This window comes from Dictyobacter kobayashii, from assembly GCF_003967555.1.
In the GTDB taxonomy this organism is placed as follows: Bacteria; Chloroflexota; Ktedonobacteria; order Ktedonobacterales; family Ktedonobacteraceae; genus Dictyobacter; species Dictyobacter kobayashii.
This window is the reverse complement of record NZ_BIFS01000001.1, coordinates 4,092,003-4,207,345: the sequence shown is the minus strand read 5'-3', so window position 1 is coordinate 4,207,345 and position 115,343 is coordinate 4,092,003. Positions and strand designations below refer to the sequence as shown.

General features: G+C 50.3%; 101 protein-coding genes, 3 tRNA genes and 10 pseudogenes (2 of these 114 cut by a window edge). 57 read left to right on the top strand and 57 right to left on the bottom strand.

What is annotated here, in order from left to right:
* The 5 genes from EL645_RS18460 to EL645_RS18440 all read right to left on the bottom strand — a co-directional run.
* Window positions 1-175 carry the 5' end (the start) of a nitric oxide synthase oxygenase gene (locus tag EL645_RS18460; protein WP_218031914.1) on the bottom strand. Its footprint begins 1,010 nt before the window's first position, so only the first 175 of its 1,185 coding nucleotides appear in the window; its start codon is at window positions 173-175; its stop codon lies off the left edge, out of view.
* Window positions 176-300: 125 nt separating this feature from the next.
* A complete protein-coding gene (locus EL645_RS41130) occupies window positions 301-1,200 on the bottom strand; it encodes a hypothetical protein (RefSeq protein WP_126551859.1) in 900 nt (299 codons plus the stop codon).
* 143 nt (window positions 1,201-1,343) lie between these two features.
* Window positions 1,344-1,832: a hypothetical protein gene (locus EL645_RS18450; RefSeq protein WP_136625237.1), complete on the bottom strand. Its 489-nt coding sequence runs from the start codon at window positions 1,830-1,832 to the stop codon at window positions 1,344-1,346.
* 59 nt (window positions 1,833-1,891) lie between these two features.
* A complete protein-coding gene (locus EL645_RS18445) occupies window positions 1,892-2,863 on the bottom strand; it encodes a hypothetical protein (protein WP_126551857.1) in 972 nt (323 codons plus the stop codon).
* Window positions 2,856-3,407 (bottom strand): RNA polymerase sigma factor, encoded by a 552-nt coding sequence (locus EL645_RS18440; protein WP_126551856.1) that lies wholly within the window; start codon window positions 3,405-3,407, stop codon window positions 2,856-2,858. Before EL645_RS18440 ends, EL645_RS18445 begins: the two co-directional genes overlap by 8 nt.
* Window positions 3,408-4,072: 665 nt before the next feature.
* Between EL645_RS18440 and EL645_RS18435 the strand changes: the two genes are divergently transcribed.
* The 4 genes from EL645_RS18435 to EL645_RS42780 all read left to right on the top strand — a co-directional run bounded on the left by EL645_RS18435 (window position 4,073) and on the right by EL645_RS42780 (window position 7,634).
* A complete protein-coding gene (locus EL645_RS18435; protein WP_126551855.1) occupies window positions 4,073-4,333 on the top strand; it encodes a hypothetical protein in 261 nt (86 codons plus the stop codon).
* 133 nt (window positions 4,334-4,466) lie between these two features.
* Window positions 4,467-5,051, top strand: a complete 585-nt coding sequence (locus tag EL645_RS18430; RefSeq protein ID WP_126551854.1) for a hypothetical protein — start codon at window positions 4,467-4,469, stop codon at window positions 5,049-5,051.
* Window positions 5,052-5,055: 4 nt separating this feature from the next.
* The gene (locus EL645_RS42785; RefSeq protein WP_246035403.1) at window positions 5,056-6,588 is read left to right on the top strand and encodes a peptidase domain-containing ABC transporter; all 1,533 of its coding nucleotides are present in this window, start codon (window positions 5,056-5,058) and stop codon (window positions 6,586-6,588) included.
* On the top strand, window positions 6,585-7,634 hold the full coding sequence (locus EL645_RS42780; protein WP_246035402.1) for a peptidase domain-containing ABC transporter: 1,050 nt from the start codon (window positions 6,585-6,587) through the stop codon (window positions 7,632-7,634). Before EL645_RS42785 ends, EL645_RS42780 begins: the two co-directional genes overlap by 4 nt.
* Before the next feature lie 21 nt (window positions 7,635-7,655).
* Here EL645_RS42780 and EL645_RS18420 read toward each other — a convergent pair whose 3' ends face one another.
* Entirely contained in the window at window positions 7,656-8,624 is a 969-nt protein-coding gene (locus EL645_RS18420) for an alpha/beta hydrolase (RefSeq protein WP_126551853.1), read from the bottom strand.
* Between the two features lie 441 nt (window positions 8,625-9,065).
* Between EL645_RS18420 and EL645_RS18415 the strand changes: the two genes are divergently transcribed.
* On the top strand, window positions 9,066-10,289 hold the full coding sequence (locus tag EL645_RS18415; RefSeq protein WP_161977464.1) for an ankyrin repeat domain-containing protein: 1,224 nt from the start codon (window positions 9,066-9,068) through the stop codon (window positions 10,287-10,289).
* A 292-nt stretch (window positions 10,290-10,581) separates the two neighbouring features.
* Window positions 10,582-11,624, top strand: a pseudogene (locus EL645_RS18410) (aldo/keto reductase).
* A 38-nt stretch (window positions 11,625-11,662) separates the two neighbouring features.
* Here EL645_RS18410 and EL645_RS18405 read toward each other — a convergent pair.
* Window positions 11,663-12,457 carry an NACHT domain-containing protein gene (locus tag EL645_RS18405; protein WP_161977463.1) on the bottom strand — a complete coding sequence of 265 codons (795 nt, stop codon included), beginning with the start codon at window positions 12,455-12,457 and terminating at the stop codon, window positions 11,663-11,665.
* A gap of 600 nt (window positions 12,458-13,057) precedes the next feature.
* On the opposite strand from EL645_RS18405, the gene EL645_RS18400 reads away from it, so the two are divergent.
* From EL645_RS18400 to EL645_RS18370, 9 genes are all read left to right on the top strand, one after another.
* Window positions 13,058-14,113: an LLM class flavin-dependent oxidoreductase gene (locus tag EL645_RS18400; RefSeq protein ID WP_126551850.1), complete on the top strand. Its 1,056-nt coding sequence runs from the start codon at window positions 13,058-13,060 to the stop codon at window positions 14,111-14,113.
* 289 nt (window positions 14,114-14,402) lie between these two features.
* Window positions 14,403-14,984, top strand: a complete 582-nt coding sequence (locus EL645_RS18395; RefSeq protein WP_126551849.1) for a TetR/AcrR family transcriptional regulator — start codon at window positions 14,403-14,405, stop codon at window positions 14,982-14,984.
* Between the two features lie 357 nt (window positions 14,985-15,341).
* Window positions 15,342-15,950 (top strand): DUF6114 domain-containing protein, encoded by a 609-nt coding sequence (locus EL645_RS18390; RefSeq protein ID WP_126551848.1) that lies wholly within the window; start codon window positions 15,342-15,344, stop codon window positions 15,948-15,950.
* A 33-nt stretch (window positions 15,951-15,983) separates the two neighbouring features.
* Window positions 15,984-16,463, top strand: a complete 480-nt coding sequence (locus EL645_RS18385) for a DUF6230 family protein (RefSeq protein WP_246035401.1) — start codon at window positions 15,984-15,986, stop codon at window positions 16,461-16,463.
* The gene (locus EL645_RS44305) at window positions 16,460-16,594 is read left to right on the top strand and encodes a hypothetical protein (protein WP_281276324.1); all 135 of its coding nucleotides are present in this window, start codon (window positions 16,460-16,462) and stop codon (window positions 16,592-16,594) included. Before EL645_RS18385 ends, EL645_RS44305 begins: the two co-directional genes overlap by 4 nt.
* A gap of 163 nt (window positions 16,595-16,757) precedes the next feature.
* Window positions 16,758-17,561 (top strand): carbonic anhydrase, encoded by an 804-nt coding sequence (locus EL645_RS39365; protein WP_161977462.1) that lies wholly within the window; start codon window positions 16,758-16,760, stop codon window positions 17,559-17,561.
* A gap of 249 nt (window positions 17,562-17,810) precedes the next feature.
* Window positions 17,811-18,791, top strand: coding sequence for a GNAT family N-acetyltransferase (locus EL645_RS18380; RefSeq protein WP_126551847.1), 981 nt, complete (start codon window positions 17,811-17,813; stop codon window positions 18,789-18,791).
* A gap of 2 nt (window positions 18,792-18,793) precedes the next feature.
* Window positions 18,794-19,366: a hypothetical protein gene (locus tag EL645_RS18375; RefSeq protein ID WP_126551846.1), complete on the top strand. Its 573-nt coding sequence runs from the start codon at window positions 18,794-18,796 to the stop codon at window positions 19,364-19,366.
* Window positions 19,345-20,160, top strand: coding sequence for a hypothetical protein (locus EL645_RS18370; RefSeq protein ID WP_126551845.1), 816 nt, complete (start codon window positions 19,345-19,347; stop codon window positions 20,158-20,160). Before EL645_RS18375 ends, EL645_RS18370 begins: the two co-directional genes overlap by 22 nt.
* A 17-nt stretch (window positions 20,161-20,177) precedes the next feature.
* Here EL645_RS18370 and EL645_RS18365 read toward each other — a convergent pair whose 3' ends face one another.
* Complete coding sequence (locus EL645_RS18365) at window positions 20,178-21,029, bottom strand: AraC family transcriptional regulator (RefSeq protein WP_126551844.1); 852 nt, start codon at window positions 21,027-21,029, stop codon at window positions 20,178-20,180.
* Between the two features lie 118 nt (window positions 21,030-21,147).
* On the opposite strand from EL645_RS18365, the gene EL645_RS18360 reads away from it, so the two are divergent.
* Both EL645_RS18360 and EL645_RS18355 read left to right on the top strand, forming a co-directional pair.
* The gene (locus EL645_RS18360; protein WP_126551843.1) at window positions 21,148-21,975 is read left to right on the top strand and encodes a sensory rhodopsin transducer; all 828 of its coding nucleotides are present in this window, start codon (window positions 21,148-21,150) and stop codon (window positions 21,973-21,975) included.
* Window positions 21,968-22,726, top strand: a complete 759-nt coding sequence (locus EL645_RS18355; protein ID WP_161977461.1) for a sensory rhodopsin transducer — start codon at window positions 21,968-21,970, stop codon at window positions 22,724-22,726. The genes EL645_RS18360 and EL645_RS18355 overlap by 8 nt, the downstream gene beginning before the upstream one ends.
* Before the next feature lie 62 nt (window positions 22,727-22,788).
* On the opposite strand, the gene EL645_RS18350 is transcribed toward EL645_RS18355, so the two are convergent.
* From EL645_RS18350 to EL645_RS18320, 7 genes and pseudogenes are all read right to left on the bottom strand, one after another.
* Window positions 22,789-23,472: a response regulator gene (locus EL645_RS18350; RefSeq protein WP_126551841.1), complete on the bottom strand. Its 684-nt coding sequence runs from the start codon at window positions 23,470-23,472 to the stop codon at window positions 22,789-22,791.
* On the bottom strand, window positions 23,469-25,040 hold the full coding sequence (locus EL645_RS18345; protein WP_126551840.1) for a HAMP domain-containing sensor histidine kinase: 1,572 nt from the start codon (window positions 25,038-25,040) through the stop codon (window positions 23,469-23,471). Before EL645_RS18345 ends, EL645_RS18350 begins: the two co-directional genes overlap by 4 nt.
* 108 nt (window positions 25,041-25,148) lie before the next feature.
* On the bottom strand, window positions 25,149-25,703 hold the full coding sequence (locus tag EL645_RS18340; protein ID WP_126551839.1) for a hypothetical protein: 555 nt from the start codon (window positions 25,701-25,703) through the stop codon (window positions 25,149-25,151).
* A 34-nt stretch (window positions 25,704-25,737) separates the two neighbouring features.
* On the bottom strand, window positions 25,738-27,849 hold the full coding sequence (locus EL645_RS18335; RefSeq protein ID WP_161977460.1) for an FtsX-like permease family protein: 2,112 nt from the start codon (window positions 27,847-27,849) through the stop codon (window positions 25,738-25,740).
* Window positions 27,846-28,928, bottom strand: coding sequence for an ABC transporter permease (locus tag EL645_RS18330; RefSeq protein ID WP_126551837.1), 1,083 nt, complete (start codon window positions 28,926-28,928; stop codon window positions 27,846-27,848). Before EL645_RS18330 ends, EL645_RS18335 begins: the two co-directional genes overlap by 4 nt.
* Window positions 28,925-29,709: pseudogene (locus tag EL645_RS18325) on the bottom strand (ABC transporter ATP-binding protein). Before EL645_RS18325 ends, EL645_RS18330 begins: the two are co-directional and overlap by 4 nt.
* Window positions 29,710-30,039: 330 nt before the next feature.
* Window positions 30,040-31,986, bottom strand: coding sequence for a pectate lyase-like domain-containing protein (locus tag EL645_RS18320; protein WP_126551836.1), 1,947 nt, complete (start codon window positions 31,984-31,986; stop codon window positions 30,040-30,042).
* Window positions 31,987-32,381: 395 nt separating this feature from the next.
* Between EL645_RS18320 and EL645_RS18315 the strand changes: the two genes are divergently transcribed.
* On the top strand, window positions 32,382-32,831 hold the full coding sequence (locus EL645_RS18315) for a hypothetical protein (protein ID WP_126551835.1): 450 nt from the start codon (window positions 32,382-32,384) through the stop codon (window positions 32,829-32,831).
* Window positions 32,832-32,969: 138 nt separating this feature from the next.
* Complete coding sequence (locus EL645_RS18310; protein ID WP_126551834.1) at window positions 32,970-33,926, top strand: Yip1 family protein; 957 nt, start codon at window positions 32,970-32,972, stop codon at window positions 33,924-33,926.
* A gap of 138 nt (window positions 33,927-34,064) precedes the next feature.
* Here the strand turns inward: EL645_RS18310 and EL645_RS18305 are convergent, their stop codons facing one another.
* Both EL645_RS18305 and EL645_RS18300 read right to left on the bottom strand, forming a co-directional pair.
* On the bottom strand, window positions 34,065-35,897 hold the full coding sequence (locus EL645_RS18305; protein ID WP_126551833.1) for an MDR family MFS transporter: 1,833 nt from the start codon (window positions 35,895-35,897) through the stop codon (window positions 34,065-34,067).
* Between the two features lie 159 nt (window positions 35,898-36,056).
* Window positions 36,057-36,728: a PadR family transcriptional regulator gene (locus tag EL645_RS18300; RefSeq protein WP_126551832.1), complete on the bottom strand. Its 672-nt coding sequence runs from the start codon at window positions 36,726-36,728 to the stop codon at window positions 36,057-36,059.
* Between the two features lie 426 nt (window positions 36,729-37,154).
* Between EL645_RS18300 and EL645_RS18295 the strand changes: the two genes are divergently transcribed.
* Window positions 37,155-37,580 (top strand): SRPBCC family protein, encoded by a 426-nt coding sequence (locus EL645_RS18295; protein ID WP_126551831.1) that lies wholly within the window; start codon window positions 37,155-37,157, stop codon window positions 37,578-37,580.
* An 89-nt stretch (window positions 37,581-37,669) separates the two neighbouring features.
* Here the strand turns inward: EL645_RS18295 and EL645_RS18290 are convergent.
* From EL645_RS18290 to EL645_RS18275, 5 genes and pseudogenes are all read right to left on the bottom strand, one after another.
* Window positions 37,670-37,969, bottom strand: a pseudogene (locus EL645_RS18290) (nitroreductase/quinone reductase family protein); the annotation flags it as partial.
* 134 nt (window positions 37,970-38,103) lie between these two features.
* Window positions 38,104-38,478: a hypothetical protein gene (locus EL645_RS38905; protein WP_136625236.1), complete on the bottom strand. Its 375-nt coding sequence runs from the start codon at window positions 38,476-38,478 to the stop codon at window positions 38,104-38,106.
* Complete coding sequence (locus EL645_RS18285; RefSeq protein ID WP_126551829.1) at window positions 38,475-39,473, bottom strand: sensor histidine kinase; 999 nt, start codon at window positions 39,471-39,473, stop codon at window positions 38,475-38,477. The genes EL645_RS38905 and EL645_RS18285 overlap by 4 nt, the downstream gene beginning before the upstream one ends.
* Before the next feature lie 14 nt (window positions 39,474-39,487).
* Complete coding sequence (locus EL645_RS18280; protein WP_126551828.1) at window positions 39,488-40,162, bottom strand: response regulator; 675 nt, start codon at window positions 40,160-40,162, stop codon at window positions 39,488-39,490.
* A gap of 166 nt (window positions 40,163-40,328) precedes the next feature.
* Window positions 40,329-40,760 (bottom strand): DUF6069 family protein, encoded by a 432-nt coding sequence (locus EL645_RS18275; protein WP_126551827.1) that lies wholly within the window; start codon window positions 40,758-40,760, stop codon window positions 40,329-40,331.
* Between the two features lie 283 nt (window positions 40,761-41,043).
* On the opposite strand from EL645_RS18275, the gene EL645_RS18270 reads away from it, so the two are divergent.
* A complete protein-coding gene (locus tag EL645_RS18270) occupies window positions 41,044-42,114 on the top strand; it encodes a phospholipase D-like domain-containing protein (RefSeq protein ID WP_126551826.1) in 1,071 nt (356 codons plus the stop codon).
* A 200-nt stretch (window positions 42,115-42,314) separates the two neighbouring features.
* Here the strand turns inward: EL645_RS18270 and EL645_RS18265 are convergent.
* The 6 genes and pseudogenes from EL645_RS18265 to pdxR all read right to left on the bottom strand — a co-directional run bounded on the left by EL645_RS18265 (window position 42,315) and on the right by pdxR (window position 49,389).
* Window positions 42,315-42,886, bottom strand: a pseudogene (locus EL645_RS18265) (RraA family protein).
* A gap of 168 nt (window positions 42,887-43,054) precedes the next feature.
* Window positions 43,055-44,029: a hypothetical protein gene (locus tag EL645_RS18260; protein ID WP_174845308.1), complete on the bottom strand. Its 975-nt coding sequence runs from the start codon at window positions 44,027-44,029 to the stop codon at window positions 43,055-43,057.
* A 228-nt stretch (window positions 44,030-44,257) separates the two neighbouring features.
* Window positions 44,258-45,604, bottom strand: coding sequence for a vWA domain-containing protein (locus EL645_RS18255; protein WP_218031913.1), 1,347 nt, complete (start codon window positions 45,602-45,604; stop codon window positions 44,258-44,260).
* Window positions 45,605-45,699: 95 nt separating this feature from the next.
* Entirely contained in the window at window positions 45,700-46,074 is a 375-nt protein-coding gene (locus EL645_RS41125) for a hypothetical protein (protein WP_218031912.1), read from the bottom strand.
* A 13-nt stretch (window positions 46,075-46,087) separates the two neighbouring features.
* Window positions 46,088-47,188, bottom strand: coding sequence for an AAA family ATPase (locus EL645_RS18250; protein ID WP_126551825.1), 1,101 nt, complete (start codon window positions 47,186-47,188; stop codon window positions 46,088-46,090).
* 920 nt (window positions 47,189-48,108) lie between these two features.
* The gene (gene pdxR, locus EL645_RS18245; protein WP_161977459.1) at window positions 48,109-49,389 is read right to left on the bottom strand and encodes a MocR-like pyridoxine biosynthesis transcription factor PdxR; all 1,281 of its coding nucleotides are present in this window, start codon (window positions 49,387-49,389) and stop codon (window positions 48,109-48,111) included.
* Between the two features lie 371 nt (window positions 49,390-49,760).
* Between pdxR and EL645_RS18240 the strand changes: the two genes are divergently transcribed.
* The 9 genes and pseudogenes from EL645_RS18240 (at window position 49,761) to EL645_RS18205 (ending at window position 57,481) form a co-directional block, all read left to right on the top strand.
* On the top strand, window positions 49,761-50,516 hold the full coding sequence (locus tag EL645_RS18240) for an SDR family oxidoreductase (RefSeq protein ID WP_126551823.1): 756 nt from the start codon (window positions 49,761-49,763) through the stop codon (window positions 50,514-50,516).
* Between the two features lie 275 nt (window positions 50,517-50,791).
* Window positions 50,792-52,282, top strand: a pseudogene (locus EL645_RS18235) (PAS domain-containing sensor histidine kinase); the annotation flags it as partial.
* Between the two features lie 256 nt (window positions 52,283-52,538).
* On the top strand, window positions 52,539-52,688 hold the full coding sequence (locus EL645_RS39360) for a hypothetical protein (RefSeq protein WP_161977458.1): 150 nt from the start codon (window positions 52,539-52,541) through the stop codon (window positions 52,686-52,688).
* A pseudogene (locus EL645_RS18230) lies at window positions 52,685-53,370 on the top strand (SDR family NAD(P)-dependent oxidoreductase); the annotation flags it as partial. The gene EL645_RS39360 and the pseudogene EL645_RS18230, both read left to right, overlap by 4 nt.
* Window positions 53,371-53,582: 212 nt before the next feature.
* Window positions 53,583-54,459 (top strand): annotated as a pseudogene (locus EL645_RS18225) (ABC transporter substrate-binding protein).
* A gap of 202 nt (window positions 54,460-54,661) precedes the next feature.
* Window positions 54,662-55,420 (top strand): metallophosphoesterase family protein, encoded by a 759-nt coding sequence (locus EL645_RS18220; RefSeq protein WP_126551822.1) that lies wholly within the window; start codon window positions 54,662-54,664, stop codon window positions 55,418-55,420.
* Between the two features lie 154 nt (window positions 55,421-55,574).
* Window positions 55,575-56,084, top strand: coding sequence for a pyridoxamine 5'-phosphate oxidase family protein (locus EL645_RS18215; RefSeq protein ID WP_126551821.1), 510 nt, complete (start codon window positions 55,575-55,577; stop codon window positions 56,082-56,084).
* Between the two features lie 361 nt (window positions 56,085-56,445).
* Window positions 56,446-56,751, top strand: a complete 306-nt coding sequence (locus tag EL645_RS18210) for a tyrosine-type recombinase/integrase (RefSeq protein ID WP_126551820.1) — start codon at window positions 56,446-56,448, stop codon at window positions 56,749-56,751.
* 379 nt (window positions 56,752-57,130) lie between these two features.
* Window positions 57,131-57,481: a hypothetical protein gene (locus tag EL645_RS18205; RefSeq protein WP_126551819.1), complete on the top strand. Its 351-nt coding sequence runs from the start codon at window positions 57,131-57,133 to the stop codon at window positions 57,479-57,481.
* A 245-nt stretch (window positions 57,482-57,726) separates the two neighbouring features.
* Here the strand turns inward: EL645_RS18205 and EL645_RS18200 are convergent.
* From EL645_RS18200 to EL645_RS18190, 3 genes are all read right to left on the bottom strand, one after another.
* A tRNA-Arg gene (locus EL645_RS18200) sits at window positions 57,727-57,800 on the bottom strand.
* Between the two features lie 865 nt (window positions 57,801-58,665).
* Entirely contained in the window at window positions 58,666-59,460 is a 795-nt protein-coding gene (locus tag EL645_RS18195) for a PhzF family phenazine biosynthesis protein (protein ID WP_126551818.1), read from the bottom strand.
* A gap of 17 nt (window positions 59,461-59,477) precedes the next feature.
* Window positions 59,478-60,149 carry an HAD family hydrolase gene (locus EL645_RS18190; protein ID WP_126551817.1) on the bottom strand — a complete coding sequence of 224 codons (672 nt, stop codon included), beginning with the start codon at window positions 60,147-60,149 and terminating at the stop codon, window positions 59,478-59,480.
* A 560-nt stretch (window positions 60,150-60,709) separates the two neighbouring features.
* Here EL645_RS18190 and dgoD point away from each other — a divergent pair.
* From dgoD to ftsZ, 5 genes are all read left to right on the top strand, one after another.
* A complete protein-coding gene (gene dgoD, locus EL645_RS18185) occupies window positions 60,710-61,858 on the top strand; it encodes a galactonate dehydratase (RefSeq protein WP_126551816.1) in 1,149 nt (382 codons plus the stop codon).
* Window positions 61,859-62,006: 148 nt separating this feature from the next.
* Window positions 62,007-62,594 carry an LOG family protein gene (locus EL645_RS18180; protein WP_126551815.1) on the top strand — a complete coding sequence of 196 codons (588 nt, stop codon included), beginning with the start codon at window positions 62,007-62,009 and terminating at the stop codon, window positions 62,592-62,594.
* 156 nt (window positions 62,595-62,750) lie between these two features.
* A complete protein-coding gene (locus tag EL645_RS18175; protein WP_126551814.1) occupies window positions 62,751-63,188 on the top strand; it encodes a response regulator in 438 nt (145 codons plus the stop codon).
* 101 nt (window positions 63,189-63,289) lie between these two features.
* A complete protein-coding gene (locus tag EL645_RS44300) occupies window positions 63,290-63,415 on the top strand; it encodes a hypothetical protein (protein WP_281276323.1) in 126 nt (41 codons plus the stop codon).
* Window positions 63,416-63,854: 439 nt separating this feature from the next.
* Window positions 63,855-65,417, top strand: coding sequence for a cell division protein FtsZ (gene ftsZ / locus EL645_RS18170; RefSeq protein WP_218031910.1), 1,563 nt, complete (start codon window positions 63,855-63,857; stop codon window positions 65,415-65,417).
* 222 nt (window positions 65,418-65,639) lie between these two features.
* Here ftsZ and EL645_RS18165 read toward each other — a convergent pair whose 3' ends face one another.
* The 3 genes from EL645_RS18165 to EL645_RS18155 all read right to left on the bottom strand — a co-directional run bounded on the left by EL645_RS18165 (window position 65,640) and on the right by EL645_RS18155 (window position 68,219).
* Window positions 65,640-65,912 (bottom strand): KGG domain-containing protein, encoded by a 273-nt coding sequence (locus EL645_RS18165; protein WP_126551813.1) that lies wholly within the window; start codon window positions 65,910-65,912, stop codon window positions 65,640-65,642.
* Between the two features lie 91 nt (window positions 65,913-66,003).
* Window positions 66,004-66,876 (bottom strand): nickel pincer cofactor biosynthesis protein LarB, encoded by an 873-nt coding sequence (gene larB / locus EL645_RS18160; protein ID WP_246035398.1) that lies wholly within the window; start codon window positions 66,874-66,876, stop codon window positions 66,004-66,006.
* 128 nt (window positions 66,877-67,004) lie between these two features.
* Entirely contained in the window at window positions 67,005-68,219 is a 1,215-nt protein-coding gene (locus tag EL645_RS18155) for an ISAs1 family transposase (protein WP_246035309.1), read from the bottom strand.
* A 348-nt stretch (window positions 68,220-68,567) separates the two neighbouring features.
* Here EL645_RS18155 and EL645_RS18150 point away from each other — a divergent pair, with 348 nt between their 5' ends.
* Complete coding sequence (locus tag EL645_RS18150) at window positions 68,568-69,038, top strand: hypothetical protein (RefSeq protein WP_126551812.1); 471 nt, start codon at window positions 68,568-68,570, stop codon at window positions 69,036-69,038.
* Between the two features lie 45 nt (window positions 69,039-69,083).
* Here EL645_RS18150 and mutM read toward each other — a convergent pair whose 3' ends face one another.
* The 3 genes from mutM to EL645_RS18135 form a co-directional block, all read right to left on the bottom strand.
* Window positions 69,084-70,037, bottom strand: coding sequence for a DNA-formamidopyrimidine glycosylase (gene mutM, locus EL645_RS18145; protein ID WP_126551811.1), 954 nt, complete (start codon window positions 70,035-70,037; stop codon window positions 69,084-69,086).
* Between the two features lie 123 nt (window positions 70,038-70,160).
* Window positions 70,161-70,808 (bottom strand): DUF3267 domain-containing protein, encoded by a 648-nt coding sequence (locus EL645_RS18140; RefSeq protein ID WP_126551810.1) that lies wholly within the window; start codon window positions 70,806-70,808, stop codon window positions 70,161-70,163.
* An 81-nt stretch (window positions 70,809-70,889) separates the two neighbouring features.
* Window positions 70,890-71,867, bottom strand: coding sequence for a hypothetical protein (locus tag EL645_RS18135; protein WP_136625235.1), 978 nt, complete (start codon window positions 71,865-71,867; stop codon window positions 70,890-70,892).
* A 302-nt stretch (window positions 71,868-72,169) separates the two neighbouring features.
* Here EL645_RS18135 and EL645_RS18130 point away from each other — a divergent pair, with 302 nt between their 5' ends.
* On the top strand, window positions 72,170-73,105 hold the full coding sequence (locus tag EL645_RS18130) for a ribonuclease Z (protein ID WP_126551808.1): 936 nt from the start codon (window positions 72,170-72,172) through the stop codon (window positions 73,103-73,105).
* Here the strand turns inward: EL645_RS18130 and EL645_RS18125 are convergent.
* A complete protein-coding gene (locus EL645_RS18125; RefSeq protein WP_126551807.1) occupies window positions 73,098-74,117 on the bottom strand; it encodes an alpha/beta hydrolase in 1,020 nt (339 codons plus the stop codon). The genes EL645_RS18130 and EL645_RS18125 overlap by 8 nt on opposite strands.
* Before the next feature lie 310 nt (window positions 74,118-74,427).
* On the opposite strand from EL645_RS18125, the pseudogene EL645_RS45535 reads away from it, so the two are divergent.
* The 6 genes and pseudogenes from EL645_RS45535 to EL645_RS18100 all read left to right on the top strand — a co-directional run.
* A pseudogene (locus EL645_RS45535) lies at window positions 74,428-74,871 on the top strand (DUF1634 domain-containing protein); the annotation flags it as partial.
* A gap of 87 nt (window positions 74,872-74,958) precedes the next feature.
* Window positions 74,959-75,783 (top strand): sulfite exporter TauE/SafE family protein, encoded by an 825-nt coding sequence (locus tag EL645_RS45530; RefSeq protein WP_371865741.1) that lies wholly within the window; start codon window positions 74,959-74,961, stop codon window positions 75,781-75,783.
* A 267-nt stretch (window positions 75,784-76,050) separates the two neighbouring features.
* Window positions 76,051-77,568, top strand: a complete 1,518-nt coding sequence (locus tag EL645_RS18115; RefSeq protein WP_161977457.1) for an alpha/beta hydrolase — start codon at window positions 76,051-76,053, stop codon at window positions 77,566-77,568.
* A gap of 340 nt (window positions 77,569-77,908) precedes the next feature.
* A complete protein-coding gene (locus EL645_RS18110) occupies window positions 77,909-78,553 on the top strand; it encodes a TetR/AcrR family transcriptional regulator (RefSeq protein WP_126551805.1) in 645 nt (214 codons plus the stop codon).
* Between the two features lie 134 nt (window positions 78,554-78,687).
* Window positions 78,688-81,933, top strand: coding sequence for a bifunctional cytochrome P450/NADPH--P450 reductase (locus EL645_RS18105; protein WP_126551804.1), 3,246 nt, complete (start codon window positions 78,688-78,690; stop codon window positions 81,931-81,933).
* A gap of 430 nt (window positions 81,934-82,363) precedes the next feature.
* Window positions 82,364-83,334: pseudogene (locus EL645_RS18100) on the top strand (aldo/keto reductase).
* Window positions 83,335-83,479: 145 nt separating this feature from the next.
* Here the strand turns inward: EL645_RS18100 and EL645_RS18095 are convergent.
* The 6 genes from EL645_RS18095 to EL645_RS18070 form a co-directional block, all read right to left on the bottom strand.
* Window positions 83,480-83,556, bottom strand: a tRNA-Asp gene (locus tag EL645_RS18095).
* A 178-nt stretch (window positions 83,557-83,734) separates the two neighbouring features.
* On the bottom strand, window positions 83,735-84,436 hold the full coding sequence (gene deoC, locus EL645_RS18090; RefSeq protein WP_126551803.1) for a deoxyribose-phosphate aldolase: 702 nt from the start codon (window positions 84,434-84,436) through the stop codon (window positions 83,735-83,737).
* A 38-nt stretch (window positions 84,437-84,474) separates the two neighbouring features.
* Window positions 84,475-85,995 (bottom strand): glycoside hydrolase family 9 protein, encoded by a 1,521-nt coding sequence (locus EL645_RS18085; protein ID WP_136625234.1) that lies wholly within the window; start codon window positions 85,993-85,995, stop codon window positions 84,475-84,477.
* Complete coding sequence (locus EL645_RS18080) at window positions 85,944-86,159, bottom strand: early set domain-containing protein (protein WP_126551801.1); 216 nt, start codon at window positions 86,157-86,159, stop codon at window positions 85,944-85,946. Before EL645_RS18080 ends, EL645_RS18085 begins: the two co-directional genes overlap by 52 nt.
* 48 nt (window positions 86,160-86,207) lie before the next feature.
* Window positions 86,208-87,134 carry a ribokinase gene (gene rbsK, locus EL645_RS18075; protein ID WP_126551800.1) on the bottom strand — a complete coding sequence of 309 codons (927 nt, stop codon included), beginning with the start codon at window positions 87,132-87,134 and terminating at the stop codon, window positions 86,208-86,210.
* Window positions 87,135-87,170: 36 nt separating this feature from the next.
* Window positions 87,171-87,974, bottom strand: a complete 804-nt coding sequence (locus EL645_RS18070; RefSeq protein WP_218031908.1) for a DeoR/GlpR family DNA-binding transcription regulator — start codon at window positions 87,972-87,974, stop codon at window positions 87,171-87,173.
* A 283-nt stretch (window positions 87,975-88,257) separates the two neighbouring features.
* Here EL645_RS18070 and EL645_RS18065 point away from each other — a divergent pair, with 283 nt between their 5' ends.
* From EL645_RS18065 to EL645_RS45525, 3 genes are all read left to right on the top strand, one after another.
* On the top strand, window positions 88,258-89,349 hold the full coding sequence (locus EL645_RS18065) for a LacI family DNA-binding transcriptional regulator (RefSeq protein ID WP_126551799.1): 1,092 nt from the start codon (window positions 88,258-88,260) through the stop codon (window positions 89,347-89,349).
* A gap of 406 nt (window positions 89,350-89,755) precedes the next feature.
* Window positions 89,756-91,117, top strand: a complete 1,362-nt coding sequence (locus tag EL645_RS18060) for a phospholipase C (RefSeq protein ID WP_126551798.1) — start codon at window positions 89,756-89,758, stop codon at window positions 91,115-91,117.
* Window positions 91,118-91,716: 599 nt separating this feature from the next.
* Window positions 91,717-91,830, top strand: coding sequence for a WD40 repeat domain-containing protein (locus tag EL645_RS45525; RefSeq protein ID WP_126554257.1), 114 nt, complete (start codon window positions 91,717-91,719; stop codon window positions 91,828-91,830).
* Between the two features lie 143 nt (window positions 91,831-91,973).
* Here EL645_RS45525 and EL645_RS18050 read toward each other — a convergent pair whose 3' ends face one another.
* The 5 genes from EL645_RS18050 to EL645_RS45520 all read right to left on the bottom strand — a co-directional run bounded on the left by EL645_RS18050 (window position 91,974) and on the right by EL645_RS45520 (window position 96,335).
* On the bottom strand, window positions 91,974-93,272 hold the full coding sequence (locus EL645_RS18050; protein ID WP_174845307.1) for a hypothetical protein: 1,299 nt from the start codon (window positions 93,270-93,272) through the stop codon (window positions 91,974-91,976).
* A 273-nt stretch (window positions 93,273-93,545) separates the two neighbouring features.
* The gene (locus EL645_RS18045; RefSeq protein ID WP_126551797.1) at window positions 93,546-94,367 is read right to left on the bottom strand and encodes a nucleotidyltransferase domain-containing protein; all 822 of its coding nucleotides are present in this window, start codon (window positions 94,365-94,367) and stop codon (window positions 93,546-93,548) included.
* A gap of 18 nt (window positions 94,368-94,385) precedes the next feature.
* Entirely contained in the window at window positions 94,386-94,499 is a 114-nt protein-coding gene (locus EL645_RS42765; protein ID WP_281276322.1) for an ATP-binding protein, read from the bottom strand.
* Between the two features lie 422 nt (window positions 94,500-94,921).
* Window positions 94,922-95,197, bottom strand: coding sequence for a hypothetical protein (locus tag EL645_RS18040; RefSeq protein ID WP_126551796.1), 276 nt, complete (start codon window positions 95,195-95,197; stop codon window positions 94,922-94,924).
* A 931-nt stretch (window positions 95,198-96,128) separates the two neighbouring features.
* On the bottom strand, window positions 96,129-96,335 hold the full coding sequence (locus EL645_RS45520) for a helix-turn-helix domain-containing protein (RefSeq protein WP_371865740.1): 207 nt from the start codon (window positions 96,333-96,335) through the stop codon (window positions 96,129-96,131).
* A 405-nt stretch (window positions 96,336-96,740) separates the two neighbouring features.
* Between EL645_RS45520 and EL645_RS18030 the strand changes: the two genes are divergently transcribed.
* Entirely contained in the window at window positions 96,741-96,980 is a 240-nt protein-coding gene (locus EL645_RS18030) for a hypothetical protein (RefSeq protein ID WP_126551794.1), read from the top strand.
* A gap of 236 nt (window positions 96,981-97,216) precedes the next feature.
* Entirely contained in the window at window positions 97,217-99,190 is a 1,974-nt protein-coding gene (locus EL645_RS40255; RefSeq protein ID WP_174845306.1) for a recombinase family protein, read from the top strand.
* Between the two features lie 64 nt (window positions 99,191-99,254).
* Here EL645_RS40255 and EL645_RS18010 read toward each other — a convergent pair.
* Window positions 99,255-99,328 (bottom strand) — tRNA-Asp (locus EL645_RS18010).
* 514 nt (window positions 99,329-99,842) lie between these two features.
* Here EL645_RS18010 and EL645_RS18005 point away from each other — a divergent pair.
* Entirely contained in the window at window positions 99,843-100,541 is a 699-nt protein-coding gene (locus EL645_RS18005; protein WP_126551793.1) for a hypothetical protein, read from the top strand.
* A 266-nt stretch (window positions 100,542-100,807) separates the two neighbouring features.
* Entirely contained in the window at window positions 100,808-101,377 is a 570-nt protein-coding gene (locus EL645_RS18000) for an NYN domain-containing protein (RefSeq protein ID WP_126551792.1), read from the top strand.
* Window positions 101,378-101,454: 77 nt separating this feature from the next.
* Here EL645_RS18000 and EL645_RS17995 read toward each other — a convergent pair whose 3' ends face one another.
* The 5 genes from EL645_RS17995 to EL645_RS17980 all read right to left on the bottom strand — a co-directional run bounded on the left by EL645_RS17995 (window position 101,455) and on the right by EL645_RS17980 (window position 105,146).
* Window positions 101,455-102,213, bottom strand: coding sequence for a polyprenol monophosphomannose synthase (locus EL645_RS17995; RefSeq protein WP_126551791.1), 759 nt, complete (start codon window positions 102,211-102,213; stop codon window positions 101,455-101,457).
* On the bottom strand, window positions 102,210-103,295 hold the full coding sequence (locus EL645_RS17990; protein ID WP_126551790.1) for a lysylphosphatidylglycerol synthase transmembrane domain-containing protein: 1,086 nt from the start codon (window positions 103,293-103,295) through the stop codon (window positions 102,210-102,212). The genes EL645_RS17995 and EL645_RS17990 overlap by 4 nt, the downstream gene beginning before the upstream one ends.
* Window positions 103,296-103,310: 15 nt before the next feature.
* Entirely contained in the window at window positions 103,311-103,790 is a 480-nt protein-coding gene (locus EL645_RS41120) for a UbiA prenyltransferase family protein (RefSeq protein WP_218031907.1), read from the bottom strand.
* Window positions 103,791-103,825: 35 nt separating this feature from the next.
* Window positions 103,826-104,341 (bottom strand): UbiA family prenyltransferase, encoded by a 516-nt coding sequence (locus EL645_RS41115; RefSeq protein WP_218031906.1) that lies wholly within the window; start codon window positions 104,339-104,341, stop codon window positions 103,826-103,828.
* A gap of 115 nt (window positions 104,342-104,456) precedes the next feature.
* Window positions 104,457-105,146: a Crp/Fnr family transcriptional regulator gene (locus EL645_RS17980; protein WP_161977456.1), complete on the bottom strand. Its 690-nt coding sequence runs from the start codon at window positions 105,144-105,146 to the stop codon at window positions 104,457-104,459.
* A 489-nt stretch (window positions 105,147-105,635) separates the two neighbouring features.
* Here EL645_RS17980 and EL645_RS17975 point away from each other — a divergent pair, with 489 nt between their 5' ends.
* Together EL645_RS17975 and EL645_RS17970 are read left to right on the top strand one after the other, a co-directional pair.
* Complete coding sequence (locus EL645_RS17975; RefSeq protein WP_161977455.1) at window positions 105,636-106,670, top strand: P-loop NTPase; 1,035 nt, start codon at window positions 105,636-105,638, stop codon at window positions 106,668-106,670.
* Between the two features lie 433 nt (window positions 106,671-107,103).
* The gene (locus EL645_RS17970; RefSeq protein WP_126551787.1) at window positions 107,104-107,586 is read left to right on the top strand and encodes an NUDIX domain-containing protein; all 483 of its coding nucleotides are present in this window, start codon (window positions 107,104-107,106) and stop codon (window positions 107,584-107,586) included.
* Between the two features lie 114 nt (window positions 107,587-107,700).
* Here the strand turns inward: EL645_RS17970 and pheA are convergent, their stop codons facing one another.
* Entirely contained in the window at window positions 107,701-108,585 is an 885-nt protein-coding gene (gene pheA / locus EL645_RS17965) for a prephenate dehydratase (RefSeq protein ID WP_126551786.1), read from the bottom strand.
* A gap of 1,086 nt (window positions 108,586-109,671) precedes the next feature.
* Window positions 109,672-110,361, bottom strand: a complete 690-nt coding sequence (locus tag EL645_RS17960) for a helix-turn-helix domain-containing protein (protein WP_126551785.1) — start codon at window positions 110,359-110,361, stop codon at window positions 109,672-109,674.
* Window positions 110,362-110,877: 516 nt separating this feature from the next.
* Here EL645_RS17960 and EL645_RS17955 point away from each other — a divergent pair.
* The 5 genes and pseudogenes from EL645_RS17955 to EL645_RS17935 all read left to right on the top strand — a co-directional run.
* Window positions 110,878-111,816 carry a phytanoyl-CoA dioxygenase family protein gene (locus EL645_RS17955; RefSeq protein ID WP_126551784.1) on the top strand — a complete coding sequence of 313 codons (939 nt, stop codon included), beginning with the start codon at window positions 110,878-110,880 and terminating at the stop codon, window positions 111,814-111,816.
* Window positions 111,817-112,061: 245 nt separating this feature from the next.
* Window positions 112,062-112,392, top strand: a pseudogene (locus tag EL645_RS17950) (RNA-guided endonuclease IscB); the annotation flags it as partial.
* Window positions 112,393-114,462 carry a beta-galactosidase gene (locus tag EL645_RS17945; protein ID WP_218031905.1) on the top strand — a complete coding sequence of 690 codons (2,070 nt, stop codon included), beginning with the start codon at window positions 112,393-112,395 and terminating at the stop codon, window positions 114,460-114,462.
* A gap of 226 nt (window positions 114,463-114,688) precedes the next feature.
* Window positions 114,689-115,174, top strand: a complete 486-nt coding sequence (locus EL645_RS17940) for a GNAT family N-acetyltransferase (RefSeq protein WP_126551783.1) — start codon at window positions 114,689-114,691, stop codon at window positions 115,172-115,174.
* A protein-coding gene (locus EL645_RS17935; RefSeq protein ID WP_126551782.1) for a sterol carrier protein domain-containing protein crosses the window boundary here: on the top strand, window positions 115,162-115,343 show its beginning. 520 nt of this gene lie beyond the right edge of the window; 182 of the gene's 702 nt are visible here — the first part of the coding sequence; its start codon is at window positions 115,162-115,164; its stop codon lies beyond the right edge, outside the window. Before EL645_RS17940 ends, EL645_RS17935 begins: the two co-directional genes overlap by 13 nt.

Here is a 115,343-nt window from a genome sequence, read left to right as displayed (position 1 = left end):
CGCTTCTCACTTCCTCTAATCTTTGCGCGTAACTGCAGGAAACCCTCCGCTCTTGATGAAATATGTGTAAGTAGTGTTGGGCTTCAATGAGAAGCTCGGGAGGTACTTTTGATGGGACATGCTGGTATGGCCTCTCGGCATTCTCTTTCAGCTTGAATTGATGTTGAAGTTTCATAGCGGTTAGATGTACTTTCCAGTACTTTTTACCTTTCTATTACAGAAATATAATCAAATTCATCTGGCATAACTTCTTATAAAGAGGTAGATTCCATTGAGAACCCCCTTTAAAACATAAAAACACTATTCAGAAGCTCTATACCAGTATTTATCAGTATCGCTGGTTGGAAGGTCCAGGGCCGTTTCAGTATCCGGAGGGTTCATAGTTGCTGTGTTCGACAAAATTATTTGTGGAGCAGAAATGAAGCCACTTGCGAAGGTGCCAGCGCCATTTTCACCTGTTCCATTTGTAGGAAAGGCATGGCTGGCTGCCTGCGTCTGATCCATATCAACAGCAGCCTGTGGACTATTGGTGTAATCGGGCACCAGGCTGCGCGTCCAGGAAGAAATACCACTTGCAGGCGGTTTGATAATGATCGGCGGCAAAAGCATACGCCGGAAGAGCCACAAACCAAAAATGAGGCCAAATAGCAGGCAGATGAAGATAATGGCAATAATCATCAGCATATGTGAAAATCCACTATCACCCGCCTGCTGCGATGCCTTATTTCCACTATTCCCATTGCGAACAACAGATACACGCGTCGGACTGGGAACAGGGGTGTGTACTGCCCGGGTTGGGGTCGCCGATACCGTAGGGGATGCGCTGGCCGTTGGCGCTGTAGCAGGAAGTGCTGCCGCGGTTGGGGATGATTGTAGGATAGGCGTAGTAGGGCTGGCGATTGGAGCCTGCGCGGGCGTAGGCGTAGGATAGGGAGTAGAGGTTGGCAAAGGCTTCGGGGTTGGAGTCGGAAAAGGCTGTGGGGTCGGGGTCGGACAAGCAAAAATCACGCCGCATGCGCTCCTTGCATAGGCATATTTAACCATGATCATAGAATCAATCCCTGTGCTAGCCACCAGCAAGAGTGCGACAATCAGAACGCGCACAGAGATCCAGCGCACCGCTATCTTGCGCCACTGCCACTTGCTCTGAGAGCACCCTGCTCCACCTGTCCGCTCTGGATATGGTATATCGTTCTTCATTTTAGAAATCCACCTCTCATCTGGATGTATCGTTGGGCGGACGCGTTTGCAGGGACAGCTGATATACCGATCCACCCTGCAAAACACCTTACCACCCTCAGATAGTTCACAACGTATAGGGAAGGTTAGGTTTTCTTACATAGCTAACTCGTTGGATTAAAGGACGCAAATATAGTATTGAAAGTTTGCGCATAAGCATCAAACATAGCTGGAGGTGCACTAAACTCGATTTTATAGGGCGTGCTCCGGTTAGAATATGCAACCTCAACCTTACCTGGCTGCCCCAACACAGAATCCAGCAGATTAACGGTGGCCACATTCCAGGGGATACCATGATAGGTAGCCGAACTCGTGCTGAGTAAAGTCCCCAGTTTCACATCCGGGTCCAACTGCAACAATTGATCTGCAGAAGCAGAGCTCGGGGACAGTACATCAATATTGACAAACACCGCGCTCGTTGCCGAGGGACGAAGCTGCACCATTTGTTGGTAACCACCACCAGTGGTGACATGCGTAACTACCCAGTTGGATGGGTACTGGAGCGTGAAGTATTGACCGCTATACACTTTCATATTAGATACAACAGGTACCGTTGGCAATGACGGTATGGTTGTCGGCGCTGGTGTCGCCACAGACCTGACTGTTGGCGTTGCCGTCGATGTAATCGTTGGTGTTGTTGTTGCGGATCTGGCTACCGACGTAGTCTGCGCCTGGAAGGACGCAAACATGGTATTGAAAACTGGTGTATAGGCGTCAAATTTATCTGCAGTTGAGCCAAACTCAATTTTGTAAGGGGTCCCCCCTGGTTAGAGTATGCAACCTCCAGTTTACCTGCCTGTGTATTGTCAGAACCGGTACGCTCAACAACACCAACGGTCCAGGGAATACCATGATAGGTAACAATACTCTTATTGAGCCGCGTCCCCAGTTTCACATCTGGATCTAACTGCAATAGTTGATCCGCAGAAGCAGAGCTCGGGGACAGCACATCAATATTGACAAACACCGCGCTCGTTGCTGAGGGACGGAGTTGTACCGTTTGCTGAGAGGCACCACCAGTGTTTACGCGTGTAATGACCCAGTCGGCTGGATACTGGATAGCAAAGTACTGGCTTCTATACTCCTTCATACTTGAGACTGGTGTTGTAGGCTGGCTTTGAGGCGTGCTTTTATGTATGAAAGTTGAAAAATTACCAACTGGATTGCCGTACAGTGCATAAGAGACTATTGGCCAGACAAAGATGGTGAGCAGCAGCATAGCTGCGACCACGCTAATGCCAAGCACACGCCAGTTCCAATGGAACGACCGCTGTGATCGTTTATTTGTTCTATGCGAAAGTACCGCACCAGTTGCTGGTCTGCCCTGTTTTTCTTTCTGAGCAGACTGGATCGTGGGCAACTCCTCGGTCGCGGGATTGTTGTAGACATTGGGAACAGACATATGATTGTTGATGCGCGCCCAGGCTTGTTCTAGTCGGCGATCCTCAGCATAGATACTTTGCAGATCGTGGGCGACACGAACCAACGGGTCTGCATTCTCAGGCATAGCCATCCGAGATTGCGAGAGATAGTACTCGATCTGCTCATCCACATTTTCAATGTTAAGCTTTTCGTCCTGCTCATCTGCGTTTTCTGCCGTACGCTTTACATCATCACTATCCATTAATCCGCTCCTTGCTAGGTGTGCAATATAGTCCTCGCAAAAAATTGAGCGAACGTAAAAGCAATGAGCGAACAGCGCTATCACTTTTATGCAGTTTGGATGCAATCTCTTTGGTACGCAAACCATCTCCAAAGCGCAGCTGCAACACCTGCTGCTGTAACTCTGGTAGTGCGGACAGATGGGCACGCAGCAATTCTATTTCTTCTCGTTCCACTATCGCTTTCTCCGGCGTGATCAGATCGGTATCGAATGGGCTATCTAACATTTCGTCCAGGGCTACCGCGGGATATCTGGTAACTTTCCGCTGGTAGTCGGCTACCTTGTTGCGTGCTACTCGCTGTAGCCAGGCAAATTGTTCTTCCATTTTCAATGTGGGCAGTGTTTGACTCTCAATAGCAGCTAGAAAAACTTCGACCAATAAATCATCAGCTTCTTCATTTGAATATATATATCTATGAATGTATCTTAAAATATCACGTGCATGTTTATCATAGAGCTTTTCAACCGGTGAACGGTCAAAGGCTTGCCGTTGTCGTTGATGCATAGTGCTCCTCAAGGATGATTTGAAAATCTCATATGGCTATCGGGAGTTACACAATAATGTTGCACGACGAACCAGAATACCAACCAAAATGGCTATCTCTGACCCATTTTTTAACCAGATGAGAGTTGCAACTGAAATATTAGCAGCCACAACGCTAACCCAAAAGTCTCTCTCAGAGGCACCAGACACTTTCGTTAGCGGCTCAATGTAATGTCAATTGACCTGTTATGCTGCTTCGCGCTACCGACAATCGCGCTGCTTCGGCACCGGATATGCAGATTGCCAAAGTACAAAAACCTTATACGCGAACAAATTTTTAGGGGATCTAACAAAACCGCGCAACATTTTTCTGATTTTTGCGATAACAAAAAGAGACTGTGAAAAATGCTCTTGAAAAACTGTGAAGTGCCAGGAATGATTGGCGGAACATTTTATAGTATGGTCTCAATAATTTCAAGAAAAATGCTTAGAATCTTGAAATGCTTACCGCTGATTGCGCAAATAGCTATTCCTCAAATGCTGAATTTGTTGGAATGTATGGAGAGGTTTGCAATATCTGTAGTGTGAGCCCGAAACGAGATATTGTTTGCCAGTTTTTACGACTGCCAACAGACCATATATGGTTGCATTGGCACAGGCAAACGTTGTAAGAAAAGGAGTATACCATGTTCAAATTTGGTAAGAAAAACGCAGAAGTCACAGAGCAGTTCCTGGAAGAGGTTACAGACGAGCAACTGGATCAGGTCTCGGGTGGTAGCCTGCTCAGTACTGTCAACCTGAATAGCATGGTCGATAGCCTCAGCAACGTTGCTAACCCGGTAACCCAGACCATCACTACTGTGAGCGGCAATAGCCTTCAGGTCCGCCCTGTTGTTGGTGTTAAGGGTACCGATTCAACACTTATTCCTAACACCTTACTTCCCTAACAGATGACAGATTTCCTGAACTGATGACAGACTTCGTGTTCTAAACTCAGGAATACCAACATGACAAGGCAAAGATATAACACAGTGCTGCCAATGTGTTAGACTTTGCCTTGTCTATTCATGAGGACATGTTATGCCGACGTCAGAACGACCTATCTTCCGAGAAGGTGCCATAGAGCGCTATCAGCAGAAACAAGAGCAAGAGGTATTGCTACGTGTGTCGTATCCACCTGCCTTGATCTTCTTCTGGATTTTCCTGCTCACACTTTTTGCTGCCGCTGGCTTCGCGCTCTCGATTCAGGTACCCATAGTCATCCAGGGTCAGGGAGTAGTTATAGAGCGCAAAGTAGCCGGGCAAGCCGGGACAGAGGTAGTGGCGGAACTCTTTTTCGCACCGGGTCAACTGGCACAATTGCATAACGGGCAGCCTGTAGTTGTCAGCATTGGCGCGACACCCACCAACGTATCTGGCATGGTCGAACATGTGGATAACAACCTCATTAGTCCAGATGAAGCACGTAGCCGCTTCAAGCTACAAGGAGGGCTGGCACAGGTAATCATTGGACCATCCAATACCGTCACTATCACTCTAAGTCCCACCGCTTCAACACGGGTATACGCAGGTAGCCTATGCAACGCTCAGATTCAGACGGGATCGCAGAGTGTGCTCTCTTTACTGCCTGGCTTCAAGCAAATTCTCGGGAAAGCAAAGGTATAGGTTCATGATGGAAAAGAAACAGCAGAAACAATTTTTAGGAAAAGGCTTAGCACGAAAAAATCAACAGAACCCCCAGGTGCCTCCTCGACTTTTGTTACCCAGCTTTTCTCGTGAAACTGAGCCATCGACCCCGTCGTTTTCTGCCAACCCTACCCTTCCTGAACAAAGCCAACAGACAAATAAGACCACAACCGCTGGTCCCCATCTTCTTTCATTGCCCAGTCGTCCAATACCGGCTGTCACAAAAAAAGAGATTTCACGTACATTCCCTGCCGCGCAACAAGATATGAGAAGACAGGGGCAAGCTCAAAAGAAGGCAACAGCAGCACCAATTCAAGCCTCCTCAACCCTGCAATTGGTCCAACCTGAAACACCGGAACCCAAACAACAATCATCGTCAGCTACATCCTCTCCTCGCCGCAAGAAACGCTGGCGTCGTGTCCATGAACTAAGACAGATGAGTGCGGTTGAATGTGGTGCCTGTTGCCTGGCGATGATCTTGAATTATTATGGCTGTTCCGTGAGTGTTTCGGATGTTCAGGAACGCTGCGGCGTGGGCCGCGATGGACTCACCGCACTGGCCATTGTTAAGGCTGCTCGCCAATATGGACTACGAGTACGCAGCGTTTCGTTGAAAAAGAACGATTTCCGCTACCTTACCTTGCCAGCCATTGCCCACTGGGAATTTAATCATTTCGTAGTTGTTGAGCGCTACTCTGGCAGACATGTCGATATCATTGATCCAGCAACAGGGCGCAGAAGATTATCATATGCAGAATTTGAAGAGAGCTTTACAGGTATCTTGATCATGCTTGAGCCAGGAGCAAGCTTCGAGCGGCAGGCGTCAACACGCACGCTTTCGCTGTGGACCTATCTGCGCACGCTACCAAACATGCAAGGGGTTGTCAGCCAGATTATTGGCATCTCTCTCTTGCTACAAATTCTCGGGCTCGGGGCACCGCTGTTGACGCAAATCATCATAGACTACATCATCCCGACAAAAGCTGCTAACCTCCTGATCATGCTCGGAATATGCATGCTCTTCCTGATTATGATGCAAGGGGTCATGAAACTACTACGTGTGTCTTTGCTTATCTATCTGCAAACACGTATTGATGCACAAATGATGCTGCACTTTCTTGAACATCTCCTTAGTTTATCCTATCGCTTTTTTCAGATGCGTCTGAATGGTGATCTGCTCGCGCGTACAGAGAGCAACTCGGCCATCCGCGACCTGCTAACAAGTCAGCTAATCTCTACCTTGCTCGACGGATCTTCTGTCATTATCTATCTGATCGTCTTGATAGTGCAGTCGAAACTATTTGCTGGCGTTACGGTGGTGATCGGCGCGCTTCAAGTAGGCTTACTGTTGACGACGGCCTCGGCGATCCGCCACCTGACCATGCGCGATCTGATTGCTCAGGGAAAAACGCAAGGCTACCTGAATGAGGTCCTGGCCGGGATTGCGACTGTGAAGGCAGCCGGAGCGGAACAGCGAGCGCTGGCTCGCTGGACAAACCTCTTTTTGACGAAATGAATATCTCTAACCAGCGCAACTATCTTCAGGCCATCGTCGGTATTGCGTTTGAGATCCTGCAGTTCCTATCACCTCTGCTACTGCTCTGGATAGGAGCTACCCAGGTAATCAATGGCACAATGTCAGTGGGCTCTATGCTAGCGCTCAGTACCCTGGCGGTTTCATTTCTGGTCCCACTCAGTTCATTGGCTTCCAGTGGACAAAAGCTACAGATAGCGCATGCGCATTTCGATCGCCTGGCTGACGTGCTTGGGAGCGACCCGGAACAAGACCTCCAGCAGGTTCAGCTCCCCCCCAGGTTACGAGGGAGCCTCGAACTAAGGCAGGTAAGCTTTCAGTACGATCCTAATACGCCACCTATTTTGAATGATATTGCGGTACGTATTCGGCCCGGACAAAAGGTGGCACTGGTCGGCAAAACAGGCTCAGGCAAGAGCACGCTGGGCAAATTGCTCATCGGCCTGATAACCCCGACCAGAGGCGAGATACTATATGATGGTATACCGCTGCAGAAACTCAATTATCAGGAGGTAAGACGCCAGTTTGGGGTTGTCCTGCAGGAAGCGTTCATTTTCAGTGGATCGGTGCGTGAAAATATCGCGTTCAATAATCCGGATATGGATATGAAGCAGATTATGAGAGCCGCTCAAGCGGCAGCTATCCATGAAGACATCGAGAAGATGCCGATGGGCTACGAAACATTGTTGTCAGAAGGCGGTAGTGTCTTTTCGGGTGGACAACGGCAACGTCTGGCATTGGCGCGCGCGCTGGCAAACCATCCCGCTCTGATCTTGCTCGACGAGGCCACCAGTGCCCTGGATGTTACGACCGAGCGGGCGGTTGAGCAGAGCCTCAACAATCTTTCTTGCACCCAGATCGTAATTGCGCACCGCTTAAGTACGATCCGTAACGCAGATCTCATTCTGGTACTGGATCAAGGGCGTATCGTGGAGCAGGGCACCCATAAGCGTCTGCTCCAACGCCGTGGTTTCTATGCACGTTTAATTGAGATCCAGGTGGAAAATGGTGAGATTGGAGTTGCCTGAACAGCATTGCTGGCATGCATGTTAGTGGTGAGGATCACCAAGGGCACGTTTCAAAGCTGCAATCTGATCTCGTGCGGCGGTCCGGGTCACCTGTGCGTCCGGGACCATCCTGAAACCGTGGTAGGCTCCGGGATAGATATGGAACTCCGTTGGCACCCCTGCTCGCGTGAGGCGGCGAGCATACTCCAGATCTTCTTCCAGAAATAGATCCAGGGCTCCGACATTGATGAATGTGGGAGGGAGGCCCTCTAAATGCTCAGCGCGTGCCGCCGCCGCGTATGGCGAAACATCGGGCAAGCCTGGTTCCTGGCCTAACAGGGAGGTCCAGCCAAAGCGATTGGCTTCACGAGTCCATATAAATTCTCCAGTGTATGGATGCAGTTCTGTCAATGTACAGGTGCGATCATCGAGCATGGGAGCGATCAGAAGTTGGAATGCCACGGAGATCTCCCCCCGATCACGAGCGAGCAAGCCAAGCGCAGCGGCCAATCCCCCTCCTGCGCTACTTCCCCCAATCGCGATGCGAGATGGATCAACTCCAAGTTCGCTCGCATGCATATGCAGCCACTTCAAGGCGGCATAACAATCCTCGACTGGACCAGGATGGCGTGTCTCAGGAGGCAAGCGGTGGTCTACCGAGACAGCCACACATCCAATGGCTGACACTATGTTTTTTACCAGGGGATCTTCCTGTTCAGGAGTGCCCATAATATATCCACCCCCATGTATCCAGAGCAAGGAAGATCGCGCTGCCTCCACCGAGCTCGGCAGGTAGACCAGTACCCGCACCTCGGGTGCCCCTTCTGGACCAGGCACAAAGCGCTCAATCACCTCAATGTCAGGAAACGGAGGAAGGTTCGAAAGCTTTTGAGATCTCATTGTCTGCTCCCTGGCCCGCACCTGCTTTACGATTTCTTCAGTCAGTTCTACGTTGGGGATCTGATCAAGTATAGCTGCAAGCTCAGGATCAACAAGAGCTCTGGTCGTCATTATCTATTCCTTTCAACATACTGAGCATCGGGGTCCGGCAGTCAAAGAAGATTACCGATACAGCGGACGCAGCAGGCACGATACATTGCTGCATGAAGAGATTGTGCCTGCCGCACACGTGCCCAAGACATCTTAACCTTTTTATGGCACTAAAGATTGTACAGTTTATCGAGGAAATGCGCAAGATATGGCATGTCATTCAGCATATCTATAAATAGTAAACTGCGTCAAATCCTGGTCTATCTTACTTCTGGTGATGCCCACCGCTTACTTCCTCTGGAGGGTGATTTTTCCTATTGGAGTTCCTGGCCTGCGACAAGGTGTGGGAAAACACGCTTTCCCGTCTGTCGCCTGGAGGAAAAGAAGCATATCTAAAGATAACTTCTTCTGCTAGAATAAAGTCAAATGATCTCCTCCCGAAGTGAAAGGATGGGTGCAAAGATGGATCTTGAGTCAGTTTTTTCTGCTAAGGAAGCCAACTCGCAAGGTGTTGATCTGTATCACGCACTTGGTGGGATGGATACCTGCCGAAGACTCGCGGTAGCCTTCTATGCTCACGTTGAGCACGACCCGATACTGCGTCCGTTGTATCCACCAACCCTCAAAGGGTGTCCTATCGAGGCACTTGCTGCCTTCTTCATCCAGTTCTTCGGTGGACCATGCGAGTATGCGTCACGTCGGTGGTCACTCTCCCTGCGCGAAGCGCATCTACGGTTTGCCATTGGACAGAAGGAGAGAGATGCCTGGCTCACCAATATGGTTCTGGCGATTGATGAGATACATATCAAGGAGCCGATGCGCAGTGCCTTACGCTGGTTTTTTGCTCAATCGTCAACCTTTTTCATCAACCAACCATCAGAGGCAACGAATGAGTTTCCTTCACTCCTGCCGCAGCCCGTTGAGCGCCAGAATGAACGGGAAACCTCTCGCCTTCAGCAAGACATCGAAGAGCGGTGGCAGGCACAACAGATGCTGGAGGATCTGGTCGCCGCCGTGCGCCAGGGAAACGCCGGTGCTGTTCTGGCAGTGATCGAGAGCCCTATGGTGCAGGCTTCCTTTACCAGGGACCGCGCAGCATTCCTGAGTTTTCTCGCGATCCTGAGCAGCAGCAATCAGCATGCTCTACTGGACTATGTGCGTCAAACACTTATTAGCATCCCTGACCTCGTGCAGGAGCGTTTCACCTACGACCGCACGCTCTTACATGAGGTGGCAGGCCAGGGGAGCCTCACTATTGTGGACCTCCTTCTGCATCTGGGAGCAGACGCCAACGCGAGAGACCAATGGGGACACACTCCGCTGTATTTCGTCGGCAATGCGTTACATGGAGCGCAGGGAGCCACAATCGTTCGTGCCCTGACCCATAGTGGTGCCAATGTCAACGCTCAGGAGAAGCTCAAACACTGCACAGCACTCCACATGGCAGCGCGCCGGGGAAACGTTTTGGTTGCTGAAGCGTTACTGGATTGCGGAGCCGACGCAGAGGCACGAGACAAGTTGGGCGATACACCTTTGCATCGTGCAGTCAAGTGTGGAAAGACAGACATGGTGGCTTTCCTCATCTCACGAGGAGCCGATCTTCATGCAAAAGGGAAGGGCGGATTGACTCCGTGGCAGGTTGCACGAGGCGCGAACATGAAGCGACTTCTGCAAATTCACTCGTGAATGAAACGCATGCATGTGAGCACTCAATCGGGATCGCACACAGACGAAAGATTTTTATTAGCCCGACAAGCAATTAACCCACGTTTTATTGTAAGATAAAGGTTCAGGGGGAGACCCATCCTCCACATCCAGTATCATTTTCACGAGGAAGAACAAGCTACCCATTAGAAATGATCTATGGGCTACTTTTTGTTTTTTGGCCTTCCAACGAAAGAGACAATGATGGAGATGTTCATTCTCAAGCTCACATATTTGTTGTAAGCAGTAGACAGTAGAAAAGAGGAGCAACCCGATGGAATATAGACAACTTGGTGGTTCTGGACTGAAAGTTTCCGCCTTAGCTTTGGGACGGCTACCTTTGGCGGTGGGAATGCTTTTTTTAGCGCCTGGGGCAATACTAATGTGGATGAGGCACGTCGCCTGGTCGATATCTGCCTGGAGGCAGGCGTCAACCTGTTCGATACAGCCGACGCCTATTCTAAAGGCCTGGCGGAAGAAGTTCTTGGGCAGGCCATCGCAGGACGGCGGGACCAGTTGCTTATCTCGACGAAGGCAACTTTCCGCATGGACGATGGACCGAACGAACTGGGTTCCTCGCGCCATCACCTGATCAAGTCCTGTGAGGACAGCCTGCGCCGCTTGAAGACAGATCATATCGATATCTATACGATGCATGGCTTCGATGCACTTACACCTGTCGAAGAGACGTTGCGGACACTCGATACACTGGTCCAGAGTGGCAAGGTACGCTATATCGCCTGCTCCAATTTCTCTGGCTGGCACCTGATGAAGTCTCTAGCTACAGCGCAGAACTACGGTTGGACACGTTACGTGGCCCACCAGGCTTTTTACTCTCTGGCCGGACGTGAGTATGAATGGGAACTGATGCCGCTCGCGCTCGATCAGAAGGTCGGCACTATCGTCTGGAGTCCACTGGCCTCTGGTGTCCTTTCAGGAAAGATCCGCCGCAACCAGCCAGCCCCCGAGGGCAGTCGTGTAAAACAGATTGGCTCTGAAGGATCTCGTATCTCCGACGAGAAGTTGTACGAGATCGTGGATGCACTCGACGAAATAGCTGAGGAGACGGGCAAGTCGGTGGCTCAGATCGCCTTGAACTGGTTACTGCAACGTCCCACAGTCGCCAGCGTCATCGTCGGCGCTCGCAACGAAGAACAGCTCAAGCACAATCTTGGTGCGGTTGACTGGAACCTTACAGCCGAGCAGGTCACAAAACTCGACAAGGCCAGCGAGATCCCTACCATCTATCCATACTGGCATCAGCGCCCCTTTGCCGAGCGCAACCCGCTAGCGGTCCCATTTTATAAAGACCGTTAAGAAGAGAAACAACACAAAAACACCCGTGAGGGTCAATTTTATGTGGCCCTCACGGGTGTTTTTGTGCTTACTTGTATTGCTGGTTGCTTGCCAGTGATAGCAACCGGCGTAGATTCTTGATAGAGAGCCGTTAGCATCGCCAACGGCAAGGGGCGATGCAGCAGTGCATATAACTCAGGATCAGCATCCAGGAGTTTTCTCACAGCAACCTGGCCACATGGAGTACTTGATATATATGCATCGATCTGATCAGCGCTTAATAGCTGAAGCTGGACAACGCTATGTGGTTTTACTGGTTCCTGGAAACGCTCGTAGTCCATGTTGCGGCAACAAAGCACGAGTGGGATGTGAGGATAAAGATTTTGATAGGCGTTGATAGCCTGATAACAGATGCACTGGAGCTCCTCACGTATAGTATCGAAGCCATCGAGTAGAACAAGGAATTCCCCCGCATTAAACTTACCCGTGGGATACAGTGTCTTCCATTCTTCATCTAACCACTTCTCCAGAGGCTGGCATTTTGTGGTCCAGGATGCAAGGTGGAACATCACAGGAATCGGTGCTTGCTCATCCTGCTCAGCCTGCAGCAACAGGCCGCGCAACATTTCCAATAACAAAGTCGTTTTTCCTGCACCCTCATCACCAAGAATAATAAAGCGATGACCGCTTGCATGATACGCATTAACCAGATCCGAGCTTGAGATAGGCACCTGCTGAGCTGACTTCAGCGCATCCGCCATCGTCCAGGATAATAACGATATATGAATATAGGAAATATTAGTCAGGGAAGGTTCTAGTGCACCCTTAATCCAGGTATCATGTATTTGCTCCAATACACGTTTTCTTCTTTTTGCCCTTAGCATCATCATTACATTTTATATCCTACCCATTAAATTCAAGCCTATTATACATAATCTTGGCCAAATTTAACATCTTTTACAATAAAAATACCAGCAGGTAAGATTTATGTTACTTGCTGGTATTCCCCAATCAGCATACCAGTAAAATAGACGTCACGTACTATCAACTAATCATGAGCAAATCTCATTATTAGATAGCTTTTAACTTAAAACGTATTAAGCTTATCATTTTGATAGCGCCTGATAGCGCACAGGGCTTTTTAATGTTCCTCTTTGGCACGGGTTGGTAGTGTGCGTGGTAGGCGGCCGCGGCCGCCTACCACGCACACTCCACACCTGAAAGAAGGTTCATCGTATCGCTTGCTCGTGATCTCTGGACGAACATTAAAAAGCCCTGGATAGCGCGCACCTGACTTGACGGATGCTCATCTTAGAGCGTACAATCTTATTGTAAGCTACATACAAATAATTAGTAAAAAAGTGGCGCCGCTACGACTATACCGCCAGCGTACGCTGACAGAACCGGACCTGTGCGCGCTTCCATCAAATATCGACCTTGCAAGGAGTCCATTAATGGAACTGGGTATCTATACATTCGCAGATATGGCGCCTTCCCCACATACGGGTGAGAGAATCAGTCCTGCACAGCGTCTGCGCAACCTTATCGAGGAGATTGAACTGGCCGACCAGGTTGGCCTGGATGTTTTCGGGGTTGGGGAACACCATCGCCCTGAATATGCCGTCTCGGCGCCCGCGGTAGTCCTGGCAGCGGCGGCCGAACGTACGCGAAAGATCCGCCTGACGAGCGCGGTCACCGTCTTGAGCTCTGATGATCCGGTGCGCGTATTCCAGAATTTCGCGACCCTGGATCTGCTATCCGGTGGACGCGCAGAGATCATGGCTGGCCGTGGCTCATTTATCGAGTCGTTCCCGCTCTTCGGCTATGACCTCGACGATTACGAGCCGTTGTTCGCCGAGAAGCTCGATCTCCTACTTCGTCTCCGCGAATCAGAGCGCGTCACATGGTCGGGACAGTTACGGCCCACCCTCGATGATCTCGGTGTGTATCCTCGCCCTATCCAGAGCCCTTTGCCGGTCTGGGTCGCAGTCGGCGGTACGCCCGCCTCGGTGGTGCGTGCGGGCACGCTTGGCCTGCCACTTGCCCTCGCGATCATTGGAGGTGAGCCTGCCCGCTTCGCTCCTTTGATCAAACTCTACCGTCAGGCCAGCCAGCAGGCCGGACATGATCCAGCAATCCTACCAGTGGGGATCAACTCGCATGGCTATGTCGCTGACACCTCCCAACAGGCAGCCGACGAATTCTTCCCGGATTACGCATCAATGATGAATAAACTGGGCCGGGAGCGCGGCTGGTCCGGCTTCAGTCGAGGGAACTTCGATGCATCCCGTTCGCTACGCGGCGCGCTGCTGGTTGGCAGTCCCGAGGAAGTCATTGAAAAGATCCTTTATCAACACAAAATCTTTGGGCACCAGCGCTTCTTGATGCAATCAAGCCTCGGAGCTATGCCCCACGACAAGATCATGCACTCGATAGAATTGTTCGGCACCAAAGTTGCCCCATCATCCGTCGTGAAACCGGCCAAACCTCTGTTCCCGCCTGACCTTTGATGGACACACATAAGCAAAGTACAACTGCCTCGGGTCCACTTTCTGAAAGTAGATCCGAGGCAGTTATGTGAAAACAGTGACGCCCGGCATTCTTTATTGGCAATAATACCCGGCCATAGACCACTGATTGGAGTTTGTGCCTGATCCCCAGACTGTCCAGGAGCCGGAAAAATCAGACTTTTATAGCGCCACGGGAAATCCTCTATTAGAATAATGTACTTTGTGATCCTGATGTGTTATGCTAGAAAAAGCTATTCAAAAACTTCTATGCAGCCAGGATAAACAACGTATGCACCAGAACGCGAAGCCTCCTAAAGTCGACCGACGCGCCGAACTTTTAAAAGTCTCCCGGGAAATTATGGCCGAGAAAGGCTATGAAGCCACTACCGTTTCAGCAATCGTAGCCAAAGCTGGTGTCGCTCAGGGAACGTTTTACTGGTACTTCCCTTCTAAAGCCTCGATCGTTAAGACTCTCACTATAGAGATGCAGAATGAGGTCCAGGCGGCACTTACCAACGTGTTCACGGCGCCCGCATCCGTTGATTATAAGATAGAGAGAAGCATTGAAGAGATATTCAGCATCTTAAGCAATTATCGAGATGTGCTGGCCCTCGCGCGGCTCGTCGATTCTGCTTCGGATAATGAGGTTGTCTTTGCGCCCTACCATCACCTGATTGCCGACCTGCTGCGCTATGAGCAGGAACGAGGGACGATTACAAGCTCCATTGATCCTGGTATCGCGGCAGAACTCATCGTGGGATCTGTCTACTATGCTAACCTCCAATGCTACCTTTATCACACAACGCGTCCGGTAGAGCAGTATATTGCAGGCACAGCCCAATTTGTTCGTCAGGCGCTTGGTCTGGCTTGAAGGTGGAGCTGAAACAAATATTATCCTGACAAGCATAAATTCTTGCCTTACTCTTCTCTACATGTATTCGCTCAGCTTTGATTTTCCACCATTTTTGCTATTCTTTTCGCCTTCACTTGACAAGTGCAACAGCTATCCTTTATTTTTGTATATAAGTACATTGATTGAGAGTCAGTCAGTTAGTTGCATGCATATGATTGTTCCAACTGTATTTAATTGAATATGCGCTTACTGACAGGCTATACATGTGTTGTGGCGCGCAGTATCAAGCAAAAAACGGCAAGTAAGGATCAAGGCTTGTAGCCTACCATGAGAAAGAAGGTAGGATCTCAGTATAGAGCAAAGGAGGCTCTTGCGATGGCTAATCATGATGATTCAACTATCGTTGAGGTTCAGGCCACGGAAGCCAGTGCTGGAGGAAAAACAGCCGGCACCAATATCTTAAAAGAGCGGGCGCAGTGGATGGGGAAACAACTGGCAGCGACCCAGGGATGGGTGACTTTTCGTCTTCAGCGGTTTAAGCAATCAAAGAAGAGTCCGGAACAGAAGGACGACTGGCGACAATGGTCACGCTTTCGCCTCTGGCGCAAAACACGCCCATTCGCGGGCGCGATCCTCATAATGATCGCGGGCCTGCTGGTGCTCTGGGGCCCTGTCGCATTGCTTCCATTCGCGCTATTGCCAGGTAGTAATATCTGGGCTGGAATACTGGTTGGTGGTCTGCTCCTGGTTATGGGCCTCATCCAGTTACTGGCACCTTCCAACGCACTGGTGGTCGGGGCAATTGCCGTTGTCCTCTCACTTGTGTCGCTCTTCGTTGCTGCCGGTGGCTTTGGTATCGGTATGTTACTGGGCATCATCGGCGGAGCGATGGGAATTGCCTGGCAGCCCGTTTCTCGCTCTCGAAGTCGTTCCCACTACAAACATCCATCACCCATCAAGCTACCCTTTCTTCGATCCCGTTAATCCACCCTTATTTGAAAGCAGGTGCAAATTTTTATGGAACAGGAACATTTCATGGAGGAAAGCCTGAACAGTCCAACTCTTCACGACGAAGAGCACAAGCAACCTGAACAAAATCCAGCCATCGGAACAGTCAATAGGTCAATATTTTGGACGGTAATGCTGGTAGCCCTGTTGTTGCTCAGTGGCATCACCACTCTTATCAGCAAAGGGGCGATTGCCATGGCGGCGGCAGTACCTGTCCCTGTAACGGTGACGGCATCATCGATCAAAACGACGAGGTTTCGCCTCTATCCAGGAATCTCCCAGGCTGATAGTACATCCCCGGTCGCCGTGAACCAGCTTGACGGCACGCTCTCTAATCTGGTGATTACCAAGACGGTTTCGATGCCAGTTATTGGCAATGTTACCGTCACCTTGAAGGCGGGGCAAAATACGTCAGTCTCCACGACTGGTCTTACGACCGACCTGGCGGGCCTCTCCTCTGATTCGGCCACCTTCGGGGACAGGCTGTGAGCAGTAATGCCAATGGGAACGCCTTTGAGATCGATGCACAGGCCGCTACCTTGAACAATGTCACCATCAATGCGCCCTACATGATTGCCAACAGTATGACCTTGCCAGGGTTGACGCTCTCGGTCAAGTAAAAGGATACGTCATATCCCGCCGGGGGCCTACCTGCACAGGCTCCCGGTTCTTCAGCCTGGATAGATGCTCTTACTAGCTAGATAAGCTATATTGTTCAGCGGGGCTGCTTTCTTTATTATCAATGATAGGAACAATCCCGCTGCGAGAAGAGAAGGAGATGATGTGTATTCTGTACGACATCGTGTTATACGATTATGTATCCCCATCCTCATGCTGGGCTTGATCATCGAGGGGCTACTCCTGGTTATAAATCCTGTTGTGGCTTACGCACAGCCGTTAAAAGCTCAGAACGCGCTGAGTGCTTTCGCGACCTCTGGTACCAAAGTGCACTATACGGCAAATAGCGCAACGCATGGCTTCGAGGCTGCGGGCAATTATACATTGGAAGCAAGCGAAATCATCGGGACAAACGCGCATTTAAATTTATTGTCTGATCCACTCTATCCCACGCTCACTTTTACAGCGGCCACAATGAGCGGATTTAGCTTAAGCCATCCATTCTATAGTACGGCACTCCTACTCTCGTCAAATGGTACAGTCACAGCGACGGGGGTGGCGATTAAAACCAGTTTGTTCAAAGATGTGGGTACCGCGCTCAAGAGTTTCGCGAATAAAGCCGACTTGCTTGTACTCGCTACGGGCGGTACCGTGGGACAATTGGTGATGAAGAACGTGAATCTAACAGTGGATCACTCTCTGAATACTGATACCTTCGCTGCCGCTGGCTTTCACCTGGCAATTACCACTAATCTTCCCAACATCACAGCCGTACCACCATCTGACGCACCAACGCCAACCACGACCCCGAGCGCGACATCAACCGCGACTCCGTCTCAGAAGGTAACACCAACGCCAACCGCAACTCCTGCGCCCGGCCCTACACCAGTCGCAACGCCCACGCCAACACCGCCACATAAAAAATGCCGCTGCCTGTTCTTGATTTGCTGGTGCACATCCTCTTCCTAGCAAGAAGAGTCCCTTCACAATTGTGAGGAGACTCTTCTTACCCTTGCCAGTCTATCGAGGGAAGCCCTCAACTCAACTACTATGTGACCGCCTGGCCGTAATGTACTGTGCGGATGAGGAAGCAGGACAGCAACTTTTCAATACAATTGAGCAAGATACAAAAACAAAAACAATGTTTTTGACACTATAGTTATCTCTATCAATACAAGTCCATCATAAGCAATCCCGCCAGGCAAGAAAGAGAGAAATATGATACTCCCACGTACACCCCTGCCTCTGCGGATAGAGGCATATACGCCAGCGCAAAAAGCGGCCGTTGTGCGCGTTTTTCAGGATCTTACCTCGTCCTTTCCTTATGTAGCGGAAATGACAGCAGCGCTATTTGAAGAGCGTGTGTCCAACAAAGCCTATTTTGATCCTCAAAGCTTGCTGATCGGCTATCGCGGAGATCGCGCGCTGGGTCTGTTCCATGGTACATTCGGCCCTCCTAGAGAGAAAGATCAGGCCCTGGATGGAACGCGGGGGAATATCCGGCTACTTCTTTTTCCGCCGGAGGATGTTGTGCTGGGAAATGCGTTACTGGAACAAGGATTGACTTATTTACAGGCACAAGGAGCACGTGAGATCCTGGGCTGGTCCAGCTTTGCTGGCTATCCTTTTTATAAGGGCATCTATATGGGGACAGAACCCGTGCTTGCGACCAATCTACCCCATGTCATTGTCAGACTGGTGCAGAAGGGATTTCAATTACAGCAACATTCCATCTTTCTTAGCAGAATGTTGGATGCAGAGGTTCCTTTTTCATTGGTGAACCAGTCTCTTGATCTGAGGGATGAAGCGCTGGTATTTAGATCTGCATGGCAAAAAGAGTCATGGTATGGGCTGCAACCTCAACAGATTCACGCCTTGATCGATGGTGAACAGGTAGGGCAATTGCTCTGGGCCCTGCTACCAGACCTACGGAGCAAAAGGGGCCACCTGGTGGGATCGATCGCCAGCCTATCAGTAAACCCACACTTTCAACGACGAGGCATCGGGAAAACTCTGGTAGCCGCAGCCTTAAACAGAATGTATGCGGCAGGAGCCAGGGAGGCAACGGTAGCGACAACGCAAGATAATACAGCCGCTCTCCATACCTATTATGCCTGGGGGTTTGTGGAGAAAGAACTGCTACTGGGATATGGATACCAGGTACCAAAAACAGCTCCAGCTTCACAGAAAGAGGTATAAGTATGGTTGATACTCCATTCCGGCACCGGGTACTCCTGGGCTGGATCAATGATATCTCGACGATCGCACGCAAAGGAAAGCGCTGGCCGATTATCGACCTTGATGAGCAGACCTTACGTGATTATCGAGAGCTATTTCCAATCCTCAAACAATGGGGATTTGATACGGTAGCTATCTGGGGTCTGTTTATTAGCCATAGTTGGGAGCCAGACATCGAACACTCCATCAGCGAAGAGCGCAAGCGAGCTATTCATAAACTACTTGAGATGGCCCATGCGCAGGGAATTCGTGTACTGGGAGGATTAGGTCTATATAGCTGGGGTTTTGAGGAGATTATTCGGGTGCATCCAGAAGTTGCCAGGGATGAGGGCAGATTTTGCTGGGGCAGTTTTGTCGCCAATAATGGGGTGGCCATGTGCTACAACACGGAGCATTCTAAAGTATGGCAACGCAAGGTTATCGATTTTATGGGCGAGTTCCCCTTGATGGCTTTGAGATACAGTCCGCCGATCAGGGGAGATGTGCTTGTAAGCACTGCCAAGAGATGGGAGAGATGGAGTACCATGCGGCCATAATTGCTGAGTTTGGGGCGTACATTCGGGCCAAATGGCCGACGATGACAATCGCGGTGAGCGGCTGGGGCATGTCGTTTCGCCAGGAAACGGATATCCCCTATCTGCGCAAGATGAGCGGCCCATTGGACTATATTACGGATGTAACAGACCAATCTATCGCGAGCCCCAGGCCGCTCCGCAAGCAGATTATCCAGGCCCTGGACAGTAGCTTTGGTTCACTGGGAGGGACTATCATGGTTCCCCCACAACGCTGGGGCCGCCAGCGCTGGTTCTTGCCACACGCGGAGTTAAGCCGCAGCCGGATTGCATCCCTGGCAGAGGATGGAGGGAGCGCGTTTGAGTTTTTTGCTGGTCCACTGGTAAATCCGCAATATGAAATGATGACAAAATTTGTAGGAACGATACTCACACAACCAACAATGAGTACGAAAGAGGGCCTTGCACTGGTCGTGGAAGATATGTTCGCGCCACGTAGTTCAGGGGTACGAGAGGAGTTGGTACAGCTGTTTTTACAGGCTGAAACAGACTATTTTTCCAGGATAGAGCCAGTGTCAGGCGAATTTGATTTTGAGCCGCTGATTGGTGAGGAGGCTGGTCCACCAATCTACCTGGATCGTTTGCCCGCTGACACAGTACAGCAGTATCGACATGATCTATATAGCTGGAACGAGGCATTTGCGCCCCTGATAAAGGCAATGCATAAGACAGAGGCGGCCATAAAAATAGTGCATTGTGTGCATGCCGTGCTGCGAGATATAGATGATAAGATGACCAGTGGCACAAAGCAATCGTAACCGCCGCTTGCTCAAGGCTAGCTTTTTCCTGGCTCTACCCCCTGGATCGATTTGCGAAAAGCCGATGGTGTTTTCCCTTCCAGACGCTTGAAATTGTGAATCATCGAGTATTGGCTAGGGAAACCCACCAGCCGCCCAATCTGCTCTATGCTCTGGTCAGATTTCATCAGCAGGTATTTTGCCCTGGTGACTCTGCGCGAGATCACATACTCTAAGGGCGTTATATGGACATGTCTTTTGAATTCGCGAATGAAGTGGTATGTACTAATATTTGCGATGTTTGCGAGCTCCTCTACCGTCATCCTCCGCTCCAGATGTTGTTCGACCCACTGTTTTACCAGCGCAATCCAGGCAGGTTGTGGCAGCTCCCTTCCAGCATTAGCAAATAGAAAACCATAAAATTGCATAAGGAGAAAATAGATCAATGCTGAAACTTGTGCTTCCCAGCCTGGTAACTGCTGTTCAATATACGCCAGAATCTTCGTGAATAGCGGCACGATGAGCCCTGGCTCCGCTTGCAGAATAACAGGATTTTGCTGCTGAAGCCAGCTTCCTGGCAGTTGAACCATGTCGTGACACTGAAAATTCAGATAGAAAAATTCATAAGGCTCAAGCTCGTCGGCGCAATAGCCATGGCGAGCCTGAAGATTTAGCAGCACCAGATCGCCCTTCGTAAACACATAAGGCTCACTTTCTACAAAGAGTTTTCCTTTTCCCTCCGTCACATAAAAAATTTCATAGCTATGCACATTACTGCGGAAAAGTCGTTCGTCGGGAGAGGTTTTCGCGAAGCCTGCGATGGAGCAGTAGAGCAGATTTTCCTGTACATGCTGGCTCACCAGAGGTAAAAAAGTCACATGATCCCTCACACACTTTTCCTCCTTAAAAAGAGCAAGATATCAATACAAGTAAGCAAGATAGAAATATTGAAAAAGTAGAGCTAACTGTATACTTATTGGTATCCAAAGTCAATAGAGGAGCAAGAATATGGAAGGAAAGTATGCTTACTACTGTTCCGAGGGAATATTGTTTGATTTTTGTGAAGGGAAACGCTTAGAAGGCAGGCTCTTGAATAGCGCGGCCACGCTGAGCCTTTTTAATCCACATCCGGAGAAGGCAACAAGTGTGCTGCTGACATGCTATTTTGTGGAGTTGGAGCCAATCACAAAAGGGCCTTTTACACTTGAAGCAGAACAACTGCGCCAGATCCATCTTCATGAGCCGCTGATGCTCCTTCACAATACCCATTATGCGCTAAAAGTTGAGGCGGATCTACCCATTGTCGCCCAACATACAACCAGCGATTTCAGCCCATTTGCGCAAGTGCCTAATGATATGGAGACAGTGACCCTGTATGCCGGGCCTCTAGGCAAGAAAGAGACCGCCTGGTACTTTACCGATACCTGGATGGGAACGAATGATAAGCGCAGCTGGTATGAACATGAGACACTCAGCATTAGTAATCCCAATCAGGAAGCTGCTGATGTCTGCTTGAAGTTCTTTGGCTCGTATGCCACAGGTGAAAGGGTAGAATTTGAGCGCGAGGCCCACATCACTATTCCTGCGGAACGGGTGATCCCGCTGCGTTTATGGGAACTGGCAGAAGTTCAATTTAGAGGAAGTGTGACCGGTGGCGGAATACATGAGAAAAGTGTGGATTTTTCAAGCTGGCTGAGATCGAGTGTGCCGATTATTGCTCAGAAAACGCGCAGGGCCTATAAGCAGTTTGATACGGCTATTCATGGGACCTGGACCGTCATCGGCACACCATGTGGTGGTTCAGAAAGTGCTTTTTCAGGGGGGCAAGATGCATAATCTGACGGAATGGTATTATCCTGGTGGATATATTTACGCGGTAGGCAATTTACCGGCCGACCAGGATGATAACTGGTTTACCTCTTCGGAGGGCTGGGAGCTCTTCTTTCTTGGGAATCCCACCCCTGTAGGACAAGAAGTTCAACTCCGTTTTTATTTCAGCGCCCAGGAACCGGTCGATACCACTTTTCTTGTCCCGGCCAGAAGTTCCAGGCTATTTCCCATCTTTGAACGAAAATATAGCGATCTCACTGGCGGCTATAATTCTCCCTTCGGCATCCGCATCCAATCCCAACAACCCCTCATTCCCCATATTACCAGAGCCGAATTCGAGCCCTGGACCGATACGCTGCCGGGCGCGATGTTTGGCGTTACCCCTTACCAGGGCCCATTAACAAATGAAACCAGCTGGGCGATTGCGGACGGCCTGGTCACTGACTCCGAGGAACACCCACTGGTCTTTCAAGAATGGATTCAGGTGTTAAATCCTAACGACGACGCGACATCCCTTCTTGGAACGATCTATCTTCCAGATCGAAAAATCCAGTTCCAGAAGGAGCTGCCTGCACAGAGGGTACTACTCTGTAAATTAGAAGAGCTGGCAGAGTTACCAAAGGGCGTGCCTTTTGCGCTAAAAATTGAAGCGCAGGAGCCAGTTGTCGTGCAACAGACGCGGCGAGGATTAGAGAAAGGGGCACATCCTGCAACCAGATCTATCCTATCTACACTAGGTGTAGTCTTGAACACGTGAAGAATGAGAACGTCACCCTTGTCCAACCCTCCGAGAGGCCAGGGGATGAAGATAATTTTCTTCTAGGCAGGTGGATGGCTCTCGCGCTGGTGCGGCAAACGTGAGATTACTCCCTCACGCCAGGCAAAGACAGCAGCCTGAGTTCGATCCAGTAGATGGAGCTTGCTCAAAATATTGCTGACATGACTTTTCACGGTTTTCTCGCTGATGACCAGCCGACGAGCAATTTCGCTATTGGGAAAGCCTTCAGCAATGAGGTGCAGAACTTCCTGCTCGCGTTCACTCAACTGAGCATATTGAGCACCATCAGTTTTCGGAAGGCTCTCTAATTCCTGGGCGATACGCGCTGCCACATGAGGATTCATCATCGATTCACCAGCTGCGGCTTTGTGTACCGCACTGGCTAGTTCAGACAATAGAACGTCTTTGAGAAGATAGGAGAGCGCGCCTGCGCGAATGGCAGGAAAGATATGCTCATCATCGTGGTAGGAAGTAAGAACAATTACCTGCGAGCGCGGGCTGCGCAGTTTCAGAAGGCGCGTGGCCTCAATCCCATCCATCCCTGGCATCACAAGATCCATCAATACGACATCGGGAGCCAGGTCAGCGGCTAGCAGAACAGCCTCGCCACCAGAACCGACACTTCCGACCACGACAAAGTTCGGTTGAGCCTCCAGAAAGGCTCTCGCACCTTCGCGCACCAGGGCGTGATCATCTACAAGGAGAATGGTAATCAGTTCACTCATACATATTCTCGCTTTCTCTCGTTCCTTTGTGGTTGCGTTGCTTGAGCGAACGGGATACAACCAGTCACGACCGTCTCACCTGGAGCACTGCGGATGTGAAGTGTGCCTCCATACGCTTCCAGGCGCTCGCGCATATTGGCGAGACCATGTCCACTATTTGCTACCTGCTTGACTGCGAAACCTTTGCCATTATCAGAAATATGCAGGCATACATGCTCTGCTACTTGCTCTAATTGTACCCGGATCTGACTGGCCTGACTATGGCGCGCTGCATTAGCCACTGCTTCCTGGGCCACACGGAAAAGCGCTTCCTCGATTTCGGGACGTAGCAGCGATAACTCAGGTGCCTCCGACACCTGAAAATCGCACGCAACACAGGTTTGTTGTGACCACTGGCAGATAGAGTCGCGCAACGCAGCCTGTAAACTTTGCCCAACTAATGCTCCAGGGCGCAACTGCTGAAGAACGGTCTTCAACTCCTGGCGCATCTGGTCCGCTAATTCTCCGGCTTTGCTCAGCGATCCTTGCGCTGCAGCAATATCATCTGGTAGCCGCGATTGGGCTGCACCGATTAGCAGGGTTAGTGCGAACGCCTGCTGCTTCACAGAGTCGTGCAGGTCGCGCGCCACACGCTGGCGTTCTTCCAATGACGCCAGCTGCTGCCGCGTATGCAACAACTGCTGCACTTGTAGGGCCATGTGGTTGAGATCCTGAGCAAGTTGGCCCAGTTCATCGGGCGAGCGATCAGCTATATGAATCTGAAAATCACCATTGCTCCAGGCGTGAGCGGCTGACGTGATTTCTCGCAAACGCCGGGTAATCCGCTGAGCGGTAAACATACCAACGATTGTACCAATCACGCTTACAACAAGAATGAGCAAGAGCGCATAGGGTAATAGTGGCGAGAGTTGCGATGATCCTCCCTGGGGTAACCATGGGAAGAGGTTGCCCAGCGGACCAGAGATATTACTCAGGCCGCGTGCAGCAACAAAGAGTACACCGCTCACGCTCTGCTGATGATCCAGGATAGGGACTGCCACAAGTGTTTGTCCATCAACCTGCGTGGTGACAAGCTTTGCGAGATCCTGTTCATTGGCAAAAGCTGCCTGGATGACCTGTTGCGCATCCTGAACATTAATTTGGATTTTGTGCATAAAAAGCGTGAGCCTGGCTGGATTACCTGTCGCGAAGCTGGCCGGCATGATGGGAACCGAGGCAGCCAGCTGACCTGTTGGCTCAATAATCATTACAGCATCAGTCTCTGTCGCGTTCAATTGTGTCACGCCTCGAGATTGGCCGGGTTTCGCTGCCTGCTGGCTCTGTACGAAATTCACCAACCAGGAATTAAGGGTGCTCGTATGCTGACTGGTGATTGGATGTGGTATCTGGGGGGCAACCTGGCGCGTCAGCAGTTGCGCCAGTTGTTGCGCTGGAGGAAGCGAGGGAGAGAGAGCAAACAAGGCCAGCGCCACGCCAAGCAGAATTGGAATGGCTATCACAACGACCAGAATGTAGGATAAGGAAAGTTGCCACTGTAATTTATGGAGTGGCCGAAACAGGCAATACATTTACTTCTCTCCTTGTTTCTCCAGATTGAGTATTGATGAACAAATAACATCAATACACCCCCGAACGCAAGCTCCGTTTCCCAGCTTACATTTGGATGCGTCCACTGACTATCCTTTAAACCAACTCGTAAATTCTTCATCCATATAGACGGTTGACCCGGTGTCGCGCTGCATATTAGCCTGAACATCCTGTTGGGTAATGCAACCCATACTAAGCCAATGGTTATTGGCATATTGTAGGGCCTGAACCTCTACATTGCGCAACTGAGTTTTCGTCAGGCCCTGTTGGGTAGCGATCTGCGCGATCGTTTTGCCCGCCAGTACACGTGCCTGTATCTGCGCGACAGTCAAATGCATGCCTCTAGCTGTCTGCTGCTGGATCACATCGAGTGGTTGACGGGCACCAGTACAGCCAGCAGGTTGTTTAGCTGCCGCGCTGGATTTGCCTGCAGGGATGTTATATATGGCGGAAGTATCGTTGTGTGAGGTCAATTGCCAGATCAACACACCTCCCCCACCAAGGATAACCAGGCTGCCGCAGAACAGGAAGAACAGCGCAGCTATATGCCCGCGCTTCTTGCGTTCGAGTCGTTTGTCCAGCGGTTGCTGCCCTGCATATGCCGCTGGTGAATCGTTTTCAGGAGTGTTTCTGGTATCATGCATTGGGTGATCCTCCTTTTATTCATAGCGTAACGCTTCAGCTGGATACAGGCGTGCAGCCTGGCGCGCGGGCAAGACAGTACAAGCAAATGCAGCCAGGAATGCGCTCAGCAAAATCAACGAGACTGCCCCAGTGGCAGGGGAAGTCCTGGTAGGTCGCACGCGCAATCTGGTATGCGAGAAAAAGGGCCAGGGTGGCGCCAATTAACAAGCCTGTAGCGATCACAAAGCAGGCTTCAAGCAGAAATGAGCGCCAGACCAGTGATCTGGTGAAACCTAATGCACGCAGCATGCCAATCTGCTGACGTCGTTCCACCACCGCGCGGCTGGTAATCACGCTGATTGCCAATGCACCAAAGAGTAGGCCCAGGGCCAGATCGCTTCCCAGTAGGAGGGTGAGCACTCCCGTTACCTGGTTGCTGCTGCCTTGATCAAGTGATTGAACTGTAATACCCCGACTACTGGCATCCAGAAAGCCATTTAGATCCTGGGCGGCTCGTGCCTCATTCGCACCCGGTTGGAGACGGAAGAGATATGTACTGAGAAACGCGATGTACGGAGGCTGAGCAATCCTGCGTGCAGTGTTGATAGAAAGCAGGACCCGCCAGGGCGCATTGGCTGGCATCAGGCCAATGACTGTAGCCTGGTGAAAGTGAGCCGAGGGCGCAGCACTATCAGGAATTTCTGCCGTGAAAGGTGTGAAACCAGAGGCGGCAGGCAGGCCCACGATATGGGGATCGTACTGGAGCAACACAAAGTCATTGTGGGTACGCAACGCATCCCACACCTGCTGATCAGAGTGGAAGCCGCTGGCTCGTGCATACAAGGGTAAGTTTGTGCTCGTCAGAAACACGTCATCAGCGACCTGGGATGGTTTATTCTGCGGATAGATCAATTGTCCGCCATCCAGGTTTAAGCGCAGCGATTGAACCTGCCCAACCTGGGGAAAATCGTACATCAAGCGGATCAAGCCCACGGCTGTAAAGTCTTGTCGAAGCGCACGACCTGCTTGCAGGTTCTGCAACTGCGTAGCTAAGGTGGGGTAGCGCATAATCTGGGAACCATAGGTTGTTGCCTGCAGTTGAAATCCCCCAGACCCGGTCGCGGCCTCTGCTTCTTGAATGGCTCCCAGATTGGTGGTTACTAATAGCAGGACCAGGAACATAATCAGGCTGAGTAACGCAACAGTTATCCCTGTGCGCAAACGAGAGGCTAGCGGATAGGCTACGCCGGTGCGGCTGATTGGCGCAAAGCCACGCACACGCCGCAACCCTCCAGAGAACAATACCGCTAGCAAATCTAGATTAGTCATTCCCAGAACTACAGCGCCTCCAATAGGTAGTAGCATGCTCAAGAGAAGATCCATGCCTGAAGGAGTACCATTGAAGGCTACAACAGGCTGGAAGAGCCCGATGAAGGCGTTACCCTGGAGCGTGCCGAGGGTAAGCCAGCCAACGCCAATCAAGCTAAAGCTCAAACGTCGAGCTAACGGCGCAGAAGTGTGGCGCATCGAAGAGAGGAGCCAACCAACCAATAATGCGCCACCGGTCAACAGGAAGGTATCAACGAGCAGGCGTCCCCAGCCGCTTGCAGAAGTGTCGACGAGCACAAATAAGAACAGACCCATTAGTAAGCAAAGCGGCCCACGCACGAAGGCGCCCCAAAGCAATCCAAGTAACGCCTCTAGCACTCGTGCTAATCGTCGCTCAGGCGTCTCTGGCACAGATGCGTCATCAGGCGTAGAACCAGGTGACCACAACATGCGCCAGAGTTTCGCCAACGCTGGACGCGCAACGACAACATCGTCCAGATCGCGCATGGCTGCAACGATATTGGCACGGCTAATCCAGAACGCGACAATCAACACTGTCAACACAGTCGCAAGTACCCCCAGGCACCAGGATGTGAGCAGGCTCTGCCAGCTTATCCATAGATGGAGGGCACCAGATTCCAATACGGGAACTGGCACACTGTTGGCAGCCACACCCACTCCTAGCCTGGGCAAGAGGGTAAATAAAGCCAGTTCCAGCGAGGTCACCCCTACGCCTGACAGCACGCCCAGCAGTGCTGCAAGTATGCCATAGCTGCAGCCTTCGAAGAGCAACAATTGCACGAGGTGGGAGCGTCGTAAGCCCAGTGCACGGCTCATCCCCAATTCCATCCGCCGTTCAGCGCGAGCAAAATGATCAGCAACGCTAGCAACAGCATTGCGGCACCCACGAGCAGGCAGGTGAAAAGAGGAGGTAACCAGGTAAACTGTTGACCAATAGGTGAGAGGAACACGATCTTGTTGATTTCCAATGTGCGCGTCTCCTGCACAACATCCGGCTTGAGTGGGTGTATTCTGAAGATATCGAAGGTGGTCTGACCCAGGGCATGTGGCACATCCAGACTGGCAGAAGCACCCGGCAAGAGTTGCTGCAAAAAATGCATCACCGCCTGGCTGTTATCAGCATTAATATTTCTGATGCTGATGGTATTGGGCGGCTCTGGATCGATCTGCTGCGCTGCAACCAGTGGCAGAATAATCTGGGGCATGGCAGGAACGATTGCCTCACCTGCTGTTATCCCGAGATCATTGGAGAGCAGTGCACGCACCGTAACAGTGACTGTCTTCTCTCCAAAGGAGAGTTGTACCCGATCACCAGGTTGAGCTCCAAGCCCTTGCACCAATGAAGCACTTACCAGCGCCTCGCCCGCATGCAGGTTCACCATCTGGATTGTCTGTCCTCTGGCATCGATGAGTGGGCCATAGACCTGCTCGAAATCGGGAGGTAACGCATAGAAATCAACATCATGAACCGCAAAACCGGTGCGTAGTGATGTCACGGTCGGGCTTTGCGGATAAAATCCGCTGGCGCTGGCTGCCTGTACCTGTGGGAAGGCTCGAATGCGAGCCAGGTCTCGATCAATCTGGCCCTGGGTAAAGGGACCCGTCACGCTCTCATCAACAGCGCCTATGTGTGCCACACGCTGCGTTGTGGCCGAGCTGGCAAAACTGTCTTGCAAACCAAATGAGGCGGTTATCACCGCTGTTGCAAGGGCCAGGCCGCAGAGCAGCAAGATCGTTTTACCGGGCCTGCGCACAGTGTTGCGCAAACCCATGCGCAAGAGCAACGGATTGCTGAGAGCCAGTCCTGGCAGCAGGAGTAGAACTCCTGCGGTAACTACAGCCAGGGTCAGCGCAAGTTGCGTAGGTGAAATAGCCGGGAAAAGGCTCAGGCTCATAGCGTACCTCCATTGCCTGCTGGTTTCGGAACACCCGAAGGTTGTTCTGAGGCAAGGGCTGAATCGCGTTCAATCAAACCATCGCGCATCTCGATCAGACGCGTAGCCTGGTGAGCCACTTCATGGTCGTGGGTGACCCAGACAAAGGCCAATCCATGCTCACGATTGAGCTGTAGCATCAGGTCGATGATCTCCTGGCTGGTCGTGCTATCCAGTGCCCGGTTGGTTCATCGGCCCACACAATCGAGGGCGCTGTCGCCAGGGCACGCGCGATGGCAAAACGCTGGCGCTGCCCTCCGCTCATCTCGGCAGGCCGATGCCGTGCCCAGCGGGTCAGTCCGACCTGAGCAATGCTCTCCCATGCACGTGCCCTGGCTTCTTTGGCGACAACGCCACTGATTAACAGAGGTAATTCAACATTTTCCAGCCCATTGAGTACCGGCAACAAATTATATGTCTGAAAGACAAAACCCATCTCGCGAGCGCGGAAATCCGTCAATTCTCGGTCTGAGAGGCTACGGATATCGTGTCCAACAATTCGAATTGTGCCAGATGTGACAGCGTCCAGGCTACTCAGACAATTGAGCAGTGTCGTCTTGCCACAACCGCTGGGACCCATAATCGCCACCACCTCGCCGCGCGCAATCAGCAAGTTTATGCCTCTGAGTGCCTGCACATTCAATGTACCAGTTGCATACTCCTTGCAAACGTTTATAGCCTCGATAATCGTTGCTGGATCTTTCTCAGGTGGAAGTTGTTGTGCTGAAGGTAGATATTGCATGCTCAAGGTCACTCCTTTATGGATGGACAATAGTATCTGATACCAGTGAGCTTACATGCTCTTCCTGTCCCATACGAGTATGCCTGAGAACGACACGAGGTACATCGGTCTACAGAAGGATTCTGCACTCCACCTCTAGACTGAGATTCTGTGGAACACGCCGCCCGGCCAGTCCAAATCACTATTCCAGAAGCGCATCAAAAAACAGTTGTCGGCATCGACATCGGGATAGTGGGGAGAACTGGCCGCTATGAGGGACCATCAAGCCCCACCCACGAGGGGCGAGGCTTGATGGTAGTTGAATAGATTATCGGGTAGAGTGGCAAGCTGTTAGGGGTAGCTCACCACGGTAACCGGAACATCCGGGTTGGCGGCGGTCGATGATCCACCGGTATCGTTGACTACATGCAGGATTCCACCGGACCCCGATGTCGAGAGGAAGAGCGTAAACAGATCGTGGAGGCTCGATGCCGGGAGGGTGGTCGGGACCTCAAAGGCGTATGCGGCGTAGATGTTCACACCCTGATTGAAGAAACTGTAGCTACCCATACCATATCCACTGAAACTGGTCACGGTGTTGGCAATCTTGAAGGCGGCCCAGCCATCAACACCGGGAGCCTCCATCCACGCCGCCTGACTGGGCGGATCGTAGGGCATCTCATTCTGGAAGAAGATGTCAGTGCCACCATTGCCGTTCCAGATCACCTCGTATTTCTGGTAGTGCTCAACGAAAAGGCCATACGCGGTCACGTTGTTACCGTTGACAATGACGCCGGTATCTGCAGTGTTGCTGGTCCAACCCACACCGTTACCGTGGTCGGCCCGCCATGCCCAAATGTCATCAAGGATGACATTGTCACTGTTGACCACCAGGCTGTTCGTCGCGCTGCCAGCCTCCGCTCCGCCGATACGGAAGAACACATCCTGAAGAGCTGTTGGATCAGAGGCATCATGGTCACTACGTTCATGCCCGCTTCCAACCTGCAGCAGCACCGGGGAGTTTGTCGTGCCTGCGTCGAAGATCATTCCCGAGATCGAGATCCCCTTCGCGCTGGCGACTTTCATTGGCACGATGCCATTTTCAGGGATCAGGGTCGGGAAACCAAGGCCGAGCACCACGCTATCAGGTCGTGTAACCCTGATACTGTGGTTCAGGTGATAGATTCCCGGAGTAAGAATGAGGTTCCTGCCGGAATCTAAGGCATCATTGATCTTATCCGCAGAGTCGGTCGGCTGGGCGATGAAGAACTTCTTGATTGAGATGGAGGAGCCAGGCGTCGCGCCGTTAGCCCATGTCGTACCCACCGAGTTGCGCTGCGCCGAAGGCACAAAGACGTTGTAGTGGCCATTGGCATCCACGTACAGATATGGCGCCTCTCGTGTCACCGGGCTGGCAGGCAGGGTGGTGTATGGGCCACCACATGACGTCTGAGCAGGGAAACACTGGGCAGGCGCGCCAACGACACCCGAGAATACCTGGTTCCAAACGCCGTTGGACCAGCTATCAAGCTTGCTGTTCCGGACCAGCCACTGTTGCTGCGAGCCGTTGACCACGTTACCACCATCGAACTCTGAATCGGCGATAAAGCCGCCACTCGCGTACGACGGAGAGGTGCAATAGTCCATCAGGGTGGTGGCCCCGTTGATATGGACTCGGCGCATCGGCGCGGCCTGCGACACAGCCCAGAATTCGCCGCTATAGCAGCCTGCGTTCGGGGTGGTCACATTGATGCTCAGGTTCGACAGCGAACGCCAGAAGTTATCGAGCGCGATACAGTTGTTGGCGCCAAAGCACTGGTTACGCACATCGATGGAGCCATTGATGACAACGTCGTTCGGGGAGCGACCAAGGCCCGCCACAGTGGTATAGTAGCCAACCTGAAAGTTAAGTGGGGCAGTACTGGATCCATAGGTGCCGGGCTCGAACAGCAACGCATAACGCTGAGGTCCGAACTGATTGGAGATCTGTTGGTTTGCCACTGCGTCTACCGTCGTCTGGATCTGGCTCTGCGGCATGCTGGGATTAAATATGTAGACGTTTGACCCAAAGTTGGGTTGGCCAGACGACGCTGGCGGCGCCGGCGGTGCCCCAGTAGTTCCATTGGTAGCGGCCAGTGCCGAAGCGGCTCCGCTGGTGGCCATCACATACGCAAAGACCACGAAGGCACCTACAGTGAAAATAGAACGCAGGCGCAATCGCCCTTCAGCTCGGACACGCTGCGTCCTCTGTGGGTCTGGCTGCCAATGCCAGCGGGAAAGGAAGGTGCGTAAATTCATCTCCTCATCTCCTTTTTTGTAATTGCCGCAACTATGCGGCCCTCGCATCTGTTCATCCAATTGCCCGGCCACGCCTAGCGTCTGGTTCTACCTCAGCACAACGAGTCAGCCTTAGAATTTAATTCAGCACGGGCTTTGTAAGACATCTAGCCCTGTCAAGCTACTACTCTTCTTCAGTTAAATTTAAATATTCTAATTTATAACAGGCATTCCAGGCTATTTATCCTACAGAACTCATAGTATAGCATGAGAGGTCACTTTATACTATGCATCGTATTGCTGATTTTTTGTTATTCAATATCTACTTTGCGCGGCGGGATATTTTTTTGGCGGCTTTAACATAAATGCGTTTACAATAACGAGAAAGTTATTATCACGAATTGGAGTTTCTAGAAATGAATGAGGCTGTTGACGTACTATTAAGATTTATAGAGCAGAGATATTCGCAGCGTAGACATCACGAAGATCAGCGCGCAACTATTACAGGGGTTATTTTTGTGATAGCTGCAGCGATCCAGGGCGCTTTAGCACAGATGGGGTTTAATAAAAATGCGCTTACCCTTACATTTACACTCATCATACTGGGCATATTTGGTGTGATAGCCAGTGCAAAACTTAGCCAGAAGTGCTCATGGCATGACCATATGCTAGCCAGACTTTTTCAGCAGCTAGACGGTCTGGTTCCTGAATTACAAGTTCAAGATACATACAAATTAACACGAAAGGATTATGAAAAGCATCACAAGCTTTTATTGAAGATACACGCCCATGATATTTGGGCTGCAGTAAATCTTCTCATTGCGTTACTAGGTATAGTTTATACAATTGTTATCATTTTCAAATAACGTAGTACAGCCTTATGGCCCATTTTCCAGATTGAGCGTTGCTTAATTGATATATTTCTATTAGAATAAAAGCCTTAATAGCTTTTATTCTAAGCTCTCTGCCAAATTAGACGTTTGCAGAGAAAAAGAGGATTCTATATGTCTGAAGAGCCTGATCAGAACAGTAATCCAGCACCGAATTCCCCGCACCCAAATGAGAAACCCGATGCTGTATATCCTCCCGTATCTGATGGATCATTGCCTTATCGTGAATATCCCTCATTGCCAGCTGGACAAGCTTATCCTGGGAATAGCTATCCCCCACCTCCCAACACTTACTATAATTATCCGCCACCACCAAATGGGCAACCTTATCCCGGGTATGGCTATCCGCCGCCTTCCTATCCTTACTATAACTATCCGCCACCACCAAACGGACAACCTTATCCCAGACCTAATAACCGCCAGCCATTGCCCCTGAGTGAGGCGATCAAGCAGCTCCCTAAACAATATCTGAGAGTTTTGACGAGGCCAAGCGTCGCTACCTTCGCAGAGGAGAAGCAGAAGGCAGCCTGGAATATTATCTGGGTCCAGATTGCTTTTATTGCCATCATTGGGGCACTGATCAGTTTTGCAACCTATACCTTTGTGCTCCCGACGTTTGTATCGCTGTTCAATCTACCAAAAATCGGCACCACCAACTTTGCGGATATATATAAAGGGATGGCCCTACAGGGCAGTTTGACCGCGCTCATTTCAACGCCCATCACTATGTTCATTTCCTGGACAATCTACTACTTTATCGCCAAACTCTTCAAGGGGCAGGGAGAATTCATCGAGTACATTTATAGTTTCCTGCTCTTCTATGTTCCGATCCAGATCATCAATGGATTGCTGCTCCTGATTCCAGTTGTGGGTTTCTTTTTAAGCGCCGCGGTCAGCATCTACACGTACGTGCTGATGATTTTGATGACCATGGCCGTCCACCGCTTAAGTGGAGGAAGGGCCACCCTGGCAGTCCTTATCCTACCAATTATCGCATTAGTTCTAGTAATTATAAGTGTTGTTCTGCTTGTAGCTATGTTTAGCGCACTTACCTCTGGTGCCGCACAATAACTTAAGAGTGTGTCTGATCTTCATGATCTTTGCGCTCTTCACTTCTGAGTTTGAGCACCAATGGCGCTCAAGAAACATTCTAGTATAGTGCAAAACTTGTGCTTTGCGCTATACTAGAAAAAATCTCTTAAAAGCACCTTAATGCAGAGGAGCGGCTACGCCCTCTTCTTGCACATTGCTTGCGTCTCCGGCTGGCTTTTTCTCACTCCTGGATCTGCGTAAGGGAATGTCTTTCAGGAAGATGGCCGCGATAAAAGCAGCGCCACAAAAGCAGAGCACGACCAGGAGGCCATGCTGAATAGCCAGCACCATCGATTGCTTGAGTCCATCGAAAACCAGGTTCAGCACATGCGTTACTTGTTGCGCCGCCTGGGCTGCAGCATGCTGAGCCGCGATCTGCTGCTGTGGACCCGGCGGCACATGCGCTGCCGCTTGCTGAGCCGCGGACTGGCTGGCAAAATGTTGCGCCGTGTGCAAAACGGTATCCCGATACTTCTGATCAGTTAATACCTCAGTGTTTGTGGCAGCCTGCCAGCCCGCAGGTGTCAGTAGTTTAATAGTGTTAGCGGGCACGCGCGTGGGTAGATCACTGGAGATCGTATTGTTCACCGCCGTACCGGCAATGGCCACACCCAGTGTCTGACCCAGAGCACGCAAGTACGTCACCACGCCTGTGCCAACACCGATGTTTTTGGGTGGCACCGCGTTCTGCGCGGCCAGCGTCTGCACCGGAAAAAACAGCCCCATGCCAATACCAGCCAGGATCATAAAGAAGCTTGCCTGGAGATATGTTGTATTGGCATCCATTCTTCCCAGCAAGAACACTCCGATAGCCAGCACAACCACTGCAATCATCGACTGCAGATGATAGCGGCCCACACGACTAATGAGAAACCCGGCGAAGGCTGACCCAACCACCATACTGATCGTCAATGGGGTCAGCACCAGACCAGAATTGGTCGCACTCGCCCCAAGCACTCCCTGCAAGAACAAGGGCAGATAAATCACGACGGGGAGCAGAACCATACCCATAAAGGCGGCCAGGGCGGCACTCGCGCTAAACACCTGGATACGGAAAAGACCCAGTGGCAGTAGTGGCTCAACGGCGAAGCGCTCAGCGACAAAGAAGATAGCATAGAGCAGACCTGCAGCCACCAGCGTGCCGATAACTGGTGTAGAATTCCAGGCATATGTCTGGTTACTTCCCCAGCTCAAGCCTAGCAGCAGACACACGGTAGCGGCTGAGGCCAGCAGGGCACCCAGAAAATCTACCCTCTTCAAAGCCGCCCACCCACGATGCGTGTTGCTCGGCTGAGAAAGGCGCGCGGGCAAGTAGATGATCAGCGCGAGCAGCGCGAGCAGACCAACGGGCAAGTTAATATAAAAGATCCAGCGCCAGCGTGTCGTATCAGTGACCAGACTGCCCAGCAAAGGACCGTGATCGGTTAACCAGCCACCCAGCAAAGGACCAGCCACACTGGAGAAACCATAGACGCCAGCGAAAATGCCCTGCCAGCGCGCACGCTCAGCTGGCGTAAACACATCGCCCACGGCTGTAAAAACCAGCGCGATACCTGTACCAGCACCGATACCTTGAATACCCCGAAAAGCAATCAGTTGATTCATCGACTGAGACATGCCAGAGAGCACCGAACCGACAAGAAAAACAACCACCCCCACGATCAGAAACCATTTGCGCCCAAACTGATCCGAAAGTTTACTAACAATGGGAATCATCGTTGTCGAGGCCAGCAGATAGGCTGTGACAACCCAGCTATAACGGTCAAATCCCTGAAAGGAACCGACGATACTGGGCAACGCAGTACCTACGATCGTCTGATCCAATGCTTCCAGAAGCAATGTGAGCATTAACGCGATCAGCACACTGATCAGCGCAAATCCACTGATACGACTACCTTCCTCAGTGGCACCACTTTTCTGCGGCTCACTTGTGGCATTCTTCTGAGACATACAAATACCCTCTCTGTTATAAAGGCTTTTGATCTTTTCAGCTTTAGTATGCCGAATTCCTCAAACTTCGATCTGTCAGGTATACATCTTCTGCTAAGCTGCTGAGGAGAGATATAATTGATTAATGTAAATATATGCCTCCTGCGCATCTTTAGCGATCTATAGCTCATTATGTTCATTTGTGTTTTCGTTCTCATTAAGATTCTGGTTAGACCGTTTACGTTCGGCTAGCTCCACGTAGCTAAAGTGTAACTGCGGCTGGCCGCTGCTCGCCTGACGGGCCTGCTCCCGTGCTTGCAAACGCTGCGCCCAGGCAACTTCCAAACGCCATTGGTCAGCCATATGCTGCATAACATCAAGCGTGCCCGACAACCCCCATTCGTCTCCCTGGTAATGAGAGTAGTTACTCTTTGCCAGATCTTCCTTTTCAGCGATCAGGTGTAATACATGAGCCTGACAATAGTTTAAGTAATGATTGATCAAGAAAAGACGCTCTGAAACCTGCAAAAACGAGAACATCGCTGCCTTTTGGTGAAAAATGCGCTGGTACTCACCAGGATTCGATGTCGTATCCATCATCAAAACATGAAAACGCTCTCGTCCAGCCTCAGTAATACGGTAGCTACGTGAGGTGCGCTCACCATGCTGTTCCCTGGCAACCTCTTCATTCACCTTGATCAGCCCTCCCTGCTCCAGCCTGGCCAGGAGAGGATAGAGCCTCCCATTGCTCATTCTGGCATATGGCCCGATGATGTTGTTGACAATATGCGCTATTAAGTAGCCATGTGCCGGGCCACGCATTAACAGCGAGAGGATGATCAATTCGTACATTACAGGATATTACCTCGCTTCTCTTAAGCTATAAAATAGGTCATAGTGACCTGTCACTATGACCTATTTTATAGCACAAAAAAGACTATTGTCAAGTTAAATTGCGACCTCGTCATCAATCGGCGGTGATGGTGACTATGCTGGCGCTACTAGAGACTTCGACGTCATAGTAAGGAGCAGTGACTTCGTAGCCAGCGCTTTGTAACTGCACGTCGTTGCCTATATCGCTGAAAGTTTGAGCGTCAAAGATATGGGATCACGGCTTTAGCGATGCCACCATATATTAAATCATTGAGCAACTCGCTACAGGATAACACAGGCATTGAGATAGTTTTCTTGACAGAACATCCAGCTCCATGATAAACTTAACCAACTAGTTAAGTTTAATCTTGTAACAGCGAATAAGTGCATTGAGAAGGGATAACGATGTCAGAGATTGTCCAAGAACTGACGATTGAAGCAACGCCAGAGAACGTCTTTCATGCTCTTACCCTGCCAGATGGGATCGCCGGATGGTGGTCGAATCATGTGACTGCTGAGCCAAAGGTTGGTTCCCTCACTGAAGTTAGCTTTGAGAATGGAGGGATCTTTAAACTGGAGATAACCGAACTCGAAGTCGGGAAGAAAGTGCATTGGAGAGTGAGGCTTTCCCCTCATAACTGGGAAGGGTCCACGATCACCTGGAATCTCGCGCCGATCCCACAGGGGACCAGTCTGCTCTTTGGCCAGCATGATCTCACGGTGGGTGATACTGGCTACAGCATTGAGGAGACGCGCGCTGGCTGGGAATACTTCCTGGGAAGCCTGAAATCCTACCTTGAGACAGGGAAGGGCACTCCCTATGTGTATTAGTAGAGAGGGAGTGCTCCTTTCATGAGTCATCGACCCATCACGCTTTTCTGGCGTGATGGGGCTGAAATTTCGATAGAAAATCTCGAGGGTTATGACAGACTTTCTGGTTGAAGCAACACAACCGGAATTTTACGCTCGGTATGTCTCTGGTAATTATTATAGCCAGCATACATAGCCGTCATGAGCGACCAGAGACGCTGGTACTCGCTCTCGTCCGTTATCGTGCTGGCCTGCGTGACGATGGTGCGTCCGTGATCCTCTACTATCACTTTAGGATTGGCCTTCAGGTTGTGATACCAATCAGGATGTTGAGGAGAACCCCCATAGGATGCAATGATGACATAGTTGCCATTATCCTGTATGGCATACAGAGACCTGGTACGTAAGCGCCCACTCTTGCGCCGATGGTCGTAATCAGGATCGTATGTTTGCCATAAACCTGCCCCCGGTCAGGCGATAGAGTGCGATATGTAATTGCACAAAACTTTTCCAGAGACTTTCAACGAAAGGGTTAAGTTTCATATTAATTACTTTCTTTCCATTCCACAATTCTTTGTCTGATATTCATCAGCAGATCATCAAAACATTCAAGGGTTCCTGTAGCTGTATGCAAGGGGCAAGTCAACTTCAATGGTTGTTCCCTGCTCATTGTCGGAGTGCAACGTAAGCTGGCCGCCGATGGCTTCGATGCGTTCGAGCATTCCACGTATTCCATAGTGACCATTGGGCTGTTATATACAAGGCTCCCATCTTTTTGAAGTTGGCATGATGTCAGAGGCAAGCCGGTGCCATCATCGTGGATATATAGCAGGAGTTTCTCATCCTGCCTATGAATACGCACTTGTACGTGGCTGGCATGAGCATGTTTTTCAATATTGGTAAATGCCTCCTGGCTCACTTTCCAGAGGGTCTCTTCGATAGCTGCGGGGAGATGGTCGATATCCGCTTCGGGGTGTATGTGACATGGAGTCCGGTACGCTGGGCAAGTTCCCTGGCCGAGCGACTGAGCGCGTGATTGATATGTACGTGCTCCAATGTTGGAGAGCGCAAGTCAGCGATGGAGGCACGCAAAGCAGTCATCGTTTCGCGTGCAATCTGTTTAGTGGACTCCAACTCACGGTCACAGCGTTCAGGATCACGCTCACGCAGCCGCTGGGCTGCTTCAAGCTTGACAGAGATAAGAACCAGGGCATGCCCAAGGGTATCGTGCATCTCACGTGCCAGTCGGGTGCGCTCACGCAAGACGGCCAGTTCCTGTTCCTGAATGACTGATTGCGCGAGTTGACGATGGGCTTCCTCTAGCTCATCATTGGCCCGGGTCAGTTGCGTAAAAAGTCTATTGCGTTCAAATCGCTCTCCTATCAAATGCTGGAATATCATGTTTAAACCGGTGAAACTGAAGAGCATCAAAACCTGACTGGCAATGCCCATAAGCGCCTCGCCAGTGAGCGGCCAGATCAGCAAGCCCTGAAAAGCAAACATCGTGAGAGCCATACTAATCACCACGAGCAGCAGGCGAACTCCACCAAACAGGCCAAAGCTGATTGCATACACAACATAGAAATCCCAGACAAAGGAAGGATTGATGAGCGTAAGTAGCAACACAATTAGATATAAGCCGACCCATAGGGGCGCTGCGTAACGCAAGGGCGGTGGCCAATCCATTTTCAGACTTATGCAGAATTGGGCGATATAAATCAGGAGAGCAAGAACGGTAAGCACAATACAGGTTATACCGCGCCAATTCTGCAGATAGGAAGGGTTGTTGATTAAGATAACGTAGGTTGATGCGGTGAGATAGATACAGATAAGGACGGTAAACATCGTGATCACCCGTCTGGAGATGCGAAAGAAGAGTGCATTATCTTTCTCTACATCGAAATGGGCTGACATGATTTCTCCCTTCCTTAAAGTAGCTTGCGCTCACGTGCCAGGTAAACTGCCTGAGTGCGATTCTTAGTATGGAGTTTGCTCAAAATATTCGATACATGGTTTTTGACGGTCCCCTCGGCGAGAACGAGTTTCTCGGCAATCTTGCGATTACTGGCTCCTTCAGTGAGCAGCTTGAGGATCTCGGTCTCCCGTGGGCTCAACTCCTCTTGCTGTAGTGAGCGGGCTGTCCCAGCAGTGGAACGTTCTTTGCGCCCAAATTCGATGAGGAGTTTGTTAGCAATCTTGGGCTGGATGGAGGCTTCACCCGCATACACCTGGCGGATAGTTGCCATCAGTTCATCAGCAGGTACGTCTTTAAGGAGATACCCCATTGCACCGGCTTTGATGGCGTCAAACACATAATCTTCGTAGTCGAAGGTGGTGAGGATAATAACACGTACAGCAGCGTCGCTGGTTGTGAGCGCAGCCGTAGCTTGCACACCACTCATACGCGGCATTTGAATATCCATGAGCACAATATCAGGGCCGTTGTCCTGGTTACGGAGTTTGTGGTACTGGCTCACCGCCTCTTCGCCATCAGCGGCCTCGCCTACGACCTGAAAACCCGGCTCAAGTTCAAGAATAGTGTGCAGGCCCTGGCGCATGAGGGTCTGGTCCTCACAGAGCAGGATACGGATTGAGTCGGTCATGGATATTACTCTCCCCAATGATTGAATGAGTTAACCTGTTGCATTATGACTGGATGAAGTGACATCTGTCAACAACTCTTGTTCAACTCACCGTTCCTCACAAGTTGGTGGCGCATCATGCACTCCTTTCCTTAAAAAACGCAATGAGCATTTCTCGCCTCGGTTGTTATGCTTGCTCGCGCGTCAGTGTGGTCAACAGACCAACTACGATGATGGCGGAAACGAGATGCAGCGCGATCATGGTCCAGAAAATGGATAGGGTCATTCCAGGGGCAGGGAATAAACCGACCAGAGCCATAACAGGACTGAGCAACGAGATGCACAAAACAACAAACGCCAGGATACGATAGAACTGGATCGGGCGTCGTGCAAAGCGCTTGACCAGCACAAAGGCGAGCAGGGCCACTAACAAAAAGACGATGGTACTGCCGATGACAGTGGGAGCCTGCAAGTATTGAAATGTCTCAGGAACCCCAAAGACCGAGACTGCAATGGTACGTATGATGAGATTAGCGATGACTGTGGAAACAATGGTCAGCGGTCCAACCCATATAAGCTTGCGTAAGGCCACATGTTCACGAAGTAGTGTAGATGCCATGCATATTCTCCTTCTTAAAGCTTTTGTATTCAAATCTAAGGCCAGTATAGAGGAAGGAGGCAGGCAAGAGAGAGTGTAGAAAGGCACAATCTGGCGCTGTGTCGAAAGTAATGGTCATCAATATCTATGGCTCAGATAATGTGTTATAGTACTGGTGAAGCAATCCACCCCATCTGCTTCAAGGTCACGAGCGTCTTGTAGAGTTGAACACGGGCTCTCTGACATCGTATCTGGAGGCAGCAAAGGCAGAAACGATATTTGGAAAGCGAGTTAGCGTAAACATATGGACCAATATTGGCCTCACCACGCCCCTGCGAAAAGTCCTTTTCACTTTCCCGTTTTACCCGCAGGTGCCAGCGCACATGTCTCTCTGGCGGGCATTCAGCCAGATGCAGGTCTAAAAATCATTCAAGATATCATTGCCTCAGCCACAAAATCATTGTGGATTGAAATGTATCTATTCGATAACGACCATGTGGCGCAGATGCTACTCAGCCAGAAGGCCGCCCATCCCGGCCTGGATCTCCGTCTCCTGTATCATCAACCACTCTTGCCACCCAGCCTTGATCCCACCGGCACACAGCGTTTTCCTGCCTGGGCCATGCCCAATAAAGCCATTCGTACAGATGGCCAGCCTGTCTCTCTCCATCACGCTAAATTCATCCTTGTCGATGCTGATGTTCCGGGGAAGGCAAAAGCGTATATCATGACCGCCAATTTTACTGCGCAGGCTCTCGGTGGCAACCGTGCGGGCTACGCCAATCGCGAATACATCATCTGTGATACCGATCCCAACGATATCGCGCTGCTCAAAGCGATCTTCTTAGCGGATCAAACCGGTCGTCCGCTGCCCACTATCCCCGATACGTCTAATCTCATTGTCGCGGATATCAACGCGCTTTCATTATTGCCTTTGTTGCTACGGACCGCCAAACACAGTCTGGCGATCCAGGTAGAATACCTCAATGATCCTCCCGGCGAAGGCGCACTTAATCTAAAACAGATCATCTTGCATTCGGCCAGGAGCGGGGTCGCGGTACAGTTGATGTTACCTCCGCTTTCACCCCAACCGCTGGGGGCACCATCGGCTGATAACAACGAAACCTATCGCATCCTGAGCCCCACGGTTGCAGTCAATGTGACGCCACAATACTTCATGCACGCTAAAATGATTATTGCTGATCAACAGCTTGCATTTGTAGGTTCCCCAAACCTCAGTCACCAATCGCTCCACTATAGCCGTGAGGTCGGTATCATGATCTCAAACAAAAACGTCGTAGCGAGCCTACTCGCGACCTTCAATGCCGATTGGAAGTATGCTCAGGCTCGGGCCTCAAAAATCCATCATCCATAACGGACGTCCCGCTAAGGGCTCTCCGATAAACAGATGTTCTCCATCCTTTAGGGGAAGCGGGCTGCAGCTCCTAAAGGATGGAGAATCTCCACTGACGATCTCTTTGTTGGGTTCTGCTAACGACCCTTGAATACTCAAGGGCCGCATAGCAGAAAACTGATGACCAGCCATCAACATGCAACATAATCAGAAAAGCGGGCCTATTTCTGACTTTGCAGGCGGGCCAGGCGGGCGTTATCCTGTTGTAGCTTGGCCTCAGCCTTAGCGAGCAGGGCTTCGATACGCTCCTGAGGCCAGATCACCACTCCATCATCGTCGGCGATCACCAGGTCGCCATCCCGAATAACTGTGCCTCCAATTGAGACTGAGCCACCCAGGATCTCCGGTCCGTTTTTACGCGAGGCTGTTGGGCACACTCCCCGACACCAGACTTTCAAGCCTAGTTCGCGAATCTCGCGCGAATCTCGCACCAGACCATCCGTGACCAATCCGACAAACCCGGCCTGTTGCATTTCAAGCGCCATCAACCCCCGATGGTCGCTGTATTCGATATGCTACCACCGGCAGCGACCAACACCGATCCGGGCGCGGGCGGTGCGTCTATCGCTGCGCGAACTGAGAGATTATCGTCCTGGCTCATCAAGACGACCCGCGCCGGGCCAACGATACACGCATCGGCTTGCAATGGCAAAATAGTATTTGGCAACACGCCCTGTCCTTCGGTCGCATCGGAAGCAAGGGTGGCCGCAAGCCACTCAGGAAACTCTGGCATGGTTTTCTCCTCATCACCGTGGTTATTAAGCACTTCAATATAGTTTAGTCTTGCGTGTCCACCTGGCGCAAGATCATGTGCAAAGGATGAATTAGAAAAAGGAAGCACAAACAAAGGCAGGCCTCCGAAGAGAGAACCTGCCTTTGTTTGTGACTGGTATCTGCTTGATTACTTGCCGTAGGCCTTGCGTGCCACCGTGAGAACGATGGCTATCAGTGTCGTAACGACGAGCAGGCCAAACCCTAGCAGGGTCAAGGTATCGGGATGGATGATCGACTGCCCACGCAGCGCCTGCCAGGTCAGAAGAGCAATCAGGCCAAGATAGCTCAGGCCAGCGATCACAACAAGGTTCACACGCTGGCGTAGCGTGAGCCAGAAGCGAGTCAGATTGATGAGCCAACCTACGACGAGAAGCACTTGCAATCCATGCAGGCCAACGAAGTGAGGGATACGCAAGTCCCCGCCAATTGTGCTCCAGCCAACGATTGGCAGGCCAGGACCTCCGTCAACCACACCAACGCTATGCGCACCCATGATGCCCGTTGATGGAGAAGCCAGTTGGGCTGACGTGGGTATCAGCATCAGGCAGGCAACGGCCATGCCCACGATTGCGCTGATGATGCTGAAGCGTAATGCCCAGTTCCAGGCACTGTCAGCAAGGCGCTGGCGTAGCAGTACCACAGCCAGAACGATAGCCGCGATAAACAAGAAGCCAATCGTTCCACCCATCATACGAAAGACGATACTATCAAAGGGCGTTGAAAGATTGAAATGGCTACTAGTGCCGCGCACAACTTGTAGAGTGACCAGGACTATCTCTACTGCCAGGCTGATCGCCATCGTCATCCCGGCGGCCTTGACCAGACGACGATGACCGCGTACAAACGTGAGCAGATAGACAAACGTGAAGCAGTAGATGATAGTCGAGATAGCGAACTTAAGTGGCTTCATCCAGGCAGGGGCGCCTGTAATCACTTGATGATCTACCATTAATCCGACCACAGCAATGAGGATAACCGGCAGCATTGCCAGACCGGTCAGCGTAAGAGCCGCGTTCTCACGCCATGCACGTCGTAACAGGTTCGATATGTTCAATGAAATGCTCTGAACAGGTGCGTTGCTCAATGGTGCCGTTGTTTGCATGATCGGTGAATCCTTTCCCTCAAAACAAAGCAATGATCTGAATAATTGCGTGTGCTTCATGTGGCTGAATGTGTTGCACTTCCAACCACTCTTGACACTGCTAAGTGTAGCCGGGAACAGAGCTTTTCAGTAGTGAAGTCTATCATGAAAGGAATATGACATTTGTCATGGTAGATATGACAAAACGAAAGCGAAAAAACTGGCATAGTCTGGTAACAAAAAAAAATGTTATACTATACGAAAAACCTGACCCTGTGGTGGAAATGGTAGCCTGTTCCCTTGCGGTATGAGAAAAGCGTGTTCGCGTTTGATGCGCAAACGGTCACAGTAGCCATCGGTAATAATCAGCAATGGGCCTTCACGCGGAAAATCGGCTGCGCGCTCTAACAGATCCACCCCGGGTTGGAGCACCGTGCCACCACGTCCACGCACATTGACACTGCCTGCGATGGCTTCGGGTGCCATATAGCCCTGGTCAAAGATCGCCGCATCACAGAAGACTACTCGCACCTGCCGGACCTCACGTGCCAGGCTATAGCTGGCGATCGCCCCTAATGCTTGCGCCAGCAGATGACGATCCATCGAGCCGGAGGTATCCAGCAGGACGCCAAAGGTACGATTGTCATCATCAGGCGGTGTCACCCATAGTGGACGCGGAATATCTGGCGTGGACGACTGCCTTCGGCTGAGCCGTGCATAGGTACGCACCTTCTCCAATGGTGGAAAATGCTCATCAAACCACTGGGCTAACCGCACGTCCCAGGGAATCGGTGGCTGACTCAACGCCTGAATCTCTTCGATCAGTCCCGCCGAGAGATACCCACGATTCTGGTCCTGGTGCAACGTCAGCCCCTGCGCCAGACAGCTGCGATAGAAATCATCGAGATCCCTTCCCTCCTGACTCTTCCACCACTCCGACTCATCCAGAATATCGCTCTGACCAATACCACGCATCGTGGCGAGCTTACGATAGAGCCTTAGATCAGTCACGATCCGATCATAGATCGCCTCGGCCGATTCAGACTTCAGTGCTGGATCATAGAGCGCGCCGATCTTTGGCATGTCGCCAACCCCCATCTCGATCAGCCAGCTGTTAATCACATAATCACAGGCAACGTTCCATAAGTAGCGATCGCGTCCCTCACATCGTACATCGTGGCGTAGCCCGACATGCAACAGCTCATGCGCCATCACGAAACGCAGCTCCTCATCCTTCAAGCCAGCATGCGGATTGATATAAATCTCCTTCATCTTCACATTCACCGCCGCAACGCTGATCTGCATACGCTGACAGAGCAAAGGATCTTCGATGATCTCAAAAGAGGCTGCCAGTGCTCCCAGGAGAGGATAACGCCCAATGAACCAGTTGCGTGCCCGCTGGGCGGCGGTATCTAGCCGCTTACCGGTCACATAATACGAATGCTGGCCTGCATCTTCAATCACTTCATTGATGGCCTCAACTAATCCTTCGCCAAAGTTTTTGCTCCAGTCGATCTCTCTCCGCCAAGGCGGCAGATCGTTGAGCGACTCATAGCGTAGATCCGAGCGCACGCCAGCAGTACCGATCGCCTGCAAGTGCTCTGGAATGCCAAAGTCACAGAAATCGACAAACAGCCGCTCTTCCGAACGTCCCGCATAGCCCTGAGCACGCAGGTCTTCAGCCAGGCCCTTCAGTTCCAGCGGGGCTCCCCCAGTTGGAGATCACGCAAAAAACTGGCGATATAGCAATCGCAGGCGGCGTTCCATTCCCGCTGCCACTTTTGTTGATATTCTGGACGAAAATGCTCGAAGGTCAGATGCAGTGTACAGTGAGCAAACACATAGGCCCATTCCTGCGGATCTGCTAGCCGCGTAGGATGTACATAGATGGAGCCAGTATTAGAAACGACCGCCCAGCCGTCGCGTGGACAGATCTCGCTCGGCACCACATGAATAGAGTGACTCACACCAGAAAAAATGCGGCTGCTATTCATTATGCGCTCACCAATAGTACGGTTTTGCTGGGCCAGATCATTATTAACCTGGCCCTTCTTACGCGTCGCCATCAGGCACTACCTCTTATTTGCTTCTTAAAGCTTCACGCTCTTGCTTATCTACGATGCGCGGCAAATCACGGATGACCTCAATCATGAACCAGCCGGGCAATCCTTCACTGCCCTCACCATTTTCACCATCCTCATGCTTGGCCACAACCATCTGTGCCATCTCCAGATTGATGGCTGCCAGCTCTTTCAGCAGTGCCTTGGCTCGATAGGAGAGTTCTTTATGGTGACCTGTGACCATCCCTTTATCCTGTGGCAAATTCTTGAGCAGATGTGCCCGAAATGACTGAGAGAGGAAGTAGAGCACATCCCGATCCTCTGGCTTATAAGGCCAGCTCTCGTCACCTCTCAGGAGCGCCGTCAACTGGTATTTGCTATGAATCTGCTTGATAAAAGCCTTGAACTGTCCGGCATGATGCGGCGAGAGCGTCCCATAGGCCAGCACCAGTAGGGTCTCATCAGATGGCAGGCCTTTCCCATATTCTTTCAGCAAATCGCTCAACATATGCCAGGAGCGCGGCGATGAGAAGGGCTCCTCGTGTTTGGGTGGCGCGCTCCACAGATGATCAGGCCGATTCTGAATATACTCGATCACCAGCGGATGAATATCGCTCTCCCGCGCCCACTCCAACCAATCACGGTGTGAGACCTTCAAATGGACATGTACCATACGATTCAACAACGCCGACGACATTGGCTTGACAATCGCGCTATCCTGGGCACGATTGCCGGCTCCGATGACGATTGAACCAGCCGGTAGCGCATATTCACCGATTCTGCGCTCGTGGATCAGGCTATAAAAAGCCTTCTGCACCTCGTGTGTACAGGCATTTAACTCGTCCAGAAAAAGGCAATATGGCTCGGCGCGTGCAATCATACGTGGCGGGCAAAAACGGCTGGTACCATCGATAATCTGCGGCACACCAATCAGGTCCTCGGGCGCCAGCTGACTTCCCAACAGCGAGACGCAGGGCAGACCAACCTGCGCTGCAAACTCCTGTACTAACGCCGACTTACCAATGCCTGGTTGCCCCCATATAAACACCGGGCGTGCAATGGCTACATTCAAGAGCAAATCATAAAGCTGCTTCTGCGTTACGGTCACAACAGGATTCAATGTTATTACCTCTTCTTTTTGCAATTGGCTTCTCACATGCTGTAAAAAGCATTTGGAAACGCCGCTTGAACGCGGCTAGCTCCGCCGCCACAACTCATCCTTTGGAGTTGCTCAGTCTCCAGCAATGGAATGAATTCCCGGGCGGCTCCGCTCATCCAAATGAATGGTATGCCAGATTTTTACAGCAGCAAAAGACACCATCAACAGCAGGATGGAAAGCTATAATTATGGAGAATTTTTTAGTATGCCCGTCAGACGCGATGCCTTCATTTCCTAAACTTTCTGGTCAGAGTCAAGAAAATGCATATGCCGATCATATTCTGCAGCACAATATCACTATCAGTGGAGTCCCAGCCAGTGAGCTGGCGCAAGAGGATCGCAACGGGCTATTGCAAGTGTGGATCTGCCGGAGTAGGACATAACGGCCGGCAAGGAATCGCAATAGATCGTTTCATGTGTCCCTCCCGTTACGTTTTATCAAGAGCAATCAGTTGTAGCTATCTGACGCCTCTTCAACATTTTGTCATTTGTCAATATATTAAAATGTACCTGAGTTTAAACTGCTTGTCAAGCTTTTTGATGCACTATTTCACCAAGCAAATAAAAGTCATCTTCAGTCCTGACACTGTATTCGAGAAAATGTTGCTCATACCTTCCCATATCACCGTTCTGACCTGAAAAGGTTTCGAACTATGAGGGAAAAACGCTCACCAGTTGACGAACGCCGGCCAAAATCTCCTGCTCATTGACGGCTCCATAGCCAAGAACAAGACCTCCTCGCTGAGACGAACCGAGCGTCAACGCGGACAGGGGAATGATCTCGAGCCCGCAGCTTGCGGCTTTTTGTGTAATCTGCTGATCATCAAGATGCGGCGGAAGCCAACCCATAAGATGTAAGCCGGCTTGAGGAGGCTGCACTTCTATGCTTCCCCAAGTTCCTTCTGCAACAACTCGATGAGGAGCGCTCTTCTGGCTGCATAGAGGTCGTGCATACGGCGGATATGACGCAGCAAATACCCTTTGGTCATCCAGGCTTCCAGGGTCAATTGTTCAAGAATAGACACATGAATATGGGTATAGCTACAGAGGGAGAGGAAAGGAGGAACGAGTTGGGGAGGGACGATCAGATAGCCGATACGAAGTGCTGGAAAAAGAACTTTGCTGAACGTTCCAATGTAGATGACGCGCTGGGCCATATCAAGTCCCTGTAAGGCATCAAGCGGTCGACCACTGAAGCGATAATCGCTGTCATAATCATCTTCGAGAATCCAGGCATTGGCTTGTTTCGCCCATTGCAGGAGGGCAATGCGCTGCGACAGATGCATGGTTATACCCGAAGGGAATTGATGAGATGGAGTGACGTAGGCCAGACGTCCTTGTGGATACTGCTTTTGCCCAATTTCCACATTGATCCCTTCCGATGTCACAGGGATAGGAGCCAGTTGAGCGCCCGCGTTGAGGAGAGCCCGTTGTGCTCCTAGATAGCCCGGATTTTCTATCCAGGCAAGATCACCCGGGTTCAGGAGGAGGCGTGCTGCCATATCTAATGCTGCCTGCGCTCCTGGCACAATAATAACCTGCTCGGCCTGGCAATGCACGCCGCGTGTGATGCTCACATGAGAGGCGATCGCTTCACGTAGCGGGTAATAGCCTGCGATCTCTTGATAATTGGCCATGTCTCTAAGCATAGATCGTGCGCAGTGAGCCACGATCTGGTTCCACTGTTGAAAGGGAAAGGCACGTAGGTCTGGAGTGCCCGTGCGAAAAGCATGTGGGGGGGTCAGTCGAAGATAGGTCTGGATGGAGGACTCAGGTGCCTGGCGCATTAAATCCTCCCCCAGGTGAGACAAAAAGAGGGGGGCGTGCGTGCTTTCGTTGGGAGCTGTGTTTCTCTGTGGAACTCCTTTGGGAAGGAAAAAGGTCTCAGGAAGGTCGCACGCCACCCTGGTTCCCTGCCCGACCCTTCTTTCGATATAGCCTTCAGCAAAGAGTTGTTCATAGGCATTGTTCACTGTATTAAGAGAAATACCTAATTCGCTTGCCAGAACCCGTGTTGATGGCAGTGCCTGCCCTGCTTGCAATTGACCACTGAGGATGGCATGACGTAGTCGATCATACAACTGGCGATGCAATGGCATCGCGAATGTGCGATTGAGGGTAAGATTTGCTGTGTTTTGAAGTGTTTGTCGTCTTTTTGCCATGATGGAATTTGCCATGATTGAAAAGGAAGTCTCCAGCAAATGATACCATAAAATTTGCAAAAATGACTCTTGAAGGGACACTCTTTCTAAATTATGCTTCCTACAAAGGTTAGCACACAAAGGTTAGCTCAAGTTCTGGCGGCAAGGCTTCTTATTGGTAGAGGTTGCTGAGAATGTGAGTGCACATCAATGCATGTGTATTCTGCATGGATATGCACATCGAACTGGCGAACCTTTAATTGGTAACAGAGGTGTTGATGATCCTCTACGGAAATTCCATAGAATGCTTATCCAGGTCTTTCCAACGATCATCAGAATATATGTTTAGACATCACAAGCCCAAATTACGGGCTACGAAGTAGGAGTTCAATATGAAGATTGTGGTTATTGGCGGCAGTGGGCTCATCGGAAAAAAGCTTGTCAACAAGCTTCGTGAACTTGGCCATCAGGTCGTGCCGGCGTCACCTAGCACAGGAGTCAACACCATCACTGGTGAGGGGTTAGCTCAAGCGCTTGTCGGCGCTCAGGTGGTCGTCGACGTGGCGAACGCGCCTTCATGGGAGGATAAGGCAGTTTTAGAGTTTTTCGAGACATCAGGTCGCAATCTACTGGCCGCAGAAGCGGCCGCTGGTGTGGAACACCACGTTGCTCTGTCGGTCGTCGGCACCGACCGTCTTCCCCAGAATGGATACTACCGAGCGAAGGTGGCCCAAGAAAACCTGATCAAGGCTTCGAAGGTGCCCTATACCATCCTTCGCGCAACACAGTTCTTCGAGTTCGTCGGTGGCATCGCCCAGGAGGCTAGCGAGGGACAAACTATTCGCTTGTCGCCTGCATTTATACAGCCGACCTTGTCGGATGACGTTGCGACTGCACTGGCCGATGTCACGCTCGAGGCACCTGTGAACGGCATAGTTGAACTGGCTGGTCCCGAAAAGATACGTCTCGATGAACTCGTGCGCCGATTTTTGAGCGCGAACAAAGACACACGTCAGGTGATCACAGACGTCCATGCACGCTTCTACGGCTCAGAGTTGGAGGAGTACTCCCTCATTCCAGGTGACAATGCGCGAATCGCCCCGACACGTTTCGAGAATTGGCTCAACCGCTCTATAACTCAAAGGTAAGTCCGTAAGGCAGGAGAGACGCCCAGACTTAAAAAACTTCATTACAACCTCCGTGTATAAGGTTGTAATGAGGTGTCCAACTCAATACCTCCGGCAGGCTGCCAATGAATTGCCTGTGTTTGCGAGGAAAGATGTTTGCTTATTCTCACATCTCTCAATGCTGTTTCGAGATATCAGAGCAGGGAAGCGACTTCCTTCCAGGGATGGGACCACATGAAAGGGAGAACTACCGCGTGATGTTGAATGAAAAACAGACTAGGCATCTCACTCTTCCACAATGGAAGACGCTCATCAAGCATGTTGATGAGCAGAAAAAAGCTGAGCAGCAGCTCAAAGCCAGCGAGGAGAGCTTTCGCACCCTTGCCGAGACTGTGCCACAACTCGTGTGGACAACCCATCCCGACGGCTTGCACGAGTACACGAACCAGCATTGGCGTGACTACACAGGACCCATGTCTGAACAAATACAGAGATGGGACCATCTTCAGTTCATCCACCCTGATGATCGTGCAGGCAACCAGGCTCTCTGGCAGCATGCCCTGGACACGGGAACCATGTATGAGCACGAAGAACGTCTTAGAAATGGCCAGAATGGAGAGTATCGCTGGTTCTTAACGCGCGCCATGCCGATGCGCGATGATACCGGCCAGATCGTCAAGTGGTTTGGCACCAGCACCGATATCGAAGACCAGAAACGAACGGAGGAATCATTACGCCAGAGTCAGGAGCGTATCCGCGCCCTGATCGACTCCAATATTATCGGAATTACTTCTATCGAGATGGAAGGAGAAGTGCTCGCTGACGCCAATGAAGCGTTTCTTCGTATGACTGGTTATACCCGAGAAGAGGTGCAGAGCAGAACGTTGAGCCGGATGAACATCGTACCCCCAGAACAAGCGCCGCTCTTCGAGCGCTCGATCCAGGAACTCACCGCACGCGGGCAGCACACACCCTTTGAGACCGAACTGGTGTGCCAGGATGGCAGTCGTCTGCCCGTGTTGGTGGGCGGCGTTATCTTCCAGGAGCAGCCGCGCCAGATGGTTGCCTTTATGCTGGATAATTCAGCACGCAAGGAACTGGAGCAGCGCAAGGATGACTTTATTAGCATGGCCAGCCATGAACTGAAGACCCCGCTCACTGCGGTCAAGCTGCAGATCCAACTGGTGCGCAAACGACTCGAAAAGCAATCCCAGCCCGAGGCGGCCACCACGCTTGCCCGGGTGGAGGATCCCGTCAAGCAACTGGAACGCCTGGTCACAGAGTTACTGGATGTCTCCAGGATACAGGCAGGGAGCATTGAGTACCGGCGGGAGCGGGTGGACCTCGACGAGTTGTTGCGAGAGGTCACCGCCACTATCCACCACCTCCATCCCAGCCATACCATCCTGTTCCGTGAGAGCGTGCGGGCCAGCTTAATTGGGGATCGAGACCGACTTGGACAGGTCTTCACCAACCTGATCAGCAATGCCATTAAGTATTCTCCTGACGCCGAGGCAGTTGAGATTGACCTCTCTCCATCCGAAGATGCGGTCACGGTCCATGTCCGCGATCATGGCCTGGGGATCCCGCGCGAACAGCTCGACAAGATTTTTGAGCGCTTTTATCGGGTCACAGATCTGAGGCAGGGAGCGATCCCTGGCCTGGGCATGGGGTTGTACATCGTGGCCGAGATCGTCAAACATCATGGAGGAACCATCACGGTGGACAGCACAGTTGGGAAAGGCTCGACCTTTACGGTGACCCTTCCTCTCATGAGGGATGCCTGAGCAGTTGACGCGCGTGGCGTGCGCGTCAACTGAGATGAGGTAAGCCCTTCAATTTGAATATTACAAGCTATTGACTTACATAGAAAAATATGGTATGCCGATTTCACTGAGGTCAAGCTAGCGCCCAACAAGTACCAAACGAAGAAGCGAGCTCAGCCTCCTCCCAAACCTTTTGAGCATGATGAAAGCTTTCTCGATTTTGTCGCTTTGCTTGATCCTCTTTGCCTCACCCCTTACCAAAAGAAAGGAGCCTAAAGTGAGACGTATTAGACTGCAGCGGGCGACCGCCGACACCGTGCTCTACGGAGCGATCCGCTCAGCAACCCCCCGGCCCGGCATCGACGGTGAACAACTCCGGGCGATCATGCCGACGGCCCGCGATGATGAGCAGGAGGTGGACTCATGACTGAGACAACCGGCAGGGTGGCCTTGGTGACAGGGGCCAGCAGCGGAATCGGTGCGGCCACCGCGCGCCTTCTGGCCGCGCGGGGGATGCGCGTGGTGGTCAACTACCTCCACAGCGGCACGGCAGCCGGGGAAGTCGTGGCCGGCATCAAGGCCGCAAACGGCCAGGCCATGGCCGTGCAGGCCGACGTGCGCGAGGCAGCAGCGGTCGAGAGCATGATCAAGCAGGTCCAGGCGGCATGGGGCGGCATCGACGTGCTCGTGCACAACGCGCTCACCCCATATGTGATTAAGCCGTTCCAGGACATGACGTGGGAAGAACTGGGCGGCAAGCTCGACGACGAGATGCGTGCGGCGTTCACGATCACCAAAGCCGTCCTGCCCACTATGACCGAACAGGGCTGGGGACGCATCATCTATCTCGGTACCGGCCTCAGCCGCCAGCCCCGGGAGGGAATGATCGCACTGGGCACGGCCAAGGCCGACTGGCGCAGTTCGCCCGCTACCTCGCCCAGGAACTGGGCCCGCGAGGCATCACGGTCAACATCGTCGAACCCGGCCCGGTGGAGGACACCCGCATGGCGAATGTGCTCGACATGGAGATCAAAAGACAGCAAGTGGCCACTACCCCCCTGGGCCGCCTGGCATACCCGGACGACGTCGCCCAGGTAGTCGCCTTCTACGCCAGCGAGGACAACGCCTTCATGACTGGCACCACGGCCGCGGTCAACGGCGGAATGTCCATGTACTAACGCCCTGCTGTCTTCCGCACACGGGGCCATACCATCCCGGTCCGGCCGACGGCCGGACCGCATTCGGCACATCGTCACCTCACCGCCATACGCCCGCGGCACGTGCGGGCACATGGCGGTGACACGAGAAAGGAAAAATGTTTATGTATACGATCGATCTCACCTACGTCGGGCGGGGCCTGCACGAGGAACTGGTCGCCTACATCGCCGACCAGCAGGGCTACTACGCCGACGAGGGCGTCCACGTCGCGCTACGCGACGGCTGCTCCTGGGACGAGGAGCGGCTGCGCCACGGCGTCACCATCGGGCTCGGCCGGGCACTACTGTCCCGCCTCACCGATGGAATCCCCTGGGTCACACTCAATGTCAACACCCACCGCCCACTGTTCTGGTTCCTCGCCCGACCAAGCCTGACCTCCCTGGCCGACCTGGCCGGACGACGACTGGCGGTACACGCCCCTCACACAGCACCCGGGTGCTTCGCCCGGATCGTGCTGCGCCAGGTCGGCCTCGACCCGGACCGCGACATCCACACCATCGTACGCTCGCCCGGCGACTACGGCATGGACCTGCGCTGGCTGAACGACGGCAGGATCGACGCCGCCCTGGTCGGCAGCACCATGGCACCGGAGGCGATAGCCGCCGAGCATGGCTGGCAGGTGCTGGCCTGGGTCGGCGACCACTTCCAGATCCCCACTGTAGGCGTGGCCGTCGACCCACCTACATCCACCGGACGACCCGGCGGTCCAGGCCGTCGTACGCGCCCACCGGCACGCCTTGCAGGTGATCCACAACGAACCCGACACCACTGTGCGGTACATCCAGACGTTTCTCGGCCGACACACCGCAGACGAAGCCCGAGCCCACTACGAGACGTTCATCGCGCCGTATTTCACCACCGACGGCCAGGCCGACCTCGCCGTTGGCGCCACCGCGATCACCGCAGTTGCCACCGAACTCGGTGTCCCCGCCACCGTCACCGCAGCCGAGTTCTACCGCACCTCAACCACCACATCATAGGAGCCTGACAACGCCGGCGCTGCCGGGAGCGCACGCAGTACCTCAGACGCATACATACTTTCAATGGATGTGTCCAGCAAAAATCTGTACAAATGCATATAGAGTTGCCTATGCTCTTAGCATATAATTGCCCTTCTCTCTATAACTCAGAGCTGTTATGCTGGGGCAAATAACATTTTATGAGGAGAAAGGCATCTTAATCATGAAAATTGCAGCCCTTTACGATATTCATGGGAATCTGCCGGCGCTCAAGGCGGTACTCAAGGAGCTCGAAAGCATCCAACCAGACGTAATCGTTGTCGGGGGAGATATTGTCTCCGGTCCCATGCCAGGTCAAACGCTGGAATGCCTGCGTCAGCTTGCTGGAAATGTTGTTGCTCTTTGCGGCAATGCGGATCGTGAGGTTGTCACTGTTTTCAATGGCCAGTGCACTGCTGGAGACCTGCCAGAGGATGTGTACGAGATTACCCAGTGGGTCGCCCAACACATAGAGACGGACCAGCGGGATTTCTTGGCGCGCCTTCCAGAACAGGTCACGCTCTCTTTGGGAGAGCTTGGTGAGGTGTTGTTCTGCCATGCCACGCCGTACAGCGATGAGGAGCTCTTTACCCCGCTCACGCCGCCGGACCGGCTCCGTCTGCTTTTTCAGGATGTCAAGCAACCGGTTGTGGTATGCGGACATACCCACATACAATTTGAGTTACACATAGGCGGCGTGCGCGTTCTGAACGCTGGGAGTGTCGGCATGCCTTACGCTGACCATCCAGGAGCGTACTGGCTTTTGCTTGGGCCAGAGGGGAGCGAGTTCCGCAGAACTCCCTACGATCTAGAGGCTGCAGCACAGGCAGTACGAACCAGTGGCTATCCACAGGCACGGGAGTTCGCAGAAGAGAATGTGCTCAAGATTCCGACCGCAGAAGAGGCTATGGAGATTTTTGAACGGAGGGCAGCGGCAGGCTAAGGCCTTAGCGAAGAACCTCCCGATCATAAATACGAATACATCGATGGCATCGCGTCGTTTTTGGCCTTTCCAGTTTTACTTCGTGCAAAGAGAATGGGCTGGTATATTCTTGCTTCCTGCGAGAGGAACAGAACGATTGAAAGGAGTTCTTAGGATGAATGAACCCATCACAACACGGCACGGCGGACCAGACGGAGTGGTCACACCATGGGAGGAGACGCGGCGGGTGCTGGAAACAACCGAGCTGTTCTGTCTCTCAACAGTGCGGGCCGACGGTCGCCCTCACGTCACGCCACTCGTGGCCGTGTGGCACGACGGGGCCATCCACTTTACCGCTACCGACACCGCACAGAAGACTGTCAACCTGCGTGAAAACGCGCACGTCATTCTGACGACCGGCTGCAACCAGAGAGAGGGACTCACCGTGGTGGTTGAGGGCGACGCCGTGCAGATCACCGACCAGGACACACTCGAACGCTTAGCCTCAGTGTGGGCGACCAAGTGGGATGGAGACTGGTCATACCAGGTACGCAACGGTTATTTTTACCTCTACGATGAAGACACACAAAGGGTTCTCACAGATTCGAACCTCGTATTCTCCGTCAAACCCACCAAGGTCTTCGCATTCGCCATAGGCCTCAGCCAGACCCGCTACCAGTTCTAACTACTCGTGTAGCTACGCGACGCGACATGCATTGGCCGCGTTCTGTCTCAACCGATGGAACGCGGCGGTGTTTGAACCTTCACACCATGGCTCATCCTTGATCCCCAAAATAGACGAACCGTGAGCTTATGTACCACAAGGGGATGTTCGTGGGCTGGTTCTATCATTGAGCCAAGAGGTTGATCATTCAGCCAAATTACCAGCTCTTTTTCTTTTCCAGATGGCAAATGTCAGCATTTGCAGAAGCTCTACAACGGGGAGCTTAAAAGAGGTACGCTTCTCAGACGGTGAAACATGTACATCGTGTGCTGCATCGATTGTTGCATGATACGCTGCGCTGGGGTCTGGTGGCGCGCAATGTGTGCGACGCGGTGGATCCACCACGCGTGTACCCAGGTGTGAGATGCAGGTCTTCAATGCCGAGCAGGCCAAACACTTTTTATGTATAGCACAGGAAGATCCACTGGAAGCCCTTTATGTGCTCGCTCTGACAACAGGCATGCGTCAGGGAGAGCTGCTGGGACTCAAATGGGAAGATCTCTCTACCGATATGAAAAAGCTCCAGGTCAAGAGAACAATTGCGCGCATTGGGAGGCTGGGCTTCGTCATCGATGAACCTAAAACGGTAAAAAGCATTGGTACGCTGGTGCGCTCGGTGCAGTGGTAGCGTGCTGGCTCTGAGCGGTCCAGCAAGTAAACCGGATCGCTCAAAATACATCATTGGTTGTTTGTATCCATGTCATTGTGCAGATATTTTTGTTCTCGCCTTGATTTTATGTAAGTGACTAGAGGAAATGTGATGAAAATTCCAGTTGCTGCTCCTAATGCTAGATAAATGATATCAGATGGAACTTGTTGTAAGGAGCGGCCGCCTATCCAGATGTCTGCCATGCAACATGCGAAGCAAAATGCAAAAAATCCGAGGAGTCGATCGCCAAAATCTTTTGTAAACGCTTTAAGCATGATTATTGCCTCATTATCATTATTTATTTCCTAACCATTTTTAATACGATTTTGGCGCTTCAATGAAATACAAGGAGTTTTTTATGGAAGAAAGCATGATCAGGTTATTAGGTGCATTTCTTGATACCCTGTATCTTAATGTCTACCAAACGGATACCAGTTTTCAGGTAGTTAAGAAAAAATTACCTAATGAGCTGAAACTTGAGCTACAACAGATCAAGGAACAGGCGCAAGAGGAAGAAGAAAATATTCCGACACGCTTTTCCTCTGATGGCAAACCATTGCTCATGATGCTGAAGGGGAGCGAGGGCTTCAACTGGATCTTGAGGAATGAGAGCATCAATTTCTGTTGTACCTGGAACAAGGCGGCGAAATCTATAGGCTCTCGCGTCTCATGGGACATAGCAGTGTCGAGGTCACAGAAGAATACTTAAAGGATTTCAATGTGCGTGCTGCTCGGCAAGAACATGGCAAGTTCTCACCTGTCAATACTTTAGATCTGCTTAATAAGAGGAAAAAAGACAAAATAGCTACGTACTAGAGGTATTTTCGTGTCGGAACTTGTGGTCTTCCGACACTAAGTCCTGGTAAAAATTGGCTCTAAAGTTCTACTATTCTGTAGTGGGCTTTGGGGCTTTTTTGGCTTGTGGGGCTGGTTTAGAAGGCGAGTTATTTTTAACGCGCCCAGAGGGATTCGAACCCCCGACACTCGGTTCCGAAGACCGATGCTCTAATCCGCTGAGCTATGGGCGCAACATGTTCAATTTAGCACAACTTGCTGGGGCTGTCAATAGGGTGGAGCGCTATCCACGAGGCAATTGAGCACAGCGGTTTACTTACTACTAGAGGTAGCGCTACCATGCGAGACAATCACCTTTCATCTATCGCGTTGCGAAGTTGACTTTGTTACCTGGTGCAAATTGTTATTCATCTGATGAAACAGTGTGCTTTCTCTCATGAGAAAGCACAATTCATAGTTATATACATATAAACAATAACTATACTTTCTTTATCATTAAATACATTGCTAAATCGCTATCTTGCAGGACTAAAGTCCTATCTTGAATGTGCCTGTCTGGTTGACTATCGTAATTTTTCGATGTCCATGGTAATATTCTTGCAACAGTGTCGAGCATTCCAAGTTCCCCTTCTTGGTAAACAGCCCTATTTCAATGTTGAACATTTTGGTCATTTCTTTTTTATTGTAAACATCACTATTGAAACCTTATATCATTAGTAATGTGGGGGATTTATTACCCAGGGCCGGTACTCCGGTAATTGCGAGGTTCACAGAAATATGAAAACACTTTATTGCACAACTATTACCTCAGGCGCGTTAAATTTGATCCGCAGCTATGAGGGTGAAGTGAGCGGGTGTGAAGCTATTATCTGTCATTATGTTCATGAAGAACCAAGTAGGGATAAACACGGATGTATCGTTGAGAATGCTTTTAAGGTGTACTTCCCAAATAGTGAGGCGATCTGCTATACACTCTCTGGCGAAATTTCTTACGTCTTAAAATAATTTATTATTCGTCAGTATGCTTTACACGAAAAGATCCAGCAGCCATATATGATCTGCTGGATCTTTTTTATATACTATTCGCTTGTGGCAGGGTCATTCAAACAGGGTCCCTTTGAATACGGTGACTGCCTGACCTCCCAGGATGACGCGGTCGCCTTGAAGCTGTACACGAATCAGTCCGCCACGTTTGGAGGCCTGGTAGCCGATGAGGGTGTTACGCTGCAATTTCTGGCTCCAGTAGGGGGCCAGCAAACAATGCGCCGATCCTGTGACGGGATCTTCATTGACACCAACACTGGGACCAAAGAAACGTGAGACAAAGTCGTAATCGGCCCCGGGATTGGCTCGACTGGTGACGATGATGCCGCGCGCGGGGATTTCTTGTAATTGAGTAAGCTTTGGTGTGAGTTCCCTGACTTGCTGCTCGTTCTCTACTTCGACCACATAGTCAAATTTGCCTTTGCCAACCGCAATAGCCTGTACGTTCAGCGCTTCTAGCAGGATCACTGGTGGGGTGACAGCCTGGGGTGGGTCCGCTGGAAAATTGAGCTCAATCCATTCCGTGTTACGCCTGGCGGTCAATATTCCGCTCAAGGTGGAAAAGCGGGCTTCACTATCTGGTGATAGGTACCCTTCTTGCCAGAGTACATGTGCACTGGCCAGGGTGGCGTGCCCACACAATTCCACTTCCACCTCTGGCGTAAACCAGCGTAGCTGAAAACTATCCTCCTGCTGTACCAGAAAGGCTGTCTCCGATAGATTCATTTCAGTGGCGACTTGTTGCATCCATTGGGCATCACGTGGCTCGGCAAGCACACAGACGGCGGCTGGATTGCCTTTAAAAGGACGATCAGTAAAAGCGTCAACCTGGATGATTGTTTGCTCCATCTTTTGCTCCTTACTCATTATACCTGTTGGCGAGATGCTACTTTTTGTATCAGTTGCTCTAGCGGCATAGCGGCTAGCGAGGTGAGACGCAGGTCTGCATGATCCAAAGGAAGTTGACCAGTAATAGGATTGGGAATAGCAACACAGAAGATGCCCGCATTCTGGGCGGCCCGCACCCCGTTTGGAGAGTCTTCGAGGGCAATGGCCTGTTCAGGCCTGGCATCCAATAACTCCAAAGCGGAAAGATAGAGCTCAGGATGAGGCTTGCGGTGTGTGACTTCATCCCCAAATTTCATGGCATCAAATTTATCGTGCAGTCCCAAACGAGTCAGGTGATCTACGACCCACGCGCGTGGTGAACTTGAGGCCACGGCAATCTTCATATCCAGTCGCCGCGCATCTGTAAGATATTGCTCGACTCCTGGTAAGGCAAATTGCGCCTCAATAAGCTCAAGATGGCGCCGTAAACGTCGCTCGGCTAATGAGTCGCGCGGGATGCTCTGTCCGATCAGCGATTCCAGGTAGTTGTGAGGATCAAAGGCATCAAGACCAGTTCCAATACAGATGGCCCATTTTTCCAGGGGGAGATGCTGTTGATATTCGCTATATATTTCTTGCCAGGATTGATAGGCGGAAATTTCGGTATCAAGTATAAGTCCATCAAAATCAAAGACCAATGCGGTTATCATCCAACAACCTTTCGCTTCTCTATATTTCTATATACCTAACAGAACAATCCAACTGATTCTCATCATATCATACTTAATTATCAGCTGTATGGGCATGTAGTCGCTATCCCGGCAGGGCTTTTTAAGTTCATCTTTGCTTTGGCGCCTGTGGCGCCGGATGTGGAGTGTGGCTGGTGGGCGGCCGCGGCCGCCCACCAGCCACACTCCACATCTGAAAGAATGTCCATCTTCTCGCTTGCTCGTGATCTCTGGACGCATTAAAAAAGCATTTAGGACACTAACCATAGAGTGTACTCATTTTATGGCAGCGATATCCATTGCTTCAACTTGAAATTACCTCAAGCACATTCTATACTCAAACTATCCTTGAAATACCATACCAATAACGGATAGTAAATAAAGTTTTGTGTGTGGTGCAAAAAGTTCGCTGTGCGAACTTTTTGCACCACACACAAAACTACTTCTTGAGCGCCGAAGGCGCGCAAATTCAGGCTCGAAGATCGCAGCGATCATGAGGAGCAGTCACACTCTTACAATGGATACTGTACGGAGAGAAGCTAATGAAAATTGCGAAATTAGAATTATTTAAAATTCCGCCGCGCTGGCTCTTTTTAAAAATTACGACCGACGATGGCCTGGAGGGTTGGGGCGAACCAGTTGTGGAAGGCAGGGCCGATACGGTAAAGAGCGCCGTGACCGAGATGGGTGACTACCTGATCGGGCAGGATGCCTCGCACATTGAAGATATCTGGCAAACGCTCTATCGGAGCGGCTTTTACCGTGGAGGACCAGTTCTGACAAGTGCGATTTCGGGTATTGATCAGGCGCTCTGGGATATCAAAGGCAAGAGCCTGGGCGTACCTGTCTACGATCTGCTGGGTGGAGCCGTTCGCGATAAGATGCGTGTCTATTCCTGGATCGGGGGCGATAAAGCCGTAGAGGCAGCGGAACATGCGAAACAACGTGTAGCGGCTGGCTATACAGCACTAAAAATGAATGCAACGGCTGACTTTGAATGGATTGATTCGGCCTTGAAAGTACAGGAGGCGGTCGAGCGCATCGCAGCGGTACGCGAAGCGGTCGGTAATGGCATCGGCCTGGCCGTTGATTTTCATGGTCGCCTGCATCGTGGAATGGCCAAAGTGCTGGCTAAAGAATTAGAGCCATACAAGCTCTTGTTCATTGAGGAGCCGGTCTTACCTGAAAATAATGAAGCCTTGCTTGAGCTGGCCCGGCATACCAGCACGCCTATTGCGACGGGTGAACGGCTCTATACACGCTGGGGCTTCAAATCGTTACTGACCAGTGGGGCGGTGGATATTATTCAACCAGACCTGAGCCATACTGGCGGCATCTGGGAGGGTCGTAAGATCGCGGCGATGGCGGAGGCCTTCGATGTCGCGGTTGCACCGCACTGTCCGTTAGGCCCTCTGACCCTGGCATCTTCCCTGCAACTCGATTTCTGTACCCCGAACGCTTTTATTCAGGAGCAATCCCTGGAAATCCATTATAATCAGCATACCGACCTGCTGGATTATCTGGTGGACCCGACTGTTTTCAAGTATGAAAATGGTTTTGTCGCCAGGCCTACCAAACCAGGCCTGGGGGTTGAAATCAATGAAGCACGAGTCCGTGAAGCGGCCAGCGCTGGTCATCAATGGCATAACCCCGTCTGGCGCAATGTCGACGGTTCTATCACAGAATGGTAACAAGGAGTAGAGGTAGTGGCGACCAGTTCTGGCGAGGATTATATAACCATTACCATTAAGTCCAAAGAACTTTCAGATTGGGTTGAGATACAGTACAATAAGAAATCTATTACTATATTTTTTCTATTGATATCAAAAGGATGTCTGGATGAGTCGTATCTGTGTTTTTGCGGGATCAAATCCGGGCGTTCGGCCCGCGTTTACCGAGGTAGCACAAGAGCTTGGACGGGAGTTGGCCGCTCGCAACATAGGACTGGTCTATGGAGGAGGTCGCCTCGGCTTAATGGGCGCTATTGCAGACGCGACCATGGCAGCTGGCGGCGAGGTCACCGGGGTTCTACCAGAAGGACTTTTTCAGCGTGAAGTTGCCCATGAAAATATAACAAAATTGTATACCGTAAATAGTATGCATGAGCGCAAAGCATTGATGGCCGATCTCTCGGACGCATTTATTGCTCTTCCCGGTGGCTTCGGGACCTTTGATGAACTCTTTGAGATCACGACCTGGGCCCAGATCGGCATTCATAGCAAGCCAATCGGTTTGCTGGATGTAGCTCATTTTTTCACGCCTTTGCTCAATTTGATAAAACATGCATCACAAGAAGGTTTTATTAGTCCATTTCATACCCAGCTTCTGCTCCATTATGAGAAACCTGCGGCGTTACTCGATGCCATAACATCCTATACACCACCACCGCAGCAAGCAAAATGGACAGAGCTTCCGCCAGAAAGATAGTTAAGAGAGTAGTGGGTAGAATAAAAATAAGGAAGATGGCAGCAAGTCTTTGTAATTGTATCTTTCGCACGTCACTAATTTTGCCCGACAACCGTTACATTAAGGTATAACATTATATTCGCATCTTAGCTATCGCATGCGGAAAAGGAGTTCATCATGCCACGAGAAGTCATTCCGCCAGCGGCTCTTGGCCCACGGAACACAACCATTTTAATAGTTGAAGATGATGCAGATATTGCTCAATTTCTGCAACAGTTGATTGAAGAGGAGACACCTTACCATACAACAGTAATTGATAATGGTCAGACTGCACTGGAACAAGCCCCCGGGATTCGACCCTGCCTGATGTTGCTGGATTATCGCTTGCCCAAATTAAACGGTTTGGAGCTCTATGATCGCCTTCAGGCAGAAGAAGAGACACGGGGCGTGCCCGCGATTATGATGAGTGCCACCTTACCGGTAAAAGAGTTAGAACAACGTGGCATCTATCAAATTCGCAAACCAATGGATATAGGTAGTGTGATTCGTATGATCACCCATGCACTGGCTACCTTCGAGGAGAAACGACTGCAAGAACAGTACAATTATCCCTAAAGATTGCCGCGCTAACACCTCATCTGCAGTTTTTGATACAATAAGGATATCCCATAGATCGTGTCTATGGACTAGGCAAACAGTTCAGGAGGGTACTTATCGTGGCAAATAAAGAACAGAAGAAGGTGCAAAAAGCAGCTCCTAAGTCAAATAAGCAGAAAAAAGAAGCTCAGCGTGAGAAAAAAGCTTCTAAATCGGGAAGCTCGCTCTCACTCAAGAAGGAATAGGTTGCTCGCTAGCTCTGGTGAATAAGAGGTTATAATGATACGCTTTTTTGCTCTATCTGCGTACATTCTTTTCACCAGGGCTTTTTTGTGGCCTGGAAAGGCACTATTTAATATCACTTTTCCGGTTTGATTCGTTATTCAATATAAGAGGCAAGCGACCATAGTGGCATGAGGATACTCCCCAATACATACTTGACACTCTTGTTACAATGCGGATGGAATGCTTTTATTACGTCAGGTACCCCCCGCTCAAAGGCGGGGCCTGTATTATGTCCTCAAGCAGATATAACCAGCATAACCAGGCATATATTTTTTGTTGCTTGAGGAGAAAACTTCAGGCCTGAACCTGACCAGCCTCGAAAAAAACACTGAGAAGATGGGCGGTACGCTCTAGAGCATAAGGATCCGCCTATTTCGATGAGAGGAAATGGGGGTGTGCATGCAGCCAATGTCAAATGATGCATATAAACGTAACATGGCCTCGGAACCATGGGCTAACCAGGCCAGACAAACACCAGACGTGTATGAAGGACAAGAAGATCAATGGGCGATTCTTCGTCATGAGGTAGCGGAGGATATGCCAGCTGATGCTGAACATGTGCCATCCAGCTGGGATCAACGCTACACCGATGGAGATGCCCTTTCTCCTCAAGCCCCCTTTGATTTTGAGGCTCCCGAAGAGGCCCCGCACCATGTCGATATTGTTGTGGTTGGCGTCGGTGGCGGTGGTATGAATGCCATTAATCGCATGATCCATACAAATGTGCGCGGTGTGCGCTTTGTGGCGATGAATACCGATGCTCAGGTACTGGCTCTGTGCGAGGCGCCCGATCGTATCTGTCTGGGTCAACACCATACCAAGGGCCTGGGGGCCGGCGGTAATGCCGCTGTCGGTATGCGTGCGGCCACGGAAAGTACCGCGGAGATCCGCGCAGCCCTGGGAGACGCTGATCTCGTTTTTATCGCAGCTGGCATGGGAGGAGGAACCGGCACGGGAGCAGCTCCAGTGGTAGCTTCGATCGCGAAGAAACTAGGGGCGCTGACGGTGGGCATCGTGACCTTACCATTTACTTTCGAGGGCTCACGCCGTAGGCGTATTGCGGAACAAGGTATGGCCGAATTAAGCGCTGAAATTGATGCACTGATCACCATTCCTAACGATCGCCTGCTCAATACCGTGGCCCGCGATCGTAATCTGACCGATGCCTTTAAAGTTGCGGACGATGTTCTGCGCCAGGGTGTCCAGGGCATTGCGGAAGTCATTAATGTGCCTGGTATGATTAATGTCGATTTCGCGGATGTCCGTAGTGTACTCCTGGAGGCGGGAACGGCCTTGATGAGTATCGGGCAGGGAACGGGCCGCAATCGAGCTCAGATTGCAGCCGAAGAGGCTGTTGCCGGTGGCTTCCTGAATGTGACCATCCGTGGTGCTAAGCGCGTGTTGTTTAATATCAGCGGTGGCGAAGATATGACCCTCTTTGAGGTCAATGAGGTGGCTGAGCGTATTGGAGCTTCCATCGACGATGCGGCGGATATTATCTTTGGCGCCGTCATTGATCCTACCCTTACTGATACTATTCGGGTAACCCTGATCGCGGCTGGCATGGAAAATATGCATGGGGCACGGGTTGATGCATCACGCGGCTACCAGACTTCCTCTAATCGTGGCATACCTTCACAGAATAGACCGACGACAGCACCAACATATCCAGGACAGGGAATCAGGCGTACCGGACAAACACCGTTGCCTCCTCCTCTACCCCGTACAGCACCACCGCTTCAGTCGCCCGGTCAACCGGTAGCGCCCCCGCCCACGCAGATGCCGCCTTCGCTACGACCGGCTCATCCTGATCAATCAGAACGCCAGCAGCGCAGCTTAAATGATCTGCGCGGTATTCGTGGAATGGGACAGAGACAGGAACGGGGACCTCGCTATTACCCTACAGCTGGCAATGATGCTCCCATCGATCCACCACCTTTTATTAAACGCTATGATGAGTAAAAAGGGGTAGCGCAAAGGCACTCCAGTGGGAGAAAGAGGCAAAATTGAAGACCGCATCCCGTATAGTAATTTCACCAGAGGGATAAAACGGCAACGGGATGCGGTCTTGTTACGACTGGGAAACAACCCGAATGTTAATGCAATGCTCCTCTCATCATTAGAGACCATGCAATAGTAACAGCCTTGCCGGCCCTAATAAAGAGAGAAAAAAACATCAGCTACTTATTCCTGGCTATCTGAGGCTGTGCGGCCACGTTCGCCGCCCTTCTTCCCAATCCGTGAGTAGAATTCAGAACCTTGCTGACGCTTGGTTGACTCTCCGCCCTTCTTCCCAATCTCAGCGTAGAATTGTGGACCGCGTTTCTCTTTCACCGTCTCGCCACCCTTCTTACCTATCTTCGAGTAGAATTCCGGACCATATTTCTCGCGTACAGCTTGGCCACCATGCTTGGCTTTTTGTGATCCCGGTTCGGGGCCACGTTTATTGTTTGCCATAGAAAGTCCCGCCTCTCTTAAACTTCGTACCCACGTTTACCCAACATATTAGCGGTGAGACATTCTACATTCAGAACATCTCGCTGCTTCCCTACTGCGACTGATGTTCACGCGCCTGCGCCACACGATTAGCAACCAGCGCCGCTGTGATACCAGCGCCAACACCGTTATCGATATTGACGACTGAAAGTCCTGGCGCACACGTTTGCAACATCGAAAGCAATGCGGCAACCCCATTGCCGCCTAGACCATAGCCAATCGACGTTGGTAACCCAATAACTGGAACTGGCACCAGCCCTGCGATAACTGAAGGTAAAGCTCCATCCATACCCGCAGCAACGATAATCACATCCACCTCATTTGAGAGCAGTTCACGCAATGGCCCAAACAAGCGATGAAGCCCTGCGACCCCTACATCATAGATAGTTGTGACCTGGCAACCCATCTCTTCCGCGATGAGTCCCGCTTCTTCCGCTACTGGAATATCTGATGTTCCGGCACTGATCACACCAACATGACCGCCGGTCTTTTTACGCACATAATCAGGGCGGTAAATCGCCATAGCACGAGCCGCCGCAAGCGTACGAACAGTGTAGGCTTGAAACTCTTTCTGGAGAGGAAGTACCGAGTCGGGGCGCAAGCGACTGATGATCGCACGCCCGGTCCCGGCTAAGAGGCCATGCGCCATTGAAATAATCTGCGCCGTCTCTTTGGTTGCCCCTAAAATGACTTCGGGAGCACCTTTCCGCTGCTCGCGTCCAGGATCAGGACGAGTATGGATGGCAGAAGAGGGTTCAGTCTGTGCATCTTTCGCTGGTTGCAACTGTGCGTCATCGGGATGATTAGAACTGACAAACTCAGATCCTTGCTCAGTTTTTCCCATATGAAGTGCGTTGTGCCCGAATGGTTCTTCCCCGAGCAACTGATTAAAGAGTTCGAATTGTCTATCAATTTCGTGATTCACAAAAGTAATACCTCAAATCGATCAGTGCACAATGATTAGTCATCTGCATCCTACAACCAGTCACAGTGTAACACAGTCCAACTTATTCAGCAAGCCAACGGTAGCACATTCTCAGGGCTTCGCAAAAGTCAGAGTAACCAAGCAAGGGCCTCCTCTGGGTGAGATGCAAATCGCCGGATTTGACGAGCCACATTGGAAACCTGATGCATATCCATCAAGGAGAGCACGAGCGAGTTGAGTACGGCAAGCATTTGAGCGACAGGAGGAACGCGAACGCCACATCGGTCTTCTCCCAACGTCACATCACGGCGCCCATGGAGACGATTTTCCACCGCCCAGTGGTCGCGGATGAGGCGGAAAAGCCGCTGGATCGAACACTGTTCTCGGCTCAAGGTCGTCAATCCGTACACGACCTCTACGCTCCTTTTCTCTGCCGTCTTGCGTTCCCGTTGTAATCGAAAGACCTGCCCAACTTCTCCCCATTCTCGATCCAGAAACTCGTTGAGGTCCGGTGAGGTGAGCAGGTGGCGCCGCTCCAGTCGGCCATGACCTTTTTCGACCTGTTCATAGGAGTGCCAGGTGCTTCGATCAGCGTGTGGATCTTCGAAAAAGAGTTCCAGATCCTCTCGAGTCACGGGCGTATTGTCTTTGATGATCAGAATCACCTCTCCTCCTGCCCGTTTTACCATGCGTCCAAACGCATGATAACTTTGAGCAGCATCGACGGTGAAAATGCGCCCTTTGCAGAGCACTTCGGTCAACAGCGGCTTGAGGGCACTGACTTCATTCTGCTTGTCGGCAATTGGACACTGATGCAAGACAATTCCTGTTTGCACTTCATACACATGCAACACATGCCTCTGCGGCTTTTCTCCTCCATAGCTCTGCTGACCGGTTCCCCGCAACACTTTGCCATCAATGGCCACATGAACAGCGCGCTGCTCTGCCAGCATCGCGAGACGACTGGGTTCGTCACCACATCGGCTTTCTGCCTCCTGCCGTAGCAACCAATCTCGAAATCGTTCATTGATCTGCTGGCTCTCCAACCGAGCGAGCGCATATTTGTACGTATTGGCACACGGCATACGCTTCCACTTCACGTTCAACTGCTCGCGCAGCCTCTCTCCTTGGTCTCGCGCCCAATCGCTGGCTCCCAACAGGCTTTTCATCCCAGCCAGTTTGGCCAGGATCAGCACGATGAGCACGTCCGCTAACGCATATTGCTTCCCTCGGGCTGCCCGCTGATCAGGGATCTGCGCACAGATGTCGTACAACGAACGCAGATGCGATGGGCTTACTTCTTGAATGGTCTTGCTTTCCGTTTTCAGTGTGCTATATTCCATGCAGAGTCTTTCCTCGAATGACCTTGATTTTTTTTTCATTCTACTGGATTGACTCTTCTTTTTCACCTCCCCGGACTTTTGCGAAGCCCTGAGCACATTCTTACTCATAAGTGGCTATTCGTTGTTTTTCCTACATTTGCAGTACTGTTGGTTGTGACTATGCATGGTCGCAGATAATGATACCAGGACGTATGGCCTAGTTGGCTATCACAGCTATGATATACTGTATGTGATCCCAGGGGGAGCCCGCTATATCTATCTCTGTGACGCGGTGAGGCCGCATCACCCAATCATTATGCGTTGTCGTTTCTTATTCAAGTAGAACGTAGAAAATTCATTTAGAGTGCTATGAAAAAAACGTCACTATTTTTAATGAGCGCTTTGCTCCTGACACTCCTGGTTACTTTGTCCGCATGCGGACCCACTATTGCTGTGAACCAACCAAAGGCACAGCCGACAGTGACTATTAATAAGTCTTTTCAAAAAGGAATACCAGCCATCCCAAAGTTATCGAAATATCTTTGTGGAGCCTGGTCGTCCGCTAATAATCCCAACACCTATGGTGTCATTACTATCTATGCCCGTTTGACCCAAAATGTCAAGCCTGTACCCGGTGCATCCGCCCAGGCAACTGCCCATTTCGCCTATGGCGATCTCAATCTGGACCAGGCTCCGGTCAGCGATAGCGGCGGCTATGTCAGCTTTGTACTGCAACTTCAGGGTCAACAGCCTCGCATGACCGCCGCCACCGTCGATGTCTCATTTAACGTCGACGGCAAAACGGTTGCCTGCACCCCGGCTTTCTTTACGCCACAATAAGAACAGGACAGACAGAGTCCGGGGATTTACAGCCATCACATTCAATCAGGGGACGCTGGTCACGATGTCCCCTGGCTGGGCAGGCGCTTGTTGACAGCCCGGACAGAAGTGCGCACTCCTCTGAGCAATCACCATACGCTCGATGATTGTGCCACACCGACTACAGGGCTTGCCTTCCTGATGATAGACGTGCACATGGTTAAAGTTGTCGCCGGCCTCTCCCCAGAGATCCCGATAATCGTTAAACGATGTCCCCCCATGCTCAATGCCCAGGGTTAATACCGAGATGATACCCGTGTGTAATACTTGTATCTCCTCTGGCGTCAGGCTATCCGCCCGGCGCAAGGGATGAATATGGGCATAAAATAACGCTTCATCAGCATAAATATTGCCCACGCCTGCGACAACGGTCTGATCCAACAGCACCTGTTTAATGCCGGTTCTACGGCCTTTCAGGGCGGCGCTAAAGCGCTCAACCGAAAAATCAGCTCCCAGGGGCTCTGGTCCCAGTCCTTTGAGTGCTTCTTGCTCACGCTCCTGTGGCCATAGACCAATTTTGCCAAATTTTCTTGGATCAGTAAAGAGCAGGCAGCGTCCATCCTCAAAAACAAAACAGACCCGGCAATACTTCATTTCAGAGTTGTAAGCTGAACCCTCTTCACCACCTGCGCGAAAAGTAGGACCTTTGGTATACCAGGCCGCACGATCCTGCTCGCGCAGACTGGTATCCAGTTCCCAGCCCGCTGGTAGCAACAGGAAATTGCCAGTCATACGTCGATGAATGGAGAGAAAGACATCGCCACTCAGATCAACCAGCAAATACTTGCCACGCCTGCGCACACTTTCAATGCGGCGGCCGGCTACCTCGACAAGAAAATCAGGAACGGGAGGATAGCTGATGGTGCGCTCCCAGAAGACGTATGCCTCCCGGATGGTCGCCCCCACGACAGAAGCGCGCAATTGGCGCGCGGTATATTCAACTTCAGGTAGTTCTGGCATAAGTGTACAATTTCTATATCTATAAAGCCTCAACCTTCGCTGGATCAAGGCCTGGCTACAAATATACCAACAAAGTGCATTTACAGCTTAGTATTCAATCCACATTTCGTCAAGTCTTGCCCCTTAAGATGGCTGCTCCGCTAACTCCCAGGCGGTATAGCCAACTTCGGTATCTTCAATCAGCACGCTATTGGATAGGCGTGCCACACGTTGGGCAACCACAACATCGCCGGCGGCTCCTGAGAAGTTGCCGGCGAAAGCTAGCAAGAGATAGGAAGCGGGGCCAGGATAAAATATGGTGACGAGGATTCCTAATAGGGTTAACACAATCAATGGGGCCAGGCCAACGGCGAGGTAGTGATTGCGCCGAAAGAGTTGCTGGCGCGCTCCACAGTAGAGGGCAAGGGGTAGTTTGGCGCCAAAGTGTGGCTGCCCTCCCCATAAGGCAAAGACAGCGCCATGAATCAATTCATGCACACAGAGGATGAGCAGGTAACCAATCACATTGAGAATAATCCAGCTGATCACACTGAGAGGGGTGAGTGGAGCCAGCCAGAGCTGATAATGCCAGTGGTAGGATAATAGGTTCAGGATGACGAAAAAGAGCCCACCCCAGATAAACATCTGTAGACTCAACACGGCCAATGGACGCAGCTGCTCACCTTCAAGTAAGGCCAGTTCTTCTTTCTTTTCCAGGTGACCACTATCAATTAAAAGCTGTTGTTCATCCCTCTGCCGGGCATGAAATCGATCGATCAAGAATAGTGCCATAAAAAATATATTCCCCTCGCTTCTCCACTATCATATCACATCCACATCGGGGACAGACAGAGAAGTGCGAGAGACAAAAATTTAGTGGATTTTGATTTCAGGTGGCAGGTTGAGCAATGACTCTTCTATTTCCTGCCATTCCAGTTGTTCCGCCTCCGGACTGGCGAGCCGCTTTTCAGATCGTGAGGAATCTTGCATCCGCCGCAGCACACGCTGACGGAAACCATCAAAAAATTCTTTTTGCCGTCCCGGAGGTGGCATGATGTGCAGGGCAATCTTTTCGGGATCATAAAATTCATCCGGATTAAAGGCCAGCGAGACCAGATTAGTATAGCCACGAACCAGGGATAGTCGCGCTTCCGGAGCAAAGTAATCAACCTGGGTACTTGAGAGTAGCAGGCATCCAGCAACGCGACAGGCATGCATAATAGGACAGGCCACCGCGCTGACTTCATGTTCAACCTGATATGCTGGCAGAAATGTCTTGTTTGCCTGTAGATCCCCAATGTGTTCCAGGCGACATGAGACGGTAACATGGCCAGCCAGTGACTCTGCTCCTAGCAGCAATGCTTTCTCTTCTAGATCTCCACCCCATGGGGGCGTCCCCAGGCCAACACTCTCACGCAAACTTCGTATTTTTTCATCACGTGGTGGCATACAACGTACCACGGTTATAGCCATGCCTACGCCTTCAGGGTCCAGTTGCCGTAGCGCCTGTTGCAACACTAACCGTGTAATTGACCAGAAACGCAACAGGTCGGGGATGCTCGCCCTGGCATCTAATACTTCCATGATAAACTTATAAGGGATTTCCTGCTCGGAAATATCAATCTCAAAATCAGAGACATCTGATGAATATTTCTCTAGCAGAGTCTGTAACTGGCTACGTTGCTGTTTAGGGATGGCACGCAACAGTTGACGCATATTATGAGGACGAGGAGAAGACTCACCACTTACCCAGCGATTCAAGGTTACCGCATGCACTCCGATTTCAGTGGCGATGCGATCACGTTCAGCCGTATTGCTGATAATACTGCCTAGAAACTCGCGCCAATCCATGGCGTCCTCCATGTTTTCTTTTTAAAACTCAGGGACGATCAAGAGTTGCTATTCGCTGCCCCTCATCATAGCAGACGAGGTTAAAAATGTCAAAAAATCTACATGAAGCGATAATAAATGTTTAATGCTCGCTTGTATGGGATTACAAGATCGGCATACGTTCCTGGCTTTGGCTCTAACACCCATCCATGATATGCTATTGAAAAGCATTTGGAAACACCGCCTGGACGCGCGATAAAAACTGAAATACCTTGTAAACCCACCTGCGGTATAAGCAGTGAGCAAGATAAAAAGGATAAGCGATGATTGATATTTGTATATTAGGTACCTGTGGTATGATGCCTCTGCCCGGGCGCTGGCTCTCCTGTGCGCTGGTACGCAATGGTTCAACACTCACGTTATTCGACTGCGGCGAGGGCACACAGATTCCCTGGAAATCTCTGGGTTGGGGCTTTCGTCAATTGGGGGCGATCTGCTTATCGCATATGCACGCGGACCATGTCGCTGGCTTACCAGGCGTCCTGTTCATGGTCGCACATGCCGGGCGTACTGAACCGCTACACATTTATGGTCCCGCAGGTACAGGCTATATAATTGAAGGCCTGAGACGCATCGCTCCAGAATTGCCTTATCCCATTTTGATCCATGAACTCAAAGGACAGGAAGAGTTTTCATTACCGGGTGGTCTGCAAGCGACCAGTGCTCCCGCCAACCATGGCATCCCTTGCCTGGCCTACCGGGTTGAACTGGCACGTCGACCAGCCTTCCAGGCGGCAAAGGCCCAGGAACTCGGTCTACCAGTCCAGTTATGGTCGCACTTACAGCATGGAGAGACGGTAGAGCATCAAGGCCAGACCATTCTGCCAGAACAGGTATTGGGTCCACCACGACGTGGGATCTCATTTGCCTATATCACTGATACGCGCCCAACACAGCAGCTGACTGCGTTGGCCAGAGATGTGGATCTATTGATCTGTGAAAGTATGTATGATAATCCGGAGGATCTGCCATTGGCCAAAAGCAACTCCCATATGCTGGCTACAGAGAGCGCGGGGATCGCGCGGGCCGCCGGGGCTCATGAATTAGTGTTGACCCATTTCAGTCCTAAAATCCATGATACCCGCCAGGCAGAGAAAGCGGCGCGTGCCGTCTTTGAGAGAACACGTGCCGCGAAAGAGGGTATGGTCATTTCGCTAGATTTTTCTGATGAACTGGTAAATGCTCCAACTGCTAACTAGCCTCGGAGAGCGGATGTGACTTTACCTCAGGTTCGGTAATGACCTCGCTATCCTCACTGTCCTGCATCACTGGAGGTAGTTGCTTGAGATAAAGATCAAAAAATGCCGTCACTCTGCGCATATATTCCGCTCGATCAGAAAAGTATGCTCCACAATGCTCAACATTCTGTATCAACCAGAGCTCCTTTGGCTCAGCCGCAGCCTGGTATAGAAGGGGAGCATCGTGAGGATCAACGATGGTATCTTTCATACCATGAATAATCATCACTGGTCGCGGAGCAATGCGCCCGATATCACGCAAGGGTTCAACCTGATTAAAATGATAGCCAGCACGTAGCCAGAGCATCAGGTCCGTTACCCAATCAAAGATGATGAAGGGAAGATGCAAGGTTCGGCGCACCGCATACTCAACTACGCGACGATGGGTTGCAAACGCGCTGTCGGCCACCAGAGCCTCGATCTCAGGAGAACGTGCCGTACCCATAATTGAGACGGCCGCACCCATAGAATAACCCACGGCCCCAAATCGCGTATCGGGGGAGCGTTGTTTGGCATAAGCCACAGCGCCCAGAAAATCATTGATCTCGCGATAGCCGAGGGTCACTGGCATGCCTACGACAGTCCCATGCCCATAGTATTCAAAGACCAGGACATTATGGCCAGCCTTCCATAATAAAGCACATAAACCCAGGACATCTGAGCGGCTTCCTCGATAGCCAGGAGACACAATAATGGTCGTGGTAGCATCAGGATGAGGAACGTACCAGCCGTTGACCTGATGGTCGTTGTGCAAAGAAGGAAATGTCACATCCTCTGCGGGAATCCCTAACTCGAAAGGACTAAATGTGTAAAGTGCAAATGTGGCCAGGCGCTTCGGTCGTATCAATGTTTCAACGATATAGATACCGACCCCAAGAATAACCGCCAGAATTCCTGCACTTCCCCCTAAACTTCCCCATAAAAAGCTCTTCAATGAAGGGCGGGGACGTCGTACGTTCGACAATTTGAACATAGAAATCCACAACCTTTCTAATATAAAAAATTTACTGTATATATTAGAACAAATTTCTCCCACGTTATATGCCCGCTATCTACACATCATCATCCCAATTATATAACTACTTTAGCATAAGTAGTCTTTCTAATGGAGTTTCTACCATTAAGATACGATCTTTGGCCATTTAAAGACGCAGTAAAAATATATTCCCAGCAGTTATGTATCATATCACAAACATGAATTGCATTTATAGGTAATCTCGATTTACACTAAGGGTAATGGTTGAGAGAACTGAAACATTCGTCGGGATAGAAACGAGGGAACTATGATACAGAAAAGTAGTGGAGCACTACCAGAACAACTACAAGGAGACAGGCTATCAGCAATGAAACGCCTTACCTCATCTGATAAATCTACAGCACAAACACAGGCACAAAAACAACCCCCACCGTCAAAATTATCAAATAGTATCAGTTGGATCTTGCAAGGTGGTGTCATACTGAGCGCGCTCTTGATTGTGATTGGTATTGCATTATTGCCAACGCGTCCCGGAGGCTTAACACCTGAGCGCGTACTGAATTTTCCGCAGACGCTGACCCAGGTTGGTGCGGGATTACTGATCCTACGTCCACAGGCATTTATTATGCTGGGACTCCTACTCCTGATTGCAACCCCCATCGTACGCGTGGCGGCCTCGCTGGTTACTTTTGTCATAGAGCGCGACTATAAATATGTAGTAATTACAGGTACCGTACTGGTCATCCTTATCTTCAGTTTATTTCTGGGTAGTAGAAGTCAGGAGAATGAGGTAGCCATCAATACCTTCCAGATCCATTTTTCGTTGGGCGTAGCCTTAATGATATTCGTGGGCTCACTCCTGGCTGGTGTCATCGGAGCACTGGTGGGACTGGGTGGCGGCATCATGGTAGTCCCGATGTTGACGATCATTTTCGGTTTTCCAATCCCCTTCGCCATCGGCGTCAGTATTATCTCAGTCATCGCCACATCCAGTGGAGCAGCGGTTGCCTATTTACGTGATCATCTTACCAATATCCGTATCGGCATGTTTCTAGAGATCGGAACCACGCTGGGGGCAATTAGTGGCGCATTTGTTGCTGGCCTGCTGGCACCTAATTTACTGGGCGTCATCTTTGGCATCATTTTAATTGTTTCGGCGGCTCCACTGATCTTTAAAATTGGCGAGGAACTACCTCAGAACGTCAGTAACGATAGCTGGGCCCGGACATTAAATCTGGCCAGCTCCTATCCAGACCATAAACTGGGACGCGAGGTTCCCTACCAGGTCACACGCACACCTTTTGGATTGGCAATGATGTATATAGCTGGCCTGATCTCAGGATTACTGGGCATTGGTAGTGGGACATTCAAAGTTATTGCGATGGATACCATCATGCGCCTACCACTCAAGGTCTCAACCACAACCAGCAATCTGATGATCGGCGTTACCGCCGCTGCCAGCGCAGGTATCTACTTCTCAAGAGGCAATATTCCCCCACTGATAGCCGCCCCGGTCGCCCTGGGTGTCCTGGCTGGTGCACTGCTGGGTGCGCGCCTCTTACTGCATATGAGCAATAAAATTTTACGCATCATTTTTGTGCCTGTCATCATCATCGCAGCATTGGAAATGATTCTGCATGGACTGGGAATTGGTTCCTTTTAATTATTATGCTGGTAAAAAGCAATCGTCAGACGCTCTTGTCAATAGCATCCTGCTCAAGGATACATAAAGGTGTCCACCAGACATTTCTCCTTATTTGATTACTACATAGCGATTTTTTTGAGGTCTGTAGCGTATAATACGGTGGGAGAATAAAACAGCACAGATAATTCTCCTTCGCTCGGACAAGTAGTAGCATAATTACGTAGCCGAGGGTTCTATTAAACCAAAGAAGTTATCTTTTTGAGAACTTCATAGAAAATGACTACCATGAAACAAAAACAACCCTCTATGTTGAATCAAAATAGAGCCTGGAGACTGCTACCAGTCTTGTGGTTCTTTGTCTCGTTTCTCCTTGCCTTACTGAGTGGCCTTTTTCTCTTTGGACACACTGTATTCGATGGGCTTGCAGCAACAATTATCACTACTGGATTAGATACAATGCGTGCGCAGTTAGTATCTGCCCTTCTCTTAACGGCGGGTGCTGCACTGACAGGTGCTCTGTTCACTAATCGTAAACTTGGCGGGGTTGTAGGTGCCAGCGTTGTTTTTGTGCTGGGATATTTAATAAATTTTATTCAAACAGAATTAATTCCCGTCACTGATGCGGGTGGACATATCAAACCATTGCAACCAGATGTGCTTAACCATACAGTACTGGTCATGATAGCATTGGCTATCCTGAGCGCATTTATTGGTTCCGCGGTTGGATCAGCCCTCTATGAAGTTCTTCTTGAGCAACCATATAAATTGATACGTACTATATGGCACCGAGCAACCGTAAGACAGGATATCGCCAATCGCACCACACATACGATGGCCATACAAGGCCGGATCAGCAAGTGGCATTTAGAGCGCTGGAGCGCAATCATTCTAATGCTGGTGCTCTTTTTTCTGGCCGGCCAATCGAGCAATCTATTTATCATCTCTCCAGATGCCGATATCCATGGAACCCCTAAACTAAGCCCGATTGCAGCGGACATTCCATCGTTTGGCACCACAAAGATTGTAGAGATGCGTAGCGTCCTGCTTGGAAATAAGCCACGCATGTTCGATATTTATCTTCCGCCAACGTATAATACGCCCGAGGGTAAAAATAAACGCTATCCAACCGCCTACCTCCTCCATGGCTCGCCAGGGAAAATCACCGACTGGGTAAATGCAGGCAGAGCGGCTGAGACGGCCGATACGTTGATCGATACAAAAAAAACGCCTGAACTGATTATGGTTATGCCCGATGGCAATGGCGCTCCCGGAGCAACCAGCGAGTGGGGCAATAGTGGGAATGGGAAACAACCCCTTGAGGATTATATTTCCAAAGAACTGGTTAAATATATCGATCAACATTACCGCACCATTCCTGATGCGGAACATCGAGCAATCGGGGGTCTGTCTATGGGCGGCTTTGGTAGCATGAATATTGCCATTCACCATCCGGATATCTTTCATTGGGTCATTGCGTTAGGTGGCTACTATCGAGCCGATGGATCAATCTGGGGACCAAGCCAGGCCTATCGGCAGTACAATAGTCCAATTATCCAGATTGGACTGCATCCACAGGCTCAGAAGTTGCAAATCTTCATGGGTGATGCCACTGAAGATAAAGCCTTCTATCCCGGTGCGGTACAGTTTGCCAAAGTTTTGAAAAATCTCAAGGTACAATACACTTTTGTCAAAGAACATGGTGGTCACTCCTGGAAAGTCTGGGAAGATCAGCTCTATGAGGCACTGGAATGGATCAATTGGGGCCCTATTCATGCTGCCCCACAGGCATTACCTAAACACTAAGTACTTTCTCCACCTATAAAATAAAAAAAACTAAAAAGCACAGGAAACAAGACAGCCGCTAGAATTTTACTCTAGCGGCTGTCTTGTTTCCTGCGCTTTCCTTTTTGTCTATGCTATATTTTCCCCGTTCAACGTCTATATTGACCAGCCTTTGTTCCTGGACAGGGCTTTTTCATGTTCCTCTGCGGCGCCGGATGTGGAGTATGTTTGGAGGGCGGCTGCAGCCGCCCTCCAAACATGAAATGATATACAGCCAGTGATCTCTGGACGAACATGAAAAAGCCCTGGTTCCTGGATCGCACCCCTTGACAGTCATTCATAACTGAATTATAATTCAGTTATGAATGACAATTCAAATGCTAATCTCAATGCCCGACAACATCGGGGTGCTAAAAGAAGGGCCAAGACCCGGGCGGACCTGCTTGCAGCCGCCCGGCACGTCTTTGCCAGGAAAGGCTATCATGACGCCAGCATCCTGGATATCACTGAAGCTGCCGATGTTGGCGTTGGCACTTTTTATCTCCACTTCAGAGATAAAGATGAGATATTCAATACATTGATCGATGAAGTCTTACGCATCCTTGAAGAGCAGGTTATCAATGAAGTACTCAGCTCTGAAGCGGTGACGCTTCCAGTAATCGTGCGCTCTATCTTTCACCATGCTTACGCTGAACGCGATCTGTTTAGTATCGCGCTGGCCAGCGGTGCACAAGTTGCGCAAACTATTCGCGTAGAAGATATGATCGCACAGGGACTCACTCGTGCCTTTGAGCGTGCTACCCAATCAGGACAACTACAGGGATATGATATCTTCCTGTTAGCCCGGCTGGTAACGGGAGTGATCGCACAGGGCATCATCTGGTGGTTTGAACAGGACGATCCTGGACCAGAAGAGATGGCGCAAAATGTTTTAAACCTGCTGGAACATGGTTTGCCAGCTTCGCTTTTTGAGGAGAATCTTCTTCCACCAGGCACAGAGCTGTAGTCTGGAAGAGAGCTTAGAGCCGATCAAAGGGTATCAGGCCCTCTCTACCGGATATGCTGTTTGCCTGAAGACTTTTATTAACCCTACATCCAAACCAGTCCTTTTTATAAAAGAAGGCGGAGGTTTTCTTTCGCATGACCACGCATAAAGTACTTGAAACAAATAATATACCGCATCCAAAAGAAAAATTACTGATTGGAAACCTGCTGGAACTACAGTCTGGACGACGCGTCCAGGATATGATGAAGCTTGCTCGCGAGTATGGTCCCATTTATCAATTAAATATGCCTGGACGCTCCCTGATTGTGGTCTCTGGCTATGAACTGGTCAAAGAGCTCTCGGATGAGACGCGCTTTGATAAGAAGGTCTGGACGCCACTGCAAAACGTGCGCTCATTCTCCGGAGATGGTCTGTTTACCTCATGGACCAATGAGCCCAACTGGCATAAAGCCCACAATATCCTGTTGCCCAACTTCAGCATGCGTGCCATGCAGGGCTACCTGCCGATGATGGTCGATATTGCTGAACAATTGGTGGGCAAATGGGATCGTTTAAATTCAGACGATGAGGTTGATGTGCCGGGAGATATGACCCGCCTGACACTGGATACCATTGGTCTGTGTGGTTTCGATTATCGCTTTAACTCTTTCTATCGCGAGGATATGCATCCTTTCGTCAATAGCATGATTCGTGCCCTCCAGGAGGCAATGGAGCGTGGTAGCCGTTTGCCACTTGAAGATAAAATTCTTATTCATAAGAATCGCCAGTTCCATGCCGATATAGAGTTCCTCAATGGTGTGGTGGATCGCATCATTCAGGAACGCCGTGAGGGTGGAGAAGATGTATCACAGAAGAAAGATCTGCTGAGCTATATGCTCTCAGGCGTCGATAAGCAGTCGGGCGAAAAGCTGGATGATCTCAATATCCGCTATCAGATCATCACCTTCCTGATCGCTGGCCATGAAACTACCAGCGGCCTGCTCTCTTTCGCCATGTATGAGCTCTTACACCATCCAGAGGTTCTGGCCAGAGCATATGAGGAAGTTGACCGTGTGTTGGGCAACGATCTGAGTGCCCGCCCTACCTTCAATCAGGTCAACCAATTGCGTTATGTCTCACAAATCTTGCAAGAGACCCTACGCCTCTGGCCAACTGCGCCTGCCTTCGCTATGTATCCATTGAATGATAATGAGATCATTGGCGGCAAGTATAAGCTCACGAAAGACGAGGATATCGCGGTTCTTATTCCGATGCTCCATCGTGACCCGACGATCTGGGGCGCTAATGCCGACGAATTTGATCCCGAGCACTTCACCCTGGAGGCTGAACAAAGCCGGCCAGCTGACGCTTATAAGCCTTTCGGCAATGGTCAACGTGCCTGTATCGGTCGCCAGTTCGCTATGCAGGAAGCGACCCTGGTGCTGGGTATGTTGCTGCAGCGTTACAAATTCATTGATCACACTAACTATCAGTTCAAGATCAAAGAGACGCTGACCATTAAACCCGACAACTTTAAAATCAAGATCCGCAAACGTAGCGATGCGGACCGCACGATCATAGTCCAGCCTCAGCAGGAAAACACTCAGGTCAGGAAAGAGGCCCCGAAGGCCACACCAAGACCCGAGGTTCCCAAACATGATACCCCTTTACTGATCCTCTTTGGGTCCAATATGGGAACGGCTGAAGATATCGCCAATCGGATGGTGGAAGATGGCAACGCTTATGGTTTTAAGACGACCATCGCTGACCTGGATGAATATACGAACGCGCTGCCAACTGAAGGCGCTGTTGTGGTGGTGAGCGCCTCCTACAATGGTACCCCTCCAGATAATGCAGAAAAGTTCTGCAACTGGCTACGCTCAGGCGATCTAACCGCAGATCGCCTGAAGGGTGTGAAATATATGGTCTTTGGCTGTGGCAACCGCGATTGGGCCGCCACGTTCCAGGCTATTCCACGCTTGATCGATACCAATCTGGAAAAATTCGGGGCTGAGCGCATTTATGCTCGCGGCGAAGGCGATGCGCGCGAAGACTTCGATGGTCAGTTTGAGGCCTGGTATCAACCACTCTGGAAGTCGCTGTTTGAAGAATTTGGGATCGAGGCGAAATTACCAGAGCCGAATGCCGTGGGTTCAGCCTACGAAGTTGAAGTTATCCCGGGGATGCATTCACATCCTTTGATCGAGACTTTCGGGGCCCGCCCGGCCAGGGTTTTACTCAATAAAGAGCTCTATAGCCCGACGGCCGAGCGCTCAGCCCGCCATATCGAGTTCGAACTACCTGAGGGCGTTAACTATCGCACCGGTTTCCACCTGGGAATCATCCCTCATAACAGTGAGGCCATGGTAGAAAGGGTGGCGCGCCGCTTTAACTTTGCCAGCGATACATATATCCTGCTGCGCAAGAGCGATAATCGCAAAACCAACCTGCCAGTTGAGATGCCGGTCTCGGTCTATAGCTTGCTGCGAGATTATGTAGAGCTCCAGGATGTGGCTACCCGTAAACAGATCAAGGCCATGGCAGACTTCACCCAGTGTCCTCCCGACAAGAAGAAGTTACTGGCCCTCTCCGGTGATGATGAGGCCAGTATCGCCCTCTATAAAACCGAGGTGCTGGCAAAGCGTAAATCGATTATCGATCTGCTAGAAGATTTTCCGGCCTGCGAGCTGCCCTTTAATGCTTACCTGGAACTGCTCTCGATGATGCGGCCACGCTACTATTCGATCTCTTCTTCTCCTTTGCAGGATGAGAAGCGCTGCAGCGTCACAGTCGCAGTGGTCGATGCTCCCGCCAGGTCCGGACATGGACAATATCAGGGTGTCTGTTCGAACTATCTGCGTCAACAGCAGCAGGGAGATCAGATTAACGCGTTCATTCAGGATACGCGTTCGACCTTTATGTTGCCAGAGGATGCTAGCGTTCCTCTGATCATGGTTGGACCTGGTACTGGTGTCGCGCCTTTCCGTGGCTTCTTGCAGGAACGTGATGCCCTCAAAGCCAGTGGCAAAACGGTCGGTGACTCATTGCTCTTCTTTGGCTGCCGCCATCCAGAACAGGATTTCCTGTATGCCGAGGAGTTTAAAGCGCTGGAGAGCCGGGGCATTACAGAAGTGATCACGGCCTTCTCACGCTGGGAAGGGCACGACAAGATGTATGTCCAGGATCAGCTTCTCAACCACAAAGATCGTGTCTGGGAACTCATTCAGGCTGGCGCGATGATCTATGTGTGTGGCGATGCCAGCAATATGGCGCCCGATGTTCGCCAGGCCTTTGTAACCCTCTACCAGGAAAAGGCAGGGGTCTCGGCCGAGGCAGCCGAGCAATGGCTCAATGAGCAGACCAGCAATGGACGTTACCTCGTCGATGTCTGGCCCTCATAAGCACATCCATAATCAAAAATAATAAAAGATCCGGGATCGCGAATAAAACCGCGGTCCCGGATCTTTTATTATCTAGCAGCATTTTCTGAGAATATGTCTTATCCTCATGATCTTTGCGCTCGTCACGCCTGATTTTGAGCACCAAAGGCGCTCAAGAAGTCTTCTTGTGTGGTGCAAAAGCGCGCCCAGCGCGCTTTTGCACCACACAAGAAAAAACTCAGGCGCGCATGCGCACGTCCACACAAGAGTGGCACGCTTCCCCATGATGCTGGGGGTAAGACACATTCTGAAAATGTCTTAAATTCATAGAAAACGTTGTCTTTTTGGGAATATTGGGAGCCAGCCATGGGTTATACAGAAAGTGGGGATCACCGAGAAAGTAGAGTATCTTCACAATTTTACTGTAATATTTTCAAAGAAAGAGGTTTTCGTGGAATATACATATCTTGGCCGTACCGGTCTGAAAGTTAGCCGCTTCTGCCTTGGCACAATGAACTTTGGGCCTCAGGCCAGTGAAGCTGATAGCTTTGCGATTATGGATCGGGCATTGGAACATGGAATAAATTTCTTTGATACAGCTAATGTTTATGGTGGGAAGAAGGGCGAGGGCGTAACCGAGCAGATTCTCGGTCGCTGGTTTGCCCAGGGTGGCGGTCGTCGTGAAAAAGTTGTGCTGGCGACCAAAGTATATGGGGATATGGGTGAGTGGCCCAACGATTCTCGACTATCCGCGCGCCATATTCGCCAGGCCTGTGAGGCCAGCCTGCGCCGCCTGAAAACCGATCATATCGATCTCTATCAGATGCACCATATCGATCGTCAGACCCCCTGGGAGGAGATCTGGCAGGCCATGGAGCAACTGGTGAGAGAAGGCAAAGTCACTTATATTGGCAGTAGTAACTTTGCTGGTTGGAATATCACACAAGCCAATGAGATCGCCAAAAATCGTCATTTCCTGGGTCTGGTTTCAGAGCAGAGTCTCTACAACCTGAATGCGCGTATGATTGAGCTAGAAGTAATCCCGGTTTGTAAAGAGTATGGACTGGGCATCATCCCATGGAGCCCCTTGTCAGGTGGACTCCTGGGTGGAGCACTACAAAAGACCTCTGAAGGCCGCCGCGGCGATGCCAATATGCAGAAGAATATCGAGAAAAATCGCTCGAAACTAGAGGCCTATGAGAAGCTCTGTGCTACCCTTGACGCGGAGCCAGCCCATGTAGCCCTGGCCTGGTTGCACAGCAATCCAGTGGTTACGGCCCCATTATTGGACCACGTACCATCGAGCAGTTGGATGGCACCATGCGTGTACTCGACCTTCATCTGAGTGATGAGACCTTGAAGCAGTTGGATGAGATCTTCCCCGGCCCTGGTGGACAGGCTCCTGAAGCCTACGCCTGGTAGACAGCACCCTTAACCGAAGAAGACAGCGGGCCCGACCAGACTTGATGATCTGGTCGGGCCCGCTGTCTTCTTCGGTTGCTTATGCGTGACTGCTTCAAGGCAACAAAAAAAGCACACCATTGAAAAGATGTGCTTTTCGGAGAATTGGCGGAACCGACGGGATTCGAACCCGCGGTCTTCTGCGTGACAGGCAGACATGTTAGGCCACTACACCACGGCTCCATTCTTCCACGCTTACCGTACTTTTCAGTACCGCTCGCGTGAATAGATAATATCAAAACAGGCTCATCCTGTCAACCCTTTTATTGATCAATTTTTATGATTACACAAAAAAAGCCATAACTGCGTTGACTTGCGTTATCTTTCAACGTTATGATTGCCCTGGACAATAAATTTCTCGTTAGTACTCATGCTCTTGTTTGTTCGTGCTATCGACTATACTGCCAGCGCAAATCGCGGCGGTAGATGTATAATTGACGCCCAATCTTTGACAACCCATTTCAATAAACATCATAGCTCTTTTGGTATCTCTAACGCCTCCAGATGCTTTGACCTTGATTTTTCGCTGCCCTGCTTCCAGCATGGCGGTAACCGCCTCTTCCGTTGCCCCCGAACCATTAAAGCCAGTGGAGGTTTTGACGAAATCCGCTCCCACCCGCAGGGCGATCTCGGTGGCCCTCCTGATCTCATCTAATGTGAGCATGCTGGTTTCAAGTATGACCTTGAGCACAACCCCTGCTACACTTGTAATGTTGTATACAGCTTTGATATCTTTTTCTACTTCTGCCCAGAGAGCGGACCGGATATAGCTGTAGTTAACCACCATATCAATCTCTTTTACACCCAATTTGACATACAGCTTCGCTTCCTCTGCTTTAATAGCGCCAGGTACGACGCCATGCGGAAATCCCAGCACACAACATACGGCGGTCTCTGTACCTTCGCACATCTCAATGGCAAGTTCGATATCGCATGGTCTGACACAGACCGTTCTCACCTTGTACTCTATTCCCAATTTGATCGCATCGATAACTTCACCGCGCGGCATTTCAGGTTTCAAAACTGCATGATCAAGATAGCGATTAACATGTATCTGACTCATAAAAACCTCTTTATCTCCTGGAAAAGAATAATTATCTATTACAGCAAGCCATCAGCGTATATCTTGTTTTCTCTCAGGGTAGTGAGGGCGCTCACCCAACCGGCGCCATGCGGAATCCAGTCTTCATCGGTAAATAACCATGGGCCATCAGCCTCCTGCGTTGGCTCTACGACCAATTTAAATTGTGGATTGACCGAGAAGCCATTGGGGATACTGCCTTTAATATCTGTCCAACAGCCTGTATACCGGGTACCGATACCATAGATCTGACTATAAGAGAGAGCAATGCCAGGCTCTATGTCATCGCGCCAAAAAGTACAGCCATCGAAGGAGCGCCGGGTTATCCCCGCATGCAGTCCAGCGATCCACTGGATGTTACCGACGGCAATATTTCTGAATGAGCGGTCTCCCGTATATGCTTCCAGCTTCGTTGCGATAGTAGATGCAAAAGCCAGAGAGGTATTGATACCATGCCATGGTCCACAAAAAACCAGTAGTCCTTGATCTTTGAAATAGCCCTCTGGCAAAAGATAGAAAGGATTCTGGCTACAAGCTGGAAGGAAATATCCATAGGCAAAATTCCTGATGATCTCATGCCATAAAGGCGCATCTGGATGGTCATACCATCTTTTCGTCATTTCGATCAGCCCTATAATATAGTTGGGAAAGGTTCCCCCGGTATCATGGCCGACATGATGGTGAATATTTGCCTTTTCGGTAAAGTCACAATGATCGAAAGTATAGAAATGGCCATAGAAATCCCCTTCGGGCTGATCCTTTGGTACCTGTCTCTGTAGTACCTGCCGGGCCATCCGAACGACAGAGTCTTTATACTGTGTTTTACCTGCAGCCCAGAGTTCAATACCACCCCATATCATCATCAATAAATCCCTTGTCATCCATTCGTTGGGCACGTTGAAATGGGCAGGGGCACCATGATTGAGATGAGAGAAACCTTCCCGTCCCATAGGCTGTGCTTGATCCAGCAGATACTCATAAGCAGAAGTCGCCCGCTCAAGATACTCATCGCTTCGATCAGGATAATGCTCGGTAATAAGTCTTGAGGTACGCGCCAACGCTACCACACATTGCGCCACATCCCCCGGCACAACAAGCATATGATTGGGAATCTCGTGTACGATGGCCCCTTCTGCAAAGCCTATCCGTGCCGCCTTGTCCTGGCAGGATGCGATATAATCACAGCCAACCAGCAGTTGCTTTGCCAGCCTTTCAACATCACTGGCGGTCAGCCAGCGATAGCCTGTGTTCATCAAATCGCACAGTCCAATGACGCAGGTGGCATGGCTATTTACCTCACGCCAATCCGAGCCACAATCTTTCCACCCCCTGTTATTGCGCGCCAGGCGCGCCCGTGCCTCCATTTGCTCAAGCGCAACCACCTCGATCGTCTCATCCCACAAGAGATTTCTTGCGACTTTAATGGCCTCACTTTTGCATAGCTCCCGCGCACCAACTTTTACGCAAATATTGTATTCACCCTCGCGATCTAGCTCTGAAAAATCCAGTTCCCACCATGAACTCTTCCAGAGCTCCCCCAATACCTGACCTCTTTTTGCAGCACAATCTTGCCGGTAACATGATCGATGACTTCAAAGAGAGCGTCCTCTGGCACATAGTCCGGATTTGTGCTGCGTATCAACGCCCGCATGGGATCTTTCAGGTCGTAACCAATTTGTGAATAGAGCAAGCCTGTAACATCCATGTCTACTCTCCCCTTTTACTGAAACTGTACATAATTTCGCGCTACACGCTAGGATTGTTGCATTGATAAGAATGCATCCACCTGCTCCAGTGCAGGCATAGCGTTCTGGGCGCCGACTGCAGTCGTTGAGATAGCGGCCACAGCATTGGCAAACCTTACACTATCGATCGCATTTTTCCCTTGTGCCAGGGCATAGGCGAAACCAGCATTAAATGAATCCCCCGCGGCAGTAGTGTCGACGGCATTGACAGCATAGCCCTCGATATGTACAAAGCTAGCAGGCGTACAAAGATAGGCTCCGCTTTTGCCAGCCTTGGCAATAACGACTTTTGCACCTTTTTCCATCAGGCCCTGAGAAGCCACGGCAAAATCTTCACTATGTTGTAGCGCTATGCCGGTAAGCATTTCCAACTCAGTCTCATTGGGGGTCACATAATCTACATATTGCAGCATCTCCTCGCGATAGTAGGTTGCGGGAGCCGGATCGAGAATAATAGTCTTCTTTAATTCTTTCAACTTCTTCATGGCATATAGATTCGTTTGCAGGGGGATTTCCAGTTGGAAAAGAAAGATATCACAGGCGGCAATGGCCGCCCAATGGCGATCAATAAATGAGATATCCACCTTCTCATTGGCACCCGAGTAGACAAATAACAGGTTATCGCCATTTTTATCGACAGCCACAACCGCTGTTCCCGGGAACATATCTTTTTCGATTTCTACCGTATCGCATTGCACCTGATTATCTTTGAGCACATCCAGATATCCAGGTCCATAGAAGCGGTCACCCAGTTTGCCTACCATCCTGACATCAGCACCAAGCTTCCCCAGAGCGATCGCTTGATTGCCGCCTTTCCCGCCGCCCACAAAGAGGTCAAAGGTATTGCTAAACACTGTTTCGCCCACTTTAGGCAGGCGCTCAGTAGTGGTAATGATATCTATGTTGAAACTTCCTATCACACAGATCTTCTTCATGCTGAACTCTCCCAATATCGGCTTACTCATTTTCTTCTATACAACCGTATAGCTCAAAAAATTTTCCAGCAGTTCGTGATACGCATCGGTAATAATAGCGCATTCATGGAGGTCGAAAACCCTACAAAACGTGGTCACCTCCGCCTTAGAGCTATCCATTAGCAGATACATTTCTTTGCTGTTCTGCCGCACAAGTTGCTTTTTGCTGGCTTCTCTATAATCAGGAGTATTTACGCCGCCCTGTTGAGAGAAGCCATTTGCGCCCACAAACGCCTTGTCAAAAAACATGGAAGACAGTTGATTTTCGGTCATAGAGCCAACAATGGAACCTGTTTTCATAACCAGTTCCCCACCCAGCACGATGCAGGTGATGTTTTCATCATTTATCATGCTAAGCAGACTGGCGCTGGCCGTGACGATGGTTATTTTTTTACCCTTCAGGTCATTGATCATTGGCAAGACGGTAGTGCTCGCATCCATAAAAATAACATCGCCCTCATGAACGAGCGAGGCGGCATAGCTGGCAATTTTCTCTTTTTTATCCTGATGCAGGGTCAATTTATCGTCAATGGGCAAATCTACCGTCGAGCCTGGCTTTAGCTTGGCGGCGCCCCCATGCAGCAACGTGATGTATCCTGCGTCGGAAAGCATTTTCAAATCTCTACGCAGGGTAGATTCCGAAGTATCCTCAAATAATTCAAGCAACTGTGGGATATAAATAATTTCTTTCTGACTAACGATTTCAAGAAGCTTTTCGCGCCTTACGTAAGGGATCATAGAATACTGCCTTCTTCTCATAAATAAAATAATACCTGTCTCATACTCTACAATATTTATCATACAATTACCGTCATTTAATGTCAATTTTTTTCATTTATTTTAATTCTTGGTCTTATTTTTTCATTTATCATAATCAGTGAGCTGATGCGAAAATAAAAGTAAAAGAGCGGTGGGAGGGGGTGGATTGACATAAAGAACAGATTGATCAATTTTCATGGCGGTGCAAAAAAAGTCATAACTGCGTTGACTTGCTTTATTTTTCAATGTTATGATCCCTTTAAGGATATGTCTATTCACTTTGATGAGTCTCCAGTAAATAGAAGTGTGGAAAAAAAACGACACGATGACGGTACACTTAAAAGATATTGCAGCTTATACAGGGGTTTCAATCAAGACTGTCTCAAATGTGATCAATGGGAACAATGCACGTGTAAGCCCTGCAACGCGTGCCATGGTGTTAGAGGCCATCGAAAAATTACATTATCAACCCAATATTGCAGCCCGACAATTACGCAAAGCCCAGGTTGGAGTACTGGCTTATGCGATCCCCGATATCCGCAATCCATATTTCACCGAAATTGGCGATATCATGACCCGCGTAGCGGAAGAATACAAATATACGTTGCTGCTTGACTATACCTACGGCCCACGCGATCCAGAACCTGATGGAAAGATTCGCTATATTGATTATGCTTATGGTTCATTTGAGAAGGAGCTCAGTGTCATTAAGGGCTTACGCCCCCACCTGATTGATGGCGTTATCCTTGATCCACAGGCCCTTACCGTTGATGACATCAAGCTAGAAGAGGTTAAAGGCCCACTGGTTCTCTTAGGGGAACGTGTATTTGGGGCTCCCTTTGATCATGTGCTGATTGATAACGTTCAGGCAGCTTACCAGGCCACCAGGCATCTCCTGGAGCTTGGCAAGCGCCGCATTGCAGTTATTGGGGCACAGGAGACACAGAGCCAGGCTCCTTCCCTGCGCTTGAAAGGCTATGTGCGGGCATTACAGGAAGTTAATAGGGAGATCGATGAAAGCCTGATGATTAGCGGTGGCTACTGGCATCGTGCCGATGGAGCCAATGCCATGCGTTATTTATTGTCGCTGGACAATCCGCCGGACGCGGTCTTTTGCTTCAATGATCTGATGGCACTGGGGGCACTTTCAGTCATTAATGCCAATGGACTACGCATCCCTGAAGATATAGCTGTTATGGGCTTTGACAACGTTGAAGAGGGGCAATTTTCCTATCCGACCTTATCAACCATTTCCCCTTCCAAAGAAGAAATTAGCCGCCTGGCGATCTCCTTGCTCATTGGCAGGATTAAAGGTACGCGCACCCAGGAACCAGAATGTATTCAGGTGCCCTTTGAGCTCTGCATCCGCTCCAGTACCGTTCGTAATCCAGCCGGCATGCAGATAAACATCTCATAAGCTCATGGAGAGTCCAAACCAGCACGGTGAGGCTGCACGTTGATCGACCAACGTGCAGCCTCACCGTGCTGGTTTCATTAGCTCGGTCTGTTTCGTATCTAAAACAGCCTGGCCCATGAATTTCTCAATAGCTTTTCAGCACCGTCATACATTTGAAACATCGTATAAACAATCATTTAATTCTATTATATTATTTTCAATATTTTGTGCTATAATATAAAATAATAATCCTTTTATATGTTTTTATGGGTGGGTGGGTAAGTAGAAAGGGACGTTAATAGATGCACCTCCTGCTTTCTTTTGGCCAAACCGGCTCTTTCGACGTTACCGCCCAGTTTGAAGACATAGGACGCATTGCTGCGCCATTAGCAAGTTACAGGTAACAGCGAAAGGATGGTCCAATCCGATGCCAATGAAACGCATGTTGTTGACAAAGCATCTATTTCACAATAGCCTGATTCTGAGTATATTCCTGCTAGCAATTTTCAACGGCGATGCCTTTGCCTGGTCCAACCCACCGCCACCGCCTGGTCAGACCTCACCGATCCAGCACATTATCTATATTGTGCAGGAGAATCGCTCCTTTGATGCCTACTTTGGACGTTACCCGCGAGATGGGTATGTGCAGGGAGTATACTGTGCAACGCCGACGACGCAGCCATGCACGAATCAAAAAACTGTGGCGCTTCAAGCCCTTAATGATACAACGGGGCACATGCTTCCTGACTTCGAACACTCCTGGAGTTCAGCACATATTGACTATGACAGTACACAGATGGATAAGTTTAATCACTCGACGCTGTGTGCTGCCTTAGCCTGTTATGTCGCAGCATATCGGCGCGAAATCCCCAATTACTGGAAACTCGCGGATAACTTTGTGCTTGGCGACAACACATTTTCATCGGTCATGGGGCCAAGCTTCCCCAATCACCTCTATGCCGTCGCAGGCAGGTCAGGGCAATTATACGTTGGCAGCATGATTGACAATCCAATGCTCAACGGAATGGAACCTATCATATGGGGATGTCAGGCATCCGGAAAGGCAACGGTGGAGACCTTCACCCATGCGGCAAATACAACCCCATTCGTTGGAGGCTCAATCTCTCCCCCACCCTGCTGGACTAACAATCAGGTAGCCACGCTGGCGTCTGAAATGAATAGCTTCGGCAAAAGCTGGAAATATTATGTTTCCAATACAACTGATTCTAACGATTTCCTGGCCTCATTTTCAGATGTGAATGTGCCATCCACAGCAACCCATCCCAATGGGATTGACACCAGAATGAATGGTTTCCAAATGGATATTGCCAATAATACCCTGCCACAATTCTCCTGGCTGTCTGCTGACCACACGCAAAATGAGCACCCGGGACAATCTACTTCTTGTCAGGGAGAAAATTGGGTAAGTGAACAGATCAATGCGGTAGAAAGCAACCCGAATATCTGGGCCAATAGCGTGATCGTCGTGACGTGGGATGATTTTGGTGGCTTCTACGATAACGTTGCGCCGCCACCCCTACACGATGAACCCATTGGTTTCGGATTTCGCGTACCGCTCCTTATCATCTCACCTTTCGCCCACCATACCATCAGCCACCGACGCTACGATCTCACCAGTACCCTCAAGTTCGCCGAGGAGACTTTTTTAGGTCCCAACCCATCTCTATTGAGCAAGCGAGAGCTACAGGTAGCGAGTATCGGAGACGATCTGAACTTTGCGGCGCCACCAGTCCCGCCAGTAACGCTCCCAATCAGGACCTGCCCATAACAAACCAATCTGCTTCACTCACCCACACTTCAGATGACTGCTCATCCATAAAAGTGGCAAGCAGTCATCTGATGATTTTATTACAGGAGATTCAAGTGTGGAAAAAATCGACAGTAAATTTCATCAATGCTATCTGTGTTTAGAGCGGAACCATAAAAAAGCTATACAGCTTATGAGGATAACAATAGCCAGTATTACTAATATTGCTATCCGTAGCAGGGTGAATACTGAACCTATATAAAACATATCGCTCCTTAAAAGTTTTTTTCATTTGTTTTTTAATGTTGAATTCACTTTTATCACGTAGCAGGAAATAAAATAGTTGAAGCAATGCAGGCACATTTATCGACTAATATTCATGACGGCTGAAAAACACTATATTTGTATCGACATGCTTACAGTTTACGCAGGCTTAATGTGCCAATGCCCAGGATTGTGTGCTGGTTTTGACCGGTTCATGGGTTTTCAAGGACTGCTGGACCATTAAGCTCAGATATTGATCCTGGGCGGCATCCTCTAGGCTGTAAAAGTCGGGACCTCCAGCTACATAACAGGCCATCTTAGCCAGACAGGTTGCGATGTAACGTACCTGGTACAATATCTATTCTGGTCATTCCGATCGGGTAAACGCGCTCGCCTGGTCTCCGGATAGTAAGCGCATCGCCTCAGGTAGCTCCGATAAGACGGTACAGGTCTGGCTTCCAGGCTCCTAGCATCGCTCACAGGGTGATTGGATAGATTCATCATACGACTGCCTGCGCAACCCGTACATCTACCACGTCATCAACCAGCCCATCGACCCACTTACCCCATGGAAGGGGTACACCACCCAGTGAATCCTCCTCCATTATCATTATTATTCTCGTTTCACACTGCGTAGTTGACGTCGACGCCACCAGAAACCGCCAAGCAGCAGCATAACGCCAGCGACAGGAATGGCCATGTACATCCAATTTTGTTGCTCTTTGACATGAGCGACCCCAGGCTGTTGTTTCTTTTGATCCGGGGCAAGCATGACAGGAGTCGGCGAGGCTACCGGCATCTCAATCGATACTCTTACATGTGACGATGTAGCGGTAGGGCGCTTTGCTGGAGTGGGCGTTGGGCTCGGCGATGCGGTTGCAGGTGAAGAGGAACGCGCCTCGGCAGAGTCCGGGCTGATCTCCAGCGAGGATTCGTCGACCACATCGAAATTGGAGAGGAGAACATTTCTAAGTTCGAGCACATCAGGATTGTTCCAGCGATCATCATGAGTGCCAGAGATAAAGCAGCAAGAGCCATTATCGGCGACAATCATGCCATAGTGCTGGAGGGCTGTGAGGATGATGCGCGTCTGCGGGGAATAGGGAGAGATGTCGAAGCTGGCCTTGAGGCGCAGACGCAGACCCATAGGAGGCAGATTGGGGTTGGTATTTGATGACGCGTAGTGGCGGGCGGGCCAGATATAGGCCTGCTGCGTCTGGTTCACGGTAAAACGGAGCGCGTGGGTGATCACGCCAGCGACAATTTCATCATAGCGGGCGAAACCGGCGAACATAGGTAGACCAGCAGCATCGGCCGAGGTCCAGCCCTGGGGACGCAGGGCGTTGGAATTCAGATCCCAGATGGCACCACTGCCGGCTTTCCAGCTACCATCGGGTTGTGGATAGCTGGAATAGGTCTCATAGAGTTTACAGGTGCCGCTATTGAGAACAATGACATGGCGGTCCCCGCTGCTTTGTGCGCCACCTTCGATGGGTGCGTTTGGCGGGATGGGATAGGGACCAGGATCGCTCTCGCTCGCATAAGTAAAGCTCACAGGAACTGTCGGCTGACCGGCAGGGACAACAGAGTAAGGAAAACCAAGGGGGGAGCCGGCCCATTGGCCAGAGCCAAAGGAACCATCAAGATGATTATTCAAACCAATGCTGGCCATATAATTAGCAGAGTTGGCAGCAACTGGCAAAGCAGAAATATCCTGGTTCCAGATATTGTTAGAAGGGAAGATCTGACATCCCGCGAACGTGTTAGCCGTACGCTCTACATGGGCCAGGGCTGTTACCTGCCCCGGGCTAAACGCGAGTATAGCTGTGACCAGCACAGCTACGAGTACGGACAAGAAAAGCTTGCGCCAACCGAATATGCGCGAAGCAGGTACGACAATATTTTTACCCATGAACTGCCCTTATCCCATCTAAAGGATCATTCATTCACGATCTCTGTTCCGATTTTGAAATAGCCCCAAAACCCCATAACACTGTACTAAATTGGATCAACCAATGCAAGAACAAAGGACCTTTTGCTCGTGATGAAGCTATCCGCTATCTAACGATGAGATGATAGGAGCTGGCGAACATCTTGCTAGTATGGCAACTTTATGGGATGTTAATACAGCTGAAGAACAGGCAAGCTTCAACCCGATATTACACTATGCGCTACCTCAGGATATTTATCTTTTTTCCGAAGGTTTTACCTCATTTAATATTGCAAGCCGCTTCTCCACAGCCGCACGTGGAGAAAAAGGCACGTAGCCTCCTATCTCTACCACAGCAGGCATCAGCTCTTCCATTTCATCACAGAGACGGAGCAAAGCTGTCACCTGTTCCTCCCAGGTAGCATATGATGCAGAATAGAGGTTGCTCAGATACTTCTGCTTCTCTCCTTTAAGTGCAGCTCGGACTTCAAGGATGGCAAGATTCATAATTACAAGGCACGCGTGAAAGCTTAAAAAGTCGTGGCGGTCGAGGTTCAGGATACTGGCAGTGGCGAACATCCAAAAGCCACTTACATCTTTGCTGATGCGCTCAATTCTCTCCCCATGGGTCTCAGGCTCCTCTGGTTTTTCCAACGGAATGCCAACTTTATCAAAGAGGAGCAAGGAGTCATGTTCGCGTTGTGCTCCATTCTGTGGAAGCATAATCCAATCAATATTGACGGCTGACTCTGCATAGAGTACATACGTGAATGTCCCTCCTGCTGGTGCGTTATGGTGCGCATCATAGATAATTGAAGGGGTACCGAATTGTTTGAAGAGCGCTAGCCGCTCATCAGTTGTACGACCAGCCTCGCGCCAGGGCCTTGCGCAAAGGCTATCACTATAAGCATCGCCAACGATAACGTGTAAATCAAGATCACTGAACTGATCCTGTTCGCCGCGTCCAAAGCTGCCAGCAAGCCATGCAGCAACAAAACGCACATCTTCTTGCAATGCTTTGGTAACCTGGGCCAGAAGGTTGTCGCGCGCAGTTGTGTATTGCTCGCTATATGACATGATATACTCTCTTTCTCACTATATCTTTATACGTGGGTAACTGCGCCCACTGATGGCAATGACCTTCGCATGATAAAGCAGCCAATCGAGCAGTGCCATCGCCAACACCTCGTCACCCAGCAGGGTTCCCAACGTTCAAGCCTCCCGGGCCTTCCCTTGATCCCAATAAGCATATCTCACACAAGTAAAAACTTAACGATTGTTCATTGCCTGGAGGCTGTAGTACACGACTATTGCTAGACCAAGAAGCTCGATAAGTATGCAAGCAAGCATGGAAAAAGTAGGGAATTGAAGGTTATACACAATCGTGCAAAAAACGGCGGCCCAAGCGATAAAGAGGCCTATAATAATACCTATTGTTGGGTTTTTAGGCATAAATTTCATGAGATGCTCCATTCATACACATTCATCTGTATAGTACACGTTTCGTAAGCAATAGTGGAGGTGCCTATAGGGAAAACGATAGCAATCAAAGCAAAGAGAAGGTGCTGGGAGCTGCCGCCGATTGAGCAGCAGACAGATATGTGGCAGAGGAGCATGGCATGGATACAAAGTTATAAACATACCGCCGACAAAACAGTAGAATAGCCAGTAAACTGGTCTTTTGAGATGGAATGATCATAAAAGAAGAGGCATAAATTTCTGACGTAGACCGAATATCCCACTGAGTGTTTTAACAGATCGCTGGCATCCGTTTTGGCCTCAGCAGAAGTGGCAAATGTCGCGATTTCAAGTTCCACGCCATATGACTCCTGCCAGCCAATAAGCTTTCCTTCAGGTTGATAGGTGACGCAGCATGCCCAACCATAACTATAATTGATACCGCTCACATGCCTGTCCTTGGTGCGAAAAGCGCTAAACACGGTTAGCGCTGTATATGGAGGTCGAACCTGTGGGGTTACAGACGGTGCGGACACAAGGAACGCTGGGTAGCGATTTGATGGAGAAACTGATTGCGACGCTGATGGCTGACGAAAAAATTGGTTGACAATAGGAGCATACAGGACAAGAAATACCACAATGCTAAAAATGCTGGTAAATAGACATGTGTAGAAGATTAATTTTATGCGCTTTTGATGACCAGTTTGATCAGATGACATCGTTTCTCTCGCTTTCTCGCGTATCTATCATGAATGTAGAGTTAAGCGAGCAGGTATGTCAATCTCTTTTCTATCCCTGAGCATCGCTATGTCTATTTCTTTGATACCATGTCCCTGCGCATTTAGCTAGAACGGTCGGGTAGCAAGATTTCTCTGGAATGGGAGGAATGGCGACCAAACACTCCTCTCATTGCTGCTATGCCAGCCAAATACCTTTCTGGATTTGGCCAATTCTATCTTCCATTCACATATTTGTCTGATCGGTTTTCTTTTTGATTGTGTTTTCTGATTGTTCCTATAAAATAAAGCTGGAAGCGGGTTTTATGGTCCTGCTTCCAATCTTCATGTTAGTCGGGGTGAGAGAATTTGAACTACTCACAGTCCCCTTTTCCAACGACTTCCACTTGCCTCGATTGTCCTCCCAGACGGATTGGCCTATTAATTTTGTCTAAGTAAATCGAGTCTTAATAACCTATGTTGAAAGTTTCTGGCCCCATTTTTGCCCCCAGTTTTTGTAGCGGCCTGGTCATTCCCTTGCTGCTTTTTCAAGAATTAAACATTAGACATAACAATATAACAATTTTATAGTATCCACATCCATTAGAGATGAAACAAGGCCTTTCATTAGTTTGACTTCAATATAGTATATAGATCGATTCCTTCACAGTACCTTGATTTCTGCACCCTCAAGGGTAACTTCGTACCCTAGCTTTTCTGATAATACACGGCAAACAGCGGACGCAAGGTCAGCTCGTACCGGCTCGTCCTTTTCCATTTTTTCAAGCGTTGGACGTGACACACCAGATAGGCGGTTAAGTGCAGAAATATTTAGTGCAGCCTTGATACGAAGCTCTCTCAACCTGGACATAATTACTCCTAAGACAAAATACTTTTTGTCCATATCTTAGCACAATTGTAAAGCTATTCGCGATAATTGTAAAATATTGTAAAAATTAGCAAAAAAACTATTGATTTTCCTAACTTTATAAATTATCATAACAATGTTGCTATAAAAAGTTTTTAGCCATAAGAGGGGAGGTTCATTACTATTTGCCTCACAGCTAAAAATCAGGAAGGAGTATAAAGAACTGGCTCCGTCTTGCACACGGAACCAGCTTACCAGGACCAGTCACACTCATTCAAATGAACAGTCAAGCCCCATGAGATTGTATGCTCATGAGATGCCGTGAGTCAAGAAAGAGACATCTATGAGCACCATCTTACAGCCTGGTCATTCGACATTCACAGATACCATCAAAGGAGGCCAATACTAATGCCTTCGACCACCATGCTAGTGTTGTGTTCAAAACGATACCTTGAGACGATTGTGGAAGAGTTTGAGGACTGGCGGGACGAGGGGATCAAGGTGACACTCTACGGCATCACGCCAAAGGCCAATGACGGCTTTGTGCTCATCTCATGGAGCAAATCCGTTCCAGAGGCGTTTCATACAAAACTCCAAAAAGATGATGATATCTTTGATTATCTCACCTATAGTCCTGTATCTGAATAACGGTGCAGGGAAGGAAGGCATCTTTCTTCCCTGTTGCATCCTGCGAAATACTTGCTCATATCATGATGCGTTATCGCAAGGAAAAAACCTACATTATAGAAAATCTCCCTTTACCATATCAGTTCGAGAAATTAAACATCAAAGGAGCGCATAATGCAACCTAACTATTCAGGCAATTCCATAGTGATTACTGTTGGATACGTTCGCCGTTCAAGTGAGCGGAAGGTAGGGAACTGATGCCGCGTCAAAAATCTCATCATGATCGTATCTATCAGACGGTAGGTGAACCTGGACCGGGAAGTATCGTTGTGGGGTACGTCCGCTATAGCTCTGAAATGCAAGATCCTACCACGATAGCAACTCAGAGGCGGCGGATCGTAGAGTTTGCAGAGCGCAAAGGATGGAAAGTTGTTCATTGGTATGAGGAACCAGAACAGAGTGCTAAACACGAGGAAATAGAGCGCCGCCCTGTCTTTGCTCAGTTGCTCAACGATGCAGAAAGCAAACAGTTTCAGGTTGTTTTGTGCTATGTAAATAACCGATGGGCACGTAACACTGTGTCCGCATACACATCTCTTTCTCGCCTGCGCAGTGCTCGCGTCTGGTGGGCAACTTCGGATGGCCTTTGGGACATAGATAAAGTACAGCAAGACGGTTTTGATGTGGCATTTGCCGTGGACACGCAAATGAATGCCGCATATGTTCGCCAGCTTTCTAAGCGTACAATTGACGGGAAAGAAGACCGCGCACGTGAGGGGTACCATAATGGCAATGTGATGTTCGGATATCTTCCCCCCGAATATCAAAAAGCGCCAGATGGAGCTCCTTCGACCTGGCGCCCTCCCCGTACTCCTGTCCGCCCTGATCCAATAACATTTCCTGCGCTTGTGCGTATTGGTGAACTGGCTGCACAAGGATGGACGGATAGAGCGATTGCGGATGAGTTAGATAGCTACTTGTCGCGTACTGCTCGATTTGGTGAACGTCTACTGACCAAGGATACTGTAGCAGGTATACGGCGTTCCTGGTTCCCTCGCGAGTTCGCGCCCGGCTCCAGTTATGGAACAATCGATACACCTTCTGGTGAACTGGTCGAAGGGAAACATCAGGCTGCGTGGTCTTATGATCTATGGCAAAAGATGATTGAGACAAAAGCCAGTCAATACCGGCGCCCTACAAAGGGCGCGCAACGTCGTCCGCATGAGTTCAGCCGTATTATTGTCTGCGCTGCGTGTCGGCGTCCACTGCGTATAATATTGCCTAATGGGATACCGTATTATCAAGACTCCAGTGTCGTAAGAAAGCTTGATTGTTCCATACCCGAACCGCTTTCGATTAGAGAGTCAACGGTCATTTACCAGTTTGGCGACATTCTCCGCAGCATCGACCTGCCAGAATCCTGGCGAAATGCAATTGCCAGGCAGTGTTCATCCGATGCCAAGCATAAAGACGAGTCTACTGATCAGATTAAAGAACGTCGTGCTGATTTAGAAACTGAGCAAAAACGCCTGGTAACGCTCTTTACCAAGGGCTATATCACTGAAAACGATCTTGATACAAAGATGGAGGATATTCTTTCAGAGTTGTTTTCTCTGCCTGTGATTATCGAAAGTAACGCTGAGGAGTCAACGCAGGCGGCAATTGCTGCGGGTGAAACGCTGGTCAATATAGCCGGATATTGGAGTGAGGCACTTGCTGAAGAACGCCGTGATATTGTGTGGTCGCTTCTCATGACCGGGGGATTAGTATATGATCTCGAACGGGCTATTATCATCGGTCTTCTGCCACGTGCCAATATGCTCCCGGCACTTACCCTGGGCTTAGAAAACAGTGGACGCTGGGAACAACGTGACAATAGCTTATGGCTACGATCTGATTTCTTTCCTCCCAAGCTCGAGAGAACAAAGAGAAACCTGCCACCGCCCTTAACTGGCCTGGAGCCTGGGCAGCGGCCGGAGGTCGTACGCCTGTTAAGTGAGGATAAGATGTCCCTTCGCCAGGTCGCTGACATCCTGGGTACCTCTCGCGAAACGATACGTCGTGTGGCTCTGAGTGAGGGCATTGAGCTACAGACAAGCCAGAAACTCACCCTGGCGGAACGTGAAGGCGCTCTTGCGCTATTAGATGCGGGATTGTCTCTGAGGCAGGTTGCCAGGCAATACGGGGTCAGTCCAGAATCCATACGCCGACTGGCAAAGCGGCATAATTAGCGGTGGAACAATAAAAAAGAGAGGGATACGTTGTTGTCAACGTGTCCCTCTCTTTACGCCAAAACGGAACCGACGGGATTCGAACCCGCGATCTTCTGCGTGACAGGCAGACATGTTAGGCCACTACACCACGGCTCCAGAAGCTCTGCGCGCCAGTACTGGTAGTACCGTCTCGCGTGAATAGATAATACCAGACATTACCCCTGATGTCAAATGTTTTTTCCCCGAATTTTGTAGCGAGCTGCGTTTTTCTAATTTTTAGAACTAATTGAATTGTTGCTATAAATTGCAAACTGCGCTTGCTTGTTTTTTTCGTGCACAGAGTTTGTTAGAAACAAGGTATAATAACAACAGAAGTTCATTCAAGATAGTACGCAGTACATCATTTGGAGGCATTTGTGACGAACACACTGCCCAGGCCTGACCCCGAGTCAGCTGGACAAAGACAGAAAAGAGGGTCGCTTATGACCATCTCCTGCCGTATTTGTCAGGCAGTCTACGCTCCTTCGCAGGAACACCATTATCTTTTGCAGGCTCCCCGATGGCGCTGGAGTCGGCATTTATGAGTATGTGTCACTTTTGCTTTCGTTGTCGTCGACCTGCCTGCCCACAGTGTTGGGACAATGTCCATGGGGTGTGTGGTGAATGTTGTGTGGAGGCCAATCTGCCGTTCCGCGCGCAGACGGCCCCTTTGCGCGGGGTGCTCTTTGCCACTACACGCCAGGCGCAATTGCGCCGCAAACATGCCACACCAGTACGCCTGGTGTGTGTGCAACCTGGACGCTTCCAGGGGATCGCTCCCATCGATACAGCAGAAACCAGACCTATGCAAAATGCGAACATAGCCCGGCTCATCCCACAGGCTGACCCATCGTCTACATCTACAACCAGGGCACAAGGGCTGACAGAACATGCGGCCGCACAGCAGATCGAACGTCTACCAACACGTCCTCCTCAGACCAGGTCTGCCACCTTCCATCCAGAGAAACGCCCTACATATACGCAAAGTCAGATACAAACACATATCCCTCCGAATAGTCAGACGAAAACAACGCCGGCAATTGATGAGATTGATACACGCCCACCGCGTGCTCGAACTACTATAAACCTGGATACATCTACGACACAGGAACAAGCAGCATATAATGGCCGTAAAGGTAAGCATATAGGATCAACCCTGGAGTCACTTATCACTGTACTGCTCCTCATTATTCTGCTGGTGATTGTAGCCGTGATCATCGTAGCTCTCTTCTCTAACACCGCCAATACCGCTATCGATCGCTTCGTGCACATCGATGTACGGGCAGAGCTAGCGTATCTCTGGCAACTGATTAAACAGCTTCATCCATAGGTAGGCGTTTTGCGTGATGTAACTATGAAGATGGCGCTGGTTGAAGTGCGCCACACGCAAATTCGCCCGTCTGTTAGCCCGATTGGTTAGCAGATACTGTCAATCAGCGTAAAATACGGTACAATAAATGGTATTACCAAAAAAATTATGTTCCAGGTCAAAGGAGAAGAGTGCATGTGCTCGTGAGCAACCAGGCAGGATATCGCAGGCTTGCTTATGTCCGGTATCTGTGTGGGAGCACAAAGACCTGCTATGGAGTAAGCATTATGGGGTTTGATATCTTAGTCGATGGCTACAATGTGATTAAAAATAACGCGATGTTTAAGTATGTGGAAGGAAAAAGTCAGGCGGAGGCGCGTAATCTTCTTATTAAGCAATTGAAAAATCGCTATCGCAATACAACTGATCGCGTCGTGGTGGTCTTCGACGGCAAGGGAAGCCGCGAACAGATGCTGCATGTTGACCATATCTGCGTCATCTATTCACAATTTGGCGAGACCGCCGACAGCGTGATCGCTCGCCTGGCCGAGGAGGCCAACCATAAAGGGGTGGAAGTGATGATGTATAGTGATGATGGTGAGGTCAAACGCAATGTGATCCAACAGGGTGGTCATGCCCTCACAACCCACGGCCTGGTCTCCGCCCTCAATGCCGCACCCCAGGATATCGCCCTCCGCTCCGAACATCGCCAGGAGATGCGCCGCGTCTATGGTATCGATCCTACCTACAAGTATCAGCAAGATAATGAAGAGGCCAGCAAACCTTTCCAGAAAAAGAAAGGGAAGTCCTCGCGCCGTTATAAATCACTCCGCATAGATAGAAAAACATTAAAATAAGCGCCCGCTTCGTTAACATCTTGTTGCTGGAAGCGAGCGATTATTTAAGCGGTAGACTCTTCTAGTGAAGCGAGCAGTTACTTCTGAGCTACTTCAACACGGCTGGTCTGTTTGCGCAGTGCAGGCGATGGCATAGGCACTTTGCCCAGGCGAGCTCGAGTGACATACGTAAAAGCTTCGATGACGATCTTGCGTGACATCTTAGACTGACCCACACGACGATCCATGAAGGTTATAGGAATCTCAGTGATGCGGAAACCCTGCTTCATGACACGATAGGCCAGTTCAATCTGGAAGGCATAACCCTGCGACTGAATGGTGTCCAGATCGATACTCTCCAATACCTCGCGCCGATAGCAGCGGAAGCCAGCGGTACAATCCTTCACCGGAATGTGCAGCATAAAGCGAGCGAAGATATTTCCACAGCCACTGATGCAGCGGCGAATGAATGACCAGTTAGGGGTGCTACCACCTGGGATGTAGCGGGAACCAATCACCAGGTCGGCTGTCTCGATAGCTTTTAAGAAGGCAGGCAGATATTTGGGATCATGCGAGAAGTCGGCATCCATTTCGAAGGCGGCATCATAGTTGTGCTCAATCGAATATTTGAAGCCAGCAACATAGGCTGTACCCAGACCCAGCTTGCCAGCGCGATGTAATACATGGACGCGGGGATCCTCTGCAGCGAACTGATCAGCCAACTGACCAGTTCCATCAGGTGAGTTATCATCAACGATCAAAAGATCTGACTGCGGTGCGTACGAGAAGACCGTCTCCAGCAATGGACGCAGATTATCGTACTCATTATAGGTTGGAATAATAATCAAGGTTTTCATACAAACTTTTCTCCTGTGCTTGTGGATGCTGACGTACCCATTGTTGCATACGTCAAATCATCGTGTATAGGCTGTGCAACTCCGTGCTTCTGCTTGTGTTCATCCCAGTCGCTATCCAATGGACCCGGGTTGCGCCGACGCTGTAGCCAGCGAATCCGCAAGAGGGCCATCACGCCTATCAGCAAGCCAAACCAGAGGGTGCAGAGGCGAATAAGCAAGGTCGCCGCGCCTCCCAGCGTCGCTGATGTTGTCACCAATAAATGCGTGAGACCTAGCATACTGCCATCTGCAGTTCCCAGGCCGCCTGGTAAGCCCGAAGCTGACCCAATCAGTGAGGAGACCGCTAAAATGAACATAGATTTAATAAAGAGATCGGGTCCCGCGGCAATGCCTAGCCCGCTATAAACAAAATATAATGCGGCACATTCTCCAGACCAGGAAATGATACCAATACAAATGGCCAGTAACAATGGCCGCCATTGGAGCAAGGTATAAGTGCTCTCATAAAATTCACGTACCAGGTGGACAAATTTAGACACTAGCGGAAGGCGTTCACCCTTTTGTAATAGGGACAGGACCAGTGGACGATTCTGGATGAGAATAATCCCTCCTAAACCTAGAACAAGCAAGAGAAGCAAGATCTCCCAACCAATGCCATAGAGAAAGAGACCAGCTGCTGCCAATACAAGCATCGCGATCCCATCGCTCAACCGCTCAGCCACGATAATGGGAGAAGTACGGCTGATCGGTACACCTGTTGAGCGCTTGAGGAGATAGGATTTGAGGAGTTCGCCCACTTTTCCGGGAGTGATTGCCATTGACAGTCCAGCCAGAAAAATCCATAAGCTTTCTCCACCAGAGATCGCTATCTTCAGACGCTTCAGATAATACTGCCATTTTATAAAGCGCCCGGCATAATTTACCAGGGTAAACCCTAAAATCAGTGGGATATATACCCAGCGAAAATGTGTAAGCGCCTCCACCATACGCGGAAGATCCGCATATAATGCAATCGCGATGATAACAATAAAGGCTAGCACGAGCGAAAATATAATACCAGTACGCATTCTACGAGTAAACAAACATACGCTCCATGACTACGACTGTGGCAGCAGGTAAAGGACAGTGATGACAGTGATAACACATAACAAAACGGCTGCTAGTATATGGCGGTCACGCAAGAGTATCTCATCAGGACTTCCGCCGTCCATACGCATATAGACCAGGTAGAGATAACGGAACACTCCGTACAATACAAATGGGACCGTAATCATTAAGCGATGGTTTCCTGTCTGTCCCTGAACTGTATAGAGACTATACGACATTAATGTACCAGAAACAACGATGGTAATCATCTGGTCTAGCATAGGTATACTATACTCTTTTAAAATCTTGCGATGACTACCAGCCTGTCCCTGCAGTAGTACTAATTCGTGGCGCCGCTTCCCAAATCCCATGAAAAGAGAGAGGAAACAGGTTACCAGATATAACCAGGGTGAGATTACAACAGGAATAGCTACCGTTCCTGCAATAATCCGTAAGACAAAACCCGCCGCGATACAAAAAACGTCGATCAACACCACATGCTTCAAACGGAAACTGTAAAATACCATCATAACCAGATAAGCAAGAATGCTGAGGGCAAACAGGACGTTCGCTCCCCGAGCGATTTATAAATGTCGGGCGGTGATGGAATGAGAAAAAGGGTGGCCGTTAGCAGACAACAAATGCCCAATAGACCAATCAAGGCGACCTTCGCCCATGCGGTTGGTAGGGTGCCGGAGGCAAGCGGCCGAAAACGCTTGGTCGGATGCAAACGGTCCTTTTCAATGTCAAGCAGATCGTTTAAAACGTATATCGTGCTGGAAACAAAACAGAATGTAATAAAGGCCACGATTGCTCGGATTAAAGGATAGAATTGAAACAATTGGCTGGCAAAAACTAGACCTATAAAAACGGCGCCGTTTTTCGTCCACTGTTTAGGTCTCATCAATGCAATCAGGGCTTTGACCCGGGTAAAAAAGTTCGCTGGCGTCGGATTGGGATCTTCCACTATTGGGGCAAGTGGGGCCTGCTCATCCTCTTTTGTTACATATTGACTATCGTTGTTTGTGATAACTTTCTCCAAGAGTTTGATTTCCCTTCAACGCGTACTAAACATACGTGAAAACGTGTACCTGACATCATGGAACGTACCGTTGTAGGGTGAGGTAACACAGCGACCAAAAGTACAGGTCCGCTTACTAGTAGATGCGTCGCTCTAAATCTGCTACCCGGTGTAGCGTGATACGATGCTTATCCGTGCTGATATATTTTTTATCGGTGAAGTAACCCAATACCTTATTGACGCTTTCACGCGAGGCTCCAACCATCGAGGCCAATTCTTGTTGTGTGAGTCGCACTTCTATGCGAATGCCATCATCAACTTTTTTGCCATGGGTGTCCGATAATTCAAGCAATTTCTTGGCCACGCGCCCATAGACATCCAGAAAAATAAGGTCCTCAACCTGCTGGTCCGTTTTGCGTAGACGCTCACAGAGCACCTCCATTACACGAATAGCAATCTTAGGATTTTTCATGATCGCTTTATGGAAGTCGCTGCGCTGCAAGGTGTAACATTCTACTTTTTCCAGGGCAATAGCATCGGCTGAACGAGGAAGACCATCCAGCAGGGCAAACTCACCAAAATAATCACCTTTACCAAAGACAATTAACGAGATCTCTTGTCCATCCGGGCTGATCAGGCAAATCTTGACCTTGCCTTCTTTAATTACATACATGACCTGCCCTGGATCATCACGATGAAAAATAACTTCTCCGGACCGAAAGGTTTTTTTTCTGGCTGCCGCTGATAGTTCTTGCACCTCATCATCACCCAGCCCGTGAAAAATATTAACCTGTTGGAAATAGGTAAATTCGTTCTCTGTTTCCATCTCTTCTGCTTCCTTTGTGGCCCAATAATGCATTTTGCGACTGTGCGCTCATCATAGCATAACCATGTGCTACATGCAATTATACTCACCTCGCCTGCAGTGCGCATACCAGGGCTTTTTCATGTTCGTCCAGAGATTGCGGGGAGATCACCAGCAAGCGATACGATAGACCTTCTTTCAGGTGTGGAGTGTGTGTGGTGGGCGACCGCAGGCGCCAAAGAGGAACATGAAAAAGCCCTGGCTCATACAAGCGATGCTTGCGTGGCGTATAGATGAGCAGTATACTAATGGGTGATCTACACGCTCCGACCGCGCAATATCTTCGTTGGTATAGTCACTTTTTACCGTGGTGTGCTATAATATCTGAGTACGCAAGTCGGAATTAACTACTCTCTCTATACCTATAGAAGAAGAGTTCATTTTATTATCTTTCTAAAGAAAAGAGCGACGGAGAACTACCTGTCTCTGTCGCGAATGAGGATACGAAACATGGCGGAAACTATTACAGCCGACATGGTGATACATGATGTCGTGACCAAATTTCCCGCAACCGTGAAAGTCTTTCACGGACATGGTCTGCCTTGTACCGCCTGTGCAGTAGGTGCGCGCGAAAGTGTGGCAGGTGGCGCCAAAACCCACCGTTTTCCTCCTGAGAAGCTGGATCTGCTGATCAAGGATTTGAATGCCGCAGCTCATGGTGAGCCAACGTCCATTACACCAAAGAAGGCTCCTGTGGGTCGTGGTGTACCTTTAACAATGGCATCTGGGGCACCTGATCGCAAAATCAAACAAGTCATTGCCATTATGAGCGGTAAAGGTGGCGTCGGTAAGTCGCTGGTCACCGGTCTGCTGGCTGTTTCTTTGCGCCGCCAGGGGCAGCAAGTTGGTATTCTGGATGGTGATATTACCGGTCCAAGTATTGCTCGTATGTTTGGTACCAGGGGCCAGCCGACCAAATCGGCGAATGGCGGTATTGAGCCACTACGCAGCAAAGGAGGCATCAAAGTAGTATCAATGAATATGTTCCTTGAAAAGGAGAGCGATCCCGTCGTCTGGCGTGGCCCGATGATCTCCAGCGCCATCAAACAATTCTATAGCGATGTAGATTGGGGCAATCTGGATTATCTGCTGGTTGATCTGCCTCCAGGAACATCTGATGCACCGATGACCGTGATGCAGGCACTCCCACTGGATGGCGTGGTGGTGGTTTCTTCGCCTCAAATGCTGGCAACAATGATTGTTATGAAATGTATTAATATGGTCCAGCAGTTGAAGGGCTCCATCGTGGGTGTGGTCGAAAATATGTCTTATTTCGAGACCCCCAAGGGTGAGCGTTATGAGATCTTTGGCCCCAGCAATGGTACCGATCTGGTCACGATGACTGGTGCTCCCCTTCTGGGAACTTTGCCTATCGATTCTGCTCTGACCACTCTGTGCGATGCTGGTCGCGTTGAAGAGTATTATGCTGAAGCCTACGAAGAATTGGCTGCGAACTTCACAAATACCCTGCGCATCAAGCGCTAAGCAAGTCTGTAGTCATAGAAAAAGAGGTATCCATGTCGTGGATACCTCTTTTTCTATGACTGGTTGCTACTTTCTATGCAAGGTATATTGTGCCTTTGCGTACAGGCGCTGACGCGCCTGAGATTTTTTATTTTGTAGTGCCGATGGTGCGCCGGGCGCACCATCGGCACTACAAAATAATGAGATGCTCAGATGTGAGTATATATTTTTGCATTACAAAATGGGATCCGATGCTCAGATGCGATTTGAGATATTCAAGTTCGAAAACATCTATTTAATGATAATTGCAGCAAATGCTCATGTGAGCATTTGCTGCAATTATCATTAAATAGATGTGCGGGCGCGTCAGCGCCCGCCTGCAGGCGATTGGCTAGGAGAATAGAGGGGTATTCTGTGCTACACTGGGGTAAATGCAATTAAGAAGAGGTGCCGTATGTTAGATCAGTCCAGTTTTTATGAGTCACTGCCACGGAAAAGAATGGGCGCTGGAGCACTATTCTATGATCAGGCATATAAGATATTGATCGTAAATCCAACCTATATCGATCATTGGTTGCTTCCTGGTGGAACCGTTGAGATGGATGAATCACCACAACAGGGCTGTGTGCGCGAAATTGCGGAGGAGATCGGGCTGACCATCACGCTAGAGCGCTTGCTCTGTGTAGAATACCTTTCACGTATAGAGGGTAAGAATGAATCGCTACAGTTTATTTTCTATGGCGGTATGCTGACCCCTGATCAGATTGCCGCTATCAGGCTACAAGAACAAGAATTAAGTGAATATGCCTTTGTGTCACTGGAAGAAGCACTGCCCCTGCTCTCCCCCAACCTGGCAGGCCGCTTGCCTCATGCTGTCCAGGCACTGTCAAGGAGGCAAACTGTGTATCTGGAAAATGGCCAGCCACTTTTTCTTTAGCAGAAGATCTATGCTTACGGCTTTGTTGATGCCCGATTGCATTTGCCCGGATCATAAAACAGACAGGGCCGTCCATTATTGCTGTGAACGGCCCTGATTGCTGCTATCCTGACGTTATATACTGCGCACAAAGGAGCCCAGGACTTTGCAGAAGGTGGTGTGGGCGGCCAGATTGGCCAGTGCTTTGCGAACATGTGGATCGTCACGGTGTCCTTCGAAGTCCAGGTAGAAGACATATTCCCAGGCGCGCTGCCGCGAGGGACGCGATTCCAGCTTGAGCAGGTTGATCTGGTTTTCGGCCAGGAAGGCCAGGCATTTGTTGAGCGAGCCGGGCTGGTGGGCGGTAGCCATGACCAGCATGGTTTTGGCCTGACCTTCGCGGCGTGGCGCTGGCTCTCGACCCAGGGCAATAAAGCGCGTATAGTTGTCCTTGATGGTCTGGATGCCACGCGCCAGAATATCCAGTTGATAGAGCTCGCCGGCACCTGCACTCGCGACGGCAGCGACACCGACGAGTTGCTCTTCACGTACCATTTTGGCACTGCCCGCGGTATCATAAGTGGCAACGATTTCAGCTCCCAGTTCACGCAAAAAGACATCTGATTGGGCCAGGGCCTGTGGATGCGAGATGACGCGTTTGATATCGCTGATCTGCTGACCCGGTAAGGCTAACAGACAATGGTTCACGGGATGTCCGATCTCACCGATGACAAAGAGATCATGCTGGCGCAAAAGATCATAGACATCATTGATACTGCCTGCCTGGGAGTTTTCAACCGGGACCAGTCCATAATCGACCTCACCGGCGGCCACCGCATGGAAGACATCGCCGAATGCGCGATAGGGGACAGGCTCGGCGTTAACCTGTAACTGGGTACCAAAATAGTCACGAACCGCCTCATCACCAAATGCGCCGAGTTCTCCCTGGAAAGCTACTGTAGTGACATGAGGATCTGTTGGAGATCCCTGGGCATGTTCTGCTTTTGTTGTCTGTGCCATACACACATCTCCTATCACCCTGGCAAGAATGTCATGTCACTCAGATCATTATACAAAGGATAAACTCCAAGAGCGGTACCAACATTTGCAGAGTGTATCAGTTATCATTTCCATCGCTTATGGTGCCGATTGTGCCAGTTAATGTTAGGATTGTCAAGCTCTCCTCCACCAACATAAAAAAAACAGGCTTCCATTTAATTGGAAGCCTGTTTTTGACAATGATGCCTGGTTCTTGTAGTTCCTGCTGAACCAGGATCATAGATTTTTTGCTTACTTACTGTACTTTGTAGTGATCCTTGTGGTAGTAGGACATGCCTTTACCAAGGACTCTCACTGGGTACAGGTCGGTTAGCCAGATTGGCTCATTGCAAGAAGCGCAAATGTGCTTGGTCTGGTGGTTAACGGTCTCGCGGTTCGCCAGCGAGGCACGGGCGGTTTTTGAAAGTTCACCCTTCTTAGGCATTGTGATATTCCCCTTTCGCCTAAAATTGTCTTGTTAGAAGTCTGTTATGTGGCTTCTACAGATTAGAACAAATGTAGTCCACATATTGTTCCCGGTGCGTAATCAATCGGTCCATCCATGCACACCACATCTTTTTCTGCTGCTGGAGTGCTCAGACGCCAATCTCTATTGTTCGATCCGCCCTGAGAATACTGCAATAGTATAACATAGGAGATTGCTTCATACAATCGGGTCGTTCTGATCCGTAAAACCTTTGTCTGGACAATAAATTATTATACACTATATCAAAAAGAATCACCATAGCCCCCATTTTGATGTCCAACATCAGGGCTTTTTTACTGTTCCTCTTTGGCGCCTGCGGCGCCGGGTTGGGTGTGTGGAGAGTGCGGTGGGCGGCGGCGGCCGCCCACCGCACTCTCCACACAGGAAAGAATGCACCTCTTCTCGCTTGCTCGTGATCTCCATGTTTGCAGGAGAGAGGAGGCAGCCGCCACTCACCACACTCTCCACACAGGAAAGAATGGACATCGTATCGCTTGCTCGTGATCTCTGGACGAACAGTAAAAAGCCCTGATGCCACACTCAGTGCTATTTTTAAAGGGCTGACGCCCTCTGTACTCCCATTAATCCGGCAGGCGCAGGCCACTGCGATATTCGCCTGGTAGAAGACCACAGGAGGCTTTGAAGATGCTATAGAAGCGGCTGACAGAGCCAAAGCCGGCCGCGAGAGCGATGGTAGCCACATTGGCGTCGGTGGTAATTAAGAGGCGCTGGGCATGCGCTAAGCGGTAGCGTGTAATATAATCAAGCATACTCATACCGACATGCTTACGGAACAAGCTCATGGCATAATTGGGATGCAGGTGGGCGGCCTCGGCGATATCTTCTGTATGCAACGGCTCAACATAGTGTTCAGCGATGAAGCAGGTCATTTGATCGATCTTACTTAATAAATGCGGCTCCATAGCCTGTAATGGTTCTGATGAGTGGGTCCCACTGTCTGCAGTCAGGGTCAGCGCAAGTCGACGCACACAGGCCTCAACCTCAAGCAATACAATCTGATTCTGTTCATCAGTCTGCCCCCACAAATCAGTACGCCACTGCTGAAATTGCGACTGCAGTAACGCGACCTCACCCGGTCCAACCAGGCATTCACAGCGCAACACACGTTGCATAAAAGCAGGCGGCAAGCGCCACTGCAAAAACGAAGAGAATGGGATAGTGAGCCAATGAAACCTGGTCTGCTCCTGCACCTGGACCACTTGATGGGGCAACGTAGCCCAGAAAAAAGCCAGTTGACCAGCCTCCAACACAACACGCGTCCCCCAAAGAGATAGGTCATGGCCCCACTCTCAACAAAATTTAACTCCACCTCATTGTGCCGATGGGCGCTCGACATCAGCGGCTGCCGCATCTGTCCATGCGACAGACCCAGCACAGTCATATCAGTATTTAACAATTCAGAATGCGATGCCATAGCAGTACTACCTACTACTTCTCTCCAAAACTATATCCAACTTTCTCTTGCGTACCCCCACCAAACCACAGACTCCCCTCTCCCAAACTTCTCTCGTTTATGAGGTGGTGGGCAGGTGGCCGCAGCCACCTGCCCACCACCTCATAAACTCCGCCCGAGCGCAGCAGGCGCGAGACCCCAGCCCACTGGCATGTTCACAAATGGCTTTAATCAGCCAATTGTGAACACTCAACCCAACCTGAGAATCTGAGACAAATAACATTCAGAACGAGACGATTATTCTTATTTTATCAAGTATAGTCTGCTTAAGGAGTTCAGATCAATACAGAGTTGTACACGATAGGAGTATTCTATGACCACTTCAAATGAGCGATCAACAAGCAAAACAACCCAATCCGCATATCATCTGAGCGAGGAACAAATCCGCTTCTTTGATGAGAATGGCTACCTGATTCTACGCCAATGGATTCCCCAGGATTTGTTGAAACGCCTGCAGGATGCCGGTGAGAACTGGATTAAGAAGGGTAACAGTATCGATGCCAGCGATCCTCTCTATGAGGACTATACTTTTGCCCAGCGTGCACATGGGCGCGTAATGTTCAGGGTAGATTATGTACACAACAAGGGAGAGGCCGCATCACTAGAGCTACTTGGCAGTCCCTATGTACTTGGCGTGGCAGAGAGCCTGTGTGGCACAGATTTTGTGCCTACCTATGAATCCATGGTCTTTAAAGAAAAAAATGATGGGGCCGCGATTCCCTGGCACCAGGATGCAGTCCATCCACGCAAGCATCGTATCTTCAATTTTGATCTCTACCTGGATGCCTCGCACGCCGATGCGGGAGCCTTGCATGTCGTACCTAAAACTCAGGTGCAGCGGCAGGATCTCTGTGCAATCACTGATCAATGGGGCTGGAATCCACCTGATGCCGTTGTGGTAGAAATGGAACCAGGCGATGTGCTGCTGCACGATGTAATGGTCGTCCATGGATCAGAAGAGGTCGAGGGCAAAGCCTTACGCCGCACAATTTATTACGAGTTCCGCGCCGCCGAAGAGATCCTTGAAGATGGTCCCTGGGACCAGGAATGGATTGACCGTCGTCTGCGCTTGATCCCGCCCGCCCTGCAGCACTTTGCCAGCAGGTATCCCGATGCCGCACAGTTCCAATGGAACGTCTCACCCGGCTTGCGCCCGGCAGTCAATGATGAAGAAACGGCCCTCAAAGTAGCCCATATCAATCATATGGGAGGCTCCTACTGCTCCTCCCTCTCTAAGCCAGGCAAAAAATAAATTTCGCTGATAAAAAAGCCACAAGAGACAATTGTTTCTTGTGGCTTTTTTATCAGGAATATACATATAATTGTGGCTTAATTTCAGTTGCGTTAAAGGCGGACGGAGTATATAGTTATGGAAAACGAGCAAAGTAGGTGCTAGGAGCATTGCCACCTACAGTGGCAATCTCTTCTCCTCTTTTGGGCTGAACAAGAGAGAGGTGTGGTTTTATCTGTGAGGTATTGAAGATCGACCATATCCATCCATTGCTCATTCGGGCAACGGGACATGGGAGACGACAAATGTGCGTCACCGACGCCTACGGGTTCCCCAAGCAGCACAAAGGCCGGAAAGGGACCTATCTCGGGTATCGAACAGGTGATATGGTCAAGGTGATCACGCCGAAAGGAACCTTTCAGGGGCGCATCGCGATTCGCTCCCGTCCATCATTCCGCCTGGGGAAGGTCGATATTCATCCGAAATACATGCGCCGTCTGCATCGGGTAGACGGCTATGAGTATCACTAAGAAAGGAGTGCGTGATGCTCCTCCCCATGGGTCAACCGAGGGGTCCCCGCATCACGCGAATTGCTAGATGGAGATATCGGCAACGGTAAGCTATGATTCACGAGCGATAGTGATTAATGGGCAGCGCACATTGCTATTATGTGGGGCCATCCACTATCCCCGGAGTACGCCAGATATGTGGCCGGAGTTGCTGCGCCAGAGCAAAGAGGCGGGACTGAATACGGTTGAAACATATGTATTCTGGAATCTGCATGAGCAAGAAAGAGGCGTATTTGATTTTTCGGATCGCCTGGACCTATTTCATTTTTGTGAGTTGGCGGAACAATACGGCCTGCATGTGATTCTACGCATCGGCCCATACATTTGCGCTGAGACAAACTATGGAGGTCTGCCAGCCTGGTTACGCGAGGTACCGAATATCGCGATCAGAACATATAATCAGCCCTTTATGCGTGAGATGGAGCGCTGGGTACGTTTCCTGGTCGATTATATACGTCCTCTGCTGGCTTCTCATGGCGGTCCGATTATTCTGGCTCAGCTAGAAAATGAATATGAGAATGTTGCCAGCCGCTATGGCGCGGAGGGGCAGCGCTACCTGCGCTGGGTAAGTGAGCTTGGCCAGGCGCTCAATCTGGGTGTGCCGTTGGTGATGTGCGTAGGGGCGACAGAAGGGGCGATTGAGACCATGAATGGCTTCTATGCCCACCCAATGCTGGAACAACATATACTCAATCATCCCGACCAGCCAGGCATCTGGACCGAGGCTTGGCCAGGTTGGTACGATACCTACGGTTATCCCCATCATATTCGTACACCTCAGGATGTTGCATATGGCGTGGCTCGCTTTATCGCGGCTGGCGGCACAGGGGTGAATTATTATATGTGGCATGGCGGGACCAACTTTGGGCGCGAGGCCATGTATCTACAAACAACCAGTTATGATTTCAATGCGCCGCTGAATGAGTTCGGTCAGCCAACAACTAAATCGCAGCACCTGGCTGGTTTACATCGTGTGCTCCATGATTATGCTGGCCTGCTACTCGAGCAGGAACGGCCTCAGCCGCAAGCACTGGGTGAGCAGCAATGGGCCTATAGCTATGCCAACGACACCCATTCCCTAACATTCCTTTGCAATGATGGCCCCCTTCCCATCAACTGCCTGCTGGGTGAAGAGAAGATAGAGCTACCTGCGCATGCCGTCTTACTGGTAGGTGATGGGACGATACTGTATAACACAGCCGAGGTAGATGCGACCCATACGCTGCAGCGGACCCATCAGCCACTGGAACAGGCAATTAAGCGGATTGACTGGTACGCCGAGCCATTGCCCGAGCACTGGCCCGTGGAGCTTCGCTCAGCTACCACGGCGCCACAGCCAGTTGAGCAGCTATCGCTGACCCATGATCGCACTGACTACTGCTGGTATAGCACAACCTTTTCCACCTCTGATGCCGAAGAAGGAACGTTGTCATTAATCGGCTTCGCAGATGTAGCCCATATTTTTGTGGATGGGCAGTTCATTGCGACCTCGCCAACACCGCTGATCGAAAATCGCGGCTCCTTCGAGGGCTCGGCCTTCACCCAATCCTTTCACCTCTCATTGTCGGCCGGCCAGCACGAAATAACAATTCTGAGCTGTGCTGTAGGCCTGATTAAGGGTGATTGGATGATCGATGCCAACATGGTTGAAGAGCGCAAAGGACTCTGGGGCCACGCACGTTGGAACAGTACGGTCCTGGAAGGAAACTGGTCAATGCAGCCCGGGCTGGTGGGAGAACAGGCTGCCCTGTTTGCAGCGGGAGCCGCCCTGGTGCCATGGCAGCAAGAAAGCGATGAGGCCATAAACCAGGCGCTCCGCTGGTGGCGACTGTCATTTAATCGTTCTGAGGCCACTGGACCCCTTACCGTCGATCTCAACGGCATGCAGAAGGGGATGGCCTGGCTTAATGGTCACTGTATAGGCCGCTACTGGCTAACACCAGCCACCGAAGAACAGGCAGACTGGCAAAAGAATATTATCTTTACCCAGGATACTGGTTCTCCTACTCAACGTTATTATCATTTGCCTCAGACGTGGCTACAAGAAGAAAACACCCTGCTTCTTTTCGAAGAACTGGTGGCGATCCCGCCTCAGTAGCCATCTGCCAGTTTGAAACCAGTCCCCAGGCGTAAATAGATTCCACCCCATTTGGGTCAGGGGTAAGCAGTCCAAACTGGACAGGCTTACCCCTGGCGTGCCATCATACAGATGTAGAGTCTTGTCTTCCGCTGCTGTTACAGTTTCGCGGCGGTTGAAGATATACACCACACTTCCCCTCACACTCACCAATAAATGAGAGCTAGCACTAGAAAGATCGTATTTTATGACCACTACTACTATTCGCCAATTGCAGCGGGATGAAATTCCAGAGATCACACGCCTGCTGACCTCCTATGCCTTTCGTTCGACTCCTTCGCTCCCCGAGCGAGCAACATGGCAACAGGAAATGGCTTATCTCGATGAGGCTACCCATTTCGCGGTCTTCGCTGATAAGCAGCCGGTCGCCAGTGCGGCCAGTTCACCGATCATACAGAATATTCGTGGCCAGTTCTATCCAGGCGGTGGACTGTGGGCTGTTACAACACATCCCGCCGGTCGTCGCAAAGGCTATGCCCGTGCTATGCTGACTGCCTTGCTGGCTCGACTCCATGAGGATGGTTGTGCTATTTCTGTCCTCTATCCGTTCCGTGAGTCGTTCTATACACGCCTTGGCTATACGGCTTTCCAGCAACCTAAAGTGGTGCGTTTCTCGCCAGTTGGCTTGCAGCCGCTGCTCAAAAAAGAGTTGGATGGGATGTGGAACTGGTAGAAATGGCCCAGGGCTTTGAGCTGTATCAAGAATATCTGCAAATCCAGCAGCAAAAGATTCATGGCTTCGGTCGCTTTACGCCCAAAATCGCCACCAATCTGCGCGATAAAAATGCTCATTGGCTGGCCATTGCTCGTTCGCACGGCGAAATTAAAGCTATGATGCTCTA

Coding starts and splice junctions, on each gene's coding strand:
- EL645_RS41130 (WP_126551859.1), bottom strand. CDS start 1,200: ATGAAGAACGATATACCATATCCAGAGCGGACAGGTGGAGCAGGGTGC.
- EL645_RS18445 (WP_126551857.1), bottom strand. CDS start 2,863: ATGGATAGTGATGATGTAAAGCGTACGGCAGAAAACGCAGATGAGCAG.
- EL645_RS18440 (WP_126551856.1), bottom strand. CDS start 3,407: ATGCATCAACGACAACGGCAAGCCTTTGACCGTTCACCGGTTGAAAAG.
- EL645_RS18435 (WP_126551855.1), top strand. CDS start 4,073: ATGTTCAAATTTGGTAAGAAAAACGCAGAAGTCACAGAGCAGTTCCTG.
- EL645_RS18430 (WP_126551854.1), top strand. CDS start 4,467: ATGCCGACGTCAGAACGACCTATCTTCCGAGAAGGTGCCATAGAGCGC.
- EL645_RS42785 (WP_246035403.1), top strand. CDS start 5,056: ATGATGGAAAAGAAACAGCAGAAACAATTTTTAGGAAAAGGCTTAGCA.
- EL645_RS42780 (WP_246035402.1), top strand. CDS start 6,585: ATGAATATCTCTAACCAGCGCAACTATCTTCAGGCCATCGTCGGTATT.
- EL645_RS18420 (WP_126551853.1), bottom strand. CDS start 8,624: ATGACGACCAGAGCTCTTGTTGATCCTGAGCTTGCAGCTATACTTGAT.
- EL645_RS18415 (WP_161977464.1), top strand. CDS start 9,066: ATGGATCTTGAGTCAGTTTTTTCTGCTAAGGAAGCCAACTCGCAAGGT.
- EL645_RS18400 (WP_126551850.1), top strand. CDS start 13,058: ATGGAACTGGGTATCTATACATTCGCAGATATGGCGCCTTCCCCACAT.
- EL645_RS18395 (WP_126551849.1), top strand. CDS start 14,403: ATGCACCAGAACGCGAAGCCTCCTAAAGTCGACCGACGCGCCGAACTT.
- EL645_RS18390 (WP_126551848.1), top strand. CDS start 15,342: ATGGCTAATCATGATGATTCAACTATCGTTGAGGTTCAGGCCACGGAA.
- EL645_RS18385 (WP_246035401.1), top strand. CDS start 15,984: ATGGAACAGGAACATTTCATGGAGGAAAGCCTGAACAGTCCAACTCTT.
- EL645_RS18380 (WP_126551847.1), top strand. CDS start 17,811: ATGATACTCCCACGTACACCCCTGCCTCTGCGGATAGAGGCATATACG.
- EL645_RS18375 (WP_126551846.1), top strand. CDS start 18,794: ATGGTTGATACTCCATTCCGGCACCGGGTACTCCTGGGCTGGATCAAT.
- EL645_RS18370 (WP_126551845.1), top strand. CDS start 19,345: ATGGAGTACCATGCGGCCATAATTGCTGAGTTTGGGGCGTACATTCGG.
- EL645_RS18360 (WP_126551843.1), top strand. CDS start 21,148: ATGGAAGGAAAGTATGCTTACTACTGTTCCGAGGGAATATTGTTTGAT.
- EL645_RS18355 (WP_161977461.1), top strand. CDS start 21,968: ATGCATAATCTGACGGAATGGTATTATCCTGGTGGATATATTTACGCG.
- EL645_RS18350 (WP_126551841.1), bottom strand. CDS start 23,472: ATGAGTGAACTGATTACCATTCTCCTTGTAGATGATCACGCCCTGGTG.
- EL645_RS18345 (WP_126551840.1), bottom strand. CDS start 25,040: ATGTATTGCCTGTTTCGGCCACTCCATAAATTACAGTGGCAACTTTCC.
- EL645_RS18340 (WP_126551839.1), bottom strand. CDS start 25,703: ATGCATGATACCAGAAACACTCCTGAAAACGATTCACCAGCGGCATAT.
- EL645_RS18335 (WP_161977460.1), bottom strand. CDS start 27,849: ATGAGCCGTGCACTGGGCTTACGACGCTCCCACCTCGTGCAATTGTTG.
- EL645_RS18330 (WP_126551837.1), bottom strand. CDS start 28,928: ATGAGCCTGAGCCTTTTCCCGGCTATTTCACCTACGCAACTTGCGCTG.
- EL645_RS18320 (WP_126551836.1), bottom strand. CDS start 31,986: ATGAATTTACGCACCTTCCTTTCCCGCTGGCATTGGCAGCCAGACCCA.
- EL645_RS18315 (WP_126551835.1), top strand. CDS start 32,382: ATGAATGAGGCTGTTGACGTACTATTAAGATTTATAGAGCAGAGATAT.
- EL645_RS18310 (WP_126551834.1), top strand. CDS start 32,970: ATGTCTGAAGAGCCTGATCAGAACAGTAATCCAGCACCGAATTCCCCG.
- EL645_RS18305 (WP_126551833.1), bottom strand. CDS start 35,897: ATGTCTCAGAAGAATGCCACAAGTGAGCCGCAGAAAAGTGGTGCCACT.
- EL645_RS18300 (WP_126551832.1), bottom strand. CDS start 36,728: ATGTACGAATTGATCATCCTCTCGCTGTTAATGCGTGGCCCGGCACAT.
- EL645_RS18295 (WP_126551831.1), top strand. CDS start 37,155: ATGTCAGAGATTGTCCAAGAACTGACGATTGAAGCAACGCCAGAGAAC.
- EL645_RS18285 (WP_126551829.1), bottom strand. CDS start 39,473: ATGTCAGCCCATTTCGATGTAGAGAAAGATAATGCACTCTTCTTTCGC.
- EL645_RS18280 (WP_126551828.1), bottom strand. CDS start 40,162: ATGACCGACTCAATCCGTATCCTGCTCTGTGAGGACCAGACCCTCATG.
- EL645_RS18275 (WP_126551827.1), bottom strand. CDS start 40,760: ATGGCATCTACACTACTTCGTGAACATGTGGCCTTACGCAAGCTTATA.
- EL645_RS18270 (WP_126551826.1), top strand. CDS start 41,044: ATGGACCAATATTGGCCTCACCACGCCCCTGCGAAAAGTCCTTTTCAC.
- EL645_RS18260 (WP_174845308.1), bottom strand. CDS start 44,029: ATGCAAACAACGGCACCATTGAGCAACGCACCTGTTCAGAGCATTTCA.
- EL645_RS41125 (WP_218031912.1), bottom strand. CDS start 46,074: ATGGCGACGCGTAAGAAGGGCCAGGTTAATAATGATCTGGCCCAGCAA.
- pdxR (WP_161977459.1), bottom strand. CDS start 49,389: ATGGCAAAAAGACGACAAACACTTCAAAACACAGCAAATCTTACCCTC.
- EL645_RS18240 (WP_126551823.1), top strand. CDS start 49,761: ATGAAGATTGTGGTTATTGGCGGCAGTGGGCTCATCGGAAAAAAGCTT.
- EL645_RS18220 (WP_126551822.1), top strand. CDS start 54,662: ATGAAAATTGCAGCCCTTTACGATATTCATGGGAATCTGCCGGCGCTC.
- EL645_RS18215 (WP_126551821.1), top strand. CDS start 55,575: ATGAATGAACCCATCACAACACGGCACGGCGGACCAGACGGAGTGGTC.
- EL645_RS18205 (WP_126551819.1), top strand. CDS start 57,131: ATGGAAGAAAGCATGATCAGGTTATTAGGTGCATTTCTTGATACCCTG.
- EL645_RS18195 (WP_126551818.1), bottom strand. CDS start 59,460: ATGGAGCAAACAATCATCCAGGTTGACGCTTTTACTGATCGTCCTTTT.
- EL645_RS18190 (WP_126551817.1), bottom strand. CDS start 60,149: ATGATAACCGCATTGGTCTTTGATTTTGATGGACTTATACTTGATACC.
- dgoD (WP_126551816.1), top strand. CDS start 60,710: ATGAAAATTGCGAAATTAGAATTATTTAAAATTCCGCCGCGCTGGCTC.
- EL645_RS18180 (WP_126551815.1), top strand. CDS start 62,007: ATGAGTCGTATCTGTGTTTTTGCGGGATCAAATCCGGGCGTTCGGCCC.
- EL645_RS18175 (WP_126551814.1), top strand. CDS start 62,751: ATGCCACGAGAAGTCATTCCGCCAGCGGCTCTTGGCCCACGGAACACA.
- ftsZ (WP_218031910.1), top strand. CDS start 63,855: ATGCAGCCAATGTCAAATGATGCATATAAACGTAACATGGCCTCGGAA.
- EL645_RS18165 (WP_126551813.1), bottom strand. CDS start 65,912: ATGGCAAACAATAAACGTGGCCCCGAACCGGGATCACAAAAAGCCAAG.
- EL645_RS18155 (WP_246035309.1), bottom strand. CDS start 68,219: ATGGAATATAGCACACTGAAAACGGAAAGCAAGACCATTCAAGAAGTA.
- EL645_RS18150 (WP_126551812.1), top strand. CDS start 68,568: ATGAAAAAAACGTCACTATTTTTAATGAGCGCTTTGCTCCTGACACTC.
- mutM (WP_126551811.1), bottom strand. CDS start 70,037: ATGCCAGAACTACCTGAAGTTGAATATACCGCGCGCCAATTGCGCGCT.
- EL645_RS18140 (WP_126551810.1), bottom strand. CDS start 70,808: ATGGCACTATTCTTGATCGATCGATTTCATGCCCGGCAGAGGGATGAA.
- EL645_RS18135 (WP_136625235.1), bottom strand. CDS start 71,867: ATGGATTGGCGCGAGTTTCTAGGCAGTATTATCAGCAATACGGCTGAA.
- EL645_RS18130 (WP_126551808.1), top strand. CDS start 72,170: ATGATTGATATTTGTATATTAGGTACCTGTGGTATGATGCCTCTGCCC.
- EL645_RS18125 (WP_126551807.1), bottom strand. CDS start 74,117: ATGTTCAAATTGTCGAACGTACGACGTCCCCGCCCTTCATTGAAGAGC.
- EL645_RS45530 (WP_371865741.1), top strand. CDS start 74,959: ATGATATTCGTGGGCTCACTCCTGGCTGGTGTCATCGGAGCACTGGTG.
- EL645_RS18115 (WP_161977457.1), top strand. CDS start 76,051: ATGAAACAAAAACAACCCTCTATGTTGAATCAAAATAGAGCCTGGAGA.
- EL645_RS18110 (WP_126551805.1), top strand. CDS start 77,909: ATGAATGACAATTCAAATGCTAATCTCAATGCCCGACAACATCGGGGT.
- EL645_RS18105 (WP_126551804.1), top strand. CDS start 78,688: ATGACCACGCATAAAGTACTTGAAACAAATAATATACCGCATCCAAAA.
- deoC (WP_126551803.1), bottom strand. CDS start 84,436: ATGAGTCAGATACATGTTAATCGCTATCTTGATCATGCAGTTTTGAAA.
- EL645_RS18080 (WP_126551801.1), bottom strand. CDS start 86,159: ATGGATGTTACAGGCTTGCTCTATTCACAAATTGGTTACGACCTGAAA.
- rbsK (WP_126551800.1), bottom strand. CDS start 87,134: ATGAAGAAGATCTGTGTGATAGGAAGTTTCAACATAGATATCATTACC.
- EL645_RS18070 (WP_218031908.1), bottom strand. CDS start 87,974: ATGATAAATATTGTAGAGTATGAGACAGGTATTATTTTATTTATGAGA.
- EL645_RS18065 (WP_126551799.1), top strand. CDS start 88,258: ATGACGGTACACTTAAAAGATATTGCAGCTTATACAGGGGTTTCAATC.
- EL645_RS18060 (WP_126551798.1), top strand. CDS start 89,756: ATGCCAATGAAACGCATGTTGTTGACAAAGCATCTATTTCACAATAGC.
- EL645_RS18050 (WP_174845307.1), bottom strand. CDS start 93,272: ATGGGTAAAAATATTGTCGTACCTGCTTCGCGCATATTCGGTTGGCGC.
- EL645_RS18045 (WP_126551797.1), bottom strand. CDS start 94,367: ATGTCATATAGCGAGCAATACACAACTGCGCGCGACAACCTTCTGGCC.
- EL645_RS45520 (WP_371865740.1), bottom strand. CDS start 96,335: ATGTCCAGGTTGAGAGAGCTTCGTATCAAGGCTGCACTAAATATTTCT.
- EL645_RS18030 (WP_126551794.1), top strand. CDS start 96,741: ATGCCTTCGACCACCATGCTAGTGTTGTGTTCAAAACGATACCTTGAG.
- EL645_RS40255 (WP_174845306.1), top strand. CDS start 97,217: ATGCCGCGTCAAAAATCTCATCATGATCGTATCTATCAGACGGTAGGT.
- EL645_RS18000 (WP_126551792.1), top strand. CDS start 100,808: ATGGGGTTTGATATCTTAGTCGATGGCTACAATGTGATTAAAAATAAC.
- EL645_RS17995 (WP_126551791.1), bottom strand. CDS start 102,213: ATGAAAACCTTGATTATTATTCCAACCTATAATGAGTACGATAATCTG.
- EL645_RS17980 (WP_161977456.1), bottom strand. CDS start 105,146: ATGGAAACAGAGAACGAATTTACCTATTTCCAACAGGTTAATATTTTT.
- EL645_RS17975 (WP_161977455.1), top strand. CDS start 105,636: ATGGCGGAAACTATTACAGCCGACATGGTGATACATGATGTCGTGACC.
- EL645_RS17970 (WP_126551787.1), top strand. CDS start 107,104: ATGTTAGATCAGTCCAGTTTTTATGAGTCACTGCCACGGAAAAGAATG.
- pheA (WP_126551786.1), bottom strand. CDS start 108,585: ATGGCACAGACAACAAAAGCAGAACATGCCCAGGGATCTCCAACAGAT.
- EL645_RS17955 (WP_126551784.1), top strand. CDS start 110,878: ATGACCACTTCAAATGAGCGATCAACAAGCAAAACAACCCAATCCGCA.
- EL645_RS17945 (WP_218031905.1), top strand. CDS start 112,393: ATGGAGATATCGGCAACGGTAAGCTATGATTCACGAGCGATAGTGATT.
- EL645_RS17940 (WP_126551783.1), top strand. CDS start 114,689: ATGACCACTACTACTATTCGCCAATTGCAGCGGGATGAAATTCCAGAG.